Origin of the sequence: Mesorhizobium australafricanum (genome assembly GCF_033977265.1) — a bacterium.
In the GTDB taxonomy this organism is placed as follows: Bacteria; Pseudomonadota; Alphaproteobacteria; order Rhizobiales; family Rhizobiaceae; genus Mesorhizobium; species Mesorhizobium australafricanum.
The window spans coordinates 55,430-142,445 of sequence record NZ_JAVIIT010000015.1 but is presented as its reverse complement, the minus strand read 5'-3'; the positions used below and the strand labels follow the sequence as shown (position 1 = coordinate 142,445).

The following is an 87,016-nucleotide window of genomic DNA, read 5'->3' as shown; positions in this document are numbered from 1 at the left end:
GCAGCGCGCCGAAATAGCTCTCTAGGCTCGAAATGGCAGTCTCTCCTCAGTTCGACTGCCTGCCCAAAGAATCTCTTCCTAGCCCAACTTCAAGTCCCAAAAAGCCATATGCGATTCCCCTGCCCTCAAGGGGGAGATTGGCAGCTTCGGCGCTTCGCTCTATCCTGCGGCGTTGGAGGTTGGCGAAAGCGACGGTGCCAGCTAATCTCCCCCCTTGAGGGGGAGATGCCCGGCAGGGCAGAGGGGGGCGCGAAGGATCGCTGCTTATCTCGTCCTTCCGCTAGCGCCAGCGTCTATCGAGATACGGGTCAGCCCCTACCGAACCACCAGCACCGGGATCTGCGTCAGCGACACCACTTCGGCCGTCTGGCTGCCGAGCACCAGGCGGCCGATGCCCCGGCGGCCGTGCGAGGCCATGACGATGAGGTCGGAGCCTTCGCCGGCGGCGACCTCGAGGATCGCCTCGGCGGGCGCCTTGTTCTCGACATGGATGCCCTTCGAGCCGACACCCTTCGCATCGGCCTCGGCCTTGCATTTGTCGAGCACCTCGCGGCCGTATTTGCGGGCGCTTTCCTCGTAATTGGTGAGCTCGTCGGCGGCGACATAGCCGGCCATCGCGCCGCCCCAGGCCAGCGTGGGGAACGGCTCGGAGACGGTGACGAAGGCAACGGCAGCGCCGAGGCCCTTGGCCAGTTCCAGACCATGGGCGACGCCCTTGCCGGCGAGTTCCGAGCCGTCGGTGGCGATCAGGATTTTCTTGTACATGATGACGATCCCTCTTTCTTGCGTTGGCGGGAGCCCAGCGGGGCGGGCTTAAGCTTGATGTAGTCTGCCGGATGGCCCGGCCACAGGGCTAGCGATGGTGCCAGGCGGCGGGGATCGTCGCGCCAGCGCGGCGGATAATCGCGGAGGGCGCTCCCCCTCACCCAGCCTCCGCTTCGCTCGGCTGACCTCTCCCCGAGGGGAGAGGAGATTGCCGGCGTGGCGTCAGTCTCTTCTCCCCCACGGGGAGAAGGTGGCCCGAAGGGCCGGATGAGGGGGCTGGCGCTGCCCCATGTGATTGCGGCCACTCGGGCGAACACCCCCAGCCACCCCATCACAACAACTTGTTCTGTCACACGAGTTACACACTCGGCATGGATATGCCGCGCCGGCTTGGCGTATCGTAGCCGCAAAGACAGGAGCACTGACCATGGCCAGCGACCCCAAGGCGCAGAAGAAAGCCGACGACGAGAACGACGTCGCCGGCGAATATCTTGAAGCCGAGACCGTGGCGGAGGACCCGCATGAGGCGGCCGACGAGATCCTCGAAGCGCCGGAGGTGCCGGATTCCGAACCGCATGTGCCCGGCACCGCCAGGGTCAAGCCCAAGAAAAAGCCGTCGGCGATCAGCGGCCGAAAATTCCGCAAGCGCGACCTTGTGCGCATCGACGACCTGCGGCCGAGCCTCGCCGACCGCATCCGCGCCGACCATCCGGACCTGCCGCGCGGCGCCCGCGTCAGCCGCGCCGAGCTCGGCCGCTACCGCATGCGCTACATGGAGGAGTTGCTGCAGCAGGAGCATGGCGAATTCTCCGAGCTCGACCGCCAGGTGGTGGAATCGATCGCGAGACAGGACACGATCTCGGAAAACTCGGAAGAGGAATTCGAGGAGCACCGGTCCTTCGCCGACCGCGTCTCCGACGGCATGGCCGAGTTCGGCGGCAGTTGGTGGTTCCTGATCTCGTTCGCCGGCGTGCTTTTGGTGTGGATCGGCATCAACCTGCTCGAGGGCATGGCGGGCGCCTTCGACCCCTACCCGTTCATCCTGCTCAACCTGATGCTCTCCTGCATCGCCGCCATCCAGGCGCCCGTGATCATGATGAGCCAGAGACGGCAGGAAGCCAAAGACCGGCTGCGCTCCTTCAACGACTACCGGGTGAACCTGAAGGCCGAGCTCGAAGTGCGGCACCTGCACGAAAAGCTCGACTACCTGATCTCGCGCCAATGGCAGCGGCTGGCCGAAATGCAGCAGATGCAGCTCGACGCCATGCACGAGCTGGCAAGCGCGAAGAAGCAGAAGCGGGCGACAAGGGCGGTGCAGCGGAAGACAGCGAAGGTGCCGGCGGAGGGGTGAGGCTACGAGCTTGGTTCCTCGCCCCGACGAAGCGGGGGAGAGGTGGCTCGACAAAGCCGAGACGGAGAGGGGGAGCGCCATGTCCGACAACCCTACCGGTGGGACAATCAACCATGACAGGCCGTCGCCATTCCAATTGGCCGTTGAAGCCCGCAGCGGCTTCCGCTAAGAAGCCGTGGCTGGCCGGCTCACCGGCCGGTTCGTTTTCCGGATACCGGGAAGCACCCGTAGCTCAGCTGGATAGAGCGCTGCCCTCCGAAGGCAGAGGTCACAGGTTCGAATCCTGTCGGGTGCGCCAACTTTGCATTTGTAGTGACCTTTACCGATGACGGGCCTGCGACACTGTGATGCGGCCTTGTCAGGTAATCTGTTCAATTTCCAACAGTCGATATCTCAGTATCCAGCAACGCCGAGCCGCGTTTCCATAACAGAGTCGAAAATCTTGTGAATTTCTGGCTCTGGCAAGACATCAAGCAGCCGAAACCCACCGATCGAGTTAAGATCCATCATAATGGCTCTGAACGTCTTTCGCTCAAAGAGCGTCTTCTTCCCCGCCGCCGATTTAACTAGCCCACGTAGGATCACCGAGAAAACATTCGTCGACTGAGCTATCGTGGGCCTCTCGATGATGTTGGCTCGCACATCGGCGCGAAACAAGAAGGCATCCAGAGCCTGTTTCTGATCCACTCCAGCGACACGCGTACATAGATGCGACATCCACCACAATCGCGATGCTGCGTTGTCGCGCTCAATCTGGCGATTAGTCCGTGCGAAAAAATGTGTTTCGATATGCACTACAGCCTTCTCGTCGTCACTAGGTATAGGCCAACGGGCGCGAACGTAGTCGAGCAAAACTGTATGTGTGAGGTGGCACCATAGACGCTCATCACGAGCGTCATATGGCGTCAACTCAGAGAGGTACGCATGAACGGCCAGGCAATTTTCAACTTCGTAGAATTCCTCACCTACGGGCATCTTGAGCATCTCCAACGCTTTTGCCTGAGGGGAGATGGGAAGCTCATGGTACTGAGCAGCATCGAGATCGAGGAAAGAGAAATTGCCTGATCTGTATAACTCGATATTTTCTAGTATCGACTTTCTAAGTGTTATAACGGCTGACTCTCGCAAAATTCGCAATTTCATTGCTCTGCTCCTTGAAACACATACGCCTCAATTAGCTGAAAAGGGCTTCTCATAAGCTTCTCTGCTATTAGGTATTCATCATGCTCATCTATATTTATTCCATCGTTATGGCACTTCTGCCGCATAACCTTAGCCCAACGTGATTCGTTGTCTTCTGAGCCTGATTTCAGAATGGATATGCATTGCATAACTGCGGCAAAATATATCGAGTTCATCAACACAGCGCGGTGCGCTTTATTGTTTCTGGCTTTGTCGATCAACTCTTTTAGTTCCAAGCTAACACAAATCTGAACCTTGTCATCGGTGGTTCGAACTTGCCATTCGTGCCCTACGATCGAATCATCGCCTATTAATACAAATACGGATGATAGAGGTTTGAACACGTCACGATCGATATAAATTATCTGCGGTCTGTCCACTGCCAGAACCGAGCCAATTTCATATCTAAACGGACCCTCACCAAATTCTGAATTAATAAGCTTACTTTTATATCCCGTAATAGTTTTGACAGACGCTATGTAGGGGAACACTTGTACTTCGCCACGTAACCTTCCAGCAGGGAATGCGACTTTGAAGCTCTCATCAGAAGATGAGTGGACATGGCGAAAATAGGTATCTCGGCACGCAAATACAGTCGTATATTTGGCTCTCCCTGCCTCTACCTCCGCGCGTAGCTCCTCGACGCTTAGATGGAAGGCAACTTCTGCGACCACCTCTTGCCCGTCCATCGACGGTTCAAACTCTGCTGTTACCTGAATATCTCCATCGACGTAGTCATCTACGTCCGGCCTCAGCACGGGGTATGGAAAGGCTCTTAGGCTATCAAACTGCATGAGCTTTGACCTTAATCGTACCTTCGAATACCCTGTCCAACTCTACATCAATTGTGAGGCGCTGATTCACGTTACACTGAACGGACAGATCTCCATTGGCAACGATGCCGACCGACGTAGACGTTATTTTCAGGTTCGGTTTGTGTCAGCGCCTGAATCTTCGAGTGACACCTTCACTTGTCCCGCAACCTCGGGAGTAAAGGAAATTCGCCTCCGCGCGGGAGACAGGACGACCGCACGAACGTTTTGTAGCGCTAGCGTGGAGACATGATTCTTTGACGACCCTCCGCCACCAGCGCCGCCTTTGGTTGCGTCGCCGCCAGTTGACTCGTTGCTACCCGAGCTACCGCCCGATCCGTCCTCGCCGCCTTCACCGTCGCCAGCGTCATCTCCTTCATCGCCACCATCACCGGCAAGATTGTCGTCGGGGGAATTGTCTTCCTGGCTGTCGGAAGCCGTCGACTTCTTCTTCGGCAAAGGACGCGCCCGAATTTTCAACGCCCCTCTTGGATTTTCGTCGCCGTTCTTTTCCTTGGATCCGCTACCCTCTTCGTCATCGCCAAAAAACTCAGCAAGCTCGTCGATTTCTGAGACCTCGGCAATGGGGTCTTGAGCGTGGCGCTGCAACATCTGCCGCACCCACTCCGCTAGTTCGCGCAACGCAACTCGACCAGCCCTCTGTTGCTGTAAAGTAGGTAGGCGGTCCGGCTCGAAATCGTTGTGAGGCGGTGGCTCCATCGCCCGCAGCAAGGCGTTCCCCTTGTCGCTGAGACACTCTAAAACAGCTACAAACTCTTTGAACTCCCCGAAACGTCTCAGACGAGCGAGCTCAGAGGTTATAAGCATTCCGTTCCGCAAAACAGCCACGCGCTTCGGAAGCCCTTCCCCAACGAGTATGTGAAGCCGACAGTGCCCCAGCGAAGCATTCTGGGTCTCCTCAACCTTACTCTCGGTGCTTGAAAGCGCCCTCAAAAAATGTCCGCTGTTCTGAAATGTCTCCGGCTCTTCTTTCTGATCTTTGATGGCGTTTAAGATGTCTTTGTCGGCGAAGAAATCCGGTAGCGTCCCTGCGTTAAGTACCGGGCCACCCTCGATCGTCAGCGTAAGCTCACCACGGCAGATGGCCCCGAAAAAGCTTTCACCGATACTGGCGGCGAGTATTCTCTCCCATCCTTTAGTCGCCACAAAGCCCAGTATGCTAAGGGTTGTCCCGGTGCTCTCGCCCTCGTGACCGTTACAATGCAGCCAGGCGGGCAACTCATCTAAGTTTCCAACCAAAGGCTGACAGTTTTTTCGTATTCCCCAAAAGCCAGTCCCGCGATAGGTGGCGCCACCGCTACGATGAGACATGAGTATCGCTTTGCCCTGCACGTAGTGGTGCATTGCCCCGGTCTCGTCGCTCCACCGAGTGCTCAAAAAAATCGTCCGCAAACCGGAAACCGTGAACGGTGCGAATTTGCCAATCCCGAAAGAACCCGTAGCCGTGCCGGACTCCTTCTTCGATTGGCCAGTCGCCTTCATCAAAGCGAAGTACGGATAGCCCAACTCGCATGGACCTTTAACACCAGAGGTGTTGCTATCGGAAAACTGCAGAACTGAGATTTTCGACTTTCCCAGAAGGTCAAGCGCCGTCTCAAAAAACTGCTTGGCCTTTTCTCCCTCTGCATGGGATTCTGCGACACACAATTCCAACGCGGACCGCAACTCATCGACGTTAGGAATGCTTGTCGTCGGCACTTCGACCAGGCGAACACTTATCGCAACAGGCGAAGATATCACAGCATCAAGGGCGTTCTGTGTTCCCTCTCGCCCTAGCGAGCGAAACGGCGACCCCGCAAAATGCTCCATTCCCGGCTCGTTGAAGCCGTCCCACTGCTGAGAATTGTCACGCGGAAATTCGAAACCGATCTTCGCCACCATCTGCCCTTCCCGTCTCTAACCGCCTGCGAACAAATTTAGCCAACTCTTCCGCAACCGGTACTGCCACCGCATTACCCACTTGAGTGTATCTTTTAGCCCACGGGACACTCTCGGGAAACTCAAATCCTTTTGGAAAACCCTGCAACGCCAAGCATTCGTACTCTGTCAATTTCCTCAACCCCGACGGGGCAAACACAAAAGGAACATTATGCCCACCGAGACCCATATTTGCCGTAAGAGTTGGGCATACTCCTGGCTCCTTTGTTCTAACAAGATACTTCCTGAGTTGGTATATCTGCCGATCACCTTTGGCAGCATTACTTATCATATGATAGTATCTGTTATCCTTTGGCAAATAGTATTGCTCACCTACATCGTTGTCAAAGTCAACAAAATCACGAAGCTCTTTTGCCTTCTCCGACTTTGGTTTTGGGAATTCAAATCGTCCGCTGGTGAAATGATCTGTCGAAAGCGCGACCATGAAAAGCCGCACACGTTGCTGAGGGAGGTCAGTAAACTTATATGCATCAATCTCTTGAGCATTTTCGTCTCTGAACCAGTAGCCCGCTTTTCTGATCTCATTCTGAAGTCGAAGAAACCACGCACCGCCATCGCCGTAACGAAAGAAGGGAGCATTTTCCAAGACCAGCACAGGGGGTCTCTTGGGCCCAAACTCTCGAAGCAACCTGATAATCTCAAAGAACAGTTTGCCTCGATCATCATCAAAACCTGAACGGGTTCCCGCCTGCGAGAAACTCTGGCATGGGAAACCGGCATGAAGGACATCTACCGGCTCCAAGTCATCGCCCGCGACGGACACCTCTCGGATGTCCTTCTGGATGATTCTGGGTGTCGCGATGTTGGCTCGATAGGTTTCAACGGCGTGCTGGTTCAGCTCTAGCGCCCACTGGGTCTTAATCCCTTGGCGCTCGAATCCTAAACAGAACCCGCCGATGCCGGAAAAAAGCGCAGCGGCCTTCATCGAGGGAGCCTGAAATCAGCATCCCGAGTGGGCGTCATACTGGCTTTGAAGCGAAGCTCTACGTCTTGCATTCTCTTTGCGACAGCTTTGAAGATGGTTTTTACGTCCTCCTCTGAGTAGGCGTAATTCGACCTATTTGAAAGGTTGCCCAGGAGGTCCAAGTCCTTCAATATCTTCCTTGTTCTTGCTTCTGCTAGACGAACAAAGTTATCCCGAGCACTCCCCATTGCACCCTCCTATCTGGGCAGACACGCTACCAGGAAGGCACTCGAGTGTCAAATGACACGTACATATCAAACATCTACGCGTTGAATTGACGGACCTGAGACACCCTTTCAACGCCAAATAGTACGGAAGCAGCTTGAACGAATGCTTCAATGCTGGGCTGGACACAGGCGCACTAGTGATTCGAACCAAAATAGCAGCGAAGTTTATCTTCGGCAGCAGATAAAATGTGCGTTTCACACTCCCAGATCTCAACCACGCGCCAGCCCGCCTGCTCGAGTTTTTGCCTCGCATCAGCATCGCGCTGAACGTTCCGGGCGAGTTTTGGGAGCCAGTAATCCTGGTTGGATGCCGGCAGTTTGGCAAACCGGCATCCGGCATGTTGGTGCCAGAAGCAGCCATGAACGAAGATCACTGTTCGGTATTTTGGGAGGACCAAGTCGGGCGTGCCGGGCAAATCGCGACGATGAAGTCGGAACCGAAAACCGAGACGATGCAAAATCCGGCGCACAGTCCGCTCTGGGGTGGTATTGGCCGACCTAATGCTGCCCATATTGAGGCTTCTCTGCCGAGGGGTGTGACGGTCGATCACTGAGACAAGCCCAATCGCCCCAGAGCCTTCCTGAAGGCTCCATCAGCAGGTAGAATATTGTCAAACAATTTCAAAGCGATAGGCCTTTCTATTGCGCTGCAGCATCGCCAATCCTAGTATTGACCAACCCATTAGCGCAACCAGCTCCATTTTTGACCAGCATTCTGCTGTTGTTGCTAGCGGCGGCCCGATGGCACCTTGCGAGCTGTGATCATCCGGCCCCCCAAAGATCGGCTATGAACCTTGGCGGCTCCCCGCGCTCGGTTGTTCCTCACCCCAGCGTCTCCCTGATCGCCGCCGCCAGCCGCTCCACCCCCTCCCGCGTCTGCGCCGCATCGCACGCGGCATACCCCAGCACCAGGCCTTGCGTCGGTGCCGTGTTCTGGAAATATTTCGACAGCGGCGAGACGTTGATGGCCCTTCTCGCCGCGGCCTGGCTGACCTTGATGTCGTCGATGCCTTCCTTCAGATAGCCCACCACCTGGATGCCCGCTTCGGCGGGGGACAGCGTGATCTCGTCGCGCAGGCGCTCGGTCACGATGTCGCGAAAAAGCTGGCGGCGCTGGGCGTAGATGCGGCGCATGCGCTTCAAATGCCGGCTCATATGGCCTTCGGTGATGAAATCGGCGAGTGCCGCCTGCAGCAGCAGGGGCGCGAACTGGCCGGTGGTGGAGAGCGCGTTGACGATGCGGCCGGCGAGCTCCACGGGGAGCACCATGAAGCCGATGCGCAGTGCGGGGAACAGCAGCTTGGCGAAGGTGCCGACATAGATGACGCGGCCGGAGCGGTCCATGCTCTGGATCGCCGGCACCGGGCGACCCTGGAAACGGTATTCGCCGTCGAAATCGTCCTCGATCACCCAGGCGTTCGCGGTCTCGGCGATGTCGAGCAGGCGCAGCCGCTCCTCCATGCGCATGGTGATGCCGAGCGGATGCTGGCAGGCCGGCGTCACATAGATGAGGCGCGGTGCAGGATCCGGCGCGTCGAGGCGCCAGCCGCGCTCCTGGTCGACCGGGATGGGCAGGATTTTCGCGCCGGCCACGGTGAAGGCCGCCTTGGCGCCGTAATAGCCGGGCTCCTCCATCCACACCGTGTCGTCGGGGTCGAGCAAAAGGCGGGCGAGAAGATCGAAGGCGGCCTGCGCGCCGGTGGTGATGACGATCTGCTCGGGCCGGCAGCGCACCCCGCGCGCCGAGAGCAGATAGAAGGCGATCGCCTCTTTTAGCGCCGGATGTCCGGTGACGTCATAGGTGCCGAACAGGGTCTCGCCGCCGTGGCTGGCGCGGCGCGCGACCAGCCGGCCCCAGACGCCGAAGGGAAAGCTTTGCGCATCCGGCATGCCGGGGTGGAAGGCGACATGGCCCGGCCTGCCGTGATGATAGGGCTGGCTGAGCAGTTGCTGGCCGCGCAGCGAGGGCGCGCGCAGCGGGACAGGCGGCGCCTCGCGCGGTGCCTCGCGCGGACCGTCCGGCAGGTCGACGATGACCGCGCGCGCGCCCTGGCGGTTGGCGAGGTAGCCTTCGGTGACGAGCTGGTCATAGGCGGAGACGATGGTGTTGCGGCCAAGGCCGAGCTCGGCGGCCAAAGCCCGCGTCGAAGGCAGCTCCGAGCCAGGCGCCAGCGTGCGGTTGCGGATGATGGCGACGAGGCCGTGATAGAGCTGGCGCGACAGATGCTCGGGGCTGGCGCGGTTTACGGCGAGCATGTCGAGGGGGAAGGCCTGGGGCTTGGGGTGGAGGGGGCGCATTTTTCACCTCTCACTGTGGGTGCTACGGCCATCGCGCGCGGGCACGCTGGCTTGCATGGTCGAGTTCCTTCGCGCCCCCCTCTGTCCTGCCGGACATCTCCCCCTCAAGGGGGGAGATTGGCAGTTCAAGCGCCTCGCTTCTCCTGCAATGTTGACAATTGGCGAAATCCGGCGCGCCGCCTGATCTCCCCCCAAGAGGGACCCAAGAGGGGGAGATGCCCGGCAGGGCAGAGGGGGGCGCTGTCCCGCCGACGATCGACATTTTCCATCCCCCCATCCTGCCACAGCCCGCAAAACACACAACTGGTTCCTTCATTATCCGAAAAACTGGCCCTCGCGATGGAGACAGAGCGGCGTAGACTTCTCCCACTGACGTTGGGGTAGCCGTCGACCAAGACATGTCGGGCTGGACGCTGGGAGGGCGTCCGACCGAACGAAACGGCAGGGGCTTCGCGCCCCGCCGCCCGAACCGCAGCCATTTCCTCCCGAGACCGGACACCCCGCAGCCATCCCGGCAGCGGGGCGGAAAGCGAGCAATGACGACAGTTCGACTTGGCATCAACCCGATCACCTGGACCAATGACGACGTGCCGGAACTGGGTGGCGACACGCCGATCGAAACCTGCCTCAGCGAGACAGCCGAGGCGGGCTATGCCGGCACCGAGCTTGGCGGCAAGTTTCCGCGCGACAGCCGCGCGCTGAGGCCGATCCTCGACCATTACGGGCTGGCGCTGGTCTCCGGCTGGTATGATGGCCGCATCTGCGAGAAGAATGTGGACGAGGAATTCGAGGCGATCCGGCCGCATCTGACACTGCTCAGGGACCTCGGCGCCAGGCGTGTCGTCTATGCCGACACCTCGCGCGGCCGGCATGGCGCCATCCACGACCCGATCTCGCAGCGGCCGAAGCTCATGGACGGGGAATGGAAGGCCTACGGCGCCAAGATCACGCGGCTCGCCGAACGGTTTTCCGATTTCGGCGTCGGCATGGCTTTCCACCATCACATGGGCACGATCGTCGAGACCGACGCGGAGATCGACAGGCTGGTGCATAGCACCGGCGAGGCTGTCGGCTTGCTCTACGATACCGGCCACTGCGCCTTTTCCGGCGGCGACCCGGAGCAGCTCTTGCGCCGGCATGTCGAGCGCGTCGTGCATGTCCATTGCAAGGATGTGCGCCCGGCGGTGCTGAAGAAGGCGCGCGCGACCGACATGAGCTTCATGGGCGCGGTGATGGAAGGCATTTTTACAGTGCCCGGCGATGGTTCGCTCGACTACGCCACGCTGCTCAAAATCCTCGCCGATAAGGGCTATTCCGGCTGGCTGGTGGTGGAGGCCGAGCAGGACCCGGCCAAGGCGCATCCCTTGACCTATGCGACAATGGGGTATCGCAATCTGAAGAAGCTGGCGCAAGGCGCAGGCTTCTACGTGCACGAGCGCAAGGCCTGAAGGCAGAATAGGGCGCCGGGGAGGGCGATGAGTTCGGTTCTGTATAAAAACGTGGTCAAGAATTTCGGCGCGCTCAACGTGCTGCGATCGCTCGACCTCGCCGTGCCGGACCACAAATTCCTCGCGCTCCTCGGCCCGTCGGGTTGCGGCAAGACGACGGCGCTGCGCATCCTGGCCGGTCTGGACATGCCAACTTCCGGCAAGGTTTTCATCGGCGAGCGCGACGTCACCCGGCTGCAGCCGCGCGACCGCGACATCGCCATGGTCTTCCAGAGCTATGCGCTCTATCCGCAGATGACGGTCGCCGAGAATATCGGCTATCCGCTGTGGATCCGCGGCACGCCTGACGCCGAGCGCAAGGCCAAGATCGGCGACGTCGCCGCCACCCTCGAAATCGGCCACCTGCTCGACCGCAGGCCGCGCCAGCTCTCCGGCGGCCAGCGCCAGCGCGTGGCGCTGGCCCGCGCCATCGTGCGCGACCCGGCGGCCTTCCTGATGGACGAGCCGCTGTCCAATCTCGACGCGCGGCTTCGGCTCACCATGCGCGGCGAGATCAAGCGGCTTTGCCATCGCCTCAGCGCCACAACCATCTACGTCACCCACGACCAGGTCGAAGCGCTGACCATGGCCGACTTCGTCGCCGTCATGCATGGCGGCGAACTGCAGCAGATGGCGCCGCCCATCGATATCTACGACCGTCCGGCAAACCGCTTCGTCGCCACCTTCGTCGGCAATCCGCCGATGAACATCCTGCCGGCCGGGCTTGCCGACAATGGCGTGAGGGTGGCCGGCAAGGTCGTCCCGCTGGATACCGCGCGGCTCGCCGCCTGCCGCGCCGCCTCAATCGTCGAAATCGGCCTGCGGCCGGAGGACTGCTGCCTCGCCTCGACCGACACGCCGGAAGCGCTGCCCGGCGAAATCTACGTCGTCGAACCGATGGGCAACGAGACGCTGGTCAATGTCCGCCTCGACGGCGGCAACGTCTCGGTCCGGGCCGGCCGCGATTTCAGGGGCGCGGTGGGTGAAAGCATCGGCGTCGCCTTCGACCCGGCGAACGCCTGTTTCTTCAACACGGCCGGCCTGACCGCCGTCCACAGGGTCAGCAACAATGGGAGAGTGACATGATGCATTCCAGCAGACTTACTCGCCGCTCCGTCATCAAGGGCGGGCTCGGCTTCGCCTTGGCCAGCACGGCCCTCGCCACGCTCGGCCTGCCGCTGCCCGCAAGGGCCGCCGGCAAGAAGGTGATCATCGGCGCCTTCGCCGATGGCGGGCTGACGCCGTTCAAGCAGAAGATCATCCCGCTGGCGAAGGAAAAGGGCTTCGACATCGAGTTCCTCGAGGACGAATACGGCGTGACGCTGGAGAAGTGGTTCGCCGATGCCCAGAGCGGCGCCGGCCAATATGACCTCTATCTGCTCGACGATCCGTGGGTGCCGCAATTCGGCGCCGCCAATGTGCTGGAAGATCTCGGCGCCGGCGGCATCGATGGGTCCGACAAGGACTGGATCGGCTCGATGATCGACATGGGCTACTGGCCGCCGCAGCAGGGGCCGCGCGTCAAGGGCTTCGAGAATGCCAAGCCGACGCTGATCTGCGTGCCCTTCGTCGGCGACCTGCAGACGCTCACCTATCGCAACGACGTCTTCACCGGCGGCGCGCCCAAGACCTGGGACGAGGTGATCGCCAAGGGCAAGGAAGGCGTCGCCGCCGGCAAGATCAAGTATCCGGTCGTCTTCCGCGGCGTCTCCGGCAACCCGATCGTCACCAGCTGGTATCCGATCTTCCTGTCGTTCGGCGGCTCCTTCTTCGACGACAAGTGGAATCCGATCTTCAATTCGGCCGAAGGCAAGGCGTCCGCCGACTTCTTCGTCGGCACGATGAAGCAGAACGCACCGAGCGGCGTGGTCGAGTTCGACTCCGATCAGGAGGGTGCGGCGATCCTCGGCGGCGATGCCGGCGCCATCATCCAGTATTCGGGCAACGCGCTGAAGGCCGACGATCCGGCGCAGACCAAGGTGGCGGGCAAGCTCGATTTCGGCGTCGTGCCGAAGCAGCAGTCGGCGATCGCCCAGATGGGCATCTTCATTGCCGGCGTTCCGAAATCGGCGCCCAACAAGGCGAACTCGATCGAGTTCCTGAAGTGGTATGTCAGCGCCGAAACCCAGGCGAAGCTGTCGGAAGCGGGCTCTATTCCCGTCAAGCGCAGCGCCTTCGGCATCGCCAAGCCCGGCAACCGGCTGATCCCGGTCGCCCTGCAGCAGCTCGACGCCGGCGCGCTGCCGAGGCCGCGCACGCCCGACTGGGCAAAGGTCGAGGAACTGCTCGGCATCGAGCTCAACAAGGCGCTGCAGGCCGGATCCGGCGGGGGTGCTGCGCTCGACACGGCCGCCAAGCAGGTCAAGGACTATCTGACCACGGCTGGCTACTACTGATGCGAAGCGCAACGCAGGCACGCAAGTATCGCCTGCAGGGGGCGGGGCTCGACCTCGCCCTCCCATACCTCATGCTGGCGCCGGGCCTGACGATCGTGCTCGGCGTGCTCGTCTATCCGCTTTGGGATGGCCTCATGGCCAGCGCGAAAGCCTATCGCTATGGGTCGCCGGTCGCCAATGTCGGATTGCAGAACTATGTGCGCCTGTGGAGCGACGCGCAGTTCCTGAACTCACTCTGGGTCACGGTGAAGTTCGTCGCGCTGTCGGTGTCCTTCGAGGCGGTGCTCGGCTTCGCGCTGGCGCTGTTTTGCCTGCGCGAATTTCGCGGCATCCGCCTGCTCAGAACAGTGCTCATCATCCCGATGGTGGTCACGCCGGTCGTCGTCGCCATCGTCTTCCGCCTGATCTACGCCAGCGACGCCGGCATGCTGACTGCGCTCTCGGTGGCCATGGGCGGCGGCGAGGCGCAGATCCTCGGCAACCCGCTCAACGCCTTCATCGGCCTGGTCGTGCTCGACGTCTGGGAATGGACGCCGCTAATGTTCCTGATCCTGCTCGCCGGGCTGCAGTCGCTGCCGCACGAGCCGTTCGAGGCGGCGCGCGTCGACGGCGCCGGCGCCTGGCGGGTCTTCGCCGACCTCACCTTCCCGATGATGCGGCCGGTGCTGGCGGTGGCGATCGTGCTCAGGACCATCGATGCCTTCGGCACCTTCGACCAGGTCTTCGTGCTGACGCGCGGCGGGCCGGGCGAAGCGACGAGGCTGATCTCGATTTACGGCTACGACACCGCGTTCAAGTTCCAGCAGACCGGATACGCGGCGGCGCTGTTCGTGACGGTCGGCCTCGTCGTGCTCGCGCTCGCCTTCAGCGCGATCCGGCTCCTGCGCAGGATCGACGCGTCATGAGCACCCGTCTGGCGCGCATCCTGACCACCATGTTCGTGCTGGCCGTCGTGCTGCTGCCGATCTACTGGCTGGTCTCCACCTCGCTCAAGTCCAACCGCGAGATCACCCAGGAAGGCACGCTCTACCCGCACGTGCCGACGTTCGACAATTACGTGCGGCTGTTCACCGAAAAGCAGTTCGGTTCCTACCTGACGAACTCGCTGGTGGTGACCTTCTTCTCGGTGGCCATTGCTTTGATCGTCGGCGCGATGGGCGCCTATGCGATCGCCAGGTTCCGCCTGCCTTTCGCCGCCGAGCGCAAGGTCGGCCTGTTCCTTTTGACGCTGCGCATCATCCCGCCGGTCGTCATCCTGATCCCCGTCTATCTGCTGATGCTCAGCCTCGGCCTGCTCGACAGCTGGCTCGGCCTGATCGCCACCTACACCGCCTTCAACGTCACCTTCTGCGTCTGGATGATGGAGAGTTTCTTCCGCGAGATCCCCGTCGATCTCGAGGAGGCCGCGATGGTCGACGGCGATTCGCGCTTCGGCGCCTTCCGCCGCATCACGCTGCCGCTGGCCGCGCCCGGGCTCGCGGCGACCGCCATTTTCGCGGTGCTGGTCACCTTCAACGAATTCCTCTTCGCGCTGGCGCTGACGGCCACGCCGCGCGCCATGACCATGCCGCGCGGCACCGCGACGCTGATCGGCCGCATCGATACGGACTGGGCCTCGATGGCGGCGGCCGGCGTCATCGGCGCGCTGCCGATCGTCTTTTTCGCGCTCCTGGTGCAGCGCCACCTGGTGCGCGGGCTGACCATGGGCGCGGTGAAATGAATGCCGCCCGGGCAGCACTGAACCGGCCGCTCCGCGATGGCGCGGCCCGATAGGAAAGTCGAACGCATGATGGATGCTTGTCTGTTCGGGGTGGGGCTGATCGGCCGTGTGCACGCGGGCAATCTCGCGCGTCATCCAAAGGTGCGGCTGCGCTATATCGTCGACCCCAATCGGGAAGCGGCGGAGACGGTCGCCGCCGTGACCGGCGCCGAGATCGCCGACACGGAAGCCGTGATGAACGATCCGTCGGTGAAAATGGTGTTCATCGCCTCGGCAACGCGCACCCACGCCGAACTTGCCATGGCCGCGGCGGCGAAAGGCAAGGCGATCTTCTGCGAGAAGCCTATCGATCTCGACCTCAAGCGCACGGACGAGTGCCTGGCTGCGGTCGATAACGCCGGCGTGCCGTTCCAGATCGGCTTCAACCGCCGCTTCGATCCGAGCTTCCGGGCGCTGAAGGAGCGCCTTGACGGCGGCGAGATCGGCGCCGTCGAGCAGGTCATCATCACCAGCCGCGATCCCGAACCCGAAACCGAGGAAGCGCTGGCTGGAGGCGGGGGCGTCTTTCGCGAGATGACCATCCACGACTTCGACATGGCGCGGAACCTGCTCGACGAGGAGCCGGTCGAACTCTTCGCGACCGGCTCCTCGCTTGTGGCGCCGCAATACAGGAAGCTCGGCGACTACGACACCGCGATGTTCATCCTGCGAACGGCGTCCGGCCGGCAATGCCACATCAACAACAGCGTCAGGGCTGCCTATGGCTACGACCAGCGCATCGAGGTGCATGGCGCCGACGGCATGCTGCAGGCCGGCAACCGGCTGCCGACCTCGGTGGAAATGTACGGTGGCAAGGGCATATCGCGTGACAAGCCTTACTACTTCTTCGTCGAACGCTACGCGGAGTCCTACGCCGCCGAGATCGATCACTTCATCACCTGCGTCGAGACGGGCAGGAAGCCGGCCGTCACCGCCAGCGACGGCCGCAAGGCGATGATCCTTTGCGAGGCGGCCCTGGCGTCGGCCCGGTCCGGCAGGTTCGAGCCTGTAAAGCTCTGAGCGGATGGTCTGAAGTCAAGCGGGAGACCCGAAATGAAGATTGGCATGATCACCGACAGCCTGGGCAACCTGTCCTTCGACGAGATGCTGCGCGCCTCTGCCGAACTCGGGCTGGAGACGCTGGAGTTCGCCTGCGGCAACTGGTCGTCGGCGCCGCATATCGATCTCGCGGCCATGCTGGAGAGTGCTGCGACCCGCGCAGAATTCGTCGCCAAGGTCCGCGACCACGGGCTGACGATCGCGGCGCTCAACTGCTCGGGCAACCCGTTGCATCCGGGACCGCAGGGCAAGAAGCACCGCCAGGTGACCGAGGACACGATCCGGCTGGCGAACCTCATGGGCATCGACCGCGTGGTCATGATGTCCGGATTGCCCGGCGGGCCGGGTGACGCCAACCCAAACTGGATCGTCACCGACTGGCCGCCCGAATGCGCCGACATCCAGCGCTACCAGTGGGACGATTGTATCATCCCCTACTGGCGCGATCTCGTTAAGTTCGCGAACGATCTCGGCATCAGGAAGCTTTGCCTGGAATTGCACGGCCATCAGGCGGTCTACAATGTCCAGACGCTGTTCCGGCTGCGCGATGCCGTCGGCGAGACGGTCGGCGCGAACTACGATCCGAGCCATCCGATGTGGATGGGCGCCGATCCCATTGCCGCCGTGCGCAAGCTTGGTTCAGCCATCTACTATGTCCACGCCAAGGATACGCGCGTCGAGCCGGTGCCGGCCGGCATCGACGGCGTGCTGGATGCGCGTCCGCCAAATCACTATGCCGAAAGGGCCTGGAATTACATCACGCTGGGCTACGGCCATGGCGAGACCTGGTGGCGGCAGTTCTGCACCGCGCTGAAGCAGGCCGGCTACGACGACGTGCTGTCGATCGAGCACGAGGACATGATGCTGTCGCCGATGGAAGGCATGCGCAAATCCGTGGCGCTGCTGCGCAACGTCGCCATCAATCTGGCCTGAATGCTCAGATCCGATCTTGCCTTAAAGCGGCTCACCGTCTCACGGAAACGGCGAACCGCTCTATCTCTTTGTTTTCGCGCAATTCCGGACGGAAAATCGCTTCACACTTTTCCCGGAATTGCTCTCGTCGGCCACCGCCCCCCGTTGTGGCGGTCTCGATGTCCGGCCGAACTATCTCACATCGACCCAGCGCTGTTCCTGGAAGGAGCGCGCCATCGCATGCACGGTGCGCTCGATCTCCAGCCCCTCGTCGAAATCGATGATCCGGGCCGGCTTGCCGGCGATGCGCATCAAGAGCTCGCGGCATTCGATCATCTTGAGGTCGTTGAAGCCGAGGCCATGGCCGGGCGCCGGCAGGAACGAATCATAGGGCTTGTGGTGCGGCGCCACCAGGACGGTGCGGTAGCCCTGCTCGGTCGGCCGGTCGGCGGTGAGGTAGAGCTGGAATTCGTTCATCCGCTCCTGGTCGTAGAGGATCGAGCCCTTCGAGCCAAAAATCTGGATGGCGATGCGGCCCTTGCGGCCCCAGGCCGAGCGGTTGACCAGCAGCGTGCCGGCAACGCCGTTTTCAAGATGCATGAGCACGCTGGCGATATCGTAGGTCTCGACCGCGCGGCGGCCGCCGGATGCGACCTTGCGGTCGGCATAGGGTTTGACCATGTCGCACATGACGCGCGAAACTCGGCCGAACAGCGCCTTGATCAGCGACAGCGGATGGACGGCGAAATCGTCGAGCGCGCCATAACCGGAAGCCGCCTCATGCTTCCAGAAGAACAGCGCTTCCGGGTCGGCCATGAAATCCTCGTCCATCTCGATGCGCACGAGGTTGACGTCGCCGATGGTCTTCTCCTCGAGCAGCGCGCCGATGTGGCGGATGGCGGGGTTCTGGATGTAATTGTAGCCGAGCACGGCGACCTTGCCCGACGCCTTGGCGGCCTTCGCCATCGCCTCGGCTTCGGCAAAGCTCGGCGCCATCGGCTTCTCGCACCACAGATGCTTGCCGGCTTCCAGAATGGCGATCGCCATTTCGGGATGGAACTGGTTGGGCGTGGTCAGCGAGACGATTTCGACCTCCGGATCGTTGACCACCGCGCGCCAGTCGCCAGAGGCTTTTGCGAAGCCGAACTCGCCGGCCTTGCGCCGGGCAAGCTCGTCATTCACCTCGCCCAGATGCACCAGCCTTGGCTTGTCGACATCGGGGAAGACGGTGCCCACCGCGTTCCAGGCGATGGCGTGGCACTTGCCCATGAAGCCCGTGCCGATGAGGCCCACTCCGACCATGTCGATTGTCTCCGCGCCAGAGCAATTCCAGGAAAAGTGTCGAGCGGTTTTCCGTCCGGAATTGCGTCAACAAACAGATGGAGCGGTTCCGTGAAAGCGGAATCGCTCCGGGAAGAATTGATGTGGATGAATTAGTCCATTTTGGTAAAGAATGGAACATCCAAATCATTTTTTATGGTGTTCTTGCGCTAACTCGCTATGATGGGGCAGGAGAGGGAAAACCTTATGGGCGCGGACGGAGCGACGATGGACGAACGGGTGCCTCGCGATTTCGAAACGCTGCGCGCGACGATCCTGGATAGGCGCGCGAGCCTGCCCAAGCGCATCGCGCAGATCGCGGCCTATGCGCTCGACAACCCCGACGACATCGCTTTCGGCACGGCGGCAAGCATTGCCGCTTCGGCCGGCGTTCAGCCCTCGACGTTGATCCGTTTTGCCCAGCAGCTCGGCTTCGACGGCTTCACCAGCCTACAGCTTGTTTTCCGCGAGCGTCTGCGCGAGCGCAACTCCTCCTATGACGAGCGGCTGGCGGCATTGCGCGCCAAGGCCGAGGAAGGCGGCGGGCATCGGGCGATCTTCGACGGCTTCGTCGCCGCCGCCAGCACTTCGCTGGGCGACATTTCGCGTTCGCTCAACGATGCGCATTTCGAAGAGGCCGTCGCGCTTTTGGCGAAAGCCGAGACCATCTATGTGCTGGCCAAGCGTCGATCCTATCCGGTCGCGTCCTACATCGCCTACGCGCTCGGCAAGCTCAAGATTCGCAACCAGCTGGTGGAATCGGCCGCCGGGCTGAATGCCGAGATGATCGGCTTCGCCACGCCGCGTGACGCCGTCATCGCCATCAGCTTCTCTCCTTACGCGCCTGCGACCATCGACGAGACGCGCTCGATCGCGGAACAGGGCGTGCCCATCGTGGCGATCACCGACTCATCGTTCTCGCCGCTGGCGCAATTCGCCAAGGTCTGGTTCGAGGTGGCCGAGGCCGATTTCGGCGGCTTCCGTTCGATCTCGGCGACAATGGCGCTTGCCATGGCGCTGACCGTCGCCGTCGGCGAGAAGCGTCGCGAAGCCGGGCGCAGGCGCAAAGGCTGAGCCTCGCCGACGGGCGCTTTTCATCATGGGAACGGTCATTCCATATTGACTATGGATTGGAATTAATATTTCATATTGACGGCACCACGCAGCCGCTTGCGCGTGCTGTCCAAAACGACGCTGCTCTGCACAACAAGGCCGATGGGAGGTTCGAATGGGCGAAGCCGTGGAAGGGAAATACCCGCCGCTCGACGTCATCACCATCGGCCGCGCCTCGGTCGATCTCTATGGCCAGCAGATCGGCTCGCGGCTGGAGGACATCGCATCCTTCGCCAAGTCGGTCGGCGGCTGCCCGGCCAATATTTCCGTCGGTACGGCAAGGCTCGGGCTGCGCTCGGCGCTGCTCACCCGCGTCGGCGACGAGCAGATGGGCCGTTTCATCCGCGAACAGCTGCGGCGCGAAGGCGTGTCGGTCGACGGCTTGAAAACCGACAAGGAACGGCTGACGGCGCTGGTGCTGCTTTCGGTCGAGGACGAAGGCGTCTCGCCGATGATCTTCTACCGCTCCGACTGCGCCGATATGGCGCTCGCCGAAGAAGACATCGATGAGGCTTTCATCGCCTCGGCGCGTTCCGTGGTCGTCACCGGTACACATTTCTCACGACCCAATTCGGATGCCGCGCAGCGCAAGGCGATCCGCCTCATGAAGGCCAAGGGCGGCAAGGTGGTGTTCGATATCGACTATCGCCCGAACCTCTGGGGTCTGGCCGGCCACGCCGAGGGCTTCGAGCGCTATGTCAAATCCGACCGTGTCTCCTCTCAGCTGAAGACGGTTCTGCCCGACTGCGATCTCATCGTCGGCACCGAGGAAGAAATCATGATCGCGTCGGGCGCCGACGATTGCCTGAGCGCGCTGAAGACGATCCGCGCGCTGTCGTCGGCCACCATCGTTCTGAAGCGCGGCGCCAAGGGCTGCATCGTCTATGACGGCCCGATCAGCGACGACCTCGAGGACGGCATCGTCGGCAAGGGTTTTGCGATCGAGATCTACAATGTGCTGGGCGCCGGCGACGCCTTCATGTCGGGTTTCCTGCGCGGCTGGCTCGGCGGCGAAAGCTTTGCCACCGCCGCCACCTGGGCCAATGCCTGCGGCGCCTTTGCAGTGTCGCGGCTGCTGTGCGCGCCGGAATATCCGACCTTCGAGGAGCTGCAGTTTTTCCTTAAGCACGGCAGCAGGCATCTGGCGCTGCGCAAGGACGAGGCGATCAACCACATCCATTCGGCGACGACGCGGCGGCGCGACATTCCTTCGCTGATGGCGCTGGCCTGCGACCACCGCGTCCAGCTGGAGGACGTCGCGGCCAGGGTCGGCGCCGACACTTCGCGCATCCCCGACTTCAAGGTGCTCACCGTCAAGGCGGCGGCCAAGGTCGCCGCCGGCCGTGACGGCTACGGCATGCTGATCGACGAGAAATACGGCCGCGACGCGATGTTCGAATTCGCCCGCCATCCCTTCGCCTGGCTCGGCCGTCCGGTCGAATTGCCCGGATCGCGGCCGCTGCGCTTCGAATTCTCGCAGGACATCGGCTCGCAGCTCACGGAATGGCCGGTCGACCATTGCATCAAATGCCTGTGCTTCTACCATCCGGACGACCCGGAGGCCTTGAAGACCGAGCAGCAGCAGAAGATCAGAGCTTTGTTCGAGGCGGCGCGCAAAGTCGGCAGGGAATTGCTGGTCGAGATCATTGCCGGCAAGCACGGCAAGCTCGACGACACCACCATTCCGCACGCGCTGGAGGAACTCTATGCGCTGGGCATCAAGCCGGACTGGTGGAAGCTCGAGCCGCAGGCTTCGGCCAATGCCTGGGCGAAGATCGAACAGGTGATCGTCAGGAACGATCCGTGGTGCCGCGGCATCGTGCTGCTCGGACTGGAGGCGCCGCAGGACGAGCTGGTCGCGGCTTTCGCCGCCACGGCCAACGCGCCCATCGTCAAGGGATTTGCCGTCGGCCGCACCATCTTCATCAATGCCGCCGAACAATGGCTGGCCGGCAAGATGTCGGATGACGAGGCGATCGCCGACATGGCCGCGCGCTTCGAGCAGCTCACCGAGGCATGGCTTGCCGCACGCGGCCGCAAGGCAGCATAAGAAGACGGGCAGCATAACAAGACGGCATAGGGACAGCCGGAGGAAACGACAAATGACCAAGACCGTTCGCCTGACGATGGCGCAGGCTGTTACCCGCTTTCTCAGCCGCCAGATGACCAAGATCGACGGCCAGAAGGTGCCGATCTTCGGCGGTGTCTGGGCAATCTTCGGCCACGGCAATGTCGCCGGCGTCGGCGAGGCGCTCTACCAGCTGCGCGACGAGCTGCCGACCTTCCGTGCCCATAACGAGCAGGCGATGGCGCATGCGGCGATCGCCTATGCCAAGGCCAATTTCCGCCGCCGCTTCATGGCCGCGACGACCTCGATCGGCCCCGGTGCGCTCAACATGGTGACGGCCGCCGCGCTCGCGCACGTAAACCGGTTGCCCGTCCTGTTTTTACCGGGCGATGTTTTTGCCAACCGGCTGCCCGATCCGGTGCTGCAGCAGGCCGAGGATTTCTCCGACGGCACGGCGAGCGTCAACGACTGCTTTCGCCCTGTCTCGCGCTATTTCGACCGCATCACACGGCCGGAGCAGATCATCCCGGCGCTGAACCGCGCCATGCAGGTGCTGACTGATCCGGCCGAGTGCGGCCCGGTGACGCTTTCGCTCTGCCAGGACGTGCAGGCCGAGGCCTATGACTATCCCGAAAGCCTGTTTGCCGAGCGCGTCTGGACGCCGCGCCGGCTGCGCCCGGACCGCAATGAACTGGCGGCCGCCGTCGCGGCGCTGAAGGGCGCCAAGAAGCCGCTGGTTATCGCAGGCGGCGGCGTCCTCTATTCGCAGGCCTCGGACGAGCTCGCCAAGCTGGTGCAAGGCGCCGGCATTCCGGTCTGCGAAACGCAGGGCGGCAAATCCTCGCTGCCTGATGACCATCCGCTCAACATGGCGGCGGTCGGCGTTACCGGCACCTCGGCCGCCAACCGCCTGGCCGAAGAGGCCGACGTCGTGCTCGCCGTCGGCACCAGGCTGCAGGATTTCACCACCGGCTCCTGGGCGCTGTTCAAGAATGCAGGCCGCACCATCATCGGCCTGAACACGCAAGTTTTCGATGCCGGCAAGCATTGGGCGTCGCCGCTGGTCGCCGATGCCGCCGAAGGGCTTGCCGAGCTTGCCGCCGGGCTGAAGGGCTGGAAAGCGCCGGCCGCCTGGACCGACAATGCGCTGAAGGGCAAAAAGGACTGGCAGGCCGCCGCCGCCAAGGTGACGGCCTCGACCAATGCCGCCTATCCTTCCGATGCGCAGGTGATCGGCGCCGTGCAGCGCGCCATGGGTTCAGGCGTCACCCTGCTGCATGCCGCGGGCGGCCTGCCCGGCGAGTTGCACAAGCTCTGGCAAGCCGGCGCGCCGGGTTCGTATCACGCCGAATACGGCTTCTCGACCATGGGCTACGAGATTGCCGGCGGGCTCGGCGCCAAGATGGCGAAGCCCGACCAGGAGGTCGTCGTCATGGTCGGCGACGGCTCCTATCTGATGCTCAATTCCGAGATCGCCACCTCGGTGATGCTGGGCCTGAAGCTCACCATCGTGCTGCTCGACAACCGCGGCTATGGCTGCATCAACCGGCTGCAGATGGCGACCGGCGGCGCCAACTTCAACAATCTCTTGAAGGACGCCCGCCACGAGGTGATGCCCGACGTCGACTTCGCCGCCCATGCGGCTAGCCTCGGCGCGATTGCCGAAAAGGTGGCGTCGATCGCCGAACTGGAGACGGCGCTGGGCAATGCGAAAAAGAACGACAAGACCACGGTGCTGGTCATCGACACCGATCCGCTGGTGTCGACCGATGCCGGCGGCCATTGGTGGGATGTCGCCGTGCCGGAAGTCTCGGCGCGACGCGAAGTGAACGCCGCGCGCAAGGTCTATGAAGAAAAGCGGCAGATGCAGAAGATCGGAGATTGAAGCTGATAGGGCAGATCCCCTACCTCCCCCTTGTGGGGAGGTCGGACCGAAGGTCCGGGTGGGGGTCGGCGCCGCCCCCCCGCCCCGCTGCTTCGCAGCGACCCTCCCCACAAGGGGGAGGGTAGGACCGAACCGACATTGGAGTGACGACTTGAAAGCCAAACTGGGCATGTCCCCCATCGCATGGTGGAACGACGATCTCGTGGAATTGAGCGATGATGTGTCGCTGGAGGAGTGTCTGCGCCAGTCGCGCTCGGCCGGCTTCACCGGCATGGAGAAGGGCCGCCGCTTCCCCAACGACCCGAAGGTGATGCTGCCGATCCTGAAAGAGGCGGACGTGACGCTTTGCGGCGGCTGGTTCTCCGGCACGCTGGTCGATGAGGATCTGACGAAGAACAAGGACCGCATCCAGCCGATGATCGACCTGTTCAAGGCGGTCAACGCGCCCTGCATCGTCTATGGCGAGGTCGGCCGCTCCATCCAGGGCGATCGCTCCAAGCCTTTGGCCACCAAGCCGAAACTCACCGGCGACGAGATGAAGGCCTATGGCCGTCGGGTCACCGAATTCGGCGAGTGGTGCGCGGAACAGGGCATGCCACTCTCCTACCACCACCATATGGCGGCGGTGGTCGAGACCGAGCCGGAACTCGACGCTTTCATGCGCCATTCCGGCGAAGGCATCCCGCTGTTGCTCGATGCCGGTCATCTCGCCTTTGCCGGCGGCGACGTGCTGCGCGCCATCGACAACCACCACAAGCGCATCAACCATGTCCATGTGAAGGACGTGCGCATGAGCGTGATCGACGGTCTCGACCGCGCCAAGCAGTCCTTCCTCGATGCCGTGGCGCTTGGCGCCTTCACCGTGCCCGGCGACGGCTCGCTCGATTTCGGCGCCATCGTCCAGCGCTTCGCCGATCACGGCTATGAAGGCTGGTTCGTGGTCGAGGCCGAGCAGGATCCGAAGAAGAACCCGCCGCTGAAAATGGCTCAAGTCGGCCACAAGGAGCTGATGCGGGTGATGACGGCCGCCGGCTACACGGTCGAGACGCAAGGCTTCCCGAATGCCTGAACGGTGGATTCGCCACGGCGGCCGGTCTATCTGATGCGCCTTGGACAAATCCTGGATTGGCGCGATGAAAGACTATGAGCACCCCTTCTTCCGGCCGCTGTGGCGCCGTATCGCCGTCGTCGCGGTCTGCCTGATCTGGTCGGTGATCGAGTTCGCCTCCGGCACGCCGTTCTGGGGCGTCATCGCGCTCGGCTTCGCCGGCTACGCCGTGTGGCAGTTTTTCTACCTCTACAAGCCGGCCGAGGAGAACAAACCTCCGGCCGAGCCGAAGGAGTGAGCGGTCGATGGGTGGAAGGCTCAGGGATTGGACGGGAGCGCATGGCGGATCGGATGCGTTGGCAATTGGCCAAAACGCCTCTCGCTTCGTCATCCACGGGCGAAGCAAGGAGCGAAGCGACGCGGCGCAGACCCGAGGATCCATGCCGTGACGTCAAAACAGCCGCTGCGGTGCAGAATTCTGCTCCGCTGCAGCCTTCGATCAAGATCACGGCATGGATCCTAGGGTCTTCGCGACGGAGCTTCGCTCCTGCTTCGCCCTAGGATGACGAAGTTTGGGGGCTTCGGCCAACCCTCAAGTCCGGTTCTCTCGACCGGGATGGAAGCTCGCCAGAGGTAGTGGGTATAGGAGAGACAAAAATGTCGAAACTGCTCGTCAAGGCCGACAAGGGCCACGGCCACGTCGCTCATGTCACGCCGCAAAGCGCCGGCTGGACTTATGTCGGCTTCGATCTCCATCGGCTTCGCCCGGGCGAGGCGGCGTCCGGCAAGACCGGCGACCGCGAGGTCTGCCTGGTCTTCGTCACCGGCAAGGGCAAGGCCTCGGCAGGCGGCAAGGAACTCGGCCTGCTCGGCGAGCGCATGTCGCCCTTCGAAGGCAAGCCGTGGTCGGTCTATGTGCCGCAAGGCTCCGACTGGTCGGTGACCGCCGACACCGAACTGGAGCTCGCGGTCTGCTCGGCACCTGGCCTCGGCGGCGACCTGCCCGTGCGCGTCATCGGACCTGACGATCTCGGCCAGGAAGTGCGCGGCAAGGGCACCAACACGCGTTACGTCACCAACATCCTGCCTGAAGGCAAGCCGGCGGATTCGCTGCTGGTGGTCGAGGTGATCACCCCCGGCGGCCACACCTCCAGCTATCCGCCGCACAAGCACGACCAGGACAATCTGCCGGCCGAATCCTATCTCGAGGAAACCTATTATCACCGCCTCAACCCGCCGCAGGGCTTTGCCTTCCAGCGCGTCTACACCGATGCGGACCGCAACGGCGTGCGCGAGTTGGACGAAGCGATGGCGATCGAGGACGGCGACGTCGTGCTGGTGCCGAAGGGCTATCACCCCTGCGCCGCCTGCCACGGTTACGATCTCTATTATCTCAACGTCATGGCCGGACCGAAGCGGACGTGGAAATTCCACAACGCGGCCGAGCACGAATGGCTGATGAAGGCCTGATCGGGCAGATCGGCAAAGCCGTTGGTCCAGTCCGGAAAAATCGTCGGCTAACGACCTCGGGGCTGGACTTGCCTTCGAAAACCCATGAAAGCTTCGTCAATCCGTCATGGAAATCACCTATGGCAGCGGGTCTGATGCACGTCGCCGAAGCGCCAGAGCGTTTTTGGGACTTGCCAAAAACCAGGACTTGAAGCGCGTCGCATAATCCTTCGGGCGCAGCGCGCTTGACGAGGAACGCCCATGCGCTACGCCATCTACTTCACCCCGAGGCAGGACGAGCCACTGGCGCGCATTGCCGCCAACTGGCTGGGCCGTGACCCGTTCGGCGCGGCGACGCGGCCGGTCGAGGCAGTGGGTGATCTGTCTGCCGCGGAAGTCGCCTTTCACACCGCCTCCGCCAGGCGTTACGGGTTCCATGCCACGTTGAAGGCGCCGTTCCGGCTGGCGCCGAGCGAGACGGAGGCTTCGCTGCGCGCCGCGCTCGACACTTTTGCCGAAGCGACGCTGCCGGTCGTCGTTCCGCGTCTTGTCGTCGGCCAGATCGACGGCTTCTTCGCGCTGGTGCCGGAAGCTCCGTTCGCGCCGCTGAACAGTTTCGCCGGCGAGGTCGTGCGCGCCTTCGATCGCTTCCGCGCACCTTTGACCGAGGCCGAGATCGAGCGCCGCAGCCCGGACGCGCTGAGGCCGGACGAGTTCCGCAACCTGTGCCAATGGGGCTATCCTTATGTTTTCGACACTTTCCGCTTCCACATGACGCTCTCGGGCCGCGTCGGGCCACAGGAAAGCCCACGTCTTCGTGCAGCGATTTACAGCCTGTTTGCCGACGTGCTGGGGCAGCCAGTGCCGGTGGATGCGCTGACATTGTTCGTCGAAAGCGAGCACGGTGCCCCATTCATGGTGCTTTCCCACCATGCGCTTGGCCAAGGCCCGGCCCGCAAGACCGCCTAGGGTGGTTCGGTGTTCCACGGAACCCTGAACCACCTCTTTGTTTTTACGCAATTCCGAACGGAAAACCGCAAAGCACTTTTCCTGGAATTGCTCTAGATGACCGCCGAACGACCGCTCGAGATAGGACGCCTGAGATGACCGCCGAAACCATTCTCACCAATGCCCGCATCGTGCTGCCCGACGAAATCGTCGAAGGCTCGCTCTTGTTGCGCGATGGCCTGATTGCCGCCGTCGAGCCGGGTGCTGCCCGCACCGGCGAGGATATGGGTGGCGATTACATCATCCCGGGTCTGGTCGAACTCCACACGGACCACCTCGAAGGCCATTACGCGCCGCGCCCGAAAGTGCGCTGGAACCCGATCGCCGCCGTGCTTGCCCATGACGCCCAGGTCGCGACCGCGGGCATCACCACCGTGCTCGACGCGCTGCGCGTCGGCATGGACGAGGATGCCGATCTCACCTCCGACGACATCCGCAAGCTTGCCGACGCGATCGAGGACAGCGTGCGCGAGGATCGCCTGCGCGCCGATCATTTCATCCACCTGCGCTGTGAGGTCTCGGCGCCGGACTGCCTCAGGGCCTTCGCCAATTTCGAAACCGACGACCGGGTGAAGCTCGCCTCGCTGATGGACCATGCGCCTGGACAGCGCCAGTTCGTCAATCTCGAGACCTATGCGTACTACTACCAGCGCAAGCTGAAGCTGACGGACCGCGACTTCAAGAAGTTCTGCGAGAAGCGGATGGGCGAATCGGCCCGCAATTCCGGCCCGAACCGGGTGTTCGTCTCGGCCGCCTGCCATGAGCGCGGCATCGTGCTGGCGAGCCATGACGACGCCACCACCGGCCATGTCGACGAGGCGATCGAGCAGGGCGTGCGCGTCGCCGAGTTCCCGACCACCGAAGAGGCCGCCAAGGCCTCGAAGGCGGCGGGCCTCGGCGTGCTGATGGGCGCGCCTAACGTCATGCGCGGCGCCTCGCATTCCGGCAACGTCTCGGCGCGCACGCTTGCCGCCGACGGCCTGCTCGACATCCTGTCGTCCGACTACATTCCCTTCAGCCTGATCCAGTCGGCCTTCTTCCTCGGCGATGTCGTCGAAGGCATCTCGCTGCCGCAGGCGGTCGCCATGGTGTCGAAGAACCCGGCCGAAGCGGTCGGCCTTACCGACCGCGGCGCCATCAAGCCCGGCCGTCGCGCCGACCTGGTGCGCGTGCGCGTCGACGACCATGTGCCGGTCGTGCGCACCGTGTGGCGTCAGGGCCGTCGGGTCGCATGATGGTCTCGGCCCTGATCGAGCGCGAACTGGCCGACAGCCTGCCGATCCGCAACGGCGTCTTCGTCGCGGTCGTCGGCCCAAGCGGCGCCGGCAAGGATACGGTGATCGGCTATGCCAAGGCGCGCTTTGCCGGCGAGACTCGGCTGGAATTCGTGCGCCGTGTCATCACCAGGCCCAGCGACGCGGCAAGCGAGGACCACGACACGCTGGCCGATGCCGCCTTTGCCGAAGCCGAGGCCGACGGCGCCTTCTCGCTTTGCTGGGACGCGCACGGCTTGCGCTATGGCCTGCCGGCCGATGTCGACTGGGCCGTGGCCAACGGCCACGTGGCGGTCGCCAACGTGTCCCGCGCGGTTATCCCGGCGCTGCGCGAACGCTACGCCAATCTGGCTGTGGTCGAGATCACCGCGGCGCCTGAGACCCTCGCGGAACGGCTGGCGACGCGCGGCCGTGAATCGCGCGGCGAAGTGCTTGCCCGCCTGGCGCGCAGCACGAGCGTGAAGCTGACGGGACCCGACGTGACCTCGATCGACAACAGCGGCGACAAGGAAATCGCCGGCGAACGCTTTGCCGAGGTGCTGCGCAAGGCGATGGCGTTCTCGGACCTGTCGGACATGATCTGACGCAACGTCGTCATCCACGGGCGGAGCGACGCGAAGCGGAGCGCAGACCCGAGGATCCATTCCGTGACCTGGGCGAAGAATGCAGCGGAGCAGAATTCTGCACCGTTGCAATGCGTTAAAGTCACGGCATGGATTCTATGGTCTGCGCCGCGTCGCTGCGCTCCTTGCTCCGCCATAGAATGACGAAGCGAAAGCAGCGGCGCGCTCACTTGTTGAAGTTCGCGATGAACTGCTTGAACTGCGGCGTCGGCGGCCTGGCGAACATTTCCTTCGGTTGGCCAACCGAATCCACCTCGCCCTTGTGCAGGAACATCACCTTGCTCGACACGTCGCGGGCGAAACCCATTTCATGGGTGACGACCAGCATGGTGCGCCCTTCCTCCGCAAGCGAGCGCATGACGCGCAGCACCTCGCCGACCAGCTCCGGATCAAGCGCGGATGTCGGCTCGTCGAACAACATCACCTTGGGATTCATCGCCAGCGCCCGCGCGATTGCCGCGCGCTGCTGCTGGCCGCCCGACATGTGAGGTGGGTAGTAGTTGCGGCGCTCCCATATCCCGACGCGCTTCAGCAATACCTCGGCCTGCTCCAGGCACTCCGCGCGCGGCCGCTTGAGCACATGCGTCGGCGCGGCGACGAGATTCTCGAGCACGGTCATGTGCGACCAGAGATTGAAGCTCTGGAAAACCATGGCGAGGTTGGCGCGGATCCTTTCCACCTGGCGGATATCGGCCGGCATTTGATGGCCGTCGCGGCCCCGCTTCATCTTGATAAGCTCGCCGTCCACCCGCACTTCGCCGGAATCCGGGGTCTCCAGGAGATTGATACAGCGCAGCATCGTGCTCTTGCCAGAACCCGAGGAGCCGAGGATCGAAATGACGTCACCCTTGTGAGCTTCGAGCGAAATGCCCTTGAGCACCTCATGATCGCCAAAGCACTTGCGCAGGTCCTTGACGGTGATGGCTGCCTTATCGTCCTGGGACGGTGCTGCTTTCGCGGCAGGGGCGACATTTGCCGACATCACAACACCTCCGGGACGGGTTTGATTTGCTGGCTCTGCTCAGGCGGGGGACGCAGATGCGGTGAAAGGCGGTACTCGACCCAGGCAAACAGTCGGGCGATCGACAGGTTGAGCAGAAGGTAGATCACGCCGGCGCAGGTCAGCACCTCGATCGGACGGAACGTATCGTGCTGGATCTTCTGCGCCGTCCCCATCATCTCCATGATGGTGACCACGGAAGCGAGCGCGGTCGCCTTGGTCATGAGAATGATTTCGGTCGAATAGGCCGGCAGGGCCAGCCGCAGCGCTATCGGCAGCGTGACGAGGCGGAAGCGTGTGAACGCCGACATGCCGAACGCCTTGGCCGCCTCGATCTGCCCGACAGGCACCGCCCGCAGCGCGCCCCGGAAAATCTCGCTCTCATAGGCGGCTGTGTTCAAGGCCATGGCGACGATCGTGCAATACATCGGATCGCGCAGGATCGGCCACAGGATCGGGCTGTGGCGAACGAAATCGAACTGGGAGAGCCCGAAATAGATCAGGTAGAGCTGCACCAGCAGCGGCGATCCGCGGAAGACGAAGACATAGGCACGGGTGAAGTATTCGCCCAATTTGTAGCCCGACGCCCGCAACCATGTCAGGCCGGTGGCGATAAGGAGCCCGAAGGCGATGCCGAAGAACCAGATCTCGAGCGTCAGCGGCAGCGCCTTCAGCACGCTCCACATGGTGGAAAGGTAGAAATCGAAATCCACCGCCACCTCTCACTTCGGCCGCAAGAAACTGCGTGAGGTGTAACGCTCGGCCTTTTCGAAGATCGGCGTCGAGACCGAGGTCATCACGAGGTAAAGGATGCCGGCCACCGTGTAGAAAAGCAGCGAATGATGCGTCGAGCGCGCCGCCTTGTTCGCCGTCAGCATCAGCTCGGCGACACCGGTAACCGAGATGAGGGCCGAATCCTTGATGGTCAGCTGCCACACATTGCCAAGCCCTGGCACGGCGAGGCGCAGGACCTGCGGCATGATCACGAGGCGAAAACGCTGGAAGGCCGACATGCCATAGGCGCGGGCTGCCTCCAACTCGCCGCGATGGATGGCCAGAAACGACCCGCGGAAGACCTCGGCCTGATAGGCGCCGGAAATGATGCCGACCGCTAGAACGCCGCCGAGGAAGCTCGGCATGTTCAAAATATCCGTCGACCCAATCGATCCGGTCGACCTTGCCACGCCGGTCAGCACCTGCGTGCCGCCGTAATAGAAAAGATAGATGATCAGCAGCTCCGGTTCGCCACGGAAGACCGTGGTGTAGCTCTCGCCGATAAACCTCAATCCGCCGCGAGGCGAAAGCTTGGCCGCCGCCACCAGCGAGCCCAGCGCCGCGCCGATCAACATCGAGACCATGGTGACGGCGAGCGTCCAGGCGATGCCCCAGAGCAGTTGTACGCCCCAGCCGGCAGCCAACAGCTCATAGGCCGTAGACAGCTGCGCCTGCAGATCGCTGAGAAACTCCACGTACGCCTCCCTCCCGGCGTCGGTTGCTCGCCTTCAAGCGCGTCGCGTCGAAACGGATGCAGGCGACGCGCTTTTTTGGCGACATGCACTCAATGCAAAACGGGAGCAGCCTTGGCTGCTCCCGTCGCGACGTTACTTGGTGATATCGATCTTGAACCATTGCATGCTGTATTTCGACACCGAGCCGTCGTCGAGGGCGGCCTTGAGCGCCTTATTGTAGATGTCCTGCAGGTCCTTGTCGGTCTTGCGGAAAGCGGCGCCGATGCCCGGTCCGAGGATCGGGCCACCCTTGAATTGCGGCCCGACGAATGCCAGGTCCTTGGCATCGGGCTTGGCCAGCGTGCCGAGGAAGTAGGTGGTGTCGGCGAAGGCGACGTCGATGCGGCCCGCCATCAGGTCGAGGTCGTGCTCGTCGGTGGTCTTGTATTCATGGACGTTGGCGACATCCTTGAGATACTTGTCGGCGAACGTCGCCTCCGTGGTCGAAACCTGCAGGCCGACATTCTTGCCGGTGAGTTCCTTGCGCAGGGTGTCGAGCGCCGCCTTGGATTCGGCGTCGTCCTTCGACAGATCGATCATCTTGCCGCTGTTGGACAGTTGCGCCAGCGGGCCGTTCTTATCGGCAAGGAAGGCCACCGGCGAAGAGGCATAGGGGATCGAGAAATCGATCGTCTTCATGCGCTCCTCGGTGATCGACATGCCGTCCATCACGATGTCGAACTTGCCTGCCGTGAGGCCGGGAATGACGCCGTCCCAATCCTGCGCCACGATGCTGCATTCCAGCTTCGCGCGGGCGCAGACGTCGTTCAGTATGTCCACCTCGAAGCCGACGATCTTGCCGCTGGCATCCGTCTGGTTCCAGGGCGCATAGGAGCCCTCCATGGCGACCGTCACGGTCTTCCAGTCCTTGGCCATTGCCGGGGTCGAGCAGGTCAACGCCAGCGCCGCGAGCGCAATCCAACGTGATGATGTCACGGTAGTTTCTCCCATATTTTGTTCTTGGAACCCTCAGATGCCAATTGCTTAGCCCAGCCCCGATTCTGCGACAAGGGCTGTTTTCGGGGTCACGCGTTGTTGCAATTCGTCCACAAATCCGGACTTGCCCGGAGATTCAACCGCGAGCATCGATCCAATTCTCTTTCGTCTCGTCGCGATTCCAAGCGGAAGGCTACGGCGAGGACGCCGAGCCTAACCGCTTCACACTTTTCCTGGAATTGCTTGAGCGCGAGGCTATTCCGCCGGCGCGCCGGCGACGTTGCGGCGCGTCGCTTCGATCATGCGGCGACGGGCGCGGAAGACACCCCATTGCTGGTCGACCAGCACGCCGATCAGGATCACGCCGCCCATCACCGCGAAATTGAGCGAGGAAGGAATGCCGAGCAGGTTGACCAGGTTCTGCAGTTCCTGCAGCAGCACGGTGCCGAGGATGACGCCGACCAGCGAGCCTTCGCCGCCGCGCAGCGAGAAGCCGCCGAGCACCGCCGCCGCGATGGCATAGAGTTCGTAGAACTGGCCGTGGCTCGCCGGCGAGATCGAGCGCGTATACATGGCGAAATAGATTGCCGACAGGGCCGTCAGCACGCCGCAGATGACATAGGCCGCGATCACGATGCGCCCGGTGCGGATGCCCGAATATTTCGCCGCTTCCTCATTCTTGCCGATGGCATAGAGATAGCGCCCGAACACCGAGCGGTGCAGCACCACCCACGTGACGATGGCGATGACGATCAGCGCGATGAAGCTGTTCGGCACGCCATAGGAACGACCGGCCGTCAGGAATTCCAGATCCGGGAAATTCTGGCCGAAGGCGAAGCCCGCCGTGCCGTCGGCGGTGTAGAAGCGCGCCACGCCGCGATAGATCAGCAGGCCGCAAAGCGTCACCACGAAGGGCTGCAATTTCAGCCGCGTGATCAGCCAGCCATGCACGAAGCCGATGATGGCGCCGAGCAGGATGATCAGCACGAAGGCCAACGGCCAGTCCACCTCCCGCACGGCGATGAAGTCGATGAACAGGGTGCCGAGCAGCGCGACCAGCGAGCCGACCGAGAGCTCGATGCCGCCGGTGATGATGACGAAGGCCTGGCCGATGGAAAGGATGCCGAACAGGCCGATCAGGTTGGAGGTGTTGGCGAGGTTGATGGGCAGCAGGAAGCGCGGGTTGATGGCCGTCACCACCGCGCCGACCACCAGGATCAGGATCAGCAGGCCGAGATCTTTCTTGCTCATTGCGCTCCTCCCGCCGCTTGCAGCAATTTCGGCTTCTTGCCGACCGCCAGCAAGAGCACGTTCTCCTGGCTGAAATCGTCCTTGTCGAGAATGCCGGAGATCTGTCCTTCATGCATGACCGCGATGCGGTCCGAGACGCCGATCACCTCTTCCATGTCGCTGGAGATCATCAGCACCGCGACGCCGGCATCGGCCAGCGCCCGCATCAGTCCGTAAATTTCGGCCTTGGCGCCGATATCGATGCCGCGGGTCGGCTCGTCCAGGATCATCACCTTCGGGTTCATCGCCAGCCATTTGGCCAGCACCACCTTCTGCTGGTTGCCGCCCGACAGCGTGCCGGTGCGGGTCAGCACCGACGGCGCCTTGATTCCGAGGTTCTTCTTCTGCTTCTCGGCAGTGGCCAGTTCGGCGCTGGCCGAGACCAGCGAACGCCTGGCGTGCGCCGGCAAATTGGGCAGCGAGATGTTCTGCGCGATCGAGAGATCAAGCAGTATGCCGGTCAGCTTGCGATCCTCCGGCACAAGGAAGATGCCGTTCGCCACCGCATCGGCGGCCGAGCCGACATCGAGCGGCTTGCCGTCAAGCGCAACGCTGCCGGCCAACCGCTCGTCAATGCCGAACAGCACGCGTGCGAGCTCGGTGCGGCCGGAACCGACCAGGCCTGCGAGGCCGAGGATCTCCGCGCGCCTCAATTCCAGGCTGACCGGCCGGTCCGGATAGGTGCTGGTGCGTATGGCATCCGCCGACAGCGCCACGCTGCCCGGCGCGCGGGCGGCTTCGCCCGCCTTCTCGCGCTCCTTCAGCATGCGGCCGATCATCAGCCTGACCATCTCGTCGTGGTTGATCCGGTCTTTCGCCAGCGTGCCGGCCAGCGTCCCGTCGCGCAGCACCACGACGCGATCGGCGACGCGCTCGATCTCATGCAGCCGGTGCGAGATGAAGATGACGCTGATGCCTTCCGCCTTCAGCCCCTTGATGACGTCGAGCAGCTTTTCGGTCTCGGCGATCGGCAGGCTGGAGGTCGGCTCGTCGAGGATAACCAGCCTCGCCTTGATCGACAGCGCCTTGGCGATCTCGACCATCTGCTGCTGGGCGAGCGACAGCATTGCCACCGTCGCGTCAGCCGAGAAATTGGCGCCGACGCGCTTCAAGAGCGGCGCCACCATCTCGCGCAGCCTGGCGCGGTCGACCAGCCTCAGCGGCCCACCGCGCAGCGGCTCGCGGCCGAAGAAGATATTGGCGGCGACGTCGAGGTTTTCGAAGAGGTTGAGCTCCTGGTGCACGAAGGCGATGCCGGAGCCTATGCTGGCCTCAACAGTCAGCCCGTCATGCGCGACGCCATCGACGGTGATGGTGCCGCTGTCCGGCCGCGTCACGCCGCCGAGGATCTTCATCAGCGTCGATTTGCCGGCGCCGTTTTCGCCGACCAGGCCGATGACCTCGCCGGGCCTGACCTCCATCGAAAACCTGTCCAGCGCCACAACGCCCGGATAGGTCTTGCGCACGGCTTCCAGGCTCAGGAACGGAGCGGTGATCGGTTGAGTGGTGTCGGTAGAGGTCATCACGCCATAGTTTACAGCACTTGACAGCAGCCGGTGGGCCACAGACTGACGGGCCTTGGCGGGTCCGTCAATACGAACGCCGGCTCAAGGAGACCCTTGAGCCGGCGCAAGTGTATTGGACTTATTTGCCTTGCATCGCCTTGAGATTGGCGGCGTAGGCGTCGACGTCATCCTTGCCGATGATCTTGGTCGGGATGATGATCAGGCCCTTCTCCGGGATGCCGGACTTGTCGCCCTTGAGATAGGCGGCCATCAGCTTCATGCCCTGATAGGCCCATTCGAACGGCTGCTGCACCACGGTGGCGGCGACGGTGCCTTCCTTGACGCCGCCCAGCGTGATCGGATCGTCGTCGAAGCCGACGACGGTGATCTGGCCGAGCTTGCCGGCGTCGCGCAGCGCTTCATAGATGCGCGGCGTGTTGTAGGAATAGAAACCGACCATGCAGGTGATGTCGGGGCTGGCGACCAGCGCATCCTCGACATTCTTCTTGGCACGCGCCTGGTCGATATCGTCGCCGCGCACGTCGACCAGCTCGATCTTGCTGCCGGCGAGCCCGTCCTTCATGCCCTGGATGCGTTCCTTGGCATTGTCGGCGCCGAGCAGGCCGACGAAGCCGAGGCACTTGCCGCCGTTCGGCATCGCCTTCTTGGCGATCTCGGCCGCCTGCTTGCCTGCATCGACGTTGGACGAGCCGATATAGGCGACGCGCTTGGTCTGCGGCGCATCGGAGTCGGTGGTGAACAGCGCCGTTTGCGACGCGATCTTGTTCAGCCCGTCGGTCGAGGTCTTGGGATCGACGGCCGAGACCATGATGCCCTTGACGCCTGCCGTCACAAGGTCGTCCATCAGCCGCTGCTGGATGGCGACCGAGGACTGTTCGGGATATTTGAGCTCGAGATTGTAGTCGGGCAATTCGCCCTGCGCCTTCTTGACGCCGGCTTCTGCCGCCTTCCAGAAGTCTGATGCACCGTTGACGACGAAGGCCAGCGTCGGCTTGTCGTCGGCGCGCACGCTGGCGCTTACCGACAGGCCTAACGCCAAGGCCGCCGCGGCGACGGATGCATTACGGATCATGGATTTCATAGTTCAACCTCCCTTGTAGAACTCATCGCTGATGTCTCGGCTGCGGCCCGGACAACCCTCCCTCAAGGGTGTGGCGAAGGTCCGCCGACTCAAGAACGGTGCCGATCCGGCCGCGGTCGAGACACTAGACACTCAGTTGGCGTTCGTAAATAGTCCGATTTGTCTGACATTTTCGTGAAATGGATGCGGACCGAATCCGGCGATGCCGCCGGGATATCGAGCGAGCGCCCTTCACGCCTGCCGGCACCGGTCCGAAGTCCGGACGGTACGGCGCGTTGACACTAGAATGCTTACGGCTATTAGTAAAGAGTATTAGTTATGACGCCGGAACGCGCGCTTTCGAAGCGGAGGAGACGCTGGTCGCAAGACGCGCCGGGGAGTGAGGGGAGCGAGTGCGGCGAGGCCTGTCACCGCGCGGAGAACTCGGAGATTGTCGGCGTCGCTGACCTTGCCCGACCGGTTTCGTCGCGATGCGGCGCGGCTGGCGATTTGTATGCCGTATATGCTAATACCTATTATCATGGTGCGCTTTCGATAAGCTCACCGATCTCGACCATCTTGCCGTTGCCGCCGGCCCTTGCTTTAGAGCCGGCTGGGTTTGGGAAACGACCATGAGTGAACCGACGGAACTGCGCGATCCTGCCGAGGCCTCCAGGCGCCGCAAGCCAGCCGCCAAGCCCAAGGGGCGTGTCACCATGACCGATATTGCGAGAGCCGCCGGCTGCTCGCAGGCGACGGTGTCGTTCGTGCTCAACAATTCGCCGGGCATCAGGCTGTCACAGCAGACGCGCGACCGGGTGATCGAGGCGGCGCGGGCGCTGGGCTATTCGCCACCGGTCTTTTCGGCGCTCCGGCCGCCGGTGACGCCGTTCGAAGGCCTGGATGGCGTCATCGGCTTCGCGGTCGACCAGCTTGCCACCAGCCCCGAGGCGGTGGTCGCCATCGAGGGCGCGCGGCAGGCTTCGTGGAACGCCGGCAACGTGCTTCTGGTGGCGCAGACCATGGGCGATGCGGTGATGGAGCCGCGCGCGATTTCAGCGCTGACAAGGCGCGGCATCTCGGCGCTGATCTACATGACCATCTTCACCCGGGAGATAGCCGCGCCGGACTTTCTCTACAGCCTCGAGATGCCGGTCATCCTGCTCAATTGCTACACCGCCGACTACGCCTTCCCGGCCGTGGTGCCTTCCGAGATCGCCGGCGGCCAGAGCGCCACCAGGCATCTGATCGCCCACGGCCATCGCCGCATCGCCACCATCACCGGCGAGCCGTGGATGCAGGCGGCGCAGGATAGGCTCAAGGGCTATCGCCGCGCTTTAGCCACGGCCGACATCCCGTTCGACCCGGAGCTGGTGGTCGAGGGCGACTGGTCGGCCAGCGCCGGCTATGCCGCGACGGTCAAGCTGCTTGGACTCAAGGAACGCCCCACCGCCATCTTCTGCCAGAACGACCGCACGGCGATCGGCTGCTACGAGGCGTTGAAGGAAGCCGGCCTGCATATCCCGCAAGACATCTCCGTCGTCGGCTATGATGACGAGGAGATCGCCCGCCATCTCTTCCCGCCGCTGACGACCTCCATCCTGCCGCACCTGGCGATGGGCCAATGGGCGATCGAGCAGCTAGAGACGCCGCCGACGCCCGGTCGCGGTCGGTATCCCATCACCAAGCTCGAATGTCCGCTGGTAGAGCGCGAGAGCGTGGGGAAAGTGGCGCCGGCAGGAGGTTGATCCCCCACGACGCGCCGGCCGGCCGCTCTATCCACCCACCATCAGCTTGACGACTTCGTCGTGGTTGGTGTCGGCGATCTTGCGTTCGCCGGCCTGGACGCCGCGCCGCAACACCACGATGCGGTCGGAGACGGCGAAGATGTCCTGCAGATTGTGCGATATGAAAATCACGCCGCGCCCTTGCGCCTTGAGCTGGTGGATGAGCGAGATCACCTTGCGCTGCTCCGGCACGCCGAGCGCCGCGGTCGGCTCGTCCATGATCAGGATCTGGGCATCCCAATAGACGGCGCGGCCGATGGCGACGGCCTGGCGCTGGCCGCCGGAGAAGTTGCTGACCGGGGCCTCCAGCCGGCTGACGTGGAAATCGAGCCGGCTCATCGTCTCCTTGGCCGCCGCCGCCATCCGCTTGCGGTCCAGCACCGGCAGAAAGCCGAAGGCTTTGCGCATCGGCTCGCGGCCGAGGAAGATGTTGGCGCCGATCGAGAGGTTGTCGGCAAGCGCGAGATCCTGGTAGATCGTCTCGATGCCCTTCTCGCGCGCCTCCTGCGGCGTGGCGAAGCTCACCGGCTGGCCCCTGAGCAGGATTTCGCCGGCCGTCGGCTGGTAGACGCCGGATATCGCCTTGATCAGCGTCGTCTTGCCGGCGCCATTGTCGCCCGCCAGCGCCACCACCTCGCCCGGGCGCACCGCCATGGAGAAGTCGCTGAGCGCGCGCACGGCGCCGAAATGCTTGGAAAGGTTCCTGACCTCGAGGAGAGGTGCGGTCTGCTCGGCGCTAGTCATCCTGGCGGGCTCCGCTGAACCGGCGCTGAGCCTGGTCTATGAGGACGGAAATGATGATGACGACGCCGACGGCGATGAACTGCCAGAACGGCTCGACATTGACGAAGACCAGCCCGTACTGGATCACCGCGATCACCAGCGCGCCGGCCACCGTGCCGAGGATGGTACCGGAGCCGCCGAACAGGCTGGCGCCGCCGATGACCACGGCCGCGACGCTGTCGAGCAGCAGCGGCTCGCCGGCCTGGGCCGCGCCGGCGCTGAAGCGCGCGGCATAAAGAGCGCCGCCAAGGCCGGCGCACATCGCCGACAGCACATAGAGACGCAATATGTGATCCTTGATGTCGATGCCGGCCCGGCGCGCCGCCTGGATGTTGGCGCCGATGGCGTAGTTGTGCTGGCCGAACCGGGTCTGGCTCAGCAAGTAATGCATCACGACGACGAAGATCGCGGTGATGATAACGAGATAAGGCACGCCGTAGAGTTTGCCGTTGCCGAGCACCGCGAACCAGGAATTCTGCACCGGCACCGTGGTGCCGCCGGCCATCAGGTAGGCAGCGCCGCGCGCGACGCCGAACATGCCGAGCGTACCGATGAAGGGCGGCACCTTGAGGCGTGAGATCAAAAGGCCGTTGATGACGCCGGGCACGCCGGCGACGATCACGGCCGCAAGTATGCCGGCAAGCATCGCCAGCGGCAGAGGAATGGCGGCGCCTGCCATGTTGGTGGCATGCGCGGCGATGACGGCGGCGAGGCCCATAATGAAGCCGAGAGAAAGGTCGATACCGCCCGAAATGATGACGAAGGTCTGGCCGGTGGCCAGCAGCAGCGGCGCCACGGCGAAGATGGCGATGGACTGCACGTTGAACGGGTTGAGCACGAAGGTGCTGCCGAAGGCAAAGCGCGACCAGACCTCGAAGCAGACGATGAGGGCGGCAAGGAAAAGCCATGCCCGCCCTTCGGCGATCCTGCGGACCAGGCTCTTGGCCGTATCGCTGTGGTCGGCCTGAGGGGCAACATGCCTTTCGGCTTGCTGGGTTGGTGATGTCGAGGTCATGAACGCTCCGCCATGGGCTTCCTTCGAACAGGATCCGGTTGTCGCCGGGATCCGACGCAAGCCTCCTCCCGGCGGACCGAGAGGAGACCAGGCGCGCTGGTTATTCGGAGTAAAGATACTTCGAGATGTTCGGGTCGGCGATGTTGGACTTGTCCATGATCGTGAAGCCGGTGCCGATCGAGACCGGAATCGAATGTCCGGTCACGTGGGCATAGGCCGAAACGACGCCATAATAGCCGATCTCGGCCGGATGCTGGGCGATCGCCACGTCGACCAGGCCTGTGTTGATGTTGTCGACGATGCTGGTCGGCGCGTCGAAGGCGACCACCTTGACGGTGCCTGTCTGCCCGGCCTGCTTGACGCCGTTGGCGGCGCCCAGCGCCGAGAACAGGTTAGCGCCGAACACGCCGACGAGATCGGGATTGCGCGCGAATACCGCCTGCAGCTGCGAGGCCGCCTTGTTGGCGTCGTCGTCATTGAACTGCGTCTCCAGCACGGTGATGCCGGGGTGCTTGGCCATTTCCTTCTTGAAGCCTTCCTCGCGCTGGTCGGTGGTCGAGATGCCGGGCTTGACGTTCGAGACATAGACCTTGCCCTTGTCGCCGATCGACGTGGCGAGCGCCCGCGCCGCGATCTCGCCGCCGAGCACGTTGTCCGAGGCGATGTAGGCGAGCGGGAAGTCGGCATCGCCGGCGCCGGTCTGGTAGGTGCCGGTGCCGATGAACGTGTCGACGGTGATCACCGGGATGCCGGCGTCATTGGCCTTGCGCAGCGGCTCGACCAGCTGGACCTTGTCGGTCGGCGCGATCAGGATCGCATCCGGCTTCTTGGCTATGACGGCGTCGAGCACCGGGACCTGCGTCACCGGGTTGAAGTCGGGCGCACCCTGGAAGACCAGGTCCACGCCGAGCGCGTCGGCCGCCGCCTGCGCGCCCTTGCGCATGGTGATGTAGAAGCCGTCCGTGGTCAGGCCCGGGATGAGCGCGATGGTGTATTTCTTGTCCTCGGCGTGAGCGGGCGCGATCAGCGCCGATGCCGAAACGGCGAGCACCGCAAGCGCGGCAACAATCTTCCTCATGAAACTCCTCCTCAAGATGTTGGCAGATGTACGGTTGACACTGGATGGTCTGTTGCCGTTGCGGGCCCTCCTCCTCAGCGCCCCAGGTCGTTGGCTCAGCCGGCCGAAACCAGCCGTTTGGTGTGGGCGGTCTCGTTGCCTGCCTCCGCAGGATCCGGAAAAAACCGCGCCGCTCGGCACGCCTCCGCGCCAAGTCGGCAACGTTGTAACACTTTGCTGAAACAAATTGCAAGCGGGTCTTGGGCGGGCCGAACCGCCGCCACTTCCCGATCGGGCAAGTATCGTCTGCTCCGCTGAGCCCCGCGTGGGCGACTATCGCCCCCAAGCCGTCATCGGCACAACGGGAGATTTCGGCAGGCGCCGCGCCTATCCGGGACGGCAGCGCAGGGAGCGAGGTCCGTCTGGAACCCAGGCGAGAATATGGGAGGCTCAACTGCCCTGATTGAGCCGCTCCAGGATGGCCTGCGCCGTCTTGGTGTCCGTGACCAGCGCGCCGATCAGTCTGGCGCGGGCCGCGCCGATGATGGCCTTGGCCTTCTCCGGCCCCGAGGCGACGCCGATCACCAGTGGAACGGCGCGAAGCTGGTCGGGCGACATGGCGATCATCCTGCTCTCGCCTTCCCAGGATATGAGGGCGCCGTCGGCATCGAAATAATGCCGGAGCACGTCACCGGCGGCCTGGACCAGGGCCTGCTCGCTCAGCGTCGCGGCACTTGCCTCAGGCGCGTTGATGGCATGCGGCAGGCCGACGCCGACGACGGCGATGTCGGTGCGGTCCCAGAGCGAAACGGCGTCATGTATGGCCGCGTCGGCAAGGAAGACATCCCGCAATTCGCTGGACGGCAGATAGGGCGCATGGATGAAATGCGGCGTTCCGCCGAACTCCTCGGCCGCCAGCCGCACGAATTCGTTGATCTGGAAATGCGGCGCCTGCTGCTGCATGCCGCCGGTGGCGGCAACCGTCAGCACGCCGGGAATGCGCGGCAGGCCGGCGCGGATGACCTCGCGGATGGCGCGCCCCCAGCCGATGGCCACCACCGAGCCAGCCGAAAGTTCCGCTTGCTTGAGCAAACCGCCCAGTGGCGCCGCAAGCGCCGTCAGTACGCCCGTCGCCGGTGTCTCGACGACGGCTGCGTCGCGCAGCCCGAGCCCCTCGACCAACTGCGTGGTGATCGCCTCGGGCGTGACGATATCGAGCACCTCGATGCGCACGATGCCCTCGGCCCGGGCCCGCTGCAGAAGGCGCGAAATGGTGGCGGTGGAAACGCCAAGCCGGCGCGCGATATCTACCTGCGACATCTCCGCCTCGTAGTGCAGCTTGGCGACCATGTGCAGCATCGTGCGCGATGCAGTCGCGTCCTGTATGGGAGGTACAGACAGCTTGCAATTCCTTTCAGCAATGTGTTACAGGCCTGTCGACCGATGGGAGTTATCGCCCAAATTCGGCAAACCCGCAACTTGGGGCCGCTCCTTCGGCACGCTGTTCTTCCGGCGATGACCGGCGCGTCGGAACGGTGAAGCTTGCGGTATCGAGACAGGCAAAAAGGCACCTCCAAGGATAGTGCGTCCCGGTGCGGGGGATGCGCCAGGATCGGACAGATGACCATGACCAAGATGACCACCTCGGAACTGCGCGGCTACCAGCAGATTTGCGGCAAGGACGGGGCCATGATGGCCATCGCCTGCGACCAGCGCGGCGGCATGCGTACGCTGCTCGCGTCGGATCCGGCTGAGCAGGCGGCAATCACCAACGACATGCTTGGCGACACCAAATCCGACATCACCCGATACCTCGCCAGCGAGGCGTCCTGCGTGCTGCTCGATCCGCTTTGCGCGGTGCCGCGCGTCGTCGACGAGGGCGTGCTCAACCGCGACACGGCACTGCTCATCGGCCTCGACGCCTCTGGCTACGATGTCTCGCCGGAAGGCTACCGGCTGTCGCGGCTGGTGCCCGGCATCGACGCGCGCCGCGTGCGCGAGCTCGGCGGCACTGGCGGCAAGATCATGGTCTATCTCAGGGCCGACCGCGCCGGGGCGAACGAGCACAACATCGCGATCCTCAGGCAATGCATCGCCGACTTCGCCAGGGAGGATCTTCTGCTCGTCGTCGAGTTCCTGACCTACCAGCTCGAAGGCGAAAGCGCCGATGACTATGCCGCCAGGATCCCTTCTCTGGTCGAGGAAGGTACCCGCATTTCGCTGGACTGCGGCGCCAAGGTGCTGAAGCTGCCTTATCCCGGAACGCCCGAAGCCTGCGCCAACATCACCAGGATCGCCGGCGACGCGCCGTGGGCGGTGCTGTCCGCCGGCGTCAACCATGCGACCTTCCTCGGCCAGGTCGAGATCGCCATGAAGAACGGCGCCTCCGGCGTGATCGCCGGCCGTTCGCTGTGGAAAGATTGCATCTCGCTCGACCGTGACGTCCAGCGCGAAAAGCTCAAGACAGTCGCGGTTTCCCGTTTGCGGGAAATCCAGGCGGTCATAGGTAACTACCGCCGCAAAGCTGCCTAAGGTGATTCAATGAGGCCGGCCTGCAAATCCCGGTTTCCTGCGCTTCCGGTGCTCACGTACTTTGAATACGCTCCGCTCCAGTTCTCGAAAACCGCCGTTTTCGGCTCGGCCTGACCTCAATCACTGGTCGGCGCCAGACAGTACGGGACGTCATGCCACACAAATCGATGGCCATAGGGATCGATATCGGCGGCACCCATCTGCGTGCCGCATTGATCTCCGCCTCAGGTGAAATTGTCAGGCGCGTCTCCGACAAGAGCGCTCCCGATCCGGAACTGGTGCTCGGGCGCATCGCCGATATGGTGCGCCGGCTGGATGGCCCGGAGGTCGCCGCCGTCGGCGTCGGCATTCCCGGCCGCGTCGATGCGAAGCGCCGCGCGGTGCTGTCCGGCGGCTATGTCGACCTTGCCTCGGTCGCGTTGGCGCCGCGGCTGGAGAGCATGGCCGGCAAGCCGGTCGTCGTCGACAATGACTGCAACATGGCGCTGGTCGCCGAGATGGCCCTGGGTGCCGCCATGGGCCACGGCAATGTCGTCATGTTCACCATCGGCACCGGCATAGGCGGCGCCGTCGCCGAAATGGGGAAGATCGTGCGCGGCAGCGCGACGGCAGGCCAGCTTGGCCATATCGGCGTCGACCCGCACGGCGAGGTCTGCAAATGCGGCCGGCGCGGTTGCGTCGAGACTACGAGCTCCGGCACCGCGCTCGGCCGCCACATGGCCCGTGCCGGCCTTGGCGCCGATGTCACGGTTGAGCAGCTGCTTGCTCGCGCCGCAGCCGGCGATGTGGTGGCGCGGGAAATACTGGACGCCTGGGCAAGACCGCTGCGCGCCGCCATCGACACGGCGGTGGCCATGTTCAGCCCAGACCTGGTGCTGCTTGGCGGCGGGCTCGGCGAGGCCGCGCACAAGGCGCTTGGCCGGGCGCCGGCGCTGGCGCCCTGGTATCAGGCTCCGGTGCAGCCGGCGCGGCTCGGCGACGAGGCCGGCGTCATCGGCGCCGGTCTGCAGGCGCTCGCTGTCGAGACCACGGCATCGGCCAGGCCGGCCGGCGGCCGGCGCGCTGTGCTGGTCAACGGCATTCCGGCTTCAGGCAAAAGCACGGTGTCGCGCGGCATCATCGAGCGCATGGGTTGGCCGCTGCTCGCGCTGGACACCGTGAAAAACCCGTTCCTTGCAATGCTCGATGGCGTCGACCGCGAATTCAACCGCACGCTTGGCCGCGCCAGCTACGCCGCCATATGGTCGATCGTCGGCGAAGCGCCCCCAGGTGCCACTTTCGTCGTCGATGCTTGGTTCGGTTTCCAGACGCGCGAGCTGCTCGAGGAGCATCTCGCCCGCGCCGGCGTCGGCCAAACCGCCGAGATCTGGTGCCACGCGCCTGGCGATATGCTGGCCGAACGCTATCGCGCCCGCCTCGACCAGCGCCTGCCGGGACACCCGGGCGCGGCCTACATCCCCGAACTGATCGAGCTCGCCAAGCGCGCCGAACCGCTAAGGCGCGGCCCGCTGTTCGACGTCGACACGACCAAGCCGGTCGATTTCGACGCCATCACCGCCTGGCTGCGCGAGGTGATGGTCTAGACCCAGATCCTGGTCTCTCGCTTGGCATCGAACCCGCCAGGGGCTAGCCTGATCTCCAGCGAAGGGGAGGGGTCGATGACATCAAGCTTCACCGTTCACGCGGCGTCCGGCTATGAGCAGCTGATGGGGCGCTGGAGCCGGCGGCTCGCTACCAAATTCATCGACTTCGCGGGGCTGGCCGCCGGCGAAAAGGTCCTCGATGTCGGCTGCGGCACAGGCAGCCTGACCTTCGAGCTGGCGAAATCGGCCGATCTCGCGGAAATCCAGGCCATCGATTTTTCCCCGGTCTTGGTCGCGGCGGCGAAGGAGAAAAACACCGATCCGCGCGTCGCCATCAGCCAGGCCGACGCCACGGCGCTGCCATTCGCCGACAATGCGTTCGATCGCGCGCTGGCGCTGCTGGTGCTGCACTTCGTGCCGGAGGCCGGCAAGGCGGTGGGCGAGATGCGCCGCGTGACGCGGCCGGGCGGCGTGGTCGCGGCCGTGGTCTGGGATCACTATGGCGGCATGGCCGGCATGCGCATGATGATCGATACGGTGGCGGCGCTCAGCGAGAGCGGGCGCCAGATGCGCAACCGCTATTGCTTCCAGCCGATGATGCAGCCGGGCGAGATGAAGGGGACCTTTGTCGAGCAAGGCCTTGCCGACGTCACCGAAACCGAACTGATGGCCCGGATGGACTATCAGAACTTCGACGACTATTGGGCGCCGATCGGCGCCGGCGAAGGGCCGCTCGGCAAATATATGGCCACATTGGATGCGGCCGAGCGGGAGCGGGTCGAGGCCGCTGTCCGCGATGCCTATCAGGCCGGCCGGCCCGATGGCCCGCGATCCTTCGCCAACATCGCCTGGGCCTGTCGCGGCATCGTGCCCTGAAATTCGCGTCGATCGCGGCTGGGCCGCGCCAGCGGTCTCATCGACATGGGACACCCGGCGTCGAAAGCCGGCAACCCGTCAGTTGCCGGCGGCCGCCGGAGCATTGCTCTCCCAGCCGTCGACCCACACCTGCCGCAGCCGGTCGCCCTCGCCCTTGAACCACAGGCCCGCCGGCCGACAATCCTCGATGCGGTCGCTGCGGAAATTGCGGATGGCCAGGCGCAGCTCGCACCAGGCGACGATGTTGGCGGTCTCGGCATAATAGATCAGCGCGACCGGGCGGATGACGCGTTCGGTCGCCCGTCCCGCCTCGTCGCGATAGGACAGAGCCAGTTTCTCCTCGTCGCGGATGGCGCGGCGGACCAGCGCAAGATCGACGGCGGAAGCGGAGGGTGCTGCAAAACCCCAGGCATGAAGGGCGTTGGCGTCGAGGGTCTGCCGCAAGGGCGGCGGCACCGCGCCGGCGATCTTGGCGCCGACGCGTTTTGCGGCCTGCTTAAGCTCGTCGTCGCCGGTGCGCTCGAGCAGCGCGAGCGACAGCACGATCGCCTCCATCTCCTCGATGGAAAACATCAGCGGCGGCAGGTCGAAGCCGGGGCGCAGGATGTAGCCGATGCCGCGTCCGCCCTCGATCGGCACACGCATGGCCTGCAGGGCGGCGATGTCGCGATAGACCGAGCGCACCGTCACCTCCAGCCGCTCGGCGATCGTCGCCGCCGTGACCGGTTTTCGGGCCAAACGCAGGATCTGGATGATCTCGAACAGGCGCGAAGCCTTGCGCATTTCCACACCCGATTGAAACGCAACTGACACATCCCCGTCAGTTGGAGTGACCTATAGGGCTGCCTACTCGGTTGAAAATCAACAGATTCCTTTGGGTGCTCGCAAGTGAGGCGACAGGCAACTGACATGAGCTATGGCGAAAACCTCTGGCTGTTCTTCGTGCTTCTGTTCGGCATCATTGCCGTTCCTGGCATGGATATGCTGTTCGTGCTGGCCAATGCGCTGACGGGCGGCAGCAATCGAGGCCTGGCCGCGACCGCCGGCATCATGCTCGGCGGCGCGGTGCATACGCTCAACGGCGCGATCGGCGTCGGCCTGCTCATGCATTTCGTGCCGATGCTGTTCACGCCGCTGCTGGTCGCCGGCGCCGCCTACATGGCCTATATCGGGATTTCGCTGATGCGCAGCTCGATCACCGTCGGTGACAACGGGCCCACGGGGAGCCGCTCCGCCTGGAAAGCGTTTCGGCAAGGCATGGTCACCTGCCTGATCAATCCGAAGGCCTATCTCTTCATCCTTGCCGTCTATCCGCAATTCCTGAAGCCGGCTTACGGTCCGATCTGGATGCAGGCAACCGTGATGGGATTGCTGACGGTTGCGACGCAGGCCGCGATCTATGGCGGGCTTGCCGTTACCGCCGGCCGCAGCCGGGGGCTGCTGGTCGACAATCCGCAAGCGACCATACTTGCCGGTCGCGCGGCAGGGCTGCTTCTGTTCACGGTATCGATATTTACTGCATGGGAAGGATTGAGGGCGGCGTGAGCCCAAAGGACCCACACCGCTTTCCTTCCAGCACCCCTCATCCGTCTCGACGCTTCGCGTCGATCCGCCGCCCGGGGTCGAGCCGCGGGTCTCGCCCCGTCCTTCCGACCCCACATGGGGAGAAGGAAGAGGCGTCACGCCGCGCCCTGGCGGCTGGCGAGCATCTCGCGCTTCACCGACCGGCGCCATTCGACGGCGCCGGCAAGACCGTGCAGCACCGTCTCGGTGGTCGCCCAGTCGATGCAGCCGTCGGTGATGCTCTGGCCGTAAGTGAGCGGCTTGCCTGGCACGACGTCCTGTCGTCCGGCGACGAGATTGCTCTCGATCATGACGCCGATGACGCGCTCGTCACCCGCGGCGACCTGGCCCGCCACGTCATGCGCGACCTTGGGCTGGTTCTCCGGCTTCTTGGCGCTGTTGGCGTGGCTGACATCGATCATCAGCCGGGGCGCGACGCCGATGCGGCCGAGCTCGACAGCGGCGGCGTCGACGCTCGCCGCATCATAGTTCGGCACGACGCCGCCGCGCAGGATGACATGGCAATCCTCATTGCCGGTGGTCGCCGCAATAGCGCTGCGGCCGTCCTTGGTCACCGCCATGAAATGATGCGGCTGGGCGGCCGACTTCACCGCCTCGCCGGCGATCCTGAGATTGCCGTCGGTGCCGTTCTTGAAGCCAACGGGGCAAGAGAGGCCCGACGCCAGCTCGCGATGGATCTGGCTTTCTGTCGTGCGCGCACCGATCGCACCCCAGGCGACGAGGTCGGCTATGTATTGCGGCGTGGTCATGTCGAGGAATTCGGTCGCTGCCGGCAGGCCGAGATTGTTGACGGCCGACAAAACGTTGCGCGCCATGCGCAAGCCCTTGTCGATGTTGAAGCTGCCGTCGAGATCGGGATCGTTGATGAGGCCCTTCCAGCCGACCGTGGTGCGCGGCTTCTCAAAATAGACGCGCATGACGATTTCGAGCCGGTCGGCCAGGGCCTCGCGCAGCGCCGCCAGACGGCTGGCGTAGTCCACGGCGGCAACCGGATCGTGGATGGAACAAGGGCCAACGATGACCACCAGTCGATCGTCGGCCCCCGTCAGGATGGAATGGATAGCGTTGCGCGAAGCGGCAACGGTGCGCGTCGCCGTGAGTGAGCGCGGTATCTCGCGCATCACCTCTTCCGGCGTGCTCAGTACCTTGAGTTCCTTGACCCGAAGGTCGTCTGTGGTGGTCAACACGGCTTTCTGCTCCTGGTTAGGAGACCTGCCGGCTTGAAACAAAAAAGCCGCCAGGTCTGGCGGCTTGTCGGATTTTTGATCTGCAATCTTCAGATCGAGCGCAATCCTCCCGCCGCCAGCGAGCTGTAATAAAAGTACCAAAACGAGGCGGTCAGGTGGATCATGCGGCTGATATAGTCGATGTAGAGGCGCTTGTCACGTCCCTGACGGCGGCTAATTCTGTATGGGCCGAACCCTCGCGATTTCGTCATCCCAGGGCGAAGCAGGAGCGCAGCTCCGTCGCGAAGACCCTGGGATCCATTCCGTGACACCGGCCGACGAGCGCAGCGGAGAAGAATTCTGGATCGCAGCGGCGCCTAGAAGTCGCGGCATGGATCCTCGGGTCTGCGCCGCGTCGCTTAGCTCCTTGCTCCGCCCGTGGATGACGAAGTGATGGGCGTCGCTGCTAGGCTCCCCTGCGCTTACTCCCCGATCACGCCGGCAATGTTCTGGTCGTAGTCGACCAGCGATCCCGTCATGACGCCGGCCTGCGGGCTGACCATATAGGTAATCAGCCGGGCAAGTTGCGCCGGCTTCACCAGCTGGCCCATCGGCTGCGCGGCCTCGGCCTTTTCCAGCCAGTCGTCGGGTGCGTCGTGCCATTTCTTCTGCACGATGTCCTCACCCTCTGTGTCCATCCAGCCGGGCAGCACGGCGTTGCAGCGGATGCGGTTCTTCCGGTAGGAGCTCGCGACATTCTTGGTCAGCGTCATCAGCGCGCCCTTGCTGGTCGAATAAGGCGTCAGGAAGGACTGGCCGGCATGCGCCGACATCGACAGCACGTTGACGATCGAGCCCGGCGCCTTGCGCTCCAGGAGATGCGCGACAAGACCCTGCATCAGGAAGAAAGGACCGCGCACATTGGTGTCGAAGATCTGGTCGAAAAGCTCTTCCGACGTCTCGACCAGCGAGCCGCGCGCCGAGGTGGCAGCGGCATTGACCAGCGCGTTAAGCGTGCCGAAATGGGCGATCGCGGTTGCTACCGCGCGCTTGCAGTCGGCGACCTTGGCGACATCGGCGCTGATGAAGATGGCGTCGACGCCGTTCTTCTTGAGTGCCGCGACCGCTTGGTCGCCCTTCTCCTGCGAGCGGCCGATCAGCGCCAGCGCGCGGCAGCCCTCGTCGGCCAAGGCCTCGGCAACGGCGAAGCCGATGCCCTGCGCGCCGCCGGTGACGATGGCGCGCGTTTGTGAATTGCGACCGGCCAAACCGTTCATCGCTGTGCTCCTGTGTTTTCGACTACCAATGGCTTTCGAGGTTCATTGAGGTTCCGATTGGTTTCTCGGTGCCTTGCCCCAACGTTGAGACCTCGGTCCAAGCATCCTCAACGTCGTCATCCTAGGGCGAAGCAGGAGCGAAGCGACGCGGCGAAGACCCTAGGATCCATGCCGTGACCCCGGCCGAACAACGCAGCGGAGCAGAATTCTGCACCGTTGGCACCACTCCGATGTAACGGAATGGATCCTCGGGTCTGCGCCGCGTCGCTTCGCTCCTTGCTCCGCCCGTGGATGACGACGTGATAAGCGTTGCGGCTAGTCGCCAAGCGTTCGAAACAGACAATCCGACCGTCATCGAAATACCTGCCTCATCGAGTCAATCAATACGGACGGTCTTGCCTGTCGTCGCCGATTTCAGCGCCGCGTCGGCGAGCTTCAGCGCGATAAGCCCGTCCTTGCCGCTTGGCGAAGCCTTCTTGCCGGCGGTTGCCGCGGCGATGAAGGAGGCGATCTCGTTGGCATAGGCGTCGATGTAACGGGTCATGAAGAAATCGTGCAGCGGCGGCCGGGTGTAGCCCTTTTCGTTGGCTAGCTCGATCGAGACCGGCCGCTGGTTCTCGGCCGCGACCATGCCCTTGGAACCATGCGCCTCGATGCGTTGGTCATAGCCATAGGTGGCGCGGCGCGAGTTGGAGATGACGGCCTGCTTGCCGGACGCGGTTTCGAGGATGACGCTGACGCTATCGAAATCGCCTGCTTCGCCGATCTTCTTGTCGACCAGCACCGAGGCGTGGGCGCTGACGGCGACCGGCTCCTCGCCGAGCAGGAAGCGCGCCATGTCGAAATCATGGATGGTCATGTCGCGGAAAATACCGCCGGAGCGGGCGATGTAATCGAGCGGCGGGGCGCCGGGATCGCGCGACGTGATGGTGACCATTTCGACCGTGCCGATGGCGCCGTCGTCGATCGCCTTGCGGACGGCGGCGAAATGCGGGTCGAAGCGACGGTTGAAGCCGACCATCAGCACAGCATTGGTCTTCTCGACCACGGCCAGGCATTTTTCGACGCGCTCGACGGAAAGATCGATCGGCTTTTCGCAGAAGATCGCCTTGCCGGCCTTGGCGAAGCGCTCGATCAGGTCGGCATGGGTGTCGGTCGGCGTGCAGATGATGACGGCATCGATGTCCTTGGCCTTCTCGATGGCATCGATCGTGCGCACTTCGGCGCCATAGGCGGAGGCCAGTTCAGTCGCCGCCTTCTCGAAGGCATCGGCCACGGCCACCAGCTTGGCCTGCGGGTTGGAGGCAACGGCGCGGGCATGCACCTTGCCGATACGGCCGGCGCCTAGGAGAGCGAAGCGGAGTGTCATGGGATGTCCTTCGAGGGTGGGTTTTATAGGCATGTCCGCGCCTGTCGGCGCGGACGATTGTTCGATCCAGTCGTGGCGCCCGTCAGGCGGCCTGCAATTCCGCCTGTCCGGTCTTGGCGCCGGTGATGTAGGCGACGATGTCGTTACCGTCGGTGTCCTGCTTGCGCAGATTGGCGACGATCTTGCCGCGGCGGAAGACGACGATGCGGTCGACCAGGTCGAACACCTGGCGCATGTTGTGGCTGACCAGGATCAGCGGCTCGCCGTTTTCCTTGAGCGTGCGGATGATGTTTTCGACCTGCGCCGTCTCCTGCACGCCGAGGGCTGCCGTCGGCTCGTCCATGATGATCAGCTTGGAGGCGAAGGTCGCCGTCCTGGCAATCGCCACGCACTGGCGCTGGCCGCCCGACATGTGGCGAATGGTGCTGGACAGATTGGGGATCTTCACCGCCGTGCGAACGAGCGCCGCCTCGGTCGCCTTGCGCATCGCCTTGCGGTCGAGGATCGAAAATGGGCCGAGGTTGAACAGCACCTTCTCGCGACCGAGGAACAGGTTCGACGGCACGTCGAGATCGTCGGCCAGAGCGAGGTTCTGGAACACGGTCTCGATACCCGCCTCGCGCGCCTCGATCGGGCCGGCGAAATTCACTTCCTTGCCGTCGAACCAGATCTTGCCCTCGGTGCGCTGCTCGACGCCGGTGATCTGTCGCACGAAGGTCGACTTGCCGGCGCCGTTGTCGCCCATGATGGCGACATGCTCGCCCTTGCGCAGCTCGAAATTCGCCTCCTGCAGCGCGTGCACGCCGCCATAATGCTTGGTGAGGTTTTCGGTCTTCAGAACGATGTCGGACATGCTCAAGCTCCTATCGCCCGGCGACGCTGGCGCCATTGATCGAGAACGACCGCGCCGACGATGATCACGCCCTTGACCATCTCCTGATAGTAGGCGTCGAGGCGCAGGAAGGTGAAGCCGGAAATGATGACGCCGAAGATCAGCGAGCCGATCACCGTGCCGATGATCGAGCCGCGGCCGCCCGACAGCGAAACGCCGCCGATAACCGCCATGGCGATGGCGTCGAGCTCGTACATGACGCCCATGCCGGCCTGGGCGGTGAGGTTCTTGGAGGACAACACCACGGCGGCGATCGCCGCCAAGATACCGGCGATGGCATAGACCAGCACCTTGTGGTTGGCGATCTTGATGCCGGACATGCGCGCGGCGTCTTCGTTCGAGCCGATGGCGTAGCAGTGCTTGCCGTATTTCGTGTAGGTCAGGATGAGCTGGAACAGGATCGCCAGCGAGATGAAGATGACGACCGGCATCAGGCCCTTGCCGATGGCCGCAAAGCTGTCGGTCGGGAACGAGATCGGCTGGCCCTTCGACCACCATTTGGCGATGCCGCGGGCGGTGACCATCATGCCGAGCGTGGCGATGAAAGGGGGAATGCGGGTGTAGGCGATCAACAGGCCGTTGACCAGGCCGGCGATCAGGCCGCAGCCGACCGCGACCAGCAGCGGCACGATGACCGGCAGGTCGGTCAGCCCATAGTCGATGAACATCGCCTTGGGATTGGGATTGCCGTTGACGGTGGCAACCTGCGCGAAACTCATGGCGACCATGGCGGTGGCGCCGACGATCGAGCCCGAGGACAGGTCGATGCCGCCACAGATGATGACCTGGGTGACGCCGATGGCGATGATGCCGACGATCGACACCTGCAGGATGATAATCTGCAGGCGCTGCTCGTTGAAGAGCCCGGAAACGTTCTCCCGGGTGTTGAAGAGGAAGCTGTCGCCGAGGAAGACGCGGCCGATCAGTTCGAAGGCGGCGACCAAGATGACCAGCGCCAGGAACACGTTGAACTCGGCAGGCCATGGACGCTTCTTGGCGTCATAACTCAATCCGCCAATGCCATGCGATGTCTGTGACACGTCTTCTTCCTCCGAATGACCGCACCCGTTCTCCCGCCCGGTCGGGCGGGAGAGGGACAGAGCGGCGCCGCTTCATCAGCAGCCGATTTCAGCCAGTCCGATGCGTCGCGGCGCCAACCCGCGGTTTGTCTTCACGCAATTCCATAGGGAAAACCGCAGCACGGCTTTCCCGGAATTGCGCCGGCGTGGCTCAGTTCTTCTTCAAGAACTTGTCGATGTTCGCCGGGGTGACGAGCTGGAACGGGATGTAGACCTTGTGTTCCACCTTTTCACCCTTGGCGAGCTTCAGCGCGGCGTCGAGCGCGCCGGCGCCCTGACCGGCCGCATCCTGGAAGACAGTCACGTCGAGATCGCCCGCCTGCATCGCGGCCAGCGCATCCTGGGTGGCGTCGACGCCGCCGACGACCACCGACTTCATGTCGATGTTGGCGGCCTTCATGGCCTGGATGGCGCCGATGGCGCTTTCGTCGTTGTTGGCAATGACGCCGTCGAACGCCTTGCCCGACGACAGCCAGTTGGTCATCAGGTTCTGCGCTTCGTCACGCTTCCAGTTCGAGGTCTGCTTGTCGATGATCTTGATGAAGCTGCAGTCCGGGGTGGCGATCACTTCCTCGATGTCCTTGGTGCGCTGCACCGCGGCCTGGTTCGAAAGCTCGCCCATGATCACATAGACATTGGCTTCTTTCTTGCCGGCTTCCTTGAACAGGCGGCAGGCTTCCTTGGTCTCGAGCGTGCCGGATTCGGCCTCGTTCGAGGCGACGAAGGCCTGGTTGTCGGGCAGCTTATCGACATTGACCGGTTCGCGGTTGACATAGACCAGCGGGATCTTGGCCGCGGCGGCCGCGTCCGACATCGCCTGGGTGGCCGAGGTGTCGACCGGGTTGACGATAATGGCGTCGACGCCTGAGGCGGCGAAGTTCTTGATCTGGTCGAGCTGCTTGGCGACGTCGTTCTGCGCGTCCTCGACCTGCAGCTCGACGCCGCTCATGCCCTTGGCCTGCGCGATCATGCCGTTGCGCAGCACGGTCAGGAAGTTGTCGTCGAAAAGAGCCATCGAAACGCCGATCTTGGCGGCGAAGGCGGATGAGCACATCAGCGCCGAAAGCGCGACGCCCAAAAGCAGTTTCTTCATTTTATTCTCCTCCACTTGGTGTCCGGCTGCACCCATTGAACCGGAATCCCCGGTTTGCCCGGGGAATCTCTCCCTGCGGCCACATGGCGTTACCAACGCGATGGAACGCCTCATCCTCCGTTCAAACAGACGCTCTCGGAACGAAAGAACCAAAAAGCCTAGCTAGTGAAATATTTATTCCATTTCGCTTGGCGACGTCAAGGGCGATTCCAACCGAGGCCGCCGGTTTTTCGATCGCGATCATCGAAACCTGCCCCGAACCCCGGGAACCGCCATGAAAGAATCCATCAGCCTGATGGGTTCTTTCACATCGATTCCATCGCTCCGGGGGTCAGTTCCCCGACACAGGGATTTTGAAAGGCTGCCGTTTGTCTTGGTGCAAGATTTTCCGTTCATTTCCGTGAAATCAGCGCAAACGCCGGAGATTGGTTGAAGCCGCCCCAACGTCGCCATTCTATGGCGGAGCAAGGAGCGAAGCGACGCGCGCAGACCATAGAATCCATGCCGTGACTTGGAAGCGCCGCCACAGTGCAGAATTTTGTTCCGTTGCACGCCTTGGCGAAGGTAACGGCATGGATTCTAGGGTCTTCGCGACGGAGCTTCGCTCCTGCTCCGCCCTAGAATGACGATCGCGATGGACGTTTCGGCCAATCTCCAACGCATGCCGCCTGCCAACGCAAACAAAGAGCCGAGCGGTCAAGATCCCCTTGCTGGAGATCTAGATGTTTTCCGGCAGATAGATGTCGAAGGGCAGGAAGGTCTGTCCCGGCGCATTGGCGGCGCCGCTTTCGATGGCATGGGCCATCAGCCCGACGAGCTCCCGGCAGAGCGCGGCAAGCGGCGTCGAGATCACCATGGTGAGGATGTTGTCGGCAAGTGCGGCGCGCGAGACGGCGTTGATCTCGTTGCAGATGACGACCGGCATCTCAACCGGGTTCGCCGTCCTCAGCGCCGAGACAGCACCTTCCATGCCGCCGCCGGCGACGTAGCAGCCGGCAAGATCGGGATGGCGCGCCAGAAGATCGAGCATGGCATCCTGCGTCACGTCATTGGCCTCGAGATTGACCAGCGTCTCCATCACGGTGAAGTCCGGCGCGTGCTCGCGGAAATAGGAGCGAAAGCCGATCTCGCGCAGCTCATGGCCGTGGAAGCGGTGGCTGCCGACGAAGAGCGCGACCTTGCCGGGCTTCCTGGCGGCCTTGGCGATCATCCATGCCGCGCTGCGCCCGACCTTGCGGTTGTCGAGACCGACGTAACCCTCGCGGATGCCGGCGGCAAAGTCGGACAGCAGCGAGAAGACCGGCTGCCCCCTCGCCTTCAGCGCCTCCACCACCGCCGTCAGCGTCGGATGATCCGGGCCGACGACGGCGATGGCTCTCGATTTGGCCGCCAGCTTGCGCATCTGGTCGGCAATCTCGTCGGGCGCCAGCGAAGCGGCGAAGTCGATCGCGGCAGTGCCGCGGAATCGTTGCGACTGCGCAACCGCCAGCTCGAGTTCGCTGGCGAAATCGCCATAGAAGACATCATTGCCCCTGAGCAGCAGGAAGCCGAGCCGATATTCCGGCAATTCCTGGCGCATGCGCTGCTTGATCAAGCCCGCCGCGTGGTAGCCGATCTCGGTGGCCGCCTCATAGACCCGGCGCGCCGTCTCCTCGCGCACCGGCAGGCGGCTGTTCAGCACTCTGTCGACGGTGGCGACACTGACGCCCGAAACGCGGGCGAGGTCGGTAATGGTCGGCCGCTTTGCCATGAATGCTCCATCGCTAATCCGAACGAATATATCTCATTCTGATAGAAAATGATAGAAACTATCTTTCTGATGTTGAGCCTATCATAGACTGGCGGTATGTTGAAGTGGAAGGCAGTGATGGACGAGCCTGGACTTATCTAAACCGCTCGCCAGATGCTGATGGAGGAACCTCAATGACGGCCATGACGTCTTGCGCGGCGTCGCCACGCGACTACAGCCTGATCGGCCGCGATGCAAAACGCGCCGTCGAGAGCGGACTGGCGGCGGCCGAATGGTACCATACCGAAATCCCGCGCAAGCAGATGAAGGAATTGATGCAGCGCTCGGACCAGCCGGCGATCCGCGACACCGTCATCTGGCTCGGCGCCATGGCGCTCAGCGGCGCGGCGGGCGCGCTGCTTTGGGGCAGCTGGTGGTGCGTGCCGTTCTTCTTCGTCTATGGTGTGCTCTACGGCTCCTCGACCGATTCCCGCTGGCACGAATGCGGCCACGGCACGGCCTTCCGCACGCAGTGGATGAACGACGCCGTCTACCAGATCGCCTGCTTCATGATCATGCGCAATCCGGTGACATGGCGCTGGAGCCACACGCGCCACCACACCGACACCATCATCGTCGGCCGCGATCCCGAAATCGCCGTCATGCGGCCGCCGGACCTGCTGCGCGTTGTGCTCAACTTCTTCGGCATCCTCGATGCCTGGCATGCGATGGCCGACATGCTGCGCAATGCCGCCGGCGTCGTCAGCGCCGCCGAAAAGACCTTCATTCCCGAGCAGGAACAGCCGAAGGCGATCCGTATCGCCCGCATCTGGACGGCGATCTATGCCGCCACGATCGCGCTGGCGCTCTATAGCGGCTCGTTCCTGCCGCTGATGCTGGTCGGCCTGCCCCGTCTCTATGGCGCCTGGCATCATGTGATGACCGGGCTGCTGCAGCATGGCGGACTGGCCGAGAACGTCACCGATCACCGTCTGAACAGCCGCACCGTCTACATGAATCCGATCAGCCGCTTCATCTACTGGAACATGAACTACCATGTGGAGCACCACATGTTCCCGATGGTGCCCTATCACGCGCTGCCGAAGCTGCACGAACTGATCAAGCACGACTTGCCGGCGCCGACGCCGTCGATCCTGGCCGGCTACCGAGAGATGATCCCGGCCTTCCTGCGCCAGCTGCGCAACGAGGACTATTTCATCAAGCGCGAGCTGCCGCCGACGGCGCGGCCCTATCGCGAGGAACTGCATAACGACATTCCGTTGGCTGCCGCCGCGGAATGATGCTCAAGACATTTTGCGGGAGGACGAGATGAACGACTGGGTCGAGGCCTGTGCGGCCGGAGACATCGATGAAGAGGACGTGATGCGGTTCGACCATGCCGGCCGTACCTTTGCCATCTACCGCAGCCCGGACGACGAATATTTCGCGACCGACGGCCTGTGCACGCATGAAAAGGTGCATCTGGCCGACGGGCTGGTGATGGACGACATCATCGAGTGCCCGAAGCACAATGGCCGCTTCAACTACAAGACCGGCGACGCGCGTGGCGCGCCGGTGTGCGTCAACCTCAAGACCTATCCGGTCAGGGTCGATGCCGGCAAAGTCCTTATTCAGATCGGGTGACGGCGATGACGGGAGGAATGGTGATCATCGGCGCCGGCGAATGCGGCGGCCGCGCCGCGCTTGCGCTGCGCGATCTCGGTTATGATGGGCCGGTGACGCTGGTCGGCGACGAGCCGCATCTGCCCTATGAGCGGCCGCCGCTGTCGAAGGAAGCCATGACCGGCGAGGCACCGGCCATCAAGGCGATCGCCACCGACGCGCTTTTCGCCGAACGCTCGATCCGTCACATCCATTCCGTCCGGGCCGTTGCGATCGACCGTGCCGCACGTGCCGTGCAGCTGTCGGACGGCTCTTGTCTTTCCTATGACAAGCTGCTGCTGGCGACCGGATCGGTGCCGCGCAAGCTGCCGATGCCGGGTCTCGGGTCGCGCTGCGTTTATCTGAGGACCTTCAACGACGCTTTAGCCATCCGCGCCCATCTCAGCGCCGGAAACCGCGTCGCCATCATCGGCGGCGGCTTCATCGGCCTCGAGCTTGCCGCGTCAGCGCGAAAGCTCGGCGCCGCGGTCACGGTCATCGAGGCGCAGCCGCGCATCCTGATGCGCGGCGTGCCGGCCGAGATCGCGGAGATCATCCACAAGGCGCATGAGGCCGAGGGCGTTTCGATCCGCACCGGCCAGGGCATCGCGGCGATTGCCGATGACGGCGCGGAGGTCGCCATCACGCTGGCCGACGGGCAGGAGATCGCCGCCGATCTCGCGGTGATCGGCATCGGCGCCGTGCCGGTGACGGCGCTTGCCGCCGAAGCGGGTCTGGCGATCGACAACGGCATCGCCGTCGACGAGCGTTTGCGCACCACCGACCCGGATATCTTCGCCGCCGGCGATTGCTGCTCGTTCCCGCTCGCCGTCTATGGCGGGCGGCGCGTGCGTCTCGAAGCCTGGCGCAACGCGCAGGAGCAGGGCGCCTTAGCCGCCAAGAACATGCTGGGCGCCGATGAGGCGCATGCCGCAGTGCCGTGGTTCTGGTCGGATCAGTATGGGCTTACCCTGCAAATCGCCGGGCTTTCGGACGAGGGCCGCTCGATCGTGCGGCGCGACCTCGACGACGGCGCCTTCGTCCTGTTCCATCTGGCCGAGGACGGCAGGCTGGTTGCCGCCAGCGGCATCGGCCCCGGCAATGCGGTGGCGCGCGACATCCGCTTGGCGGAGATGCTAATTGCGAAGCGGGCGACGCCAGCGGCGGAAGCTCTCGGCTCGCAAGCGGTCAAGCTGAAGTCGCTGCTGGCGGCGTAAGGATTCGGCTAGAGCGTTTCACCGTTTCACGGAAACGGCGAACCGCTCTATCTCTTTGTTTTGACGCAATTCCGGACGGAAAACCGCTCACACTTTTCCTGGAATTGCTCTAGAAAAGCGCCTTCAGCTCGTCGAGCTTGTCGTTGACCAGCCAGCCGTAATAGTTTTCCTCGGGCAGTTTTTCCGGTTCGCCGGCGGCGCGGCGCTTGTCGTTCTCGGCCTTCAGCGCATTGGCGCGCTGCTCGGGATTGCCGACATTGTAGAGGGTCGCGGTGATACCCGGATTGCGCGAGATGTCGAAGCCGGCAATGCTGCGATAGGCGTCGATCGACTTCTTGATCGTCGCGGCGACGTAAGGCAGCGTCAGGTCCGGGTCCATGATGGTCTTGTAGACCGCGTTGGGATCGCTGACGTCGAGCTTGGGCAGGCCCGAGACCTTGTGCACCAGGTCGCTCATCTGCAGCGCCGTCAGCGGATTGAGCTGGCCGAGACCGAAGGTCTGGCCGGCATAGTAAGGCTGGAAGAAGGTGGCGCCAAAGCGGTCGTTGGGGAAATCCTCGCCGCCGACGGTCTTGCCGCGGAACGAATGGTTCCAGACCTGCTCACGGCATTCCCAAAGATCGTAGCTGTCGTCCATGGCGGCGCATTTCTTGAATTCCGGCCGCTGGATGAAATCGCTGACGTCCTCGCCGTCATAGGCAAAGGTAAGCTTGCTCGACAAATAGGAGATCGCCTTGACGTAGTAGGTCTGCAGCCGGTCATAGGCGTCGACATTGTAGGTGTGCTCGCCGACGATGGCGCCGACGATATGCATGGGGTCAATGCCGTAGGCCGCCGCCGCCTTCCTGATCTTGGCGCGCAGGTCGGCGTCGTTCTGCAGCAGCGCGTAGACCTTGCGGTATTTGGCCTGGAAGGTGGTGTTGGTCGCCTGGGTGCGCCGGCTGGACGCGCCCGGAATATCCGGCTGCACGCTGTTGCGGTTGCCCGGCGGCACCATGGTGGCGGCATCGGCGATCGTCACCGCCGCCGCCAGTGCAAGACCAACAAAAAGAAACAGGTATTTCTTCATCCGCCGCCGCCTTGGTGCGGCTCGGCTATCGCCGATCCACCCCAACTATTTTGAATGAACGCAATTTCAGGCGGAAAACCGCTGGACACTTTTCCTGAAATTGCTTTCGGAATCGGCGGCAACCTAGGTAAAGCGCCCGGCAGAGTCGAGAGAAGGCTGCTGCCCGCCACCAAAAATGATCGCCGGATGCTTCCATTTGGCCACACCCGGAATCTGTCGGCCGGACAATTCGAGCCGGCGCTCAGGCCGGCCCGAACTCAAAAATCAGAGGATGAACCGCGACAGGTCGGTGTTGCGCGACAGGTCGCCGACATGCTTCTCGACATAGGCGGCGTCGATGGTGACGGCGGTGCCATTGCGGTCCGGCGCGTCGTAGGAGATCTCGTCCAGCACGCGCTCCATGACCGTCTGCAGGCGCCGCGCGCCGATATTCTCGACGCTGGCGTTGAGGTCGACGGCGATGCCGGCTAGCGAATCGATGGCGTCGTCAGTGAAGGTCAGCTCGACGCCTTCGGTCTTCATCAGCGCGATATACTGCTTGATCAGGCTCGCCTCCGTCTCGGTGAGGATGCGTACGAAATCAGACTTCTCCAGCGCGCGCAGCTCGACGCGGATCGGCAGGCGGCCCTGCAGTTCGGGCAGCAGGTCCGACGGCTTGGAGACGTGGAACGCACCCGAGGCGATGAACAGGATATGGTCGGTCTTGATCGGCCCGTATTTGGTCGCGACCGTCGTGCCTTCGACCAGCGGCAGCAGGTCGCGCTGCACGCCTTCGCGCGAAGGGCCGCCCGAAATGTCGCTCCTGGCCGCGATCTTGTCGATCTCGTCGAGGAAGACAATGCCGTCGTTTTCGGCCGATTCCAGCGCCCTGCGCACCACTTCGTCCTGATCGAGCAGCTTGTCGGACTCGTCGTTGACCAGCAGCGCATAGGAATCGCGCACCGTGGTCTTGCGGGTCTTGGTCTTGCGGCCGCCCATCGCCTTCGACAGCATGTCGTTGATGTTGAGCACGCCGACATTGGCGCCGGGCATGCCGGGAATCTCGAAGCCGGGCATGCCGCCGGTGCCGGTGTCGGCCACCTCGATCTCGATCTCCTTGTCGTCGAGCTCGCCCTCGCGCAGCTTCTTGCGGAAGCTGTCGCGCGTCGCCGGGCTCGCTGTCTTGCCGACGAGGGCTTCAAGCACGCGTTCCTCGGCGTTGACCTGGGCGCGCGCGTTGACGTCCTCGCGCATCTTCTCGCGCGCCAGGCCGATGGCGACCTCGACGAGGTCGCGCACGATCTGCTCGACATCGCGGCCTACATAGCCGACCTCGGTGAACTTGGTCGCCTCGACCTTGACGAAAGGAGCACCGGCGAGCCGCGCCAGGCGGCGCGAGATCTCGGTCTTGCCGACGCCGGTCGGGCCGATCATCAGGATGTTCTTCGGCATCACCTCTTCGCGCATCTGGCCTTCCAGCCGCTGGCGGCGCCAGCGGTTGCGCAAGGCAATCGCCACGGCGCGCTTGGCGTCCTTCTGGCCGATGATGAAGCGGTCGAGTTCCGAAACGATTTCGCGGGGAGAAAAGGTGCTCATAAGACTCAAATTCCACTTTGCCACTGCTTGATGGACTCGAACGGATGCAGCAGCATGATCACGTTGAGCGTCAGATTGTCCCGGATAATGTAGCCCGTGCCGAACTCGAAGATGAGCGCCAGGGCGACGATCACCCATATAGGTAGCTTTCGCGCCATCACAAATCCCAGCGCCATGAACAGCGTGTCGGACACCGAGTTGATGATCGAGTCGCCGTAATAGTTGAGCGAGATGGTGCCGGCGCGGTAGCGGTCGATGATGAAGGGGCTGTTTTCCAGAAGCTCCCAACCGCCTTCGATGAGGACCGCGAAGGCCAGCCTCAGTCCGATCGGCGAACGCGGAAAGAGGAACCTCGCCAGCGCATAGAACAGGAAGCCGTGGATGACGTGCGAGAAGGTGTACCAGTCGGCGATGTGCTGGGAATTCTCCGAGCTGTTGACCACGCCGTGCCAGAGCTTGACGTAACCGCAGGTGCAGATCGGCGGATGGCCCATGCCGTACAGGGCGCCCGCCTGGAAGATGACCAAGGCGAGCACAAGCAGCAGGCCCATGCGCCAGCTGTCTTCATAGGCGGAAAGCGTCTTGTCCTCTCCGGATGCGGTCATGGCCTCAGTCCCCCAGATTTTCGTCGTCTTCGGCCGCATCGGCGGCCATCAGCACGACATCCCCATATTGCGAATGCCTGCGGCCGATCGGCCTGAAGCCGGCCTTCTCATAGGCGCGGATGGCGCGGCCATTGCCGGGATGCGGATCGATGATGACGCGCGGCGCGCCTTCCTCGAAAAGCTCCTCGGCGAACTGGCGCAGGATGGCCGAGCCATGACCGACACCGACCAGCTCCGGCGGGCCGATCGACAGATCGACGCCCAGCGTGCCGAACGGCTGGTCGGCATAGGGATGGTCGTCCTCCATATGCGGATCGTAGCTTTGCAGGTAGGCGATCGGCCTGCCGTCGAGCTCGACGATCAGCGGCTCGACCGAGACCGAATCGATATGCTCGCGGATTTCGGCGATTTCCTTGTCCGGATCGTCCCACCATGCGGCGACATGCGGCTCTCTGAGCCAGCCGGCGATCATCGGCAGGTCCTTTAGCGTGACCGGCCGAAAATCGTAGTTATTTCCTTGGTTGGCCATGATCTTTTCCAAAAAACCGGGTCCCACTTTTTGGGATCATGGCCAGATGTTCAGGCGGCATCGAGCGTTTCGACGACGAAGTTGTTGTTGGTGTAGACGCAGATGTCGGACGCGATCTGCATGGCCTTGCGGGCGATCTCCTCGGCGTCCTTTTCGGTGTCGATCAGCGCGCGCGCCGCGGCCAGCGCGTAATTGCCGCCGGAGCCGATGGCCATGACGCCATGTTCGGGCTCGAGCACGTCGCCATTGCCGGTCAGCGCCAGCGACACCGACTTGTCGGCGACCAGCATCATGGCTTCCAGGCGGCGCAGATAGCGGTCGGTGCGCCAGTCCTTGGCGAGTTCGACGCAGGCGCGCGTCAGCTGGTCCGGATATTGCTCGAGCTTGGCTTCGAGCCGCTCCAGCAGGGTGAAGGCATCGGCCGTGGCGCCGGCGAAGCCGGCGATGACGCTGCCGTCCTTGCCGATGCGGCGCACCTTGCGGGCGTTGCCCTTCATGATGGTCTGGCCAAGGCTGACCTGGCCGTCGCCGGCGATCACAACCTTGTTGCCCTTACGCACGCTGATGATGGTCGTGGCGTGCATGGTGAGTTCATTCGACATTTTAGCTCCGATTCGCGCTATCCCTCTTGAAGGCGATTGGCGCGGTACGAGTGAGTTGGATCGGCCATATGTATGCATGAGGCTAACGATTGCAAACCGCCCCAAACCAAGCCCGATAGCCACCGGAATGGCAACTGGCAATCGCCCGATCATGCTGATAGAAGGCTTTCGTTTTCAAGCCCGAAGCCTCCGAGCGGGGCAACAAGGACAGAACGATGACGCGTTCCGCCGAAGTCAGCCGCAAGACCAGGGAAACCGACATTTCGGTTTCGGTCCATGTCGATGGCAAGGGCAAAGCCGACATTTCGACCGGCGTCGGCTTCTTCGACCATATGCTCGACCAGCTGTCGCGGCATTCGCTGATCGACATGACGATCAAGGCCAAGGGCGACCTGCATATCGACGACCACCACACGGTCGAGGACACCGGCATCGCCATCGGCCAGGCATTGAGCAAGGCGCTGGGCGAGCGGCGCGGCATCATGCGCTATGCCTCGATCGACCTCGCCATGGACGAGACGCTGACCAGGGCGGCGATCGACGTCTCCGGCCGGCCCTTTCTGGTCTGGAACGTCGCCTTCTCGTCGCCGAAGATCGGCACGTTCGACACCGAACTGGTGCGCGAGTTCTTCCAGGCGCTGGCGCAGAATGCCGGCATCACGCTGCATGTGACCAACCATTACGGCGCCAACAACCATCATATCGCCGAAACCTGCTTCAAGGCGGTGGCGCGGGCGTTGCGCGCGGCGCTGGAGCCCGATCCGCGCCAGCCTGACGCGGTGCCTTCCACCAAGGGATCCCTGAAAGGATAGCCCTATGGCGACCTATGTCGTGATGGAGCCGCCGGCAGGCAACAAAGCCGAGGACGTACGTTTCGTGCGCGACAGCTTCACCTGGCTGGGTTTCCTGGTCGCTCCGCTCTGGCTCGCGTGGCACCGGCTGTGGATCGAGGCGGTATCGGCCTTCGTCGTCATGGCGATCCTGTCGGTGCTCGGTGAGAGCCTCGGGCTTCAATGGGCCGGATCGATGCTGTCGCTGCTGGTCTCGCTCTATATTGGGTTCGAAGGCCAGGGCCTGCGCATCGCGGCGCTGCGCCGACGCGGCTGGCGCCAATGGGGCGTGGTCGAGGCCGGCAATCTTGGCGATGCCGAGATTCGCCATGCGCTGGAGGTCGACGAAGACGACGACCAGCCGGCTCCCCTGCAGCGCATCGTGCCGGACGCGTCGCTGGCACGTCAGCCGCAGACCGGCATGGCGCTGGGGCTGACCCATACGCCTGGAAGGCCCTGACATGCGGGTAGCGATTATCGACTACGGTTCGGGCAATCTGCGCTCGGCCACCAAGGCCTTCGAGCGCGCCGCGCATGAGGCGGGCCTTGCCGCGAGGATCGAGCTTACGGCCGACGCCGAACGTGTGCGCAACGCCGACCGCATCGTGCTGCCGGGCGTCGGCGCCTATGCCGATTGCGCCGCCGGACTGCACGGGGTGGCCGGCATGTGGGAGGCGGTGGAGGAAGTCGCCATTGCCAAGGGGCGGCCTTTCCTCGGCATCTGCGTCGGCATGCAGCTGATGTCGGAACGCGGTCTCGAAAAGACCGTCACCAAGGGCCTCGGCTGGATCGCCGGCGACGTCAAGGAGATCCAGCCCTCCGATCCGGCGCTGAAGATCCCGCAGATCGGCTGGAACACGATCGAGCTCGCGCGCAAGCACCCGCTGTTTTCCGGCATCGAGACCGGCCCGAAGGGGCTGCACGCCTATTTCGTCCATTCCTACCATCTGGAAGCGAAGAACCCTGCCGAGATCGTGGCGACAGCCGACTATGGCGGCGCGGTGACGGCCGCGGTGGCCCGCGACAACCTCGCCGGCACCCAGTTCCATCCCGAAAAGAGCCAGGCGCTCGGCCTGGCGGTGATCACCAATTTCCTGAAATGGAGGCCCTGAGAGATGAGCAAGAAGGGCTATTGGATGGCGATGATCGATGTCCGCGATCCGGACCTCTACAAGCAGTACATCGAAGCGAATGCCGCCGCCTTCGCGAAATACGGCGCAAAGTTCCCGGTCCGGGCAGGTCGTTACGACAATCCGGAAGGGCCGACCGGCAACCGTCACGTGCTGGTCGAGTTCGAATCCTACGACAAGGCGATCGAATGCTATCATTCGCCTGAATATCAGCATGCCTCGAAATTCCGGCTCGCCGCTTCGACCGGCCATTTCGTCATCGTCGAGGGCGCCTGATCGTGATCCTGTTTCCGGCAATAGACCTCAAGGACGGCCAATGCGTGCGCCTGAAACACGGCGACATGGCCACCGCCACCATCTACAACGACGACCCTGCCGCGCAGGCCAAGGCCTTCGAGGAGCAGGGCTTTGAATGGCTGCACGTCGTCGACCTCAACGGCGCCTTCCAAGGCCAGAGCGTCAACAGCGCCGCGGTCGGCGCCATCCTCAAGGCGACGAAGAACCCGGTGCAGCTCGGCGGCGGCATCCGCACCCTGCCGCAGATCGAGGACTGGCTGGATCGCGGCCTGGCCCGCGTCATCCTGGGCACGGTCGCGGTGCGCGAGCCGGATCTGGTCAAGGAAGCCTGCAAGGCCTTCCCGGGCAAGGTCGCTGTCGGCATCGACGCCAAGGGCGGCAAGGTCGCGGTCGAAGGCTGGGCCGAGGCCTCCGAGCTCGGCGTCATCGAGCTGGCCAAGAAATTCGAAGGCGCAGGCGTGGCCGCCATCATCTATACCGATATCGACCGCGACGGCGTGCTTTCCGGCATCAACTGGGATTCGACGATCAGCCTCGCCGAGGCGGTGTCCATTCCTGTGATCGCATCCGGCGGCCTCGCTTCGATCGCCGACATCGTGCGCATGACCATGCCCGATGCGAAGAAGCTCGAAGGCGCGATCTCGGGCCGCGCCCTATATGACGGACGTATCGAGCCGGCCGAGGCGCTGGCCATCCTGCGCGGCGAGGGGGCGGAGGCAAGACCGTGAACATTTCGATCATCCTAGCATCCTATGACAGCGGCCATTTCCACGGCGGCTGCGGCCAGGGCCCGGACGCGCTGATCTCGGGCGGGCTGGCCGAGGCGCTGAATCTCGCCGGTCACGACGTCGAAGTGCATGACATCGGCAAGGTGGTCGAGGATGAAGAAGAGCGCGAGATCGGCACCGGATTTGCCGTCTGCAACGCCGTTTCGGGTCAGGTCCGCATCGCGCTCGACAAAAAGCGGTTTCCGATCGTGCTTGCCGGCAACTGCCTGACCAGCGCGGGTGCGGTGGCAGGTGCCGGCGCCGATGGCATCATCTGGGCCGACCAGCATGGCGACCTCAACACGCCTGAGACCTCCACCTCCGGCTTCCTTGACGGCATGGCGCTGGCCACCGTGCTCGGTCTTTGCTGGCGGCCGATGGCGAACCAGATCCCCGGCTTCAAGCCGGTCGATCCGTCGCGCTGCGTTTTGGTCAATGCGCGCGACCTCGACAGCGCGGAAAAAGAGCTGTTGGCAAAGCTGCCGATCATCCGGACCGAGTGTCCGGACTGGAAGAGCGCGGCGCAGAGACTGAAAGCCGACGGCGCAAGGCGTGTCCACATGCATGTCGACCTCGACGTGCACGACCCGGAGAAGCTGCAGGCCAACCGCTATACCACGCCAGGCGGCCCGGCCCCCGAACAGGTGCGCACCGCGATGTGCGGTCTCGCCGGCCCGCTCAGCATCGCCGGGCTGACCATTTCCGCCTACGATCCGGCCTTCGACCCCAAGGGCGACGTGCCGCCGGTGGTCGGCGAGCTCGTGGTCGACCTGCTCTCGACCCTGGAAGGCAAGTGATGCTGAAGGCGCGCGTCATCCCCTGCCTCGACGTCAAGAACGGCCGCGTTGTCAAGGGCGTCAATTTCGTCGACCTCATCGATGCCGGCGACCCGGTCGAAGCCGCCAAGGCTTATGATGCCGCGGGCGCCGACGAGCTCTGCTTCCTCGACATCACCGCATCGTCGGACAATCGCGAGACGATCTTCGACGTCGTCGCCAGGACGGCCGAGCAATGCTTCATGCCGCTCACCGTCGGCGGCGGCGTGCGCCAGGTGGCCGACATCCGCAAGCTGCTTCTGGCCGGCGCCGACAAGGTGTCGATCAACACGGCGGCGGTGAAGAACCCGGATTTCGTCGCGGAAGCCGCCGACAAGTTCGGCAACCAGTGCATCGTCGTTGCCATCGACGCCAAGAAGGTGTCGGTGGCCGGCGAGGCCGACCGCTGGGAGATATTCACCCATGGCGGGCGCGAGAAGACAGGCATCGACGCGGTCGAATTCGCCAGACGCATGGTCGAGCGCGGCGCCGGCGAGATCCTTTTGACCTCGATGGACCGCGACGGCACCAAGGCGGGCTACGACATCGCGCTGACCAGCGCGGTTGCCGATGCGGTGCGCGTGCCGGTGATCGCTTCGGGCGGTGTCGGAACGCTCGATCACCTGGTCGAAGGCATCCGCGACGGCCATGCCGGCGCTGTGCTTGCCGCCTCGATCTTCCATTTCGGCACCTACACGATCGCCGAGGCGAAAGCGCATATGGCCAAGGCCGGCCTGCCGATGCGGCTGGACTCGACGGCTTCTGAGGCTTAAACGGCTGTTATGGCAGACTTTTCGCTCGCCGAGCTGGAATCGATCATTCATCAGCGCGCCCATTCCGGCGATCCGGACTCGTGGACGGCGAAACTGTTCGCCAAGGGTATGGACAAGGCGGCGCAGAAGTTCGGCGAGGAGGCTGTGGAGACGGTAATTGCCGCTGTCAGGGCGGACAAAAAAGCCCTCGTTTCGGAAAGCGCCGATCTTGTATATCATTGGCTGGTCGTCCTCGGCATCGCAGGTGTTCCGCTGGACGACGTGCTCAAGGAGCTCGAGGCCCGTACCGGCCGTTCGGGCATCGCCGAAAAGACATCCCGGCCGAAGGCTTGAAAGAGACGGATAGAGCATGATGTCGCCCGAAAACCGCTTCACACTTTTCGGCATCATGCTCTAGAGCGGTTCAGCTTTTCACAGAATCGCTGACCCGCTCTAAATATGTGATTTTACGCAATTCCGGACGGAAAACCGCTACGCACTTTTCCTGGAATTGCTTGGGAGGGCAGGAAACTCGATGGACCAACTTGCTCCTACCGAGAAGTATTCCCCCTATCGATTCTTCTCCGCCGAGCAATGGTCGCAATTCCGCGCCGATACGCCGCTGACGCTGACCGAGGACGAGATCGACCGGCTGCGCTCGCTCAACGACCCGGTCGATCTCGAAGAGGTCAAGCGCATCTATCTGTCGCTGTCGCGGCTGCTGTCGGCGCATGTCGAGGCAAGCCAGTTGCTGTTCCGCCAGCGCCAGGCCTTTTTCAACGCGCAGGACGTCGTCAAGACACCCTTCATCATCGGCATCGCAGGCTCGGTCGCGGTCGGCAAGTCGACCACGGCGCGCGTGCTGAAGGAGCTTCTGGCGCGCTGGCCTTCGAGCCCGAAGGTCGACCTCATCACCACCGACGGCTTCCTGTTGCCGAACGAGATCCTTCGTCGCGAAAATCTGATGGAGCGCAAGGGGTTCCCCGAGAGCTACGACGTCGGCGCGCTGCTCAGGTTCCTGTCCGGCATCAAGTCGGCGCAAAGCAGTGTCCGCGCGCCGGTCTATTCGCACCTGACCTATGACGTCATCCCCGGCGAGTTCGTCACCATCGACCGTCCGGACATATTGATCTTCGAAGGCATCAACGTGCTGCAGCCGGGCAAGCTGCCGAAGGACGGCAAGATCGTGCCGTTCCTGTCCGACTTCTTCGATTTCGCCATCTATATCGATGCCGACGAGAAGCTAATCCATCAATGGTACATCCAGCGCTTCATGCGGCTGCGCGAGACCGCCTTCCGCAATCCGGACTCCTTCTTTCACCGCTATTCGCAGCTTTCGCAGGATGCCGCCCGGGCCATCGCCGAAGGACTCTGGGCCAACATCAACCTGAAGAACCTGCGCGAGAACATCCTGCCGACCAGGGCGCGGGCCGATCTTATCCTGCGCAAGGGCGCCAATCACCTGATCGAGGAAGTGGCGTTGAGGAAGCTTTGATCGAGGCCTGAGAAACAACGGCCTCAATCAAATACGCGCGGCTGGCGCCGGAAGCATGTCCGCCTCGCGGCTTCGCACCCATATCGAGAAAAACATCCAGCCTGCAAGAAACGACGGCACCAGGACGCCGACGTGGAAACCGGCATTGTTGAGGATGTGCGCGAAGAACGCGTAGAGCCAGCAGGCCGCGAGAATGAGACCGGGCGGCCGCGAAACCGAGGTGAACAGCAGGGCGACCGCGACCGTCGCTCCGATCGTGTCGTAGGTATAGCCATAGGGCGTGGCAAGGACTGCGAGAACGGCGGTCAGGACCACCCTTTCACGATGTTCCACCACTCTACGGTCCGGCCACCAGAGCCAGATGACAGCGGCGATGGCGGCAATCGTCGCGATCGCCTGCAGGCCATAAGCGGCTGTGACACCGAAGCCGAGCGCCCGTGCCGTGAAAAACACGGTTATTGCGTTGGCATGATAGTGCTGCGGAAAAGGCGCTTCCATAATCGCGGTCATCAACGGCCGGGTCTGAGTCAGAAATTGTGTCCAGACATCGAAGCCGAAGCACAGGCCGGTCGCCAGGACGATCGCGATCGTGGTCGCGACGGCGGCGACGATGGCTCGCCAATTACCACTGGCGAGCAGGCAGAACGGGACGAGGATGCCAAGATGCGGCTTGATCGTCAGCAGGCCGAACAAAACCCCTGCCAAAACCGGACGTCGAGGCGCCAGGGCCAGGCCTCCGATCAGCAAGGCAGTCGTCAGCGCGCCGTTCTGACCGAAAACCGCGTCCCAGATAACGGCAGGGCTCAAAACAATCGCCAGTTCCGCCGCTCCTCCCAACTTTAGCGGCCGGATTGCCAGCCAGAGGCACACAATGGTTCCAAACGTCCAGATCAGATAGGCGGGCAAGATCGGCAGGGCCGCGAGCGGCGCGCCAATCAGCAGGATGCTCGGCGGATAGCTCCATTCCTGATTTGGAAGATTTGGCGTGAACATGCCGCGTAAGGCTGCCCGGTAGGCATCCACGTCGAAAAGGAGGCCGACATGGGCGTCGAGCGCCATGCGCCCACCGCCCCAGAGATTGCTGAAGTCCCAGTAAGGCAAAGTCTTTGAGAGGCCCGACAGACCATCCGGACCTAGGGTCCACAATTTGCGCAGATAAAGCTCAGCCATGTAGAGCGCGATGATCGCCGCCACGGTGACGACGGCCACGTCAGAGAGGCTTCGGGGCCTGATCCGGCCTGTTTGCGGAGCGGCTTCGGTCATGAGCTTCTTTAGGCCCCGCACCCTTAAGATCGCGTTGCCGCGCACTCAGCGCCGGCTGCCGCGGTTCCTTGCCGAGACCTCCGGGTTAACGGCAACTTAGGCAATGCCCGTTAGTTTTTCCGTCCAACTCCAGCGGGTGTCGGGAGGCAACCGGTGATCGATGCGAGCAATGCCGAAGGCCGCGGGGCCCCGGTCTATTCACTGGTCATTCCGATCTTCAACGAAGAGTCGGTGCTGCCGCTGCTGGTCCGCCGGATCACAGCCTTGATCGACACGCTGGACGCGAGCGCCGAAGCCATCTTCGTCGACGACGGCAGCCGCGACACCAGCGTCATCTTCCTGCGCGGCATGGCCGCGGGGGATCCACGCTTCAAGCTGATCGAGCTGTCGCGCAATTTCGGTCACCAGATTGCGATCACCGCCGGCATGGATGCCGCGGCAGGCGATGCCGTCATCGTCATGGACGCCGACCTGCAAGACCCGCCTGAAGTGGTGCTCGACCTCATTGCCAAATGGAAGGAAGGCTACGAGATCGTCTATGCCCGGCGCGTCAAGCGCGAAGGCGAGTCTCTGCTCAAACGGCTGACAGCCAGCCTGTTCTACCGCGTGCTGGAGCAAATGACCTCCGTCACCATCCCGCGCGATGTCGGCGACTTCCGCCTCGTCGGGCGCAAGGCGCTCGAAACCTTCAAGCGCATGCCGGAACGAGACCGCTTCGTGCGCGGGATGTTCGGCTGGATGGGCTTCAAGCAGGCCGCGGTCGCGTTCGAACGGCCGGTACGGGCAGCCGGCGAAACCAAATACCCGTTCTGGAAGATGGTGCGGCTGGCGGTGCACGGCATCGTCAGCTTTTCCGACAAGCCACTGCGGCTCGCGCTGTGGGCGGGGCTGGCCGTATCAGGCATCGCCGCCCTGCTCGGCGTTTTCGCTGTGTTTTCCTGGCTGTTCGAGACCGGAGTGGTGCAGGGCTGGACGTCGACGGTGGTGATCATCTCCTTCCTGTCGGGCATCAATCTCTTCATGACCGGCGTGATCGGCCTCTATGTCGGCGGCATCCACGCCGAGGTGAAACGGCGGCCACTCTATGTCATCGACCGGCTGACCGGTTTCGAGGAAGCAATCGCGGCAATGAGCGGCGACGACGCGACGAGGGGAAGGCCGCCGGCGTCGCGCGAACGCCGGTTCGGCTGACATGCAACAAACGGCCCGCCGCGAGACGACCTTTGACGGAGCCGAAGATGCGCCCTCCGCCGTTGGACGCTTCATCTCCTGGGCGTTGGGCCGTTCGGAGGCCGCGCGCATCCTGCGGTTCGCGGCGATCGGCGGCTTGTCGACGTCGATCTACGCGGTGCTCACCTTGGCGCTTTGCCATGGCTTCGGCATACCGGTGACAATCGCCGCGATAGCCGGTTACGGCGCCGGCGCTGTGTTCTCCTATTGCGGGCATAGGTTCGTGACGTTCATGTCGGATGGAGCGGTCGGGTTCGAAATCCCCCGCTTCGCCGTCGCCACCGCCATTGGGTTCCTGCTCTCGCTCGCGCTGGCTGCGATCCTTACCGATCTCGCCGGATTTTCGCCCGCGGTGCCGGTGGCGTTGTCCGCCATTCTGGTGCCGGCGCTGAATTTCGTCACTCTTCGAAACTTCGTTTTCGTGGCGGCCAGCCGATGAGCATGTCCGAGCAGGTCGGGATGACGGACGCAAGGCAGGACCATGCAGGCGCCTCCGTCTTACCGGCACGAGCGCTGTATGCAGGGTCTGTCGCTACTTTTGCGATTCTCCTGGCCATCGCAGTTCTTTGGCAGGTGCGGTGGGGAACGATCCCCGACACGAGTTGGCTGATCATCGTCTGCGAGCGGATGCTTTCAGGTGAGCGGCTTTATACACAAGTGCACGAGGTCAATCCCCCGTTCAGCGTATGGCTCTATCTGCCGCCGGTGGCCGCGGCCAGAATTCTCGGCATGGCGCCGGAAATCCTCGTGCAGGCCTGGACTTACCTGGCCGCACTGATCGGCATTTGGTTTTCCGGCGCGATCGTGAAGCGGGCGGGGTTTCTGGAGAAGGCCGCCCTGTTCACGCTGGGTCCTGCCTTCTTCGCGGTGCTGGTTATCTTTCCCGGCAATGTCTTCAGCGAGCGCGAGCACCTAGGCGTTGCGCTGTTCCTGCCGCTGCTGGCGCTCCACGCCTGGCGTGCGCGCAAGGACGCGGAGGCCGAGCCAGGCCTTGGCATTGCGGCACTCGCCGGACTTTGCGGAAGCATCCTGCTGCTGATCAAGCCTTACTATGCTGTCATGGTGCTGGCCTCGGCGTTGCTCGTCGCGGCGCGTCGGCGAAGCCTGAAACCGATCTTCGCGCCGGAGCACTGGGTCATCGGCGGCATTTGCGTCGCCTATCTGGCCGCGGTGATCCTGATCCATCCGGAATTTCTGCGCGACGTCTATCCTCTGCTGGTGGACCTTTACGCAAAAGGCGGCGCCTCCGCGCATGTCATGACCTACTACGGTTGCGCCTGGTTCTTTCTGGCGTATCTCGCGCTATGGGCCTGGCCGGTCGGGCGGTTTCCGGAATTGGCCGCGGTGGCGCTGGCAGCATCGGCAGCCGCGTTGTTGCCGCTGTTCTACCAGGCCAAAGGTTGGCCTTATCACGCCTATCCCGCGCTTTCCCTGGCGGTCGCGGCCAATCTCTGCCTGCTTGCTTTACCCAGGATGAAACGTCGGTCGGCGGGACTGCTCTCCTACCTGGCGGTTCCGCCTCCGTCATTGCTGTCGCTGGCGATCATGGTCGCCTTTGTGCTGAATTGGCCCACCCAGAGGCCAAACAGCGCGGTGGTGGCCACCATTCGCGCGGCGACCTTTGAACCGACCGTTGCCATCATCACCCCGGATCTGGACACCGCGCACCCGCTGAGCCGCATGATCGGCGGGCGATTCGTTTCGGCCGAAGCCCTTGACTGGGTTGGACAGGTTGCAGCGGCCCGGTACCAGCAGACCGTTCTTGACGGTGACACTATCGGCGCGGCGCATTACCAGGCGATCATGACGCGCTACGCCGAAGGCAAGCGACAGGAGTTCGAGCGCCTCCGTCCGGATCTCATCATCACCAAGATCGACGACGGCCCCTGGACGCGCCAACTGGTCGGGCGTTTCGGATTCGACCGCATATTGGCAGGTTATCGCGTGCTCGTCGAATGGGGGCGCCTGCGCGTCTATCTGCGCAACGACTATGTCAGACCCGACCCGCCACCGGCAGGCTGATCTGCCTGTGCCGGCACCGTCACCCGCCGCAGCGTCAGATTGATGCGGCCGCCATTCTTCAGGAGCGCCGACGTCGCGGGATAGATGCGGTCGACGCCGTGGAAGCTCAGGCGCCCTTCGCCGCCGAGCACGACGACGTCGCCGCTCTTCAGCCTGAACGATTTCGTGCCACCGTCGCGTGTGCTCTGGCCGACCCGGAACAAGCAGTCGTCGCCCAGCGAGACCGACACCACGGGCGCAGCGAAATCCTTCTCGTCGCGGTCCTGGTGCAGGCCCATCTTGGCATCCGCCGAATAGAAGTTGACCAGGCAGGCCTCGGGCGGATGCGGGTAGGCCGAGACCTCGCGCCATAATTGCAACAGCGCCTCCGGGATCGGCGGCCAGGGCTCGCCGGTCACCGGATGCGCCGGCTGATAGCGGTAGCCATCCTCCTTGTCGGTCACCCAGCCAAGCGCGCCGCAATTGGTCATGCGCACGCTCATCTCCTTGCCGGTGCGCGGCATGGCCGGCACGTAGAGGGGTGCTGCCTGCACGACGCGCCGGATCTCCTCGACCAGCGCTTCCTGGGCGGGGCGCGCGAGGTAACCCGGCATGTGGCGGACGCCTTTCGGCAAAACGAGCATGGGTCCATCCTGTTGACTGGTCCAAGCATGCCACCGGCAAAAGAAAACGGCGACCCGAAAGCCGCCGTCTCTCTTTCGGGGCGCGGTCCTCAGTCGTTCTCGATCCGACCGCGCAGCTTTTTTACCGTCGATCGACCTGCCTTGCTCTTGAGACGGCGCTCCACGGCGCCTTTGGACGGCCTGGTCTTCTTGCGCGGCGGCGGCGGTGGCTCGGCCGCCTTGGCGACCAGCTCGGTCAAGCGCGCCCGCGCATCGGCGCGGTTCTGCTCCTGGGTGCGGAAGCGGCCGGCCTCGATGACGATGACGCCGTCCTTGGTGGCGCGCTGGCCGGCAAGCTTGATGGCGCGCCCGCGCACGCGCTCGGACAGGCCGGACGCGTTCGCCGCGTCGAAGCGCAGCTGGACGGCGGTGGCCACCTTGTTGACGTTCTGGCCGCCGGGGCCGGACGAGCGGATGAAATCCTCATGCAGGTCACCCGGATGGATGACAGCTTCGCCGGAGATGATGATATCGTCGTCGCTCGCCATGCACGCACTCATGACGCGATGGCGGCAAAAAGAAAAGGGCCCGGCGATAGAGCGGTTCACCGTTTCACGGGAACGTCGAACCACTCTATCTTTTTGTGTTGACGCAATTCCGGACGGAAAACCGCTCCGCAGTTTCCTGGAATTGCTTTGGCCAGGCCCTGGAGGAAAAATATCGGAAGCGGCCGCTATTCAGCCGCTTCCTGCAGCCGCGGCGCGGCGCCGAGGATGGTCGCGTCGACGTGGCGTTCGAATTTCTCGAAATTGACGGCGAACATGTTGACCAGCTTCGTGGCCTGGCGGTCGTAACCGGCCTTGTCCGCCCAGGTCGAGCGCGGGTCGAGAATGGCGCCGTCGACGCCCGGAACCGCGACCGGCACCTCGAAGCCGAAATTGGCGTCGGTGCGGAACTCGGCCGACTTCAGCGAACCGTCTAGCGCGGCACCCAGCAGGGCGCGCGTCACCTTGATCGGCATGCGCCGGCCGGTGCCATAGGCACCCCCGGTCCAGCCGGTGTTGACCAGCCAGCAGTCGACACCGTGGCTGGCGATCAGCTCGCGCAGCAGATTGCCATATTCGGATGGATGGCGCGGCATGAACGGAGCACCGAAGCAGGTCGAGAACGTCGCCTCCGGTTCGGTGACGCCCTTTTCGGTGCCGGCGACCTTGGCGGTATAACCGGACAGGAAGTGGTACATCGCCTGCGCCGGCGTCAGCCTGGCAATCGGCGGCATGACGCCGAAAGCGTCGGCGGTCAGCATGATGATGTTCTTCGGGTGACCCGCGCGGCCGGTCTTCGAGGCATTGGGGATGAAATCCAGCGGGTAGGCGCAGCGCGTGTTTTCGGTAAGGCTGCCGTCGTTGAAATCCGGCACGCGGCCGGCATCGAGCACGACATTCTCCAGCACCGTGCCGAAGCGCTGCGTGGTGGCGAAGATTTCCGGCTCGGCCTCGGCCGAAAGCCTGATCGTCTTGGCGTAGCAGCCGCCCTCGAAATTGAAGATGCCGTGCGGACCCCAGCCATGCTCGTCGTCGCCGATCAGCGTGCGCGATGGATCCGCGGAAAGGGTCGTCTTGCCGGTGCCGGACAGGCCGAAGAAGACGGCCGCGTCGCCGTCCGGCCCTTCATTGGCCGAACAATGCATCGGCATCACGCCTTCTGCCGGCAGCAGATAGTTCAGCATGGTGAACACCGACTTCTTCATTTCGCCGGCATAGGAGGTGCCGCCGATCAGCACGATCTTGCGGGTGAGATCGACCGCGATCACCGTTTCGGTGCGGGTGCCGTGACGTGCCGGATCGGCGCGGAAGGACGGCAGGTCGATGATCGTCATCCGCGGCACGAAGCGCTCGAGCTCCGCGGCTTGCGGTCGGATCAAAAGATTGCGGATGAACAGCGAATGCCAGGCGAATTCGGTGACGACCCGGGTCGGCAGGTTGAGATCGGCGTCGGCGCCGCCGACGAGGTCCTGAACGTAAAGGTCCTTGCCGGTTGCATGGGCCTTGAAATCGGCAAGCAGCGTTTCGAACTGCGCCGGCGAAATCTCCTTGTTGTTGTCCCACCAGACATGCGGGCCGGTCGCCTCGTCGCGCACGACGAACTTGTCCTTCGGCGAACGCCCGGTGTGCTGGCCGGTCTCAGCGACCAGCGCGCCCTGCGCGGTCAATCTCGCCTCGCCGCGCCGGATCGCTTCCTCGTAGAGTTCGGCCGCGCCGAAATTGTAGCGCACCACGCCCGTGGTCTTCAGGCCGATCGCGTCAATAGCGCAGTCGGGGTTGCGTTTGCCGGCTTCCGACATCAAATTTCCTCTCTGGATTTGGCCGCATGTGACGGGTGATTTCCCGGAGCCCCATGCCGGGGTTGCCAGGTTCAGAACCAGAAAAGCCGAATGATATCAAATCATTAATCGATTTAAAAAATTTGAAAGTTGTTTAAATCGTTTATATGTGCAAAAAACCACAGAGGTTGCCCAAAGGATCGGCAGGCTTGCTTCGTCCGATCCGGTACGGGTGCGATGGTGTGTAGCGGCAGGCCGCCCGTGACTTCGGACAGGGCCCGTGCCACATTTTGTACCCAATTTGTCCTGCAAAAGCCCCTTCTCGACGACAGAAGGGACAGCCCATGAGGGAGCCGCTTGAAATGGCAACAATCGCGCTTGTCGACGACGACCGCAACATTCTGACCTCGGTGTCGATCGCGCTCGAGTCCGAGGGCTATCGGGTCGAAACCTACACGGACGGTGCGTCGGCGCTGGAAGGCCTGGCGGCGCGGCCGCCGAACCTCGCCATCCTCGACATCAAGATGCCGCGCATGGACGGCATGGAGCTGTTGCGCCGCATGCGACAGAAGTCGGACCTGCCGGTCATCTTCCTGACCTCGAAGGACGATGAGATCGATGAGTTGTTCGGGCTCAAGATGGGCGCCGACGACTTCATCCGCAAACCGTTCTCGCAGCGCCTGCTGGTCGAGCGCGTGCGCGCGGTGCTGCGCCGGACCAGTGCCCGCGAGGCGGCGGCCAAGGCGCCGAGCCAGCAGGCCCGCTCGCTCGAACGCGGCCAGCTGGTGATGGACCAGGAACGCCATACCTGCACGTGGAAGGGCGAGCCGGTGACGCTGACGGTGACCGAGTTCCTCATCCTGCATTCGCTGGCGCAGCGCCCCGGTGTGGTAAAAAGCCGTGATGCGCTGATGGATTCGGCCTATGATGAGCAGGTCTATGTCGACGACCGCACCATCGACAGCCACATCAAGCGGCTGCGCAAGAAGTTCAAGGCCGTCGACGACGACTTCGAGATGATCGAAACCCTTTACGGAGTCGGATACCGGTTTCGCGAAGCATGAACAGGCAGTAGTGAGTAGGCAGTAGGGAATAGTCGGTAGTCAGTTTTGAATGCTGCGAGCGGCCACTCATGCATAGCCGCGGTCCGCCAACCATTTCTCTATTCCCTACTGCCTACTGCCTACTCACTACTCACTAACTAAGCAGGGCCTGCTATTCGATGGCAGTGGAAGTAGAGCGAGGCAGACGGACGGGCGCGGCAAGGCGTCCGCCGCGGATCGTGCCCGCCTTCGTGTCGAGATTCACGGTGCCGATGCGCCGGTTTCTCGGCCATCACATCTTCTCCAGCCTGACACGGCGCATCCTGTTCCTCAACCTGGCCGGCCTTGCCGTGCTGGTCACCGGCATCCTCTACCTCAACACCTTCCGCGACGGCCTGATCGACGCCCGCGTCGAGAGCCTGATGACGCAGGGCGAGATCATCGCCGGAGCCATCGCGGCCTCGGCAACGGTGGAAACCGATTCGATCAGCATCGATCCGGAAAAACTGCTTGAGCTGCAGGCCGGCGAGAGCCTGGGGCCGGGGTCGGACCAGCTCGACAATCTCGACTTCCCGATCAATCCCGAACGCGTGGCGCCGGTGTTGCGACGACTGATCTCGCCGACGCGCACCCGCGCCCGCATCTACGACCGCGACGCGAACCTGCTGCTCGATTCCCGGCACCTCTACTCGCGCGGCCAGATCCTGCGCTACGACCTGCCGCCCGTCGACGACGAGCAGCCCGGCGTTGTGGAGCGGGTGGAGAAGTTCATCTTCGACTTCTTCCGCAACAAGGACCTGCCCGTCTATCACGAGCAGCCCGGCGGCAATGGCGCGGCCTTCCCGGAAGTGGTCAAGGCGCTGACCGGCGGTCCATCGACCATCGTGCGGGTGAGCGAACAGGGCGAGCAGATCGTCTCCGTCGCGGTGCCGATCCAGCGCTTCCGCGCCGTGCTCGGCGTGCTGATGCTGTCCACCGAAGGCGGCGACATCGACAAGATCGTCGCGGCCGAGCGCAAGGCGATCCTGCGCGTGTTCGGGGTGGCGGCTCTGGTCACCGCGATCCTGTCGATGCTTCTGGCGTCAACCATCGCCAATCCGCTGCGGCGGCTTTCCGCCGCCGCCGTCCGGGTGCGGCGCGGCGTCAAGAGCCGCGAGGAAATCCCGGATTTTTCCGACCGGCAGGACGAGATCGGCAATTTGTCCATTGCCGTGCGCGACATGACCAACGCGCTTTATGCACGCATCGAGGCGATCGAAAGCTTTGCCGCCGACGTGTCGCACGAATTGAAGAACCCGCTGACTTCGCTACGCAGCGCGGTCGAGACGCTGCCCCTGGCGAAGAACGAGAACTCGCGTGGCCGGCTGATGGAAATCATCCAGCACGATGTGAGGCGGCTCGACCGGCTGATCACCGACATCTCGGACGCCTCGCGGCTCGACGCCGAGCTCGCGCGCGAGGATGCGGCAATCGTCGATCTGAAGAAGTTCACGACCGATCTCATCGCGGTCTCGCGCGAAGCCACGCGTAACAAGAAGGCCGTCGAGATCGAGCTCAAGGTCGCCAAGCTGCCGGCCGGCGCCAAAGGCTATTTCGTTGTCGGCCATGACCTGCGGATCGGCCAGGTCATCACCAACCTGATCGAGAACGCGCGCTCCTTCGTGCCCGACGAGCATGGCCACATCACCATTTCGCTGGCGCGCGCCGGCAAATTCAACATCATCACCGTCGACGACAACGGCCCGGGTATCCGGGCGGAGAAGATCGAGCGCATCTTCGAGCGCTTCTACACCGACCGGCCGGCGGGGGAGGCGTTCGGCCAGAACTCCGGCCTCGGGCTGTCGATCAGCCGCCAGATCGTCGAGGCGCATGGCGGCACGCTGACGGCCGAGAACATCCCCGGCACCAAGCCCGGCGAGATCAAGGGCGCGCGCTTCGTAGTGACGCTGCCCGCGGAAGGCTGATCGCCGAACCGAACATGCCAGACTCCGCCGCGAAACCCCGGAACATTCATGGGACGGCCATACTGATCGGCGAGCATGGCGTGCTGATCACCGGGCCGTCGGGTGCCGGCAAGACGACGCTGGCGCTGGCGCTCCTCGAACATTGCCTTGCTCGCGGGGTGTTTTCCCGGCTCGTCGCCGACGACCAGTTGTTCGCGGCCGCTCATGGCGGCCGGCTGGTGTGCCGCGCGCCGACAAGCATCGCCGGCCTCGCCGAGGTGCACGGCATCGGACCGCGGCCGCTTGCTTTCGAGCCGGCCGCTGTGATCGACCTTGTGGTTCGGCTTGTCGAACCGGCCGAAATGGCGCGTCTGCAGGACGAATCCGCTGAAACGATCGACGGATGCCGGCTGTCCCGCATCGACGTCGCCCGGCAGAACGTTACCGCAGCGCTGCCCATGGTGACGGCGCGACTGTCGATCCAGCCTTTTTCGTGATCACGCCCGGTTTTTTTGCTGCGATGCGTCAAAATGGCCCGGGCCGCCGCAATTTTGGGCTTGTCAACCGGCCGCGCGTCGACAAGATAGCGCTCCCGCCGCCTGGAATGGCTGGCGAACATAAGATACGCCAGTGAAGCGGCGATGACGGGAGCCACCAGAGAATGATCGGACTCGTGCTCGTGACGCACGGTCAACTCGCCACCGAGTTCCGGCATGCCGTAGAGCATGTCGTCGGGCCGCAAGACAATTTCGAAACCGTGGCGATCGGCGCCGACGACGACATGGAGCAGCGCCGGGCCGACATTGTCGACGCGGTGGCGCGCGTCGACACCGGTACGGGCGTCATCGTGCTCACCGACATGTTCGGCGGCACGCCCTCCAACCTCGCCATCTCGGTGATGGAATCCGGCCGCACCGAGGTCATCGCCGGCATGAATCTGCCGATGCTGATCAAGCTCTCGTCGATCCGCAAGGGCGACAACATGACCGCCGCGCTCGACGAAGCGCAGGCAGCGGGCCGCAAATACATCAACGTCGCCAGCCAGCTCCTGAGCAGCAAATGAACGCATCGGCATCGGCGACGGATGAGGTGGTGCGGGAATTCCCGATCATCAATCAGCGCGGACTGCATGCGCGCGCTTCGGCCAAGTTCGTCCAGGTCGCCAGCGGCTTCAACGCCACCATCCATGTCGAGAAGGACGGCGTGAAGGTCGGCGGCACCTCGATCATGGGCCTGATGATGCTGGCGGCGAGCCCGGGCTATTCGATCCGTGTCATCGCCAGCGGCCCGGAAGCCGTGCCGGCCATGGATGCGCTGGAGCAGCTGGTCGCCTCGCGTTTCGGCGAGGAAATCTAATCATCCAGTTTCGCATCGCGCGCTACCAGGACATGCGCGCATAAAGATTTCTTTATATCCCATTGTCGTGTGACGGCCGATCTGCTAGTCAGGCCGGCAATTCGCGCCCTCCCTGCGCCGTCCCGGCGCCGGCGCGTTTTTGAGATAAATCACACCGGAGCACTGCCATGACAGGTAGCAAGGACTATGTGGTCGCCGACATCTCGCTTGCCGGCTGGGGCCGCAAGGAGATCGAGATCGCCGAAACCGAAATGCCGGGCCTGATGGCCTGCCGCGAGGAATTCGGCGACAAGAAGCCGCTCAAGGGCGCGCGCATCACCGGCTCGCTGCATATGACGATCCAGACGGCGGTGCTGATCGAAACGCTGAAGGCGCTGGGCGCCGACATCCGCTGGGCCTCCTGCAACATCTTCTCGACGCAGGATCACGCGGCCGCGGCGATCGCCGAGGCCGGTATTCCGGTGTTCGCGATCAAGGGCGAGACGCTCGAGGATTACTGGAACTACACCGACCGCATCTTCCAGTGGACCGACGGCGGCACCTCCAACATGATCCTGGACGATGGCGGCGACGCCACCATGTACATCCTGCTCGGCGCCCGCGCCGAGGCCGGCGAGGACGTGCTGTCCAACCCCGGCAGCGAGGAGGAAGAGATCCTGTTCGCCCAGATCAAGAAGCGCATGAAGGCTTCGCCCGGCTTCTTCACCAGGCAGCGGGAAGCGATCCGCGGCGTCACCGAGGAGACGACCACCGGCGTCAACCGGCTCTACCAGTTGCAGAAGAAGGGCCTGCTGCCCTTCCCGGCGATCAACGTCAACGATTCCGTCACCAAGTCGAAATTCGACAACAAGTATGGCTGCAAGGAATCGCTGGTCGACGGCATCCGCCGCGGCACCGACACGATGATGGCCGGCAAGGTCGCGGTGGTGTGCGGCTATGGCGACGTCGGCAAGGGCTCGTCGGCTTCGCTGCGCGGCGCCGGCGCCCGCGTGAAAGTCACCGAAGTCGACCCGATCTGCGCGCTGCAGGCGGCGATGGACGGCTATGAGGTGGTCACGCTGGAAGACGCGGCGCCCACCGCCGACATCGTCATCACCACCACCGGCAACAAGGACGTCGTCACGCTCGACCACATGCGGTCGATGAAGGACATGGTGATCGTCGGCAATATCGGCCACTTCGACAACGAGATCCAGGTGGCGTCGCTGCGCAACCTGAAATGGACCAACGTCAAGCCGCAGGTGGACCTGATCACCTTCCCGGACGGCAAGCGGATGATCCTGCTGTCCGAGGGACGCCTGCTCAACCTCGGCAACGCCACCGGACATCCGAGCTTCGTCATGTCGGCCTCGTTCACCAACCAGGTGCTGGCGCAGATCGAGCTTTTCTCCAAGCACGGCCAGTACCAGAACCAGGTCTATGTGCTGCCCAAGCACCTCGACGAGAAGGTGGCGCGCTTGCATCTCGACAAGCTCGGCGCGCGCCTCACCGAACTGTCCGGCGAACAGGCCGCCTATATCGGCGTGACGCCGCAGGGACCGTTCAAGCCGGAACACTACCGCTATTAACCAAAACGAAATTATCTACCATATATTGAAGCCGGGCGGTTGACTTTCCGCCCGGCTTTATTTTTTGCGTCATGATTCTTCACGCCGATTCCGGCAGGCGTTATTGTTGTGATTCGCGGTCCGGGGACAGGATGGACCGGGACGCATTCAGGGCGGTCTTGCATTCAAGCGGCGAAGAGGACCAAGACATGCCGGGGGATTACCCGCCACGCGCGGGAAAGGCCGTCTCCGGCGGCCATAGGGATTCGAACGAGGCAGGCCCTGCCCTGAAGCGCGGCGGCATTGGTGCCGGCATGCGGCTGGCCTTGCTTCTTGCCACCTCGGCGCTTGCCGGCCCGTTGCTCGCATTTGCCGCACGCGCCGAAACAGGCATTCCGGAGAGGGCGGCAACGCCGGTCAGCACCGTCGAGGTCATGCAGCTCGCCATGTTCGTCGGCGTCATGGGCGCGGCGCTGGTCTCGGCCGTCTTCCTGATCCGCGAGCGCGCGCGCACCGCCTCGCAGAATGTCCAGCTCAGGGCCCGCATCGCGGACGTCAACGCGGCACTGCAGCGTTCCGAGGCGCTGCTCAATCTGCGCGACCAGCGCCTGGTCGTCTGGACCACGGACAACAAGAAACCCGAGCTCATCGGCAGCCTGCCGCTGGAAAGCGGCGCGCCGGACGACAGGTCCGCTTTCCTAGCCTTCGGCCGCTGGCTGATGCCACGCTCGGCGGCGGCGCTGGAGCACGCGGTTGCCGCGCTGCGCGAACAGGCGAAGGCCTTCGATCTCGTCATCGAGACGCAGGCAGGCACACCGCTGGAAGTGCATGGCCGCAAGAGCGCGGCGCATGTGCTTGTGCGCTTCGTCTCGCTGTCGGAGACGCTGCGCAGCCAGGCCAGGCTTAAGATCGAGAACCAGCGGCTCAGCGCCGACTACGACACCATGGTCGGCCTGCTCGACGCGCTGAAGATGCCGACGTGGCTGCGCGGCGCGGACGGGCGCCTGCAATGGGTCAACCGCGCCTATGCCGAGGCGGTGGAGGCGGAAAGCGCGGCCGCGGCCGTGCGCGACGCCAAGGAATTCCTCGGCGGCCAGGCGCGCGAGCAGATCGCCGAGCAGCACAAGTCGCGCCCGGTCTTCGAACAGACGCTTTCCACCGTGATCGAGGGCGACCGCCGCATGTTCGCGGTGACCGACTTCGCCGGCGCCGATGGTTCGGCGGGGCTGGCTTGCGACACCAGCGCCGCCGAGACGATCCGCGCCGAATATGAGCGGACCGTGCGCAGCCATGCCGACACGCTCGACCAGTTGAACACCGCCGTGGCGATCTTCGACACCGAGGAAAAACTGCGTTTCTTCAACCAGGCGTTCCAGAAGCTCTGGGGCCTCGACAGCGGCTTCCTGCTCAGCGCTCCCTCCAACACGCTGCTGCTCGACCGGCTGCGCAGCGAAGGTAAGATCGCCGAGCAACCGGAATGGCGGCGCTGGAAGGAAAACCTGCTCAGCGCCTATCGCGCCGTCGAATCGCAGGAGCACTGGTGGCACCTGCCGGACGGCAAGACGATCCGCGTGGTGGCGAACCCGCAGCCGAAGGGCGGCGTCACCTGGGTGTTCGAGAACCTGACCGAGAAGATGGACCTCGAAAGCCGCTACCAGACCGCCGTGCGGGTGCAGGGCGAGACGCTGGACAACCTCGCCGAAGGCGTGGTCGTGTTCGGTCCGGACGGGCGGCTGCGCCTGTCCAATCCGGCCTTCGTCGCGCTGTGGGGGCTGACGCCGGAAGCGGTCGCGCCCAAAGTCCATGTTTCGGCGATCCGCGATCTGTGCAACCAGCGGGCCGCGAACAGCCCGTGGGGCGGCTTCGTCGCCGCGGTCACCGGTTTCGACGACGAGCGCCGCGACCGCCGCGGCCAGATCGAGCTCGTCAACGGCACGGTGTTGAGCTACGCGGTGATCCACCTGCCCAACGGCCAGGTAATGATCACCTTCGTCGACGTCACCGACACCGTCAATGTCGAACGGGCGCTGAAGGACAGGAACGAAGCGCTGGAGAAATCCGACCAGCTTAAGAACGAATTCGTGCAACACGTGTCCTATGAGCTGCGCTCGCCGCTGACCAACATCATCGGCTTCACCGAGCTTCTGTCGCTGCCCTCGACTGGGCCGTTGACGCCGAAGCAGCGCGAATATGTCGAGTATGTCGGCTCGTCGTCATCGGTGCTGCTCACCATCGTCAACGATATTCTCGACCTGGCGACCGTCGATGCCGGCATCATGCAGCTCGATATCTCCGAAATGAATATCGACCGGACGATCGCCGCGGCCGCCGAACTGGTCTCAGACCGGCTGGACGAGCACCGGATCAAGCTCGAGATCGATGCGGCGAAGGCGCCGGCGAGCTTCCATGGCGACGAAATCCGCATCCGCCAGATCCTCTACAACCTGCTCAGCAACGCGGCGAACTATGCGCCGGAGGCGAGCACGATCACGCTGACATGCCGCCGGTTGGCAGACAGCGTCGAGTTCTCGGTGCATGATGACGGTCCCGGCATGCCGCCGGATGTGCTGGAATCGGTCTTCCGCCGCTTCGAGCCGCGCGCCAATGGCGGGCGGCGGCGCGGCGCAGGGCTCGGGCTCTCGATCGTCAAGAGCTTCGTCGAGCTGCACGGTGGAACCGTGCGCATCGAGACCGGCCAGGACAAGGGAACCACGGTCATCTGCACCTTCCCGGACAGGCCTTCCGGTATCCCGGATACGCCGGCGGGCATCCGCGACGCGGCCGAGTAGCGCGGCCACATGGCAGGGACGGTGCTTGAGCGTTTTCTCGCCGACGAGGCGGCAACGGCAAGGCTTGGCGAGGATCTCGCCATGGCGGTGCGCGCCGGCGATGCGATCGCGCTGAACGGCGATCTCGGCGCCGGCAAATCGACGCTGGCCCGCGCGCTGATCCGGGCGCTTGCCGACGATGCCAATCTCGAAGTTCCGAGCCCGACCTTCACGCTGGTGCAGAGCTATGACACGCGCGTTCCGGTCCATCATTTCGACCTCTACCGGCTGTCCACCCCGGACGAACTCGACGAGCTCGGCCTCGACGATGCGCTCGCGCAGGGCGTGGTGCTGGTCGAATGGCCGGAACGGGCCGGAGACCGATTGCCGGGAACCGCGCTGTGGGTCGATCTTGCCGAACGCGGCGAAGGCCGTGTGGCAATGTTGTCGGGACAGGGACCGGTCTTCGAGCGCGTGGCGCGATCGCTTGCCATGCGCGATTTTCTGGCCTCCGCCGGATGGGGCGAAGCCAGCCGCCGCCATTTTGTCGGCGACGCCTCCGCCCGCTCCTACGAAATCGTCTCGTTGCCTGGCCAGGCGCCGCGCGTGCTGATGAACTCGCCGCGCCTCGTGCTCGGGCCGCCGGTGCGCGACGGCAAGCCCTATGCGGTGATCGCCCATACGGCCCAATCGGTCACCGCCTTCGTCGCCATCGACCGGGCGCTGCTTGCGAACGGCGTCAGCGTGCCGGTGATCCATGCCCAGGACCTCGACCAGGGCTTTCTGCTCATCGAACATCTCGGCTCGGAAGGTTTTCTTGGTCACGACGGCCAGCCCATCGCCGAACGTTACGAGGCGGCGGCAGAGCTGCTGGCCATGATGCATGGCAAGGCCTGGCCCAAACGCATGGAAGCAGCACCCGGCGTGGTCCACGACGTGCCGCCTTTCGATCGGGAAGCCATGCTTATCGAGGCCGACCTGCTGGTCGACTGGTATGTGCCATGGATCATCGGCGAGCCGGCAGGCGATGAATTGCGGGCAGGCTACCACAAGGTATGGAACGCGCTTCTCGATCGCCTTGCGGGCAGCGAATACACGCTGATGCTGCGCGACTTCCATTCGCCCAACATCATCTGGCGCGCGGAGCGCTCCGGCCTCGCCCGGCTCGGCATCGTCGACGTCCAGGACGCGCTGATCGGGCCGGCCGCCTATGACGTCGCGTCGCTCGCCATGGATGCCCGCGTCACCGTTTCGCCCGAGGTCGAGCGGCGGACGGTCGCGGCCTATGTCGCGGCGCGGCGCGCCGCCCGCGCTTTCGACGAGGCCGGCTTCGCCGAGGCCTATGCGATCATGGCAGCGCAGCGCAATTCGAAGATCCTCGGCATCTTCGTGCGGCTCGAAAAGCGCGACGGCAAGCCTTACTATCTGAAACACCTGCCGCGCATCCGCGATTATCTGAGGCGGGCGCTGGCG

83 protein-coding genes and 1 tRNA gene (1 of these 84 only partly in view) are annotated in these 87,016 nt (G+C 63.5%); 48 read left to right on the top strand and 36 right to left on the bottom strand.

What is annotated here, in order from left to right; translation table 11 throughout:
- Positions 1–315: 315 nt before the first annotated feature.
- Positions 316–765: a universal stress protein gene (locus tag RFM98_RS24860; protein WP_320311265.1), complete on the bottom strand. Its 450-nt coding sequence runs from the start codon at positions 763–765 to the stop codon at positions 316–318.
- Between the two features lie 427 nt (positions 766–1,192).
- Between RFM98_RS24860 and RFM98_RS24855 the strand changes: the two genes are divergently transcribed.
- Together RFM98_RS24855 and RFM98_RS24850 are read left to right on the top strand one after the other, a co-directional pair.
- Positions 1,193–2,116, top strand: a complete 924-nt coding sequence (locus RFM98_RS24855) for a DUF1003 domain-containing protein (RefSeq protein ID WP_320311264.1) — start codon at positions 1,193–1,195, stop codon at positions 2,114–2,116.
- Positions 2,117–2,337: 221 nt separating this feature from the next.
- A tRNA-Arg gene (locus RFM98_RS24850) sits at positions 2,338–2,414 on the top strand.
- A gap of 95 nt (positions 2,415–2,509) precedes the next feature.
- On the opposite strand, the gene RFM98_RS24845 is transcribed toward RFM98_RS24850, so the two are convergent.
- The 6 genes from RFM98_RS24845 to mocR form a co-directional block, all read right to left on the bottom strand.
- Positions 2,510–3,259 carry a DUF6339 family protein gene (locus RFM98_RS24845; RefSeq protein ID WP_320311263.1) on the bottom strand — a complete coding sequence of 250 codons (750 nt, stop codon included), beginning with the start codon at positions 3,257–3,259 and terminating at the stop codon, positions 2,510–2,512.
- Complete coding sequence (locus RFM98_RS24840) at positions 3,256–4,092, bottom strand: hypothetical protein (RefSeq protein WP_320311262.1); 837 nt, start codon at positions 4,090–4,092, stop codon at positions 3,256–3,258. The genes RFM98_RS24845 and RFM98_RS24840 overlap by 4 nt, the downstream gene beginning before the upstream one ends.
- A 129-nt stretch (positions 4,093–4,221) precedes the next feature.
- The gene (locus RFM98_RS24835) at positions 4,222–6,012 is read right to left on the bottom strand and encodes a hypothetical protein (RefSeq protein WP_320311261.1); all 1,791 of its coding nucleotides are present in this window, start codon (positions 6,010–6,012) and stop codon (positions 4,222–4,224) included.
- Positions 5,978–6,994: a DNA (cytosine-5-)-methyltransferase gene (gene dcm / locus RFM98_RS24830; RefSeq protein ID WP_320311260.1), complete on the bottom strand. Its 1,017-nt coding sequence runs from the start codon at positions 6,992–6,994 to the stop codon at positions 5,978–5,980. Before dcm ends, RFM98_RS24835 begins: the two co-directional genes overlap by 35 nt.
- A 400-nt stretch (positions 6,995–7,394) precedes the next feature.
- On the bottom strand, positions 7,395–7,772 hold the full coding sequence (locus RFM98_RS24825; RefSeq protein WP_320311259.1) for a very short patch repair endonuclease: 378 nt from the start codon (positions 7,770–7,772) through the stop codon (positions 7,395–7,397).
- Between the two features lie 310 nt (positions 7,773–8,082).
- Complete coding sequence (mocR, locus tag RFM98_RS24820; RefSeq protein ID WP_320311258.1) at positions 8,083–9,558, bottom strand: rhizopine catabolism transcriptional regulator MocR; 1,476 nt, start codon at positions 9,556–9,558, stop codon at positions 8,083–8,085.
- Positions 9,559–10,094: 536 nt separating this feature from the next.
- Between mocR and iolE (RFM98_RS24815) the strand changes: the two genes are divergently transcribed.
- From iolE (RFM98_RS24815) to RFM98_RS24785, 7 genes are all read left to right on the top strand, one after another.
- Entirely contained in the window at positions 10,095–11,006 is a 912-nt protein-coding gene (iolE, locus tag RFM98_RS24815; protein ID WP_320311257.1) for a myo-inosose-2 dehydratase, read from the top strand.
- 27 nt (positions 11,007–11,033) lie between these two features.
- Positions 11,034–12,131: an ABC transporter ATP-binding protein gene (locus tag RFM98_RS24810; protein WP_320311256.1), complete on the top strand. Its 1,098-nt coding sequence runs from the start codon at positions 11,034–11,036 to the stop codon at positions 12,129–12,131.
- Complete coding sequence (locus tag RFM98_RS24805) at positions 12,128–13,441, top strand: extracellular solute-binding protein (RefSeq protein ID WP_320311255.1); 1,314 nt, start codon at positions 12,128–12,130, stop codon at positions 13,439–13,441. Before RFM98_RS24810 ends, RFM98_RS24805 begins: the two co-directional genes overlap by 4 nt.
- Positions 13,441–14,346 carry a carbohydrate ABC transporter permease gene (locus RFM98_RS24800; protein ID WP_320311254.1) on the top strand — a complete coding sequence of 302 codons (906 nt, stop codon included), beginning with the start codon at positions 13,441–13,443 and terminating at the stop codon, positions 14,344–14,346. Before RFM98_RS24805 ends, RFM98_RS24800 begins: the two co-directional genes overlap by 1 nt.
- Positions 14,343–15,161 (top strand): carbohydrate ABC transporter permease, encoded by an 819-nt coding sequence (locus RFM98_RS24795; RefSeq protein WP_320311253.1) that lies wholly within the window; start codon positions 14,343–14,345, stop codon positions 15,159–15,161. Before RFM98_RS24800 ends, RFM98_RS24795 begins: the two co-directional genes overlap by 4 nt.
- A gap of 66 nt (positions 15,162–15,227) precedes the next feature.
- Positions 15,228–16,220, top strand: a complete 993-nt coding sequence (iolG, locus tag RFM98_RS24790; RefSeq protein WP_320311252.1) for an inositol 2-dehydrogenase — start codon at positions 15,228–15,230, stop codon at positions 16,218–16,220.
- A 33-nt stretch (positions 16,221–16,253) separates the two neighbouring features.
- Positions 16,254–17,192, top strand: coding sequence for a sugar phosphate isomerase/epimerase family protein (locus RFM98_RS24785; RefSeq protein WP_320311251.1), 939 nt, complete (start codon positions 16,254–16,256; stop codon positions 17,190–17,192).
- A gap of 171 nt (positions 17,193–17,363) precedes the next feature.
- Here RFM98_RS24785 and RFM98_RS24780 read toward each other — a convergent pair whose 3' ends face one another.
- Positions 17,364–18,473, bottom strand: a complete 1,110-nt coding sequence (locus tag RFM98_RS24780) for a Gfo/Idh/MocA family protein (protein WP_320311250.1) — start codon at positions 18,471–18,473, stop codon at positions 17,364–17,366.
- Between the two features lie 246 nt (positions 18,474–18,719).
- On the opposite strand from RFM98_RS24780, the gene RFM98_RS24775 reads away from it, so the two are divergent.
- The 10 genes from RFM98_RS24775 to phnN all read left to right on the top strand — a co-directional run bounded on the left by RFM98_RS24775 (position 18,720) and on the right by phnN (position 28,920).
- On the top strand, positions 18,720–19,565 hold the full coding sequence (locus RFM98_RS24775) for a MurR/RpiR family transcriptional regulator (protein ID WP_320311271.1): 846 nt from the start codon (positions 18,720–18,722) through the stop codon (positions 19,563–19,565).
- 154 nt (positions 19,566–19,719) lie between these two features.
- Complete coding sequence (locus RFM98_RS24770) at positions 19,720–21,654, top strand: bifunctional 5-dehydro-2-deoxygluconokinase/5-dehydro-2-deoxyphosphogluconate aldolase (RefSeq protein ID WP_320311249.1); 1,935 nt, start codon at positions 19,720–19,722, stop codon at positions 21,652–21,654.
- Between the two features lie 52 nt (positions 21,655–21,706).
- Positions 21,707–23,557, top strand: a complete 1,851-nt coding sequence (iolD, locus tag RFM98_RS24765; RefSeq protein WP_320311248.1) for a 3D-(3,5/4)-trihydroxycyclohexane-1,2-dione acylhydrolase (decyclizing) — start codon at positions 21,707–21,709, stop codon at positions 23,555–23,557.
- 151 nt (positions 23,558–23,708) lie between these two features.
- Positions 23,709–24,626, top strand: coding sequence for a myo-inosose-2 dehydratase (iolE, locus tag RFM98_RS24760; RefSeq protein WP_320311247.1), 918 nt, complete (start codon positions 23,709–23,711; stop codon positions 24,624–24,626).
- Positions 24,627–24,690: 64 nt separating this feature from the next.
- A complete protein-coding gene (locus tag RFM98_RS24755; protein ID WP_127424821.1) occupies positions 24,691–24,903 on the top strand; it encodes a DUF3329 domain-containing protein in 213 nt (70 codons plus the stop codon).
- Between the two features lie 359 nt (positions 24,904–25,262).
- The gene (gene iolB / locus RFM98_RS24750) at positions 25,263–26,075 is read left to right on the top strand and encodes a 5-deoxy-glucuronate isomerase (RefSeq protein WP_320311246.1); all 813 of its coding nucleotides are present in this window, start codon (positions 25,263–25,265) and stop codon (positions 26,073–26,075) included.
- On the top strand, positions 26,057–26,266 hold the full coding sequence (locus RFM98_RS24745) for a hypothetical protein (protein ID WP_320214905.1): 210 nt from the start codon (positions 26,057–26,059) through the stop codon (positions 26,264–26,266). Before iolB ends, RFM98_RS24745 begins: the two co-directional genes overlap by 19 nt.
- Positions 26,267–26,315: 49 nt before the next feature.
- Entirely contained in the window at positions 26,316–27,023 is a 708-nt protein-coding gene (locus RFM98_RS24740) for a DUF1045 domain-containing protein (protein ID WP_320311245.1), read from the top strand.
- Positions 27,024–27,157: 134 nt separating this feature from the next.
- Entirely contained in the window at positions 27,158–28,297 is a 1,140-nt protein-coding gene (locus RFM98_RS24735; RefSeq protein ID WP_320311244.1) for an alpha-D-ribose 1-methylphosphonate 5-triphosphate diphosphatase, read from the top strand.
- Positions 28,294–28,920, top strand: coding sequence for a phosphonate metabolism protein/1,5-bisphosphokinase (PRPP-forming) PhnN (phnN, locus tag RFM98_RS24730; RefSeq protein WP_320311243.1), 627 nt, complete (start codon positions 28,294–28,296; stop codon positions 28,918–28,920). Before RFM98_RS24735 ends, phnN begins: the two co-directional genes overlap by 4 nt.
- A gap of 205 nt (positions 28,921–29,125) precedes the next feature.
- Here the strand turns inward: phnN and RFM98_RS24725 are convergent, their stop codons facing one another.
- From RFM98_RS24725 to RFM98_RS24695, 7 genes are all read right to left on the bottom strand, one after another.
- Positions 29,126–29,941 carry an ABC transporter ATP-binding protein gene (locus RFM98_RS24725; protein ID WP_320311242.1) on the bottom strand — a complete coding sequence of 272 codons (816 nt, stop codon included), beginning with the start codon at positions 29,939–29,941 and terminating at the stop codon, positions 29,126–29,128.
- Positions 29,941–30,678 (bottom strand): ABC transporter permease, encoded by a 738-nt coding sequence (locus RFM98_RS24720; RefSeq protein ID WP_320311241.1) that lies wholly within the window; start codon positions 30,676–30,678, stop codon positions 29,941–29,943. Before RFM98_RS24720 ends, RFM98_RS24725 begins: the two co-directional genes overlap by 1 nt.
- A gap of 3 nt (positions 30,679–30,681) precedes the next feature.
- Complete coding sequence (locus RFM98_RS24715; protein WP_320311240.1) at positions 30,682–31,428, bottom strand: ABC transporter permease; 747 nt, start codon at positions 31,426–31,428, stop codon at positions 30,682–30,684.
- Positions 31,429–31,560: 132 nt separating this feature from the next.
- The gene (locus tag RFM98_RS24710) at positions 31,561–32,403 is read right to left on the bottom strand and encodes a transporter substrate-binding domain-containing protein (protein ID WP_320311239.1); all 843 of its coding nucleotides are present in this window, start codon (positions 32,401–32,403) and stop codon (positions 31,561–31,563) included.
- Positions 32,404–32,658: 255 nt separating this feature from the next.
- Positions 32,659–33,654 carry an ABC transporter permease gene (locus RFM98_RS24705; protein ID WP_320311238.1) on the bottom strand — a complete coding sequence of 332 codons (996 nt, stop codon included), beginning with the start codon at positions 33,652–33,654 and terminating at the stop codon, positions 32,659–32,661.
- Positions 33,651–35,216: a sugar ABC transporter ATP-binding protein gene (locus RFM98_RS24700; RefSeq protein ID WP_320311237.1), complete on the bottom strand. Its 1,566-nt coding sequence runs from the start codon at positions 35,214–35,216 to the stop codon at positions 33,651–33,653. The genes RFM98_RS24705 and RFM98_RS24700 overlap by 4 nt, the downstream gene beginning before the upstream one ends.
- 121 nt (positions 35,217–35,337) lie before the next feature.
- Positions 35,338–36,300, bottom strand: coding sequence for a sugar-binding protein (locus RFM98_RS24695; protein ID WP_320311236.1), 963 nt, complete (start codon positions 36,298–36,300; stop codon positions 35,338–35,340).
- 611 nt (positions 36,301–36,911) lie between these two features.
- Between RFM98_RS24695 and RFM98_RS24690 the strand changes: the two genes are divergently transcribed.
- Entirely contained in the window at positions 36,912–38,027 is a 1,116-nt protein-coding gene (locus RFM98_RS24690) for a LacI family DNA-binding transcriptional regulator (protein ID WP_320311235.1), read from the top strand.
- 27 nt (positions 38,028–38,054) lie between these two features.
- Here the strand turns inward: RFM98_RS24690 and RFM98_RS24685 are convergent, their stop codons facing one another.
- From RFM98_RS24685 to RFM98_RS24670, 4 genes are all read right to left on the bottom strand, one after another.
- Positions 38,055–38,810 (bottom strand): ATP-binding cassette domain-containing protein, encoded by a 756-nt coding sequence (locus RFM98_RS24685; RefSeq protein WP_320311234.1) that lies wholly within the window; start codon positions 38,808–38,810, stop codon positions 38,055–38,057.
- Positions 38,803–39,864, bottom strand: coding sequence for an ABC transporter permease subunit (locus tag RFM98_RS24680; RefSeq protein WP_320311233.1), 1,062 nt, complete (start codon positions 39,862–39,864; stop codon positions 38,803–38,805). Before RFM98_RS24680 ends, RFM98_RS24685 begins: the two co-directional genes overlap by 8 nt.
- A 100-nt stretch (positions 39,865–39,964) precedes the next feature.
- Entirely contained in the window at positions 39,965–40,942 is a 978-nt protein-coding gene (locus tag RFM98_RS24675; RefSeq protein ID WP_320311232.1) for an ABC transporter substrate-binding protein, read from the bottom strand.
- A gap of 429 nt (positions 40,943–41,371) precedes the next feature.
- On the bottom strand, positions 41,372–42,280 hold the full coding sequence (locus RFM98_RS24670) for a sugar-binding transcriptional regulator (protein WP_320311231.1): 909 nt from the start codon (positions 42,278–42,280) through the stop codon (positions 41,372–41,374).
- A 267-nt stretch (positions 42,281–42,547) separates the two neighbouring features.
- Here RFM98_RS24670 and RFM98_RS24665 point away from each other — a divergent pair, with 267 nt between their 5' ends.
- The 3 genes from RFM98_RS24665 to RFM98_RS24655 all read left to right on the top strand — a co-directional run bounded on the left by RFM98_RS24665 (position 42,548) and on the right by RFM98_RS24655 (position 45,912).
- On the top strand, positions 42,548–43,453 hold the full coding sequence (locus RFM98_RS24665) for a tagatose-bisphosphate aldolase (protein ID WP_320311270.1): 906 nt from the start codon (positions 42,548–42,550) through the stop codon (positions 43,451–43,453).
- Positions 43,454–43,605: 152 nt separating this feature from the next.
- Positions 43,606–45,036 (top strand): ROK family protein, encoded by a 1,431-nt coding sequence (locus tag RFM98_RS24660; protein ID WP_320311230.1) that lies wholly within the window; start codon positions 43,606–43,608, stop codon positions 45,034–45,036.
- A 75-nt stretch (positions 45,037–45,111) separates the two neighbouring features.
- On the top strand, positions 45,112–45,912 hold the full coding sequence (locus RFM98_RS24655; RefSeq protein WP_320311229.1) for a class I SAM-dependent methyltransferase: 801 nt from the start codon (positions 45,112–45,114) through the stop codon (positions 45,910–45,912).
- A gap of 78 nt (positions 45,913–45,990) precedes the next feature.
- On the opposite strand, the gene RFM98_RS24650 is transcribed toward RFM98_RS24655, so the two are convergent.
- On the bottom strand, positions 45,991–46,695 hold the full coding sequence (locus RFM98_RS24650) for a helix-turn-helix transcriptional regulator (RefSeq protein WP_320311228.1): 705 nt from the start codon (positions 46,693–46,695) through the stop codon (positions 45,991–45,993).
- 126 nt (positions 46,696–46,821) lie between these two features.
- Between RFM98_RS24650 and RFM98_RS24645 the strand changes: the two genes are divergently transcribed.
- The gene (locus tag RFM98_RS24645; RefSeq protein ID WP_320311227.1) at positions 46,822–47,457 is read left to right on the top strand and encodes a LysE family translocator; all 636 of its coding nucleotides are present in this window, start codon (positions 46,822–46,824) and stop codon (positions 47,455–47,457) included.
- A 134-nt stretch (positions 47,458–47,591) separates the two neighbouring features.
- Here RFM98_RS24645 and RFM98_RS24640 read toward each other — a convergent pair whose 3' ends face one another.
- The 6 genes from RFM98_RS24640 to RFM98_RS24615 form a co-directional block, all read right to left on the bottom strand.
- Positions 47,592–48,683 (bottom strand): 3-deoxy-7-phosphoheptulonate synthase, encoded by a 1,092-nt coding sequence (locus RFM98_RS24640; protein WP_320311226.1) that lies wholly within the window; start codon positions 48,681–48,683, stop codon positions 47,592–47,594.
- Between the two features lie 461 nt (positions 48,684–49,144).
- Complete coding sequence (locus RFM98_RS24635; protein WP_320311225.1) at positions 49,145–49,939, bottom strand: SDR family oxidoreductase; 795 nt, start codon at positions 49,937–49,939, stop codon at positions 49,145–49,147.
- Between the two features lie 376 nt (positions 49,940–50,315).
- On the bottom strand, positions 50,316–51,308 hold the full coding sequence (gene iolG / locus RFM98_RS24630; RefSeq protein WP_320311224.1) for an inositol 2-dehydrogenase: 993 nt from the start codon (positions 51,306–51,308) through the stop codon (positions 50,316–50,318).
- 82 nt (positions 51,309–51,390) lie between these two features.
- Positions 51,391–52,161 (bottom strand): ATP-binding cassette domain-containing protein, encoded by a 771-nt coding sequence (locus RFM98_RS24625; protein ID WP_320214887.1) that lies wholly within the window; start codon positions 52,159–52,161, stop codon positions 51,391–51,393.
- Positions 52,162–52,163: 2 nt separating this feature from the next.
- Positions 52,164–53,240, bottom strand: a complete 1,077-nt coding sequence (locus tag RFM98_RS24620; RefSeq protein ID WP_320311223.1) for an ABC transporter permease — start codon at positions 53,238–53,240, stop codon at positions 52,164–52,166.
- 190 nt (positions 53,241–53,430) lie between these two features.
- Positions 53,431–54,372: a sugar ABC transporter substrate-binding protein gene (locus RFM98_RS24615; RefSeq protein WP_320311222.1), complete on the bottom strand. Its 942-nt coding sequence runs from the start codon at positions 54,370–54,372 to the stop codon at positions 53,431–53,433.
- Positions 54,373–54,646: 274 nt separating this feature from the next.
- Between RFM98_RS24615 and RFM98_RS24610 the strand changes: the two genes are divergently transcribed.
- Complete coding sequence (locus RFM98_RS24610) at positions 54,647–54,805, top strand: hypothetical protein (protein WP_320311221.1); 159 nt, start codon at positions 54,647–54,649, stop codon at positions 54,803–54,805.
- A gap of 285 nt (positions 54,806–55,090) precedes the next feature.
- On the opposite strand, the gene RFM98_RS24605 is transcribed toward RFM98_RS24610, so the two are convergent.
- The gene (locus RFM98_RS24605) at positions 55,091–56,122 is read right to left on the bottom strand and encodes a LacI family DNA-binding transcriptional regulator (protein ID WP_320311220.1); all 1,032 of its coding nucleotides are present in this window, start codon (positions 56,120–56,122) and stop codon (positions 55,091–55,093) included.
- Between the two features lie 173 nt (positions 56,123–56,295).
- Here RFM98_RS24605 and RFM98_RS24600 point away from each other — a divergent pair, with 173 nt between their 5' ends.
- Genes RFM98_RS24600 through RFM98_RS24590 form a run of 3 tightly spaced genes read left to right on the top strand, consistent with a single transcriptional unit; the run spans position 56,296 to position 58,980 of the window.
- Complete coding sequence (locus RFM98_RS24600) at positions 56,296–57,402, top strand: fatty acid desaturase family protein (protein ID WP_430682345.1); 1,107 nt, start codon at positions 56,296–56,298, stop codon at positions 57,400–57,402.
- 28 nt (positions 57,403–57,430) lie between these two features.
- Positions 57,431–57,745 (top strand): MocE family 2Fe-2S type ferredoxin, encoded by a 315-nt coding sequence (locus RFM98_RS24595; protein WP_320214884.1) that lies wholly within the window; start codon positions 57,431–57,433, stop codon positions 57,743–57,745.
- Positions 57,746–57,750: 5 nt separating this feature from the next.
- Positions 57,751–58,980, top strand: coding sequence for an NAD(P)/FAD-dependent oxidoreductase (locus RFM98_RS24590; protein ID WP_320311219.1), 1,230 nt, complete (start codon positions 57,751–57,753; stop codon positions 58,978–58,980).
- A 109-nt stretch (positions 58,981–59,089) separates the two neighbouring features.
- Here the strand turns inward: RFM98_RS24590 and RFM98_RS24585 are convergent, their stop codons facing one another.
- The 5 genes from RFM98_RS24585 to hslV all read right to left on the bottom strand — a co-directional run bounded on the left by RFM98_RS24585 (position 59,090) and on the right by hslV (position 63,360).
- Positions 59,090–60,049, bottom strand: a complete 960-nt coding sequence (locus RFM98_RS24585; protein ID WP_320311218.1) for a DUF1402 family protein — start codon at positions 60,047–60,049, stop codon at positions 59,090–59,092.
- 264 nt (positions 60,050–60,313) lie between these two features.
- Positions 60,314–61,624 carry an ATP-dependent protease ATPase subunit HslU gene (gene hslU, locus RFM98_RS24580; RefSeq protein ID WP_320311217.1) on the bottom strand — a complete coding sequence of 437 codons (1,311 nt, stop codon included), beginning with the start codon at positions 61,622–61,624 and terminating at the stop codon, positions 60,314–60,316.
- A gap of 5 nt (positions 61,625–61,629) precedes the next feature.
- Entirely contained in the window at positions 61,630–62,229 is a 600-nt protein-coding gene (locus RFM98_RS24575) for a DUF2585 domain-containing protein (protein ID WP_320311216.1), read from the bottom strand.
- Positions 62,230–62,233: 4 nt separating this feature from the next.
- Complete coding sequence (locus RFM98_RS24570; RefSeq protein WP_320311215.1) at positions 62,234–62,758, bottom strand: GNAT family N-acetyltransferase; 525 nt, start codon at positions 62,756–62,758, stop codon at positions 62,234–62,236.
- Between the two features lie 50 nt (positions 62,759–62,808).
- A complete protein-coding gene (gene hslV, locus RFM98_RS24565; protein ID WP_320311214.1) occupies positions 62,809–63,360 on the bottom strand; it encodes an ATP-dependent protease subunit HslV in 552 nt (183 codons plus the stop codon).
- Between the two features lie 215 nt (positions 63,361–63,575).
- Here hslV and hisB point away from each other — a divergent pair, with 215 nt between their 5' ends.
- The 9 genes from hisB to coaA all read left to right on the top strand — a co-directional run bounded on the left by hisB (position 63,576) and on the right by coaA (position 69,446).
- Positions 63,576–64,172: an imidazoleglycerol-phosphate dehydratase HisB gene (gene hisB / locus RFM98_RS24560; protein WP_320214878.1), complete on the top strand. Its 597-nt coding sequence runs from the start codon at positions 63,576–63,578 to the stop codon at positions 64,170–64,172.
- 4 nt (positions 64,173–64,176) lie between these two features.
- Positions 64,177–64,650: a DUF2628 domain-containing protein gene (locus tag RFM98_RS24555; protein WP_320311213.1), complete on the top strand. Its 474-nt coding sequence runs from the start codon at positions 64,177–64,179 to the stop codon at positions 64,648–64,650.
- Position 64,651: 1 nt separating this feature from the next.
- Positions 64,652–65,302, top strand: coding sequence for an imidazole glycerol phosphate synthase subunit HisH (hisH, locus tag RFM98_RS24550; RefSeq protein ID WP_320311212.1), 651 nt, complete (start codon positions 64,652–64,654; stop codon positions 65,300–65,302).
- Positions 65,303–65,305: 3 nt separating this feature from the next.
- On the top strand, positions 65,306–65,596 hold the full coding sequence (locus RFM98_RS24545; protein WP_320311211.1) for a DUF1330 domain-containing protein: 291 nt from the start codon (positions 65,306–65,308) through the stop codon (positions 65,594–65,596).
- Between the two features lie 2 nt (positions 65,597–65,598).
- Positions 65,599–66,345 (top strand): 1-(5-phosphoribosyl)-5-[(5-phosphoribosylamino)methylideneamino]imidazole-4-carboxamide isomerase, encoded by a 747-nt coding sequence (gene hisA, locus RFM98_RS24540; RefSeq protein ID WP_320214874.1) that lies wholly within the window; start codon positions 65,599–65,601, stop codon positions 66,343–66,345.
- Positions 66,342–67,181, top strand: a complete 840-nt coding sequence (locus tag RFM98_RS24535; RefSeq protein WP_320311210.1) for an arginase family protein — start codon at positions 66,342–66,344, stop codon at positions 67,179–67,181. The genes hisA and RFM98_RS24535 overlap by 4 nt, the downstream gene beginning before the upstream one ends.
- The gene (gene hisF / locus RFM98_RS24530) at positions 67,178–67,972 is read left to right on the top strand and encodes an imidazole glycerol phosphate synthase subunit HisF (RefSeq protein WP_320311209.1); all 795 of its coding nucleotides are present in this window, start codon (positions 67,178–67,180) and stop codon (positions 67,970–67,972) included. The genes RFM98_RS24535 and hisF overlap by 4 nt, the downstream gene beginning before the upstream one ends.
- 9 nt (positions 67,973–67,981) lie before the next feature.
- Positions 67,982–68,305 carry a phosphoribosyl-ATP diphosphatase gene (locus RFM98_RS24525; protein ID WP_320311208.1) on the top strand — a complete coding sequence of 108 codons (324 nt, stop codon included), beginning with the start codon at positions 67,982–67,984 and terminating at the stop codon, positions 68,303–68,305.
- 181 nt (positions 68,306–68,486) lie between these two features.
- Complete coding sequence (gene coaA, locus RFM98_RS24520; RefSeq protein ID WP_320214870.1) at positions 68,487–69,446, top strand: type I pantothenate kinase; 960 nt, start codon at positions 68,487–68,489, stop codon at positions 69,444–69,446.
- A gap of 27 nt (positions 69,447–69,473) precedes the next feature.
- On the opposite strand, the gene RFM98_RS24515 is transcribed toward coaA, so the two are convergent.
- A complete protein-coding gene (locus RFM98_RS24515; protein WP_320311207.1) occupies positions 69,474–70,709 on the bottom strand; it encodes a glycosyltransferase family 87 protein in 1,236 nt (411 codons plus the stop codon).
- Positions 70,710–70,862: 153 nt separating this feature from the next.
- Between RFM98_RS24515 and RFM98_RS24510 the strand changes: the two genes are divergently transcribed.
- The 3 genes from RFM98_RS24510 to RFM98_RS24500 are packed head-to-tail and all read left to right on the top strand — an operon-like array spanning position 70,863 to position 73,961.
- Positions 70,863–71,900 (top strand): glycosyltransferase family 2 protein, encoded by a 1,038-nt coding sequence (locus RFM98_RS24510; protein WP_320311206.1) that lies wholly within the window; start codon positions 70,863–70,865, stop codon positions 71,898–71,900.
- A gap of 1 nt (position 71,901) precedes the next feature.
- Positions 71,902–72,378 carry a GtrA family protein gene (locus RFM98_RS24505; RefSeq protein ID WP_320311205.1) on the top strand — a complete coding sequence of 159 codons (477 nt, stop codon included), beginning with the start codon at positions 71,902–71,904 and terminating at the stop codon, positions 72,376–72,378.
- Positions 72,375–73,961, top strand: a complete 1,587-nt coding sequence (locus RFM98_RS24500; protein ID WP_320311204.1) for a hypothetical protein — start codon at positions 72,375–72,377, stop codon at positions 73,959–73,961. The genes RFM98_RS24505 and RFM98_RS24500 overlap by 4 nt, the downstream gene beginning before the upstream one ends.
- Here RFM98_RS24500 and RFM98_RS24495 read toward each other — a convergent pair.
- From RFM98_RS24495 to RFM98_RS24485, 3 genes are all read right to left on the bottom strand, one after another.
- Entirely contained in the window at positions 73,928–74,584 is a 657-nt protein-coding gene (locus RFM98_RS24495) for an alpha-ketoglutarate-dependent dioxygenase AlkB (protein WP_320311203.1), read from the bottom strand. The genes RFM98_RS24500 and RFM98_RS24495 overlap by 34 nt on opposite strands.
- An 89-nt stretch (positions 74,585–74,673) precedes the next feature.
- The gene (gene arfB, locus RFM98_RS24490; RefSeq protein ID WP_320311202.1) at positions 74,674–75,111 is read right to left on the bottom strand and encodes an alternative ribosome rescue aminoacyl-tRNA hydrolase ArfB; all 438 of its coding nucleotides are present in this window, start codon (positions 75,109–75,111) and stop codon (positions 74,674–74,676) included.
- Between the two features lie 185 nt (positions 75,112–75,296).
- Positions 75,297–76,907 carry a phosphoenolpyruvate carboxykinase gene (locus tag RFM98_RS24485; protein WP_320311201.1) on the bottom strand — a complete coding sequence of 537 codons (1,611 nt, stop codon included), beginning with the start codon at positions 76,905–76,907 and terminating at the stop codon, positions 75,297–75,299.
- Between the two features lie 341 nt (positions 76,908–77,248).
- Between RFM98_RS24485 and RFM98_RS24480 the strand changes: the two genes are divergently transcribed.
- From RFM98_RS24480 to tsaE, 8 genes are all read left to right on the top strand, one after another.
- Positions 77,249–77,950: a response regulator transcription factor gene (locus tag RFM98_RS24480; RefSeq protein WP_006201274.1), complete on the top strand. Its 702-nt coding sequence runs from the start codon at positions 77,249–77,251 to the stop codon at positions 77,948–77,950.
- Between the two features lie 158 nt (positions 77,951–78,108).
- Positions 78,109–79,893, top strand: coding sequence for a sensor histidine kinase (locus tag RFM98_RS24475; RefSeq protein WP_320311200.1), 1,785 nt, complete (start codon positions 78,109–78,111; stop codon positions 79,891–79,893).
- A 14-nt stretch (positions 79,894–79,907) separates the two neighbouring features.
- Positions 79,908–80,369 (top strand): HPr kinase/phosphorylase, encoded by a 462-nt coding sequence (locus tag RFM98_RS24470; protein WP_320311199.1) that lies wholly within the window; start codon positions 79,908–79,910, stop codon positions 80,367–80,369.
- A 164-nt stretch (positions 80,370–80,533) separates the two neighbouring features.
- The gene (locus tag RFM98_RS24465) at positions 80,534–80,935 is read left to right on the top strand and encodes a PTS sugar transporter subunit IIA (protein ID WP_320214860.1); all 402 of its coding nucleotides are present in this window, start codon (positions 80,534–80,536) and stop codon (positions 80,933–80,935) included.
- Complete coding sequence (locus RFM98_RS24460) at positions 80,932–81,228, top strand: HPr family phosphocarrier protein (protein WP_320214859.1); 297 nt, start codon at positions 80,932–80,934, stop codon at positions 81,226–81,228. The genes RFM98_RS24465 and RFM98_RS24460 overlap by 4 nt, the downstream gene beginning before the upstream one ends.
- 167 nt (positions 81,229–81,395) lie before the next feature.
- Positions 81,396–82,796, top strand: coding sequence for an adenosylhomocysteinase (ahcY, locus tag RFM98_RS24455; RefSeq protein ID WP_320311198.1), 1,401 nt, complete (start codon positions 81,396–81,398; stop codon positions 82,794–82,796).
- A 188-nt stretch (positions 82,797–82,984) separates the two neighbouring features.
- A complete protein-coding gene (locus RFM98_RS24450; RefSeq protein ID WP_320311197.1) occupies positions 82,985–85,564 on the top strand; it encodes a sensor histidine kinase in 2,580 nt (859 codons plus the stop codon).
- A gap of 9 nt (positions 85,565–85,573) precedes the next feature.
- Positions 85,574–87,016: the 5' portion of a tRNA (adenosine(37)-N6)-threonylcarbamoyltransferase complex ATPase subunit type 1 TsaE gene (gene tsaE / locus RFM98_RS24445; RefSeq protein WP_320311196.1), read on the top strand. Its footprint extends 69 nt past the window's final position; 1,443 of the gene's 1,512 nt are visible here — the first part of the coding sequence; the start codon lies at positions 85,574–85,576; the stop codon falls past the right edge of the window.

Excerpts from the sequence above, each read along its gene's own strand:
- RFM98_RS24740 (WP_320311245.1), top strand. The coding sequence starts at position 26,316 with ATGCGCTACGCCATCTACTTCACCCCGAGGCAGGACGAGCCACTGGCG.
- RFM98_RS24595 (WP_320214884.1), top strand. The coding sequence starts at position 57,431 with ATGAACGACTGGGTCGAGGCCTGTGCGGCCGGAGACATCGATGAAGAG.
- iolB (WP_320311246.1), top strand. The coding sequence starts at position 25,263 with ATGTCGAAACTGCTCGTCAAGGCCGACAAGGGCCACGGCCACGTCGCT.
- RFM98_RS24585 (WP_320311218.1), bottom strand. The coding sequence starts at position 60,049 with ATGAAGAAATACCTGTTTCTTTTTGTTGGTCTTGCACTGGCGGCGGCG.
- mocR (WP_320311258.1), bottom strand. The coding sequence starts at position 9,558 with ATGCGCCCCCTCCACCCCAAGCCCCAGGCCTTCCCCCTCGACATGCTC.
- hisH (WP_320311212.1), top strand. The coding sequence starts at position 64,652 with ATGCGGGTAGCGATTATCGACTACGGTTCGGGCAATCTGCGCTCGGCC.
- RFM98_RS24755 (WP_127424821.1), top strand. The coding sequence starts at position 24,691 with ATGAAAGACTATGAGCACCCCTTCTTCCGGCCGCTGTGGCGCCGTATC.
- dcm (WP_320311260.1), bottom strand. The coding sequence starts at position 6,994 with ATGAAGGCCGCTGCGCTTTTTTCCGGCATCGGCGGGTTCTGTTTAGGA.
- RFM98_RS24635 (WP_320311225.1), bottom strand. The coding sequence starts at position 49,939 with ATGAACGGTTTGGCCGGTCGCAATTCACAAACGCGCGCCATCGTCACC.
- RFM98_RS24590 (WP_320311219.1), top strand. The coding sequence starts at position 57,751 with ATGACGGGAGGAATGGTGATCATCGGCGCCGGCGAATGCGGCGGCCGC.
- RFM98_RS24600 (WP_430682345.1), top strand. The coding sequence starts at position 56,296 with ATGACGGCCATGACGTCTTGCGCGGCGTCGCCACGCGACTACAGCCTG.
- RFM98_RS24625 (WP_320214887.1), bottom strand. The coding sequence starts at position 52,161 with ATGTCCGACATCGTTCTGAAGACCGAAAACCTCACCAAGCATTATGGC.
- RFM98_RS24680 (WP_320311233.1), bottom strand. The coding sequence starts at position 39,864 with ATGACCTCGACATCACCAACCCAGCAAGCCGAAAGGCATGTTGCCCCT.
- arfB (WP_320311202.1), bottom strand. The coding sequence starts at position 75,111 with ATGGCGAGCGACGACGATATCATCATCTCCGGCGAAGCTGTCATCCAT.
- RFM98_RS24545 (WP_320311211.1), top strand. The coding sequence starts at position 65,306 with ATGAGCAAGAAGGGCTATTGGATGGCGATGATCGATGTCCGCGATCCG.
- RFM98_RS24685 (WP_320311234.1), bottom strand. The coding sequence starts at position 38,810 with ATGACTAGCGCCGAGCAGACCGCACCTCTCCTCGAGGTCAGGAACCTT.
- RFM98_RS24605 (WP_320311220.1), bottom strand. The coding sequence starts at position 56,122 with ATGGCAAAGCGGCCGACCATTACCGACCTCGCCCGCGTTTCGGGCGTC.
- iolD (WP_320311248.1), top strand. The coding sequence starts at position 21,707 with ATGACCAAGACCGTTCGCCTGACGATGGCGCAGGCTGTTACCCGCTTT.
- RFM98_RS24675 (WP_320311232.1), bottom strand. The coding sequence starts at position 40,942 with ATGAGGAAGATTGTTGCCGCGCTTGCGGTGCTCGCCGTTTCGGCATCG.
- RFM98_RS24460 (WP_320214859.1), top strand. The coding sequence starts at position 80,932 with ATGAACGCATCGGCATCGGCGACGGATGAGGTGGTGCGGGAATTCCCG.
- RFM98_RS24705 (WP_320311238.1), bottom strand. The coding sequence starts at position 33,654 with ATGAGCAAGAAAGATCTCGGCCTGCTGATCCTGATCCTGGTGGTCGGC.
- RFM98_RS24505 (WP_320311205.1), top strand. The coding sequence starts at position 71,902 with ATGCAACAAACGGCCCGCCGCGAGACGACCTTTGACGGAGCCGAAGAT.
- RFM98_RS24800 (WP_320311254.1), top strand. The coding sequence starts at position 13,441 with ATGCGAAGCGCAACGCAGGCACGCAAGTATCGCCTGCAGGGGGCGGGG.
- RFM98_RS24570 (WP_320311215.1), bottom strand. The coding sequence starts at position 62,758 with ATGGCCAACCAAGGAAATAACTACGATTTTCGGCCGGTCACGCTAAAG.
- RFM98_RS24615 (WP_320311222.1), bottom strand. The coding sequence starts at position 54,372 with ATGAAGAAACTGCTTTTGGGCGTCGCGCTTTCGGCGCTGATGTGCTCA.
- RFM98_RS24660 (WP_320311230.1), top strand. The coding sequence starts at position 43,606 with ATGCCACACAAATCGATGGCCATAGGGATCGATATCGGCGGCACCCAT.
- RFM98_RS24805 (WP_320311255.1), top strand. The coding sequence starts at position 12,128 with ATGATGCATTCCAGCAGACTTACTCGCCGCTCCGTCATCAAGGGCGGG.
- hslU (WP_320311217.1), bottom strand. The coding sequence starts at position 61,624 with ATGAGCACCTTTTCTCCCCGCGAAATCGTTTCGGAACTCGACCGCTTC.
- RFM98_RS24465 (WP_320214860.1), top strand. The coding sequence starts at position 80,534 with ATGATCGGACTCGTGCTCGTGACGCACGGTCAACTCGCCACCGAGTTC.
- RFM98_RS24670 (WP_320311231.1), bottom strand. The coding sequence starts at position 42,280 with ATGCTGCACATGGTCGCCAAGCTGCACTACGAGGCGGAGATGTCGCAG.
- RFM98_RS24695 (WP_320311236.1), bottom strand. The coding sequence starts at position 36,300 with ATGAAATCCATGATCCGTAATGCATCCGTCGCCGCGGCGGCCTTGGCG.
- RFM98_RS24835 (WP_320311261.1), bottom strand. The coding sequence starts at position 6,012 with ATGGTGGCGAAGATCGGTTTCGAATTTCCGCGTGACAATTCTCAGCAG.
- RFM98_RS24575 (WP_320311216.1), bottom strand. The coding sequence starts at position 62,229 with ATGACCGCATCCGGAGAGGACAAGACGCTTTCCGCCTATGAAGACAGC.
- RFM98_RS24785 (WP_320311251.1), top strand. The coding sequence starts at position 16,254 with ATGAAGATTGGCATGATCACCGACAGCCTGGGCAACCTGTCCTTCGAC.
- RFM98_RS24735 (WP_320311244.1), top strand. The coding sequence starts at position 27,158 with ATGACCGCCGAAACCATTCTCACCAATGCCCGCATCGTGCTGCCCGAC.
- RFM98_RS24665 (WP_320311270.1), top strand. The coding sequence starts at position 42,548 with ATGACCAAGATGACCACCTCGGAACTGCGCGGCTACCAGCAGATTTGC.
- RFM98_RS24745 (WP_320214905.1), top strand. The coding sequence starts at position 26,057 with ATGGCTGATGAAGGCCTGATCGGGCAGATCGGCAAAGCCGTTGGTCCA.
- RFM98_RS24780 (WP_320311250.1), bottom strand. The coding sequence starts at position 18,473 with ATGGTCGGAGTGGGCCTCATCGGCACGGGCTTCATGGGCAAGTGCCAC.
- RFM98_RS24840 (WP_320311262.1), bottom strand. The coding sequence starts at position 4,092 with ATGCAGTTTGATAGCCTAAGAGCCTTTCCATACCCCGTGCTGAGGCCG.
- phnN (WP_320311243.1), top strand. The coding sequence starts at position 28,294 with ATGATGGTCTCGGCCCTGATCGAGCGCGAACTGGCCGACAGCCTGCCG.
- RFM98_RS24845 (WP_320311263.1), bottom strand. The coding sequence starts at position 3,259 with ATGAAATTGCGAATTTTGCGAGAGTCAGCCGTTATAACACTTAGAAAG.
- hisB (WP_320214878.1), top strand. The coding sequence starts at position 63,576 with ATGACGCGTTCCGCCGAAGTCAGCCGCAAGACCAGGGAAACCGACATT.
- RFM98_RS24775 (WP_320311271.1), top strand. The coding sequence starts at position 18,720 with ATGGACGAACGGGTGCCTCGCGATTTCGAAACGCTGCGCGCGACGATC.
- RFM98_RS24810 (WP_320311256.1), top strand. The coding sequence starts at position 11,034 with ATGAGTTCGGTTCTGTATAAAAACGTGGTCAAGAATTTCGGCGCGCTC.
- RFM98_RS24555 (WP_320311213.1), top strand. The coding sequence starts at position 64,177 with ATGGCGACCTATGTCGTGATGGAGCCGCCGGCAGGCAACAAAGCCGAG.
- RFM98_RS24725 (WP_320311242.1), bottom strand. The coding sequence starts at position 29,941 with ATGTCGGCAAATGTCGCCCCTGCCGCGAAAGCAGCACCGTCCCAGGAC.
- RFM98_RS24645 (WP_320311227.1), top strand. The coding sequence starts at position 46,822 with ATGAGCTATGGCGAAAACCTCTGGCTGTTCTTCGTGCTTCTGTTCGGC.
- iolE (WP_320311257.1), top strand. The coding sequence starts at position 10,095 with ATGACGACAGTTCGACTTGGCATCAACCCGATCACCTGGACCAATGAC.
- RFM98_RS24700 (WP_320311237.1), bottom strand. The coding sequence starts at position 35,216 with ATGACCTCTACCGACACCACTCAACCGATCACCGCTCCGTTCCTGAGC.
- RFM98_RS24525 (WP_320311208.1), top strand. The coding sequence starts at position 67,982 with ATGGCAGACTTTTCGCTCGCCGAGCTGGAATCGATCATTCATCAGCGC.
- RFM98_RS24515 (WP_320311207.1), bottom strand. The coding sequence starts at position 70,709 with ATGACCGAAGCCGCTCCGCAAACAGGCCGGATCAGGCCCCGAAGCCTC.
- RFM98_RS24690 (WP_320311235.1), top strand. The coding sequence starts at position 36,912 with ATGAGTGAACCGACGGAACTGCGCGATCCTGCCGAGGCCTCCAGGCGC.
- RFM98_RS24480 (WP_006201274.1), top strand. The coding sequence starts at position 77,249 with ATGGCAACAATCGCGCTTGTCGACGACGACCGCAACATTCTGACCTCG.
- RFM98_RS24650 (WP_320311228.1), bottom strand. The coding sequence starts at position 46,695 with ATGCGCAAGGCTTCGCGCCTGTTCGAGATCATCCAGATCCTGCGTTTG.
- RFM98_RS24860 (WP_320311265.1), bottom strand. The coding sequence starts at position 765 with ATGTACAAGAAAATCCTGATCGCCACCGACGGCTCGGAACTCGCCGGC.
- RFM98_RS24450 (WP_320311197.1), top strand. The coding sequence starts at position 82,985 with ATGCCGGGGGATTACCCGCCACGCGCGGGAAAGGCCGTCTCCGGCGGC.
- ahcY (WP_320311198.1), top strand. The coding sequence starts at position 81,396 with ATGACAGGTAGCAAGGACTATGTGGTCGCCGACATCTCGCTTGCCGGC.
- RFM98_RS24655 (WP_320311229.1), top strand. The coding sequence starts at position 45,112 with ATGACATCAAGCTTCACCGTTCACGCGGCGTCCGGCTATGAGCAGCTG.
- RFM98_RS24470 (WP_320311199.1), top strand. The coding sequence starts at position 79,908 with ATGCCAGACTCCGCCGCGAAACCCCGGAACATTCATGGGACGGCCATA.
- RFM98_RS24795 (WP_320311253.1), top strand. The coding sequence starts at position 14,343 with ATGAGCACCCGTCTGGCGCGCATCCTGACCACCATGTTCGTGCTGGCC.
- RFM98_RS24495 (WP_320311203.1), bottom strand. The coding sequence starts at position 74,584 with ATGCTCGTTTTGCCGAAAGGCGTCCGCCACATGCCGGGTTACCTCGCG.
- RFM98_RS24770 (WP_320311249.1), top strand. The coding sequence starts at position 19,720 with ATGGGCGAAGCCGTGGAAGGGAAATACCCGCCGCTCGACGTCATCACC.
- iolG (WP_320311252.1), top strand. The coding sequence starts at position 15,228 with ATGATGGATGCTTGTCTGTTCGGGGTGGGGCTGATCGGCCGTGTGCAC.
- RFM98_RS24475 (WP_320311200.1), top strand. The coding sequence starts at position 78,109 with ATGGCAGTGGAAGTAGAGCGAGGCAGACGGACGGGCGCGGCAAGGCGT.
- iolG (WP_320311224.1), bottom strand. The coding sequence starts at position 51,308 with ATGACACTCCGCTTCGCTCTCCTAGGCGCCGGCCGTATCGGCAAGGTG.
- coaA (WP_320214870.1), top strand. The coding sequence starts at position 68,487 with ATGGACCAACTTGCTCCTACCGAGAAGTATTCCCCCTATCGATTCTTC.
- RFM98_RS24500 (WP_320311204.1), top strand. The coding sequence starts at position 72,375 with ATGAGCATGTCCGAGCAGGTCGGGATGACGGACGCAAGGCAGGACCAT.
- RFM98_RS24825 (WP_320311259.1), bottom strand. The coding sequence starts at position 7,772 with ATGGGCAGCATTAGGTCGGCCAATACCACCCCAGAGCGGACTGTGCGC.
- hslV (WP_320311214.1), bottom strand. The coding sequence starts at position 63,360 with ATGTCGAATGAACTCACCATGCACGCCACGACCATCATCAGCGTGCGT.
- RFM98_RS24485 (WP_320311201.1), bottom strand. The coding sequence starts at position 76,907 with ATGTCGGAAGCCGGCAAACGCAACCCCGACTGCGCTATTGACGCGATC.
- RFM98_RS24610 (WP_320311221.1), top strand. The coding sequence starts at position 54,647 with ATGAAAGAATCCATCAGCCTGATGGGTTCTTTCACATCGATTCCATCG.
- RFM98_RS24855 (WP_320311264.1), top strand. The coding sequence starts at position 1,193 with ATGGCCAGCGACCCCAAGGCGCAGAAGAAAGCCGACGACGAGAACGAC.